Origin of the sequence: Propionigenium maris DSM 9537, assembly GCF_027925155.1 — a bacterium.
Classification (GTDB): domain Bacteria; phylum Fusobacteriota; class Fusobacteriia; order Fusobacteriales; family Fusobacteriaceae; genus Propionigenium; species Propionigenium maris.
Genome location: NZ_BSDY01000002.1, coordinates 230,039 through 342,458, shown reverse-complemented (window position 1 = coordinate 342,458; position 112,420 = coordinate 230,039). Strand labels below are relative to the sequence as shown.

108 protein-coding genes, 6 tRNA genes, 1 pseudogene and 3 riboswitches (1 of these 118 only partly in view) are annotated in these 112,420 nt (G+C 40.7%); of the genes and pseudogenes, 65 read left to right on the top strand and 50 right to left on the bottom strand.

What is annotated here, in order from left to right; translation table 11 throughout:
• Window positions 1-2 precede the first annotated feature (2 nt).
• Together QMG11_RS03460 and QMG11_RS03455 are read right to left on the bottom strand one after the other, a co-directional pair.
• Window positions 3-77, bottom strand: a tRNA-Glu gene (locus QMG11_RS03460).
• A gap of 4 nt (window positions 78-81) precedes the next feature.
• A tRNA-Lys gene (locus QMG11_RS03455) sits at window positions 82-157 on the bottom strand.
• A 441-nt stretch (window positions 158-598) separates the two neighbouring features.
• On the opposite strand from QMG11_RS03455, the gene QMG11_RS03450 reads away from it, so the two are divergent.
• The 3 genes from QMG11_RS03450 (at window position 599) to QMG11_RS03440 (ending at window position 2,791) form a co-directional block, all read left to right on the top strand.
• Entirely contained in the window at window positions 599-775 is a 177-nt protein-coding gene (locus QMG11_RS03450) for a hypothetical protein (protein ID WP_281833471.1), read from the top strand.
• 355 nt (window positions 776-1,130) lie between these two features.
• Window positions 1,131-2,696 (top strand): sodium-dependent transporter, encoded by a 1,566-nt coding sequence (locus QMG11_RS03445; protein WP_281833469.1) that lies wholly within the window; start codon window positions 1,131-1,133, stop codon window positions 2,694-2,696.
• Complete coding sequence (locus QMG11_RS03440; protein WP_281833468.1) at window positions 2,693-2,791, top strand: MetS family NSS transporter small subunit; 99 nt, start codon at window positions 2,693-2,695, stop codon at window positions 2,789-2,791. The genes QMG11_RS03445 and QMG11_RS03440 overlap by 4 nt, the downstream gene beginning before the upstream one ends.
• 67 nt (window positions 2,792-2,858) lie before the next feature.
• On the opposite strand, the gene QMG11_RS03435 is transcribed toward QMG11_RS03440, so the two are convergent.
• Complete coding sequence (locus tag QMG11_RS03435; RefSeq protein WP_281833467.1) at window positions 2,859-4,316, bottom strand: NAD(P)/FAD-dependent oxidoreductase; 1,458 nt, start codon at window positions 4,314-4,316, stop codon at window positions 2,859-2,861.
• A 45-nt stretch (window positions 4,317-4,361) separates the two neighbouring features.
• On the bottom strand, window positions 4,362-5,408 hold the full coding sequence (locus QMG11_RS03430) for a coiled-coil domain-containing protein (protein WP_281833466.1): 1,047 nt from the start codon (window positions 5,406-5,408) through the stop codon (window positions 4,362-4,364).
• Between the two features lie 136 nt (window positions 5,409-5,544).
• On the opposite strand from QMG11_RS03430, the gene QMG11_RS03425 reads away from it, so the two are divergent.
• Together QMG11_RS03425 and QMG11_RS03420 are read left to right on the top strand one after the other, a co-directional pair.
• Window positions 5,545-6,027 (top strand): toxin-antitoxin system YwqK family antitoxin, encoded by a 483-nt coding sequence (locus QMG11_RS03425; protein WP_281833464.1) that lies wholly within the window; start codon window positions 5,545-5,547, stop codon window positions 6,025-6,027.
• A 13-nt stretch (window positions 6,028-6,040) separates the two neighbouring features.
• Entirely contained in the window at window positions 6,041-6,928 is an 888-nt protein-coding gene (locus QMG11_RS03420; protein ID WP_281833463.1) for a hypothetical protein, read from the top strand.
• A 238-nt stretch (window positions 6,929-7,166) separates the two neighbouring features.
• Here QMG11_RS03420 and QMG11_RS03415 read toward each other — a convergent pair whose 3' ends face one another.
• Window positions 7,167-8,252, bottom strand: a complete 1,086-nt coding sequence (locus tag QMG11_RS03415; protein ID WP_281833462.1) for a glycosyltransferase family 9 protein — start codon at window positions 8,250-8,252, stop codon at window positions 7,167-7,169.
• A gap of 280 nt (window positions 8,253-8,532) precedes the next feature.
• On the opposite strand from QMG11_RS03415, the gene QMG11_RS03410 reads away from it, so the two are divergent.
• From QMG11_RS03410 to QMG11_RS03360, 11 genes and pseudogenes are all read left to right on the top strand, one after another.
• A complete protein-coding gene (locus QMG11_RS03410) occupies window positions 8,533-9,672 on the top strand; it encodes a glycosyltransferase family 9 protein (RefSeq protein ID WP_281833460.1) in 1,140 nt (379 codons plus the stop codon).
• Window positions 9,669-10,538, top strand: coding sequence for a hypothetical protein (locus QMG11_RS03405; RefSeq protein WP_281833458.1), 870 nt, complete (start codon window positions 9,669-9,671; stop codon window positions 10,536-10,538). Before QMG11_RS03410 ends, QMG11_RS03405 begins: the two co-directional genes overlap by 4 nt.
• A gap of 180 nt (window positions 10,539-10,718) precedes the next feature.
• On the top strand, window positions 10,719-11,924 hold the full coding sequence (locus tag QMG11_RS03400; RefSeq protein ID WP_281833457.1) for a glycosyltransferase: 1,206 nt from the start codon (window positions 10,719-10,721) through the stop codon (window positions 11,922-11,924).
• 3 nt (window positions 11,925-11,927) lie between these two features.
• A complete protein-coding gene (locus QMG11_RS03395) occupies window positions 11,928-12,776 on the top strand; it encodes a glycosyltransferase (protein ID WP_281833455.1) in 849 nt (282 codons plus the stop codon).
• Between the two features lie 2 nt (window positions 12,777-12,778).
• Entirely contained in the window at window positions 12,779-13,489 is a 711-nt protein-coding gene (locus tag QMG11_RS03390) for a hypothetical protein (RefSeq protein ID WP_281833454.1), read from the top strand.
• Between the two features lie 14 nt (window positions 13,490-13,503).
• Window positions 13,504-14,703 carry an O-antigen ligase family protein gene (locus QMG11_RS03385; RefSeq protein WP_281833452.1) on the top strand — a complete coding sequence of 400 codons (1,200 nt, stop codon included), beginning with the start codon at window positions 13,504-13,506 and terminating at the stop codon, window positions 14,701-14,703.
• Window positions 14,678-15,568, top strand: coding sequence for a glycosyltransferase family 8 protein (locus tag QMG11_RS03380; RefSeq protein ID WP_281833450.1), 891 nt, complete (start codon window positions 14,678-14,680; stop codon window positions 15,566-15,568). Before QMG11_RS03385 ends, QMG11_RS03380 begins: the two co-directional genes overlap by 26 nt.
• A 395-nt stretch (window positions 15,569-15,963) precedes the next feature.
• Window positions 15,964-16,251, top strand: a pseudogene (locus QMG11_RS20105) (CatB-related O-acetyltransferase); the annotation flags it as partial.
• 86 nt (window positions 16,252-16,337) lie between these two features.
• A complete protein-coding gene (locus QMG11_RS03370; protein WP_281833481.1) occupies window positions 16,338-17,408 on the top strand; it encodes a glycosyltransferase family 9 protein in 1,071 nt (356 codons plus the stop codon).
• Window positions 17,386-18,132, top strand: coding sequence for a lipopolysaccharide biosynthesis protein (locus tag QMG11_RS03365; protein WP_281833447.1), 747 nt, complete (start codon window positions 17,386-17,388; stop codon window positions 18,130-18,132). Before QMG11_RS03370 ends, QMG11_RS03365 begins: the two co-directional genes overlap by 23 nt.
• Before the next feature lie 26 nt (window positions 18,133-18,158).
• Complete coding sequence (locus tag QMG11_RS03360) at window positions 18,159-18,824, top strand: hypothetical protein (RefSeq protein ID WP_281833445.1); 666 nt, start codon at window positions 18,159-18,161, stop codon at window positions 18,822-18,824.
• Window positions 18,825-18,848: 24 nt separating this feature from the next.
• Here QMG11_RS03360 and QMG11_RS03355 read toward each other — a convergent pair whose 3' ends face one another.
• The 6 genes from QMG11_RS03355 to QMG11_RS03330 all read right to left on the bottom strand — a co-directional run bounded on the left by QMG11_RS03355 (window position 18,849) and on the right by QMG11_RS03330 (window position 20,627).
• Window positions 18,849-19,448, bottom strand: coding sequence for a BUD32 family EKC/KEOPS complex subunit (locus QMG11_RS03355; protein WP_281833443.1), 600 nt, complete (start codon window positions 19,446-19,448; stop codon window positions 18,849-18,851).
• Window positions 19,449-19,602: 154 nt separating this feature from the next.
• Entirely contained in the window at window positions 19,603-20,139 is a 537-nt protein-coding gene (locus QMG11_RS03350; protein ID WP_281833441.1) for a helix-turn-helix domain-containing protein, read from the bottom strand.
• A gap of 173 nt (window positions 20,140-20,312) precedes the next feature.
• Window positions 20,313-20,389, bottom strand: a tRNA-Met gene (locus QMG11_RS03345).
• Between the two features lie 2 nt (window positions 20,390-20,391).
• Window positions 20,392-20,467: transfer RNA gene (locus tag QMG11_RS03340), tRNA-Ala, on the bottom strand.
• 3 nt (window positions 20,468-20,470) lie between these two features.
• Window positions 20,471-20,545: transfer RNA gene (locus tag QMG11_RS03335), tRNA-Glu, on the bottom strand.
• Window positions 20,546-20,551: 6 nt separating this feature from the next.
• A tRNA-Gly gene (locus QMG11_RS03330) sits at window positions 20,552-20,627 on the bottom strand.
• Between the two features lie 251 nt (window positions 20,628-20,878).
• On the opposite strand from QMG11_RS03330, the gene QMG11_RS03325 reads away from it, so the two are divergent.
• The 8 genes from QMG11_RS03325 to QMG11_RS03290 are packed head-to-tail and all read left to right on the top strand — an operon-like array spanning window position 20,879 to window position 29,082.
• The gene (locus QMG11_RS03325) at window positions 20,879-22,129 is read left to right on the top strand and encodes an exopolysaccharide biosynthesis polyprenyl glycosylphosphotransferase (RefSeq protein ID WP_281833439.1); all 1,251 of its coding nucleotides are present in this window, start codon (window positions 20,879-20,881) and stop codon (window positions 22,127-22,129) included.
• Between the two features lie 18 nt (window positions 22,130-22,147).
• The gene (locus QMG11_RS03320) at window positions 22,148-23,467 is read left to right on the top strand and encodes a lipopolysaccharide biosynthesis protein (protein WP_281833438.1); all 1,320 of its coding nucleotides are present in this window, start codon (window positions 22,148-22,150) and stop codon (window positions 23,465-23,467) included.
• A gap of 19 nt (window positions 23,468-23,486) precedes the next feature.
• A complete protein-coding gene (locus QMG11_RS03315; RefSeq protein ID WP_281833436.1) occupies window positions 23,487-24,377 on the top strand; it encodes a glycosyltransferase family 2 protein in 891 nt (296 codons plus the stop codon).
• Between the two features lie 59 nt (window positions 24,378-24,436).
• Window positions 24,437-24,982: an acyltransferase gene (locus QMG11_RS03310; protein WP_281833434.1), complete on the top strand. Its 546-nt coding sequence runs from the start codon at window positions 24,437-24,439 to the stop codon at window positions 24,980-24,982.
• An 11-nt stretch (window positions 24,983-24,993) separates the two neighbouring features.
• Window positions 24,994-26,100, top strand: coding sequence for a glycosyltransferase family 4 protein (locus QMG11_RS03305; protein WP_281833433.1), 1,107 nt, complete (start codon window positions 24,994-24,996; stop codon window positions 26,098-26,100).
• On the top strand, window positions 26,097-27,230 hold the full coding sequence (locus QMG11_RS03300; protein ID WP_281833431.1) for a glycosyltransferase: 1,134 nt from the start codon (window positions 26,097-26,099) through the stop codon (window positions 27,228-27,230). The genes QMG11_RS03305 and QMG11_RS03300 overlap by 4 nt, the downstream gene beginning before the upstream one ends.
• Complete coding sequence (locus tag QMG11_RS03295) at window positions 27,223-28,332, top strand: glycosyltransferase family 4 protein (protein WP_281833430.1); 1,110 nt, start codon at window positions 27,223-27,225, stop codon at window positions 28,330-28,332. The genes QMG11_RS03300 and QMG11_RS03295 overlap by 8 nt, the downstream gene beginning before the upstream one ends.
• A gap of 33 nt (window positions 28,333-28,365) precedes the next feature.
• Window positions 28,366-29,082, top strand: a complete 717-nt coding sequence (locus QMG11_RS03290) for an META domain-containing protein (RefSeq protein WP_281833428.1) — start codon at window positions 28,366-28,368, stop codon at window positions 29,080-29,082.
• A 111-nt stretch (window positions 29,083-29,193) separates the two neighbouring features.
• On the opposite strand, the gene QMG11_RS03285 is transcribed toward QMG11_RS03290, so the two are convergent.
• From QMG11_RS03285 to QMG11_RS03275, 3 genes are all read right to left on the bottom strand, one after another.
• Window positions 29,194-30,150 (bottom strand): carbohydrate kinase family protein, encoded by a 957-nt coding sequence (locus tag QMG11_RS03285; RefSeq protein ID WP_281833426.1) that lies wholly within the window; start codon window positions 30,148-30,150, stop codon window positions 29,194-29,196.
• 202 nt (window positions 30,151-30,352) lie between these two features.
• On the bottom strand, window positions 30,353-30,514 hold the full coding sequence (locus QMG11_RS03280) for a rubredoxin (RefSeq protein ID WP_281833425.1): 162 nt from the start codon (window positions 30,512-30,514) through the stop codon (window positions 30,353-30,355).
• Between the two features lie 76 nt (window positions 30,515-30,590).
• A complete protein-coding gene (locus tag QMG11_RS03275) occupies window positions 30,591-31,076 on the bottom strand; it encodes a Crp/Fnr family transcriptional regulator (RefSeq protein ID WP_281833423.1) in 486 nt (161 codons plus the stop codon).
• 115 nt (window positions 31,077-31,191) lie between these two features.
• A riboswitch (Fluoride riboswitch) is annotated at window positions 31,192-31,269 on the top strand.
• 63 nt (window positions 31,270-31,332) lie between these two features.
• Here QMG11_RS03275 and QMG11_RS03270 point away from each other — a divergent pair.
• The 19 genes from QMG11_RS03270 (at window position 31,333) to QMG11_RS03180 (ending at window position 52,275) form a co-directional block, all read left to right on the top strand.
• A complete protein-coding gene (locus QMG11_RS03270; RefSeq protein ID WP_281833422.1) occupies window positions 31,333-32,547 on the top strand; it encodes a cation:proton antiporter in 1,215 nt (404 codons plus the stop codon).
• A 314-nt stretch (window positions 32,548-32,861) separates the two neighbouring features.
• On the top strand, window positions 32,862-34,001 hold the full coding sequence (dinB, locus tag QMG11_RS03265; RefSeq protein ID WP_281833420.1) for a DNA polymerase IV: 1,140 nt from the start codon (window positions 32,862-32,864) through the stop codon (window positions 33,999-34,001).
• A gap of 167 nt (window positions 34,002-34,168) precedes the next feature.
• A complete protein-coding gene (locus tag QMG11_RS03260) occupies window positions 34,169-34,837 on the top strand; it encodes a response regulator (RefSeq protein WP_281833417.1) in 669 nt (222 codons plus the stop codon).
• A gap of 2 nt (window positions 34,838-34,839) precedes the next feature.
• A complete protein-coding gene (locus tag QMG11_RS03255; RefSeq protein ID WP_281833415.1) occupies window positions 34,840-36,312 on the top strand; it encodes a sensor histidine kinase in 1,473 nt (490 codons plus the stop codon).
• 285 nt (window positions 36,313-36,597) lie between these two features.
• Window positions 36,598-37,221, top strand: a complete 624-nt coding sequence (locus QMG11_RS03250; RefSeq protein ID WP_281833414.1) for a metal-sensing transcriptional repressor — start codon at window positions 36,598-36,600, stop codon at window positions 37,219-37,221.
• 149 nt (window positions 37,222-37,370) lie between these two features.
• Complete coding sequence (locus tag QMG11_RS03245; protein WP_281833412.1) at window positions 37,371-38,276, top strand: sulfurtransferase; 906 nt, start codon at window positions 37,371-37,373, stop codon at window positions 38,274-38,276.
• Between the two features lie 39 nt (window positions 38,277-38,315).
• Window positions 38,316-39,155: a sulfurtransferase gene (locus QMG11_RS03240; protein ID WP_281833411.1), complete on the top strand. Its 840-nt coding sequence runs from the start codon at window positions 38,316-38,318 to the stop codon at window positions 39,153-39,155.
• Between the two features lie 110 nt (window positions 39,156-39,265).
• On the top strand, window positions 39,266-41,857 hold the full coding sequence (locus QMG11_RS03235) for an FAD-dependent oxidoreductase (RefSeq protein ID WP_281833409.1): 2,592 nt from the start codon (window positions 39,266-39,268) through the stop codon (window positions 41,855-41,857).
• Window positions 41,858-41,944: 87 nt separating this feature from the next.
• On the top strand, window positions 41,945-43,489 hold the full coding sequence (locus tag QMG11_RS03230) for a rhodanese-like domain-containing protein (RefSeq protein ID WP_281833407.1): 1,545 nt from the start codon (window positions 41,945-41,947) through the stop codon (window positions 43,487-43,489).
• 120 nt (window positions 43,490-43,609) lie between these two features.
• A complete protein-coding gene (locus QMG11_RS03225; protein WP_281833406.1) occupies window positions 43,610-44,284 on the top strand; it encodes a TVP38/TMEM64 family protein in 675 nt (224 codons plus the stop codon).
• A 304-nt stretch (window positions 44,285-44,588) separates the two neighbouring features.
• Window positions 44,589-45,263 (top strand): TIGR04283 family arsenosugar biosynthesis glycosyltransferase, encoded by a 675-nt coding sequence (locus QMG11_RS03220; RefSeq protein ID WP_281833405.1) that lies wholly within the window; start codon window positions 44,589-44,591, stop codon window positions 45,261-45,263.
• The gene (locus QMG11_RS03215; protein ID WP_281833404.1) at window positions 45,264-45,944 is read left to right on the top strand and encodes a TIGR04282 family arsenosugar biosynthesis glycosyltransferase; all 681 of its coding nucleotides are present in this window, start codon (window positions 45,264-45,266) and stop codon (window positions 45,942-45,944) included.
• Window positions 45,929-46,927, top strand: a complete 999-nt coding sequence (locus tag QMG11_RS03210; protein ID WP_281833402.1) for a phosphotransferase — start codon at window positions 45,929-45,931, stop codon at window positions 46,925-46,927. The genes QMG11_RS03215 and QMG11_RS03210 overlap by 16 nt, the downstream gene beginning before the upstream one ends.
• 12 nt (window positions 46,928-46,939) lie before the next feature.
• Complete coding sequence (locus QMG11_RS03205; RefSeq protein WP_281833400.1) at window positions 46,940-47,797, top strand: nucleoside hydrolase; 858 nt, start codon at window positions 46,940-46,942, stop codon at window positions 47,795-47,797.
• 31 nt (window positions 47,798-47,828) lie between these two features.
• Entirely contained in the window at window positions 47,829-49,031 is a 1,203-nt protein-coding gene (locus QMG11_RS03200) for an ABC transporter substrate-binding protein (protein WP_281833398.1), read from the top strand.
• Entirely contained in the window at window positions 49,018-49,902 is an 885-nt protein-coding gene (locus tag QMG11_RS03195; protein ID WP_281833397.1) for an ABC transporter permease subunit, read from the top strand. Before QMG11_RS03200 ends, QMG11_RS03195 begins: the two co-directional genes overlap by 14 nt.
• 8 nt (window positions 49,903-49,910) lie before the next feature.
• Window positions 49,911-50,657: an ABC transporter permease gene (locus tag QMG11_RS03190; protein ID WP_281833479.1), complete on the top strand. Its 747-nt coding sequence runs from the start codon at window positions 49,911-49,913 to the stop codon at window positions 50,655-50,657.
• Window positions 50,651-51,700 (top strand): ABC transporter ATP-binding protein, encoded by a 1,050-nt coding sequence (locus tag QMG11_RS03185; protein WP_281833395.1) that lies wholly within the window; start codon window positions 50,651-50,653, stop codon window positions 51,698-51,700. The genes QMG11_RS03190 and QMG11_RS03185 overlap by 7 nt, the downstream gene beginning before the upstream one ends.
• Window positions 51,694-52,275, top strand: coding sequence for a CDP-alcohol phosphatidyltransferase family protein (locus QMG11_RS03180; protein WP_281833393.1), 582 nt, complete (start codon window positions 51,694-51,696; stop codon window positions 52,273-52,275). The genes QMG11_RS03185 and QMG11_RS03180 overlap by 7 nt, the downstream gene beginning before the upstream one ends.
• A gap of 127 nt (window positions 52,276-52,402) precedes the next feature.
• On the opposite strand, the gene QMG11_RS03175 is transcribed toward QMG11_RS03180, so the two are convergent.
• The 5 genes from QMG11_RS03175 to QMG11_RS03155 form a co-directional block, all read right to left on the bottom strand.
• The gene (locus QMG11_RS03175) at window positions 52,403-52,744 is read right to left on the bottom strand and encodes a hypothetical protein (protein WP_281833390.1); all 342 of its coding nucleotides are present in this window, start codon (window positions 52,742-52,744) and stop codon (window positions 52,403-52,405) included.
• Between the two features lie 52 nt (window positions 52,745-52,796).
• Window positions 52,797-54,194, bottom strand: a complete 1,398-nt coding sequence (locus tag QMG11_RS03170) for a phospholipase D-like domain-containing protein (protein ID WP_281833389.1) — start codon at window positions 54,192-54,194, stop codon at window positions 52,797-52,799.
• 146 nt (window positions 54,195-54,340) lie between these two features.
• Complete coding sequence (locus QMG11_RS03165) at window positions 54,341-54,901, bottom strand: manganese efflux pump MntP (RefSeq protein ID WP_281833387.1); 561 nt, start codon at window positions 54,899-54,901, stop codon at window positions 54,341-54,343.
• Between the two features lie 27 nt (window positions 54,902-54,928).
• A complete protein-coding gene (locus tag QMG11_RS03160; protein WP_281833385.1) occupies window positions 54,929-55,891 on the bottom strand; it encodes a dipeptidase in 963 nt (320 codons plus the stop codon).
• Between the two features lie 58 nt (window positions 55,892-55,949).
• The gene (locus QMG11_RS03155) at window positions 55,950-57,296 is read right to left on the bottom strand and encodes an MATE family efflux transporter (RefSeq protein ID WP_281833384.1); all 1,347 of its coding nucleotides are present in this window, start codon (window positions 57,294-57,296) and stop codon (window positions 55,950-55,952) included.
• A gap of 564 nt (window positions 57,297-57,860) precedes the next feature.
• Between QMG11_RS03155 and QMG11_RS03150 the strand changes: the two genes are divergently transcribed.
• From QMG11_RS03150 to QMG11_RS03140, 3 genes are all read left to right on the top strand, one after another.
• On the top strand, window positions 57,861-58,238 hold the full coding sequence (locus QMG11_RS03150) for a winged helix-turn-helix domain-containing protein (protein ID WP_281833382.1): 378 nt from the start codon (window positions 57,861-57,863) through the stop codon (window positions 58,236-58,238).
• Between the two features lie 330 nt (window positions 58,239-58,568).
• Window positions 58,569-59,339, top strand: coding sequence for a MipA/OmpV family protein (locus tag QMG11_RS03145; protein WP_281833380.1), 771 nt, complete (start codon window positions 58,569-58,571; stop codon window positions 59,337-59,339).
• A 260-nt stretch (window positions 59,340-59,599) separates the two neighbouring features.
• Window positions 59,600-59,989: a winged helix DNA-binding protein gene (locus tag QMG11_RS03140; protein WP_281833379.1), complete on the top strand. Its 390-nt coding sequence runs from the start codon at window positions 59,600-59,602 to the stop codon at window positions 59,987-59,989.
• A 96-nt stretch (window positions 59,990-60,085) separates the two neighbouring features.
• Here the strand turns inward: QMG11_RS03140 and QMG11_RS03135 are convergent, their stop codons facing one another.
• The 10 genes from QMG11_RS03135 to QMG11_RS03090 all read right to left on the bottom strand — a co-directional run bounded on the left by QMG11_RS03135 (window position 60,086) and on the right by QMG11_RS03090 (window position 70,411).
• Window positions 60,086-60,541, bottom strand: a complete 456-nt coding sequence (locus QMG11_RS03135) for a hypothetical protein (protein WP_281833378.1) — start codon at window positions 60,539-60,541, stop codon at window positions 60,086-60,088.
• Window positions 60,542-60,550: 9 nt separating this feature from the next.
• Window positions 60,551-61,660: an NADH:ubiquinone reductase (Na(+)-transporting) subunit F gene (locus tag QMG11_RS03130; protein WP_281833377.1), complete on the bottom strand. Its 1,110-nt coding sequence runs from the start codon at window positions 61,658-61,660 to the stop codon at window positions 60,551-60,553.
• Window positions 61,661-61,672: 12 nt separating this feature from the next.
• Window positions 61,673-62,266, bottom strand: a complete 594-nt coding sequence (locus QMG11_RS03125) for an NADH:ubiquinone reductase (Na(+)-transporting) subunit E (RefSeq protein WP_281833376.1) — start codon at window positions 62,264-62,266, stop codon at window positions 61,673-61,675.
• Between the two features lie 12 nt (window positions 62,267-62,278).
• Window positions 62,279-62,902 carry an NADH:ubiquinone reductase (Na(+)-transporting) subunit D gene (locus QMG11_RS03120; protein WP_281833375.1) on the bottom strand — a complete coding sequence of 208 codons (624 nt, stop codon included), beginning with the start codon at window positions 62,900-62,902 and terminating at the stop codon, window positions 62,279-62,281.
• Window positions 62,895-63,989: an FMN-binding protein gene (locus QMG11_RS03115; protein ID WP_281833373.1), complete on the bottom strand. Its 1,095-nt coding sequence runs from the start codon at window positions 63,987-63,989 to the stop codon at window positions 62,895-62,897. Before QMG11_RS03115 ends, QMG11_RS03120 begins: the two co-directional genes overlap by 8 nt.
• Window positions 63,986-64,876: an RnfABCDGE type electron transport complex subunit D gene (locus QMG11_RS03110; RefSeq protein ID WP_281833372.1), complete on the bottom strand. Its 891-nt coding sequence runs from the start codon at window positions 64,874-64,876 to the stop codon at window positions 63,986-63,988. The genes QMG11_RS03115 and QMG11_RS03110 overlap by 4 nt, the downstream gene beginning before the upstream one ends.
• A gap of 130 nt (window positions 64,877-65,006) precedes the next feature.
• Entirely contained in the window at window positions 65,007-66,446 is a 1,440-nt protein-coding gene (locus QMG11_RS03105; protein WP_281833478.1) for an alanine/glycine:cation symporter family protein, read from the bottom strand.
• A 336-nt stretch (window positions 66,447-66,782) separates the two neighbouring features.
• The gene (locus tag QMG11_RS03100; RefSeq protein ID WP_281833370.1) at window positions 66,783-67,103 is read right to left on the bottom strand and encodes a putative periplasmic lipoprotein; all 321 of its coding nucleotides are present in this window, start codon (window positions 67,101-67,103) and stop codon (window positions 66,783-66,785) included.
• 78 nt (window positions 67,104-67,181) lie between these two features.
• Entirely contained in the window at window positions 67,182-67,847 is a 666-nt protein-coding gene (locus QMG11_RS03095; protein ID WP_281833368.1) for a response regulator transcription factor, read from the bottom strand.
• Complete coding sequence (locus tag QMG11_RS03090; RefSeq protein WP_281833366.1) at window positions 67,844-70,411, bottom strand: ATP-binding protein; 2,568 nt, start codon at window positions 70,409-70,411, stop codon at window positions 67,844-67,846. Before QMG11_RS03090 ends, QMG11_RS03095 begins: the two co-directional genes overlap by 4 nt.
• Window positions 70,412-70,508: 97 nt before the next feature.
• Here QMG11_RS03090 and QMG11_RS03085 point away from each other — a divergent pair, with 97 nt between their 5' ends.
• The 3 genes from QMG11_RS03085 to QMG11_RS03075 are packed head-to-tail and all read left to right on the top strand — an operon-like array spanning window position 70,509 to window position 74,316.
• On the top strand, window positions 70,509-71,528 hold the full coding sequence (locus QMG11_RS03085) for an ABC transporter substrate-binding protein (protein WP_281833364.1): 1,020 nt from the start codon (window positions 70,509-70,511) through the stop codon (window positions 71,526-71,528).
• Between the two features lie 18 nt (window positions 71,529-71,546).
• Window positions 71,547-73,238 (top strand): ABC transporter permease, encoded by a 1,692-nt coding sequence (locus QMG11_RS03080; RefSeq protein ID WP_281833362.1) that lies wholly within the window; start codon window positions 71,547-71,549, stop codon window positions 73,236-73,238.
• 10 nt (window positions 73,239-73,248) lie between these two features.
• Complete coding sequence (locus QMG11_RS03075; protein WP_281833360.1) at window positions 73,249-74,316, top strand: ABC transporter ATP-binding protein; 1,068 nt, start codon at window positions 73,249-73,251, stop codon at window positions 74,314-74,316.
• 40 nt (window positions 74,317-74,356) lie between these two features.
• Here the strand turns inward: QMG11_RS03075 and QMG11_RS03070 are convergent, their stop codons facing one another.
• Window positions 74,357-75,163, bottom strand: coding sequence for a LysM peptidoglycan-binding domain-containing protein (locus tag QMG11_RS03070; protein ID WP_281833358.1), 807 nt, complete (start codon window positions 75,161-75,163; stop codon window positions 74,357-74,359).
• A gap of 361 nt (window positions 75,164-75,524) precedes the next feature.
• On the opposite strand from QMG11_RS03070, the gene QMG11_RS03065 reads away from it, so the two are divergent.
• Window positions 75,525-75,716: a hypothetical protein gene (locus QMG11_RS03065; protein ID WP_281833356.1), complete on the top strand. Its 192-nt coding sequence runs from the start codon at window positions 75,525-75,527 to the stop codon at window positions 75,714-75,716.
• Window positions 75,717-76,142: 426 nt separating this feature from the next.
• Here QMG11_RS03065 and QMG11_RS03060 read toward each other — a convergent pair whose 3' ends face one another.
• From QMG11_RS03060 to QMG11_RS03030, 7 genes are all read right to left on the bottom strand, one after another.
• A complete protein-coding gene (locus QMG11_RS03060; RefSeq protein ID WP_281833355.1) occupies window positions 76,143-76,322 on the bottom strand; it encodes a ferredoxin family protein in 180 nt (59 codons plus the stop codon).
• Between the two features lie 204 nt (window positions 76,323-76,526).
• Window positions 76,527-77,330, bottom strand: a complete 804-nt coding sequence (locus QMG11_RS03055; protein ID WP_281833354.1) for a class I SAM-dependent methyltransferase — start codon at window positions 77,328-77,330, stop codon at window positions 76,527-76,529.
• A 135-nt stretch (window positions 77,331-77,465) separates the two neighbouring features.
• Window positions 77,466-77,729 (bottom strand): hypothetical protein, encoded by a 264-nt coding sequence (locus QMG11_RS03050; protein ID WP_281833353.1) that lies wholly within the window; start codon window positions 77,727-77,729, stop codon window positions 77,466-77,468.
• A 160-nt stretch (window positions 77,730-77,889) separates the two neighbouring features.
• The gene (locus QMG11_RS03045; RefSeq protein WP_281833351.1) at window positions 77,890-79,554 is read right to left on the bottom strand and encodes a formate--tetrahydrofolate ligase; all 1,665 of its coding nucleotides are present in this window, start codon (window positions 79,552-79,554) and stop codon (window positions 77,890-77,892) included.
• Complete coding sequence (locus QMG11_RS03040; protein WP_281833350.1) at window positions 79,551-80,183, bottom strand: cyclodeaminase/cyclohydrolase family protein; 633 nt, start codon at window positions 80,181-80,183, stop codon at window positions 79,551-79,553. Before QMG11_RS03040 ends, QMG11_RS03045 begins: the two co-directional genes overlap by 4 nt.
• A gap of 26 nt (window positions 80,184-80,209) precedes the next feature.
• A complete protein-coding gene (ftcD, locus tag QMG11_RS03035; RefSeq protein ID WP_281833349.1) occupies window positions 80,210-81,100 on the bottom strand; it encodes a glutamate formimidoyltransferase in 891 nt (296 codons plus the stop codon).
• Window positions 81,101-81,161: 61 nt separating this feature from the next.
• Window positions 81,162-81,689, bottom strand: a complete 528-nt coding sequence (locus QMG11_RS03030) for a HutD family protein (RefSeq protein ID WP_281833348.1) — start codon at window positions 81,687-81,689, stop codon at window positions 81,162-81,164.
• A 310-nt stretch (window positions 81,690-81,999) separates the two neighbouring features.
• Between QMG11_RS03030 and QMG11_RS03025 the strand changes: the two genes are divergently transcribed.
• From QMG11_RS03025 to QMG11_RS03000, 6 genes are all read left to right on the top strand, one after another.
• Entirely contained in the window at window positions 82,000-82,692 is a 693-nt protein-coding gene (locus tag QMG11_RS03025) for a MurR/RpiR family transcriptional regulator (RefSeq protein ID WP_281833347.1), read from the top strand.
• A 236-nt stretch (window positions 82,693-82,928) separates the two neighbouring features.
• On the top strand, window positions 82,929-83,192 hold the full coding sequence (locus QMG11_RS03020) for a hypothetical protein (protein WP_281833345.1): 264 nt from the start codon (window positions 82,929-82,931) through the stop codon (window positions 83,190-83,192).
• Between the two features lie 213 nt (window positions 83,193-83,405).
• A complete protein-coding gene (locus QMG11_RS03015; protein ID WP_281833343.1) occupies window positions 83,406-83,672 on the top strand; it encodes a hypothetical protein in 267 nt (88 codons plus the stop codon).
• 158 nt (window positions 83,673-83,830) lie between these two features.
• Complete coding sequence (locus QMG11_RS03010; protein ID WP_281833342.1) at window positions 83,831-85,366, top strand: transporter substrate-binding domain-containing protein; 1,536 nt, start codon at window positions 83,831-83,833, stop codon at window positions 85,364-85,366.
• A complete protein-coding gene (locus QMG11_RS03005; RefSeq protein WP_309302078.1) occupies window positions 85,360-85,932 on the top strand; it encodes an HD-GYP domain-containing protein in 573 nt (190 codons plus the stop codon). The genes QMG11_RS03010 and QMG11_RS03005 overlap by 7 nt, the downstream gene beginning before the upstream one ends.
• A gap of 253 nt (window positions 85,933-86,185) precedes the next feature.
• A complete protein-coding gene (locus tag QMG11_RS03000; RefSeq protein ID WP_281833341.1) occupies window positions 86,186-86,608 on the top strand; it encodes a hypothetical protein in 423 nt (140 codons plus the stop codon).
• A gap of 106 nt (window positions 86,609-86,714) precedes the next feature.
• Here QMG11_RS03000 and QMG11_RS02995 read toward each other — a convergent pair whose 3' ends face one another.
• Together QMG11_RS02995 and QMG11_RS02990 are read right to left on the bottom strand one after the other, a co-directional pair.
• Window positions 86,715-87,122: a hypothetical protein gene (locus QMG11_RS02995; protein WP_281833340.1), complete on the bottom strand. Its 408-nt coding sequence runs from the start codon at window positions 87,120-87,122 to the stop codon at window positions 86,715-86,717.
• 261 nt (window positions 87,123-87,383) lie between these two features.
• Window positions 87,384-88,490, bottom strand: coding sequence for a replication initiation protein (locus QMG11_RS02990; protein WP_281833338.1), 1,107 nt, complete (start codon window positions 88,488-88,490; stop codon window positions 87,384-87,386).
• Window positions 88,491-88,687: 197 nt separating this feature from the next.
• Here QMG11_RS02990 and QMG11_RS02985 point away from each other — a divergent pair, with 197 nt between their 5' ends.
• From QMG11_RS02985 to QMG11_RS02970, 4 genes are all read left to right on the top strand, one after another.
• The gene (locus QMG11_RS02985) at window positions 88,688-90,535 is read left to right on the top strand and encodes a PTS fructose transporter subunit IIABC (protein ID WP_281833336.1); all 1,848 of its coding nucleotides are present in this window, start codon (window positions 88,688-88,690) and stop codon (window positions 90,533-90,535) included.
• Window positions 90,536-90,621: 86 nt separating this feature from the next.
• Window positions 90,622-91,587 (top strand): PTS sugar transporter subunit IIC, encoded by a 966-nt coding sequence (locus QMG11_RS02980; protein WP_281833335.1) that lies wholly within the window; start codon window positions 90,622-90,624, stop codon window positions 91,585-91,587.
• A 154-nt stretch (window positions 91,588-91,741) separates the two neighbouring features.
• Window positions 91,742-92,032, top strand: coding sequence for a hypothetical protein (locus tag QMG11_RS02975; protein ID WP_281833334.1), 291 nt, complete (start codon window positions 91,742-91,744; stop codon window positions 92,030-92,032).
• 285 nt (window positions 92,033-92,317) lie between these two features.
• Entirely contained in the window at window positions 92,318-93,484 is a 1,167-nt protein-coding gene (locus tag QMG11_RS02970) for an iron-containing alcohol dehydrogenase (RefSeq protein WP_281833332.1), read from the top strand.
• Window positions 93,485-93,595: 111 nt separating this feature from the next.
• On the opposite strand, the gene QMG11_RS02965 is transcribed toward QMG11_RS02970, so the two are convergent.
• From QMG11_RS02965 to QMG11_RS02935, 7 genes are all read right to left on the bottom strand, one after another.
• Window positions 93,596-95,053 carry a TrkH family potassium uptake protein gene (locus tag QMG11_RS02965; RefSeq protein WP_281833331.1) on the bottom strand — a complete coding sequence of 486 codons (1,458 nt, stop codon included), beginning with the start codon at window positions 95,051-95,053 and terminating at the stop codon, window positions 93,596-93,598.
• A 9-nt stretch (window positions 95,054-95,062) separates the two neighbouring features.
• A complete protein-coding gene (trkA, locus tag QMG11_RS02960) occupies window positions 95,063-96,421 on the bottom strand; it encodes a Trk system potassium transporter TrkA (protein ID WP_281833328.1) in 1,359 nt (452 codons plus the stop codon).
• 217 nt (window positions 96,422-96,638) lie between these two features.
• Window positions 96,639-97,433 carry an ATP-binding cassette domain-containing protein gene (locus QMG11_RS02955; RefSeq protein ID WP_281833326.1) on the bottom strand — a complete coding sequence of 265 codons (795 nt, stop codon included), beginning with the start codon at window positions 97,431-97,433 and terminating at the stop codon, window positions 96,639-96,641.
• Window positions 97,434-97,442: 9 nt separating this feature from the next.
• Window positions 97,443-98,381 (bottom strand): ABC transporter ATP-binding protein, encoded by a 939-nt coding sequence (locus QMG11_RS02950; RefSeq protein ID WP_281833325.1) that lies wholly within the window; start codon window positions 98,379-98,381, stop codon window positions 97,443-97,445.
• A gap of 6 nt (window positions 98,382-98,387) precedes the next feature.
• Window positions 98,388-99,194 (bottom strand): ABC transporter permease, encoded by an 807-nt coding sequence (locus QMG11_RS02945; protein ID WP_281833324.1) that lies wholly within the window; start codon window positions 99,192-99,194, stop codon window positions 98,388-98,390.
• A gap of 9 nt (window positions 99,195-99,203) precedes the next feature.
• Window positions 99,204-100,139 (bottom strand): ABC transporter permease, encoded by a 936-nt coding sequence (locus tag QMG11_RS02940; protein ID WP_281833322.1) that lies wholly within the window; start codon window positions 100,137-100,139, stop codon window positions 99,204-99,206.
• An 8-nt stretch (window positions 100,140-100,147) separates the two neighbouring features.
• Window positions 100,148-101,665: an ABC transporter substrate-binding protein gene (locus QMG11_RS02935; RefSeq protein ID WP_281833321.1), complete on the bottom strand. Its 1,518-nt coding sequence runs from the start codon at window positions 101,663-101,665 to the stop codon at window positions 100,148-100,150.
• Window positions 101,666-102,206: 541 nt separating this feature from the next.
• Between QMG11_RS02935 and QMG11_RS02930 the strand changes: the two genes are divergently transcribed.
• Both QMG11_RS02930 and QMG11_RS02925 read left to right on the top strand, forming a co-directional pair.
• Window positions 102,207-102,587 (top strand): putative periplasmic lipoprotein, encoded by a 381-nt coding sequence (locus QMG11_RS02930; protein ID WP_281833320.1) that lies wholly within the window; start codon window positions 102,207-102,209, stop codon window positions 102,585-102,587.
• 326 nt (window positions 102,588-102,913) lie between these two features.
• Window positions 102,914-103,085: riboswitch (Lysine riboswitch) on the top strand.
• Window positions 103,086-103,149: 64 nt separating this feature from the next.
• Window positions 103,150-103,319, top strand: a riboswitch (Lysine riboswitch).
• A gap of 75 nt (window positions 103,320-103,394) precedes the next feature.
• The gene (locus QMG11_RS02925) at window positions 103,395-105,125 is read left to right on the top strand and encodes a Na+/H+ antiporter NhaC family protein (protein WP_281833319.1); all 1,731 of its coding nucleotides are present in this window, start codon (window positions 103,395-103,397) and stop codon (window positions 105,123-105,125) included.
• Between the two features lie 95 nt (window positions 105,126-105,220).
• Here QMG11_RS02925 and QMG11_RS02920 read toward each other — a convergent pair whose 3' ends face one another.
• The 4 genes from QMG11_RS02920 to QMG11_RS02905 form a co-directional block, all read right to left on the bottom strand.
• A complete protein-coding gene (locus tag QMG11_RS02920; RefSeq protein ID WP_281833317.1) occupies window positions 105,221-105,601 on the bottom strand; it encodes a hypothetical protein in 381 nt (126 codons plus the stop codon).
• Window positions 105,602-105,676: 75 nt separating this feature from the next.
• A complete protein-coding gene (locus tag QMG11_RS02915) occupies window positions 105,677-107,011 on the bottom strand; it encodes a diadenylate cyclase (protein WP_281833316.1) in 1,335 nt (444 codons plus the stop codon).
• A gap of 192 nt (window positions 107,012-107,203) precedes the next feature.
• Window positions 107,204-107,695 (bottom strand): DUF2147 domain-containing protein, encoded by a 492-nt coding sequence (locus QMG11_RS02910; protein WP_281833314.1) that lies wholly within the window; start codon window positions 107,693-107,695, stop codon window positions 107,204-107,206.
• A 47-nt stretch (window positions 107,696-107,742) separates the two neighbouring features.
• Window positions 107,743-108,681: a hypothetical protein gene (locus QMG11_RS02905; protein WP_281833312.1), complete on the bottom strand. Its 939-nt coding sequence runs from the start codon at window positions 108,679-108,681 to the stop codon at window positions 107,743-107,745.
• Between the two features lie 650 nt (window positions 108,682-109,331).
• On the opposite strand from QMG11_RS02905, the gene QMG11_RS02900 reads away from it, so the two are divergent.
• The 3 genes from QMG11_RS02900 to QMG11_RS02890 all read left to right on the top strand — a co-directional run.
• Window positions 109,332-109,547 (top strand): hypothetical protein, encoded by a 216-nt coding sequence (locus QMG11_RS02900; RefSeq protein WP_281833311.1) that lies wholly within the window; start codon window positions 109,332-109,334, stop codon window positions 109,545-109,547.
• Window positions 109,548-109,666: 119 nt separating this feature from the next.
• On the top strand, window positions 109,667-110,725 hold the full coding sequence (locus QMG11_RS02895) for an OmpA family protein (protein WP_281833310.1): 1,059 nt from the start codon (window positions 109,667-109,669) through the stop codon (window positions 110,723-110,725).
• A 797-nt stretch (window positions 110,726-111,522) separates the two neighbouring features.
• Window positions 111,523-112,420, top strand: partial view of a double-cubane-cluster-containing anaerobic reductase gene (locus QMG11_RS02890; protein WP_281833309.1) — the 5' portion only. The gene runs 251 nt beyond the window's last position; only the first 898 of its 1,149 coding nucleotides appear in the window; its start codon is at window positions 111,523-111,525; its stop codon lies beyond the right edge, outside the window.

Below are 112,420 nucleotides of genomic sequence, written 5' to 3'. Positions count from 1 at the left end.
AGTGGTACCCCGTAGGAGAATTGAACTCCTGTCTACAGAGTGAAAATCTGGTATCCTAACCACTGGACGAACGGGGCATCTTGGTGCGTCACACAGGGATCGAACCTGTGACAACTCGATTAAAAGTCGAGTGCTCTACCAACTGAGCTAGTGACGCTTCCTTTGACGGCTTCTTTCGAAGACAAGAGTTATAATATCATAACTTAAAAAAGGAGTCAACACTTTTTTTACTTTAATAAAAAAACTTCACCCTTCAATGGAGATCACTTGTTTCAAACAAAAATTCCTTTTCCTAAAGGATTAAATCTGCATTAATAATATGAATATTAATCTATAGGTGTTCTCCATTGTAGAAGTTATAAAAATGGATAGAGTCACCTTTTAAAGGTCACTCTAGAAGAAAGCTTCCATATAGTAGCAGGTAAAGAGAAACTTAAGATCAGCTTAAACATCGTCTCTAGCCCTTTGAAAATAAGGAAAATTAGGGTATAATCTTATCAAGTTAGAAAGATAACAACCATAAAACAGATATTAAATATTAACCTTTGATTAATGGCAAGGGCTGGAAGCCCGGCTGAATTAACCTGGAGGTGGTATTATGTATTTCGTACAATATTTGCATGAGGTAGTTGGAGATTATAGTGTTAATGAGGACCTAGGAACAATTATTCTAAGAGATATAAATGGTGGTATGGATGGAATTATAGAAGAGATTTCAAATACAACAAAACACTCTGTATTATCTATAAAGGATATTGTCCCATTAAAAAAATAATATCTATCTATTTCAAAAATATCTACGGAGGTATAGAGAGAACCTAAAAATTTGGGTTCTCTTATTTTGTTTTTTTGGACAATTTGTAAAATAAAAAAGGAAAAAATCAGAATCTTGGAAACTCTTTATGGAAGATTGTTGTGAAAATCCATGAAAATTGAATTTTTAATAAAATTATAGGGAATCAATACTTTTATATTAGTACAATGAGACAAAAGTTCGTAAAAAAGTAAAAGTTCTAAAAAACTGGTATTGACATATCTAAAAAATGGTATATAATTCTATTAAAAATTCTATGGATGAAGGAGTACATAATTATCGAGAACAACATCAACTATTAAAAAGGGGTGAAATTATGAGCACGGAAAACAGAGGTGAATGGGGATCGCGTATGGGATTTATCCTTGCGGCGATTGGTTCTGCAGTAGGACTGGGAAATATATGGAGGTTTCCATATACAGTAGCAAGTAATGGTGGAGGAGCATTTTTGATTCCTTATCTGGTGGCGCTTTTAACAGCGGGTATACCAATTCTTATACTGGAGTTTTCACTGGGACATAAGATAAGGTCCAGTGCACCGGGAGTTTTTGGTAAACTGAGCAGAAAGTATGAGGCAATTGGATGGTTCCAGGCTTTCATCGCCTTCTGTATCACTACATACTATGTGGTAATTATAGGTTGGGCTTTTAGTTATGCAGGTTATGCTATTAATGGAGCTTGGGGAGCTGACCCTAAGGGATTCCTTTTTGGTGAATATTTACAGCTTACAGATTCTCCTATGAACTTAGGTGGACTTAATATGAAGGTAGTTATACCTCTGATTATTGTTTGGGCTGTAAACTATGGAGTGTTAAGACTTGGAGTGAAGGAAGGACTTGAAAAGGCCAATAAGATATTTATGCCTCTTCTTGTTGTGGCTCTACTTATTATTGTAGTAAGGGGAGTAACTCTTCCTGGAGCTATGGCTGGTCTGGATTACTTCTTTAAGCCGGACTTCAGTAAGCTTTCCGATCCTCAGGTATGGTTAGCAGCATATGGTCAGATCTTCTTCTCATTGAGTGTATGTTTTGCCATTATGTATGCCTATGCTAGTTACCTTCCGAAGAAGTCGGATATCGTTAACAATGCCTTTATGACTGGTCTTGGAAACTGTAGTTTCAGTCTTATCTCAGGAATTGGAGTATTTAGTGTTCTTGGATACATGGCTCACACTCAGGGAGTAAGCGTGGCTGAGGTATCTTCAGCGGGAGTAGGACTTGCCTTTGTGGTTTTCCCACAGGCTATCAGTGCTCTTCCAGGAATGAATGGAATCATAGGAGTAATATTCTTTGCATCCCTTATCTTTGCGGGATTCTCATCTTCTATGTCTATTATAGAGGCAGTGGTATCATCTATTTCAGATAAGTTTGGTCTTACAAGAAAGCAGGCTCTGAACAGATTTACTGCTCTATCTGGAATACTTTCCCTTGTTATTGCAACAAGAGGTGGATTATATGTTCTTGATATCGTTGACTATGCTACAAATCAGTATGGTATTGTAATGGCAGGTCTAGCAGAGCTGGTTATCTTTGCGTGGTTCTTTAAGACAGATAGTATCAGAGAGTATGCAAATGATCTTTCAGACTTTGCAGTTGGAAAGTGGTGGCTGTTCTGTATAAGAGCTACTTCGGTTATCCTTGGAGTAATGTTTGTTCTTAAGATAGTAAATGAAGTTTCCAACCCATATGAGGGATACTCTTGGCTTGCTCTTGGAGTATATGGTCTTGGAGTAATGCTGGCTATAATGGCAGCTTCTGTGGTATTTGCCAATAAGAAGGGATCGGATAACTTTGAGAAAACTATCTATGGTAACCCTCTTGTGGGGAACGAGTTAACAGGTGATGACGAAAAAAAGTCTAGTATAGAGGAGGCAAGCCTATGAGTACGGGAGCAATAATAACAGCGATAACAAGTATGTGTATTCTGTGGGGCGGCTTTGGATACTGCCTGGCAATTGCACTAAAATCAGATAAATAAAATTTGAGGGGGCTGTTAAGCCCCCTCTTTTAATTACTTCCTTGATTATAGTTGTAGATATACAAATCTATTTTACCTCTCCCCTCTTAACCCTCTGAAGAAGATCGCTGGAGATTTTTCCTCTTTCAGAAACCTCATCTATAGAAATACTGTAGTGGTCGGCGATGATCTCCCTTACACGAGGAGTGCAGAATGTTCCCTGACATACTCCCATTCCCGCTCTAGTTCTTCTTTTTACTCCATCAGTGGAGTCTACAAGGATACCCCTGTCCAAAGCCTTTCTGATGGTCTTCTCCCTTACCTGCTCACATCTGCATACTATCCTCTCTTCATCTCCCAATGAAAGCTCTGTGAGGGGAAGAACCTCCCTCATACTAAGTGTGTTTTCATCGTTTAATTTAACAGCAACTCCATCTCTGAAGGGGTTGAAGCTTTCATTGGCAACTAGCTTCAGCCCCTCCTTCTCTAAGAGCTCTGCCACATGAAGAGCTATTGCTGGAGAGGAGGTCAGCCCTGGGGAGTCGATCCCTGCGCAGTTAATAAAGTTTTTAACGGTAGTTCTACCTACGATGAAGTCTCCAGTGCTACTTGTAGCCCTTATTCCTCCAAAGGATCTTATTATCTTATTGGTGTCGAAGTCAGGAAGAGACCTTCTGGCAGTCTGGATGATGGCAGAGAGGTTCTCCCTTGTGGTATCTACATCATCCTTCCGACTCACCTCCTGAGCATTGGGGCCTATCATCAGGTTGTTGTGGTAGGTTGGGGTTACCAGTATCCCCTTGCCTTCCTTTGTAGGACACTGGAATATGACCCTCTTTAAAGCCTCTCCAGTTCCCCTCTGGAGGATGAGGTACTCTCCCCTACGGGGAATAATATGAAAATCATCGATTCCAACCATAGAGGAAACCTCATCGGAATTGACTCCAGCACAGTTGATTACATACTTAGATCTATAGCTTCCCCTTGTGGTGTCTACTATAAAGCACTCTTCAGACTTCTCAATGGACCTTACCTCTGTATTTAGCTTAAGGGCCGCTCCATTTGCAATGGCATTTTCCATGAGGGCGATACAGTACTCATAGGGAGAAGCAATTCCTGCACTGGGACAGTGCAGAGCGCAGACAGCTTCAGAGGATATATTGGGCTCCATCTCCCTGAGCTCTTCCTCTTCAAGAATTTTCAGGTCATCTACTCCGTTTTTTACTCCGTTTTCTATGATCTTTTTCAGATGCTCCCTCTCCTCCTGAGAAAAAGCCAGGACCAGGGAACCGCATCTGGAGAATCCAAAGTTAAGCTCCTCCTCCAGCTTATCAAACATCTGATTTCCCCTTCTGCTGAAGTATCCCTTTAACTTGCTGTGAGCTGCATCATATCCCCCGTGGATAATTCCTGAGTTGGCCTTGGTAGCCCCTGTGCTGATATCCTCACTCTTTTCAAGAACAAGGATATCCAGCTTATATCTGGAAAGTTCCCTGGCGATGGAGCACCCTATAACTCCACCCCCTACAATAATTACATCATGCATCCTTTATCTCCCCCTCTTACAAAAAAGGCCGCCTGTGAAGGCCGCCTACTTTGATATTTTAATATGGTCGTATTCTTTTATCTTCTCCTGGAAATCTTTTATCTGCTTCTCCGAGTAACCTAACTCCGATACTCTGTTTAGATCAAAACCTTCAAGATCTATGAGGAACTCCATATAGTTTTCACTGAAGTAACCCAATAGCTTTCTCTGTCTATTGAATATCTTGGACAGCTTAGGACCCTTGGAGATATATGTTTTAACATCCCAGCAGTACCTACCCCTGTTAAAGTTATCTATGGCACTTAGAGCCAAATCTGAATTTTTAATATCTTCTACGATAGTATGAATATCTTTCCTAACCTCATCAACAAAGGTTATGTTTTCCTTGTGAAGGGCATCTAATACATCGGAATACTTTGTTGAAGCAAGGAGAACCTCTAAGGGGAGCCTGTAGTTAAGATCATTCTTCTCAGGGGTCTTGGACACCTCTTGCCTCTCTCTGAGCTCTAGAATAATAGAATCTCTATATGATATCTCTCCATCTAACTTCACCTTGTCTGCATCTAGCTGGTCTATAGCACTCCTCTGCTCTCCGCAGAGATTTTTTAAGGAAGTTATCTCCTCCTGCATCTCCTCGATCTCATCTCTAGAAAGGGAGATATCACCTAAAATTTGAACCTGCTCCTCACGAAGCTTGAGAGCGTTGAGATCTCCTATCTCCTCTTTTAAGGTAGAGTTTTCCTCCTTGGTTTCCTGTAGGATCCTTACAAGATCATTATACTTTTCCAGAACTTCCTCCTTCTCGGTGGTGGTGTTCTGAAACCTTTCCTCAGAGGCCTCTAAAAGAGCTTTTAATTCCCTGTTTTTCTTATCCTTATTTTCCAAGTTTCTCTGAATAATATCAGTTTGTTTTAAGAAAACTTCTGTCTTCTTTCTTTTTTCTGCTTCCAAATTAAGCTTTTCCTGAAGTTGCGAGATGATCCTGTCCTTTTTATCCAACATATTTTGGAGGATTACTTTCTCCTCCTCGGTCTGACTGTTTCTTTTCCCCTTAAACAAGCTGCTGAAAAAACCCTCTTTTTTTTCACTCATGTCTACCTCCAAATCATACAAAGCTCTAATAACATTATAGTTTATTTTATTTTAAAGGGCAATCACAAATATGCCCAAAACCTTCCTATGAAAAGGGTTTGAATTATAGTATAATAAGGCTAACGGAGGTGAAGAAATGAAAAAAATAATACTGCTTATAACATTGATAATAATGGTTTCCTGTACCAATATTCCTGAGAAGATGGTGGGAGATTTTAAGGATATTACTCCTAAAAGTGGTCTCTACTATACAGGGGAAGATCTGGCTCAGGGAGAGTTTATAAAATACTATGAGAATGGAAGCCACATGGCAGAAGCCAGCTTTAAGGATGGAAGGTACAATGGTCCCTTTACAGCATACCATGCAAATGGAAATAAGAAGCTGGAAACAACCTTTAAAGCTGGAAAGATAGATGGAAGATACCTGGTTTACTATGAGAACGGCCAGCTGAAAACCGATGAGAACTACAGGGAAGGCAAGTTAGAGGGAACAACCAAAGAGTACTACGATACAGGAGAAGTAGAGAGTATAATCAACTATAGGAACGATAAGCCCTTTGGTGAGGCAAGCTTCTATGACAGAGAAGGAAACCTGCTAGATAAGATATACTATGAATAGAGGCGATAAATTTATGAAGAAAATAATAGTAGTATTTGTTTCGATAATGTTAAGTTTGATTGTTTTTAAAGGAATAGATCAGAAAGGTTACGTTAACAAAAAAAAAATTCCTCTTTTGGATAGTTTTGAAATTCATAAAGGTAATAAACCTAATGAATATCAATTTATTTATAGGCTAAATGATCAAGTAGATTTTAAGGAAGTTCAAGGTGCAAGGATGTTCCTTCATGGTACTCCTTCGAAAGATCAATTGGCTCTTTTGCCAGAAAAAAGGAAACAATATGGATTTGATAATTGGAATTTTACAATAAATCTTCGTGACGATGGAACCTTTGTAAGAAAAATTAATTCTAATGTTGATAGTTATGATAGTTTAAGAATGGGAATTTATAAAAAACCTAATGGTGAAAAAATAGAAGGAAGAACTACCTTAAGTCTTGTGAAGTTAAGCATGAAAGAAGGGAAGTTAGAATTCACTCATTCTGAAATTAATAGTTTAAAAACTTATAATTTTTATGAAGTATCTAAAGTTAAATGGGTGATATTTATTAGTATTTTGATATCTATTTTTATAGCTACTAACATAATTATTCTGGAAAAGAGTCTGGTTTATTTGGGGATCCTTCTTTTTCCTGGCTTGTTATATGTAATAGGAGGAACAACAAAAGGAAGTATTGTAACTGTTGTAGCAATGTATTATCTGGTTTATGGGATTGTATTTTGGCTAGAGAAATTATTCTTTGAAACAAGTGAAGTTATACTAAGAACCTTATTAACTATCATCATGGTAGTTACAATTCAAAAATTTCCAATAATAGGCTTTGAGGAAAGTAGTTTTTTATTAGGGAATACTTTAGGAACTATATTTTTGATAATAAATTTATATCTAGAGAAAAAATAAGGGATAAAAGATAACTAAGAGAAATGTAAAGAATAACCAATATAAGAACGCTAAGTTCTTTGGAGAGGCAAGAGATTGTGAAAAGAGAGATAACCGTTTAGATAAGGTATAATATGAGTAGATTGGAGTATTGAAAAAAGAAGGAGCTAACTTGGAGAGGTTAACTCCTTCTTTAAAGTAATATCAAAATTCAACAGTCTTAATAACAGTTTTGAAAATATGTAACACCTCTTAAAAATTAATGGATGAAATTTAGCATCTCCTGTATATTTGTCATAACTTCATCGAGGTTGTAACCCTCTATATTATTTCCTGTATATTCAGGAGCAGTAATAATCTTGAAGTTACTACATCTAGGAGAGTATTCCACAAGAGTATCGGGGTTGTTAGGGTAGATAACCACCATGGGAATGTCAAATGCAGAAGCCATGTGAACGACACCGGTGTCAACACTAAATAACATATCAGCTCCCTTTAGAAGCTCAGCAGCTTCTAAGATACTCTCTGTTTTAGGAAGCATCCTTACATTTTTAATATTGAGTTTTTTAATAATTTTTTCAGCCTCGCAGTAAAATAAAGGGGGAGCCATGAGGTGGAGGCAAACTCTTTGATCTACTTCACTAATCTCCCTTAAAAAGTATTCCACATCCTCCCAGGGAAGAGATTTCCTATCGGAACTTCCCCTAAAGTTAAACACTAAATTGATTTCTTTATCATTATAATAGTCCCTATGCTTTACTTGAATTTCCTCTGGAATGTGGATATCATACCTGTACTTATCATAGGAATCCACCTCTATATCCATGTGTTCAGCGACTTCTAGCCACTTATAGCAGGAGTGTCTTTGAGTAAAGTGGATGTACCTGTTTATAAGAGTCAACTCAGTGGATTTTAAACCATATTTTTCTAATTTTGGCCCCCCGATTATGAGTTTAGCCTTAAGAAGCCTTAGGGAAAGGAGTTTAAAGAAGTTGACACTATTCCCTAGGTTAAAGCATAAATCATATTTTCCTCTTTCCCTTAATGAATGAGCAAGATCTTTAATAATTCTGACAAACCTTATTTTACTTTTCTCTCCTTTTGAAGCAATAACGTTTGTAATATATGGATTAGCCTCTAAAATTTTTTCAGCCCCCCCAACACCACATGCAGTTATTTCAATGTGAGGATATTTTTCCTTAATTAGCTTTATAAAAGGAGTCTTAACAACAGTATCTCCAATTCTTCCACACTTAATATATAGAGTTTTAACAGCGTTTAAATCAAAGGGGTGACTCTTCTTGTTACCAACCTTTCTTATAAAAAATCCCTTTAAAGAATTCATTTTTCCTCCTAATATCTTTAGATATTTTTATAGATCAAATTATCAAATGAAATATACTATTTTTAATAGTTTATCTCCAAATAATTATAAGTCAAAGTGATTTAGTCAAAACAATAAATCACTGGTACATTATAACAAAACATTTGTATATTATACCTTAATTTTAATGATAAAAGAGCTTAATATTGTATTAACTGGATAGGGGTTCATTTTAATTTGAAAAAGCTCACTTAAAAGTGATATAATTTAATGTTAAAAAAATATACATAGAAGGTGATTTATGTTAAGGAAATTAAACAGGGCTTTCCAGGATTATATGAGGCCTAAAAGGCTGGCTCTTGGAAAGTGGATTTGGGACAGAAAAGAGAAATTAACAACTGAAGGAGAGAGAGCAGCAACCAAGGAAAACTTGATAGAAAAGCTTGATATAAAGTCCATATTGTTTTTAAGGTATGATGGTAAGATAGGGGACATGATTATAAATACCCTTATGTTTAGGGAGATAAAGAAGCAATACCCTGAAATTAAGATAGGGGTGGTAACTAGGGGAGCTGCCAAGGGAGTTATAGTCAACAATCCCCATGTGGATAAGATATATGACTATAATAAATCTAACTCTAAATTAAAGGTACTGGCAAGAGAAATAGAGGGAGAGGGATACGATCTTCTTGTAGATTTTTCAGAGTTCCTCAGAGTAAAGCAGATGATGTTTATCAATTTGTGTAAGGCTAAATTTAATATGGGAATTGACAAGAGAGGATGGAACCTTTTCGATATATCCCTAGATCCAGGTAAGGACTTTAAGTGGACAGATCATATAACCAAGAGATACTCAGCTTACTTAGGAGCTCTAGGAGTAAGTGCAGAAAGTGTCGGCTATGATCTTTTCTTTTCAGATGATGAGAGAAAGTATGCCGAGAAATTCTATTCCAATTTAGGTGAAGAAAAAAGGGTAGTCATCAACCCTTACGGGGCCAGTAAGCATAAAACCTTTAATACCGAGACCTTGAAAAATATATCGGAGTATGTAGTTTCCAAGGGCTGGAGAGGAATATATGTCTATGCTCCAGATAAGTATGAGGAGCTGAGGAAGTTTGTTGAAGGAATGGGAAGTAAAAACCTTTATATACCTCAGGGAATAGGAAGTATTAATCATACTGGAGCAATTATAGCGGGTGCAGACCTTGTAGTGACTCCCGATACATCCATAGTTCATGTGGCATCAGCTCTAAACAAGCCTATGGTATGTGTCTATCCTCCCCAAGGAGGGGCCTACGGAGTAGATCATGAGGTCTGGGGACCTCTCAATGAAAACGCCCATATGATTTTTTGCAGGGATAAGGTCAGTGAGCACGATGAGATAGATATAAATACATTCAATATGGCTGAAGCTAAGGAAAAGATTGAGGTGCTTTTATGAGAAAACTAAAAAAGAGTCTGAATAAGAGGTTAAAAACTCTGGAAGAGGCAAAAAACTATTACTTTAACTACAACAAGACCTACAAGGAGATAGAGAATTTAAAATCATTGAAGATAAAGATAGATTTGGAAACTCTTTTTCTTAGGAACTATAATGAAAAAAGACAGGAATTCTATTCAGTAGAGTTATTAAATAGATGGAATAGTAGAAACTTCGAGCGTGACAGTGAAATAGGTTTAGTAGTGGTAGATAGAAACTTTAGAATTTTAGATAATTTTGAGGGAGTTTGCACCGCATTTTTGCTAGAACTAGATGAAATTGAAATATCTATAGATTTTTCTAGAGAGGTTTCAGAGGGAACAGCTATAGGAGACCTCTCCAAGGATGAGTGCCGGGCATTTATTGAACTAAAAAATAGATGTCACTCAGAAGCAGTATCCATTGTATGGGCTCCGGCCATAAAGCACATCGACGAAATCAAGGAGGAGATAGAGAAAAACTATCCTATTCTTAAGACCTATAATATAGCCTTTAAAGATAAAGATGCTTTTGCTAATTATGTTAAAAAGATTTATGAATATGATGGAACAGAAGAGTTCATAAGAATAAAGACAGAAAGGTTAGTAAAGAGTGAATTTAGAATTATTGGAATTATTTATGAAATAGGTGACCTCCAGATAGATTCTAAAAAAGGGGATTCAATAAAAGTTGGAAACTTAAAGGATCATATTAGAAGAAGTTATCGGGAAAGGGTAGATAACTATATTTTTGATGTGGTCTACCATGCAGCATTCTCTAGGGAGGAGTGCTTACATCTTAGTGAAGTTTTAAAAGATGCAGAAAAGTATGGGGGAGAATTCCTTTAAGTATTTAAAGTTTAATTATAAGAAAAGTATACTTGAAACTTTATAGATATTTAGAGGAATTGATAAAAGGAAAAAAATCTACAAAGATGAATAAGTCGTATTTTTGAAAGATTCGATTAAGATTCCGGAAAAATTAGAGTGCAATGGTTATAAATATTAATTATAAGAGGAGATATATTGATGGAAGAAAACAGAAAGGTAGTTTTCTACAATGGAAGTTTAAGAATTGGTGGTATAGAAAGAATTTTAATAGAGGTTTTAAAAAATATTGATAAAAAGAAGTTAGATATAAGTTTGGTAATAGAAGATGGTATAATCTCCGAAAATGTCTTTGAGAAAGACATTCCTGCTGAAATAGACTTATCGTATTTAAAATCTGAAGAAACTATCTTAAGGACAAGAGAGTTAAGAAAAAAAAGAAAGAATTTATTCTATAAGTACCTTTATAATATGGCGATGGCAAAGGAAAGAAGAATTAAAGAAAGAGAATTCTTGAAGCTTTCCTCAGAAAAAAAACCAAAAGTTATAGTGGATTTTGATATGGGGTTATCTAAACTTATACATAAAGTAGATAATGATATTGTCAAAATAGCATGGGTACATGCCTCCATAAAAAATTGGTATAGCAAGGCAAGTAAGATTAAAAGGTTAGGAGAAAGGCTTAAGAACTATAATTATATTGTTGCGATATGTGATGATATGAAGGAAGAATTAATAGAACTTTTCCCTCACTTAGAAGATAAAATTTTAAGAATCTATAATCCATTTGATTTTGAAAGAATAAGAAGGATGGCAGAAGAGAAAATAGAAGTAAAGGAAGAAAAAGCATTATTTGATAGCCCATACATTATTTCTATTATGAGATTGACAACTAAACAAAAAGACTTCCTTACTCTTTTAAGAGCCTATAAAAAATTAATTGAAGATGGAAAAAATGAAAAACTTTTAATTTTTGGAAATGGTCCTGATAAAGATAAGATTGAAGAAGAGATAGTAAGATTGGATTTGGAAGGAAAAGCTATTTTGATGGGAGGGGTTGAAAACCCATATCCATGGTTGAAAAAAGCTAAACTTTTTGTTCATAGTTCAAAATACGAAGGCTTACCGACAGTACTAATTGAGGCAATGATACTAGGAAAAGGGGTAGTTTCTTCAGATTGCCCTACTGGCCCAAGAGAGATTTTAAGGGATGGAAGTTGCGGAGTATTATACCCAATAGGGGATTTTGATAAAATGTATAAAGAAATAAAGATGATGTTGGAGAATGAGGGTTATCTTGACAATTTCTTGGAGTCTTCTCATAAAAGAATTGAAGAGTTTAAAAAGGAAACTGTATTAGAAGAGTACAAAAAATTAATCTTAAAAGGGAAATGTAAGGAGAAGTAAAAAATGAAAGTAACCTTTATAACTACGGTTTATAACAGACTGGAATATTTAAGAAATATAATGAAGTGCCTTATTAATCAGACTTTTCAGGTGGATGAATTTATAATCGCAGATGATGGCTCAAGGGAAAAAGTAATAGAATTTATAGAAGATCTCCTTCCAGAGTGTTCTTTTAAGGTAAAACATGTTTATCAGGAAGATTTAGGATTTAGGGCGGCAAGATCGAGAAATAATGGAGCTAGGGAAGCAGAAGGGGAGCTTCTTATCTACTGTGATCAGGATGTGATTTTTGGTAAAACTTATATTGAGGAGATTGTAGAAAATTCCAAGAGGGGAACGATAATGCCCTTTAAAGTTCTCTGGAGTACCTTTGAGGAGAAGGAGGAGATTCAAGAGCTTTTAGATAGAGGGGAATTATATAAAAAGGTGCTACTTCATATAAGTGACGCTCAAAAGATGGACAGGAATAAGCAGATAAAAAGGGATAGTATCAGAAGTCTTAAATATAGGTTTAAGCTTAGAAAAAAACCTATTACCGTAGGAGGGGCTTCCTTTGCTCTTTTCAAAGAGGATTATATAAGGGTAAATGGATTTAATGAGGAATTTAAAGGACATGGAAATGAGGACCTGGACTTTGGTTTTAGGCTTCAGAAGTCCGGAGTTAATCCGAGGATAATAAAGTTTTCTGAAGCTCCTATCCATATGGCTCATCCTAAAGATCCAACAGCTGGATCTAACGAGGAAAAACTAGAGGAAACTAAAAAGACTCCAGAAATGATAGCATTAAAGTGTGTTCATGGATATATTAATTCATTTGACACTGATAAATATAAAGTGAGGGTATTGAAGTAACTATGAAAAAAATTCAAGTAATAGGGTATAAAGATCCCAGTAATATTTTGATGGAGGAAGCTCTTAAGTATCTTAATGAAGAGTCTTCTAAAGAAAAGTATCTATTTCATAAATCTCTTCCATATTTGTCTGTTTATAAAGAAAAAATAGAGGGAAAAACTTATTATATAAAAGTTTCAAAACCTAAAACAGTAAGTAGGGGAATAAAAAAGAGAATAGGGGTTAAATTACCCAGAGCAACTAAATATTATGAACTTTCAAAAAAACTTGAGGCTTTAGGAATTAATATAGTTGCACCAGAGTATGTTTTTGTTGATAAAAGTAAGATGGTTTTTAGAAAAAATGTTAGTTTTTCTTGGGACTTTAAAGAAAGATATGGCATAGAAGGGGAGTACCACTTAATCACTTTATTAGAAGAAAATATAGATGATGAAAAAGTAGTTGATAAGTGGATCTATAAATATCTAGATATTATTTTAAAAATGATAAAATCTTATTACTACCATCAAGATCCTAATTTTTATAACTTTTTTTATAATAAGAATGAAATTCATATGATTGACCTAGATGATATAAAAGAAAGTAAGAATAAAAATACGGAGAGATTGGAAACAGTTAGAAAAAAGGTGAAAAAAAACCTTGAAGGACTAGGTCTTTCTAATGAAAAGTTAAAGGAATATTTTCATTATTTTGATGATAATATAAAAAAATAGCTGGAGATAAATTAGTGAAAATAAAAAAGAGTTTAAATTTAGATAATTTTTTTAAAATTGGGTTATTCATTTTTGTATTTTTAATATTTCACTCTACTAAATACTCAGGGAGAGTAGTGGAATATATGCTATTTCCTCTTTTTGTTATAAAAATAATAAAGAGTAGAAATTACCATAAGAGTGGACTAGAAATTCCTTTAGGTATGTTTTTATTTTCTATATACATAAGCAGCATAGGCGCCTTTCATTCAAAAAGTGTTATTGATAACTTAAAGGGAACTTTTAATTTTTTTGGGCTTCCTATTTTAATTTCTCAATTTGATATTGATAAAAAAGATAGAAAGAGAATTATCTATATTTCATTGCTGAGTTTTATTTTGAAGCTTAGTAAGGGGTATTTAGAGAAATTTGGATATATTGAAGGACTATATAATGGGATGAGAATTTCAGGAGGAGAAGAGGTCTGGCGTTATGCAGGAGTTCTAATGGTTGGACTAGTTTTTTTATTAAGTTTTCTTTTCTTTAAGAAAATTAATAGAAAAAAAACTGTATCTTTAATTACTTTAACTTTATTAACTATTATGATACTTATATGGACACAAAATCGAGGTAATTGGATAGGTGCTTTGGGGGTTTTAGGATTAATTTTTATCTTAAAGTTCAAGTGGAAAAGCTTTTATTTAGTAGTAGCGTCTATGTTAATCATAGGAATAACCTTTCAGAATTTTTCTAATAACCCTTATATTCAAAGGGCAAAAAGTATTGTAAATATAAGCTCGAATAGGAGTAATTTAGGAAGGGTTGAATTGTGGCAGGAGTCTGTAAAAATATTTAGAGAAAACTCACTAAAAGGAATAGGATATAGCACAAGGAACTTTGCAAATTCTGAGGAGCCTGAGAACTATAAAAATTTAGATAAAAGGCCTTATCATCATCCGCACAGCTCCTATTTTTATCTTTTGGCAACAAATGGTATAATTGGATTTCTTTCCTATCTTTATTTATGTAGTTGGGAGTTATGGAAATGTTTTATTAATAGAGAAAATATTTATGGGGTTACAGCTCTTCTGGTAAAAGTTTCTATTTTAATTTTTGGGTTAGTAGAAACAGCAGTTGAGTATAGTGATATACAAGGGTTATTTTATTTAATTTTTGCACTGTTATTATTGGATCAGAAAGGAAAAAAGAATGAATTTAGTTTTTGTAATAAATGAAAAAAATGAGTACGCAAGACATCTTGGAGTAGTGATGTCATCAATTTTAAATAATACGAATGAGTTTTGTAAATTTTGGATACTTTACGATAACCTTTCTAGCGAAAGCATGATTAAGTTAGAAAAAATATCAAAGAAAAACAACTCTGAGATAAATTTTATTAAGATTAATAGGGAAAAAATAAAGTCCCTTCCAATAGATGAAAGGTCTTACATTGATTTAGTAACTTATGCAAGACTTTTAGCTCCAGAAATATTAAAAGATGAAGACAAAGCTCTATATTTAGACTGTGATTTAGTTGTCTTAAAGGACATTAAGGAGCTATATGGTTTAGAGTTTAACGGTAAGTCGTTAGTGGCAGTAACAGATGGGGAAAGAGATCAAAATCGAGGTAAAAAAAGGCTTGATTTAAAGGAAGAAGATAGTTACTTTAATGCGGGAGTTCTCTTAATGAATCTAGAAAAACTAAGGGAAAATAACAAGTTTCAAAAGGCTGTAGAATTTGCAGCTACGACAGACAAAGTTTTAGAATTAAATGATCAAGATGCTTTAAATGCAGTTTTATACGATGATTTTAGAGAGGGTGGAAAGTCTTGGAATTATACCCATGGAAATTCTGAAGAGCTAAGATTAAAGAAAAGTGAAGTTGGAATAATTCACTATACAGGATCGATAAAACCTTGGGATGCTAGGTGTATTAATAAGTATAGAAGAGAATATTTGAGGTACTTGAAGCTGACTCCTTGGGAAGGTTATCCTTTAGATAATCAAAGCTTGTTCAATAGCTTAATGAGAGAGGTAACGATGTTAAAACTTTATTCGAGAAGTTTTAGGCACTCGATTAAAAAAATGTTAAAAAGGTGAGATGAGGAATGCTTAGATCAATAAGAAAACATATTAAATATCTAATAAAAAAGAAGAAATTAAGGAAACAAGATGTAATTATAGAGGGCAAATCTAAAATTAGAAAGACGTCTTTTGAGGGAAAGAACCTTATAGGGAATAATGTTGATATAGAAGGAAGTAAAATCGGTTTTGGATCAGGTATAGGTACAGATAGTGAATTGTTTAAAACTAAAATTGGGAGATACTGTTCAATAGGTCCAGGTGTCAATATTGCTTTAGGTAAGCACCCGACTAAGAAGTTTGTTACAACTCATAACTTTGCCTTTGATGACGCTATGAAAAATTTAGGATTTTCGTTTGTTAAAGAACCAAGGTTTCAAGGGGTTTCTTATTCTGAAAAAGGATACTATTTATCTATAGGAAATGATGTTTGGATAGGTAAAAATGTTACCTTATTAAGTGGTGTAACTATAGGAAATGGTGCAATTATTGCTGCTGGAGCTGTTGTAACTAAAGATGTGGAACCATATAGTATTGTTGGAGGTGTTCCAGCAAAAGAAATACGAAAAAGATTCGCAGAGGATGAGGTTGAATTTTTACTAAAGTTTAAATGGTGGAGTAAAGAGTTTAATTGGATAAAAGAAAATGTAGAATTATTTGAAGATATTAATTTAATGATGAAGTATAAAGAGTTAAAGTAGTATTTCTAATATTAACAGAAGAAAGTGATAAATAAGAATTTATGATATCTTATAAAAACGAAGAGGTTATAAAAGTGGAAAAAAACATTAAAATACTAGTTGTAAGGTTTAAACAGATAGGAGATTCGGTGCTGGCCTCTCCTATCTGTAATACACTGAAGAAAACCTATCCAGACAGTGAGGTCGACTATGTGGTATATGAGCACATAGCTCCTCTTTTTGAAAATCACCATGCCATAGACAATGTTATAGCTATAACCAAGGAGGAGCAGAAGAACCCCCTTAAGTACATAGCAAAGGTATGGAAGGTGACAAGAAAGAAATACGATATAATAATTGATATTATGTCAACTCCCAAAAGTGAGGTATTTACACTCTTTGGCAGAAGTGCAGAGTACAGGATAGGGAGGCACAAGAAGAAGAGGGGGTATACATATACCCATAAGATACATGAACCTGTAGGTGCCAAGGATAAGGTGGACAAGTTTCTAAGAATGTTGGACCCTCTAACAGATGCGGGAATAGATGTGAAGTATGATCATGAATACAATATAGATGTTTCTTCTGAGGAGAGGTGCAGGATAAGGGAGAGGATGACTGGGGCTGGAGTAGACCTTAATAAGCCGATAGTTGCTTTTTCCATAAACTCCAGAAGACCTGAAAAGATATGGAACATAGAGTATATGAAGAAGTTGATCGAGAAGGTTTTGAAGGAAAAGGGAGCCCAGGGGATCTTTTACTACTCTCCAGCTGAGAAGGAGTTTGCTCTGAACCTTCATAAGGAGATGGGAGAAAGAAGGGATATCTTTACAAATATAGTTACCAAAGATATCAGGGAGTTAGCAGCTCTTATATCTCAGTGTGACATGTTTATAGGAAATGAAGGAGGTCCCCGTCACATAGCTCAGGGAGTGGATACTCCAAGTGTGGCTATTTTCTCTCCAAGTGCGGAAAAGAAGGAGTGGCTGTCCAATGCCAATGAGAGGCACAGAGGAATAGAGTATCTGGACGTTCTTTCCAATGATGAAATTGATGGGATAATGAAGGAGGAGGAGAGCAGAAGTAAGCTCTATGATTCCATAGGGGTAGACGATGTATATAATCTTGTAGAGGAAGTATGGAAAAAGGCGGATTATGATAAAAAGTATTCAGTATAAGGATTATAAAATATTTTATTTGGACTCAAGAGAGGATCTCACAGGCCTAGGAAAGGAAATCATAGATGGAAGGGTTGAGATCTTTCAGGAGTTTAAGGTGACTAAGAGGAACTATGTAGCTGGAGCTCTTTATAAGGGGGAGAAGTATGTGGTAAAGTCTCCTAGGAATGAGCATAGGATACCTCAGAGAAAGGTTCAAACTCTATTTAAGGAGGGGGAAGCTCTAACAACCTTAAAGAATGTAAATGAGCTTATAGAAATGGGATTTCATGAGTTTGTAAGTCCCCTGATGGCTATTGTTAAGCGAAGTAGTGGGATGATAGTAGACAGCTTTCTTGTGATGGAGTATGTGGAGGGAAGAAGGCCTGAAAGAGATGAGATCTCCTTAGTTGTAGATTTTGGAAAGAGATTACACGAAGCAAAGCACTATCACGGAGACTTCAATACCTCTAACTTTCTTATGACAGAAGATGGGTTGAAGACGATAGATACCCAGGGTAAGGGATTTTCCTTTGGGAGCTACAGGAAGCACTATGAGGTGATGACCTTTTCCAAGGACCTTCTTATATTAGAGCTTGGAATGGACGGAGAGAAACTTTTTAACTACCCTAAGGATGGTTACTACTACTTAGCTCACTGGATGAGAGGTTTTAAAAACTTATCTGTTGTTTCAGAGATAAAGAGAATCAAGAAAAAGTTGAGAGATAAAGGATGGAAGATATAGCATAAAATAACTTTGGGGAGAGTGTAATGCTAGATAAAATTTGTCAATTAAAGAAGTTTGATAGTATAGAGGAGGTAAGGGTGGCTACCCATACCAATATCTACAGAGGAGTGTTTCAAGGGGAAACCTACTATGTAAAGATACTTAAAAACTACAACAAAAGGGTAAAATCTCAGGACGTTCTAAGGAGTAAAGGGATGCTTGAGGAGATAGGGCTTAAATGCTTTGATGTGGTAGATGCAGGAGTTATAGAGGGAGAAAAGTACTATATCTCCAGAGAGGTAAAGGGATTCGATTTTGAGCAGATGCTCGATGGAGGCAGGACCTTTCAGGAGATAGAGGGGCTTATTACTCAGTCTATGGAGATGTTTGTGAGGATGCTCATGAATGACTTATTTTACTTTGGATACAATCTTAAAAACTTTATGTTAGAGGGTGAAAACCTTATCCTTATTGATGTAGAGGAGGTTCAAAGGAAGAGCTTTTTTAAGAGAAAAGCCAGGGTGAAAACTGTATGGAATGCATTGCGTAGCTTAAAGGCGGGGGCATCTAGGTGTAATATATCCTATGAGAGGCTGGAAGATCTTTTCTTTAAAGTATATGAAGAGAAGACAGGGGAGGCATCTAGATTAAAGAGGGATATAGCTCTGTATATGAAGGTAAGGGATATAAAGAAAAAAAGAAAAAGGTAGACCTTTAGGGGTCTACCTTTTTCTTTATGTGAATGAATGCTGCAGTTCCTTTAAAAGATAGGTTTCAGAAATTTCAGGCTTTTTAAGTTTTTTTTCTACATAATCTACCCAGATATCGAAGTTTGGATTTGTTCCGAATTTTTTTATAGCTGCATCGTTATAGAGGGTGGTCCTAAGCCTTCTAAGGGCCTCATCGGTAGTTCTGTTGAAGAATAACTCCTTTCTGTAATCCTCTAGATCCAGAGCGTAGATAGAGCCCTCGTTTACAATAAAGTTGTTGGTGTTGAAATCTCCAAAATAGATTCCGTTTTCAAGAACCTTGACAATGAGATCTAAAAACTCTTTAACCAGAGACCTGTCACGCAATAGGTGTTCAGACAGTGGTTCGCCACTTATTTTTTTGGTGACGACCTCATACTTTCCAACCCTTTCTATCTCCGGAGTCTTAATACCCAAACTATTAAGGGTATCTGAGATATAGTGGAAGTTCGTTCCAGGGTACCTTCTTAAGCCTAGTGCATATTTAAGCCTCATCTCTAACCTTGGATAAAACTTTTTTACATATAATTTTCTTTTATTGTCGTAAAAGACCTTTGTTCTCTTGTGGTCTACAATTATATCCATCTTAAACACCTCGAGCAAATTCTAAGTTAACTATAATCATATTTTAACATAATTTTAACTGTAATGCCTACCAAAAAGAAGGTCACTTGACGTAGAAAAAATTAATAATACGAAAGAAGCTAATAAAAAAAAGGCTCCAAGAGCCCCTTAAAATTTACTTTTTTACTGAGAACCAGAAAGTTACATTTCTTTCCTCATTTGGGTTTCTATATCTGTGTGGAGTAAACTTCTCTAGATAGATAGAGTCCCCCTCCTCTAGTATATAGATCTTATTCTCTAATTCGATCTCTAAGGTACCTCTAACTACCACACCTATCTCATCATAGTTATGCCCCCATGATAGGTCGCTATAGTCGCTGTTACCCTCGATTGTTATGGCGATACCGTTAAGGTCGTTAGTTCCCTTAGTAAGAAGCTCGATCTTTGTCTGTTCACTCTTAGATGAGAAGATCTCCTTTCTCTCCTCTCTTTTGAGAACAGGACTCTTCTCCGTTCCGTCCTGGATGATCTCCATAAGGTTAATATTTAGTGCAGTACATATTTGTTGTAGGTTTGAAACTGAAGGGCTGTTTTGATTTCTTTCGATATTACTGATAAACCCCACAGAAAGACCTGTAATTTGAGAAAGTTCTTTAAGAGTAAGTCCCTTATCCTTTCTATAAAACTTGATTTTTTCCCCTAGATTATTCACTATATTCCTCCCAAAAAATATATATTAATACTTAGAATTATAAATAGAATCAGATAGGTATATATATATATTCAAAAAAAATAACAATTCTTGAAACAAATTATACCATATATAAACAGATAAGTAAAACATATATGAAAAAAAGCACCCTTAAAAGGTGCTTAAAGTTCAAATGGTGCCTAGAAATGGATTCGAACCATCGACCGCTCGGGTATGAACCGAGTGCTCTAGCCAACTGAGCTATCTAGGCAATGGTGGAGATAAGCGGAGTCGAACCGCTGACCTACGCAGTGCAAGTGCGTCGCTCTCCCAACTGAGCTATATCCCCAAGTGGTACCCCGTAGGAGAATTGAACTCCTGTCTACAGAGTGAAAATCTGGTATCCTAACCACTGGACGAACGGGGCAAAATATGGAGCGGGAAACGAGGGTCGAACTCGCGACATTCAGCTTGGAAGGCTGACGCTCTACCAACTGAGCTATTCCCGCATCTGTTGGATGTCCCTTGGACAAGAATAATAATATCATAAGTAGTGGGGTGTGTCAAAGGTTTTTTTAAAAAAGTTTTATTTTTTTTCATAAAAGGAAGGGGGAGAAAGAAATAGTAGAATATAGAAGGTAGAAATCCAGTAAATTTGGTAGGATAAACCTCAAGGAGGCTACCTTAAAACACAGAAAAAACATATAGCACTGCTATAATCGGTGGGTAAAAAATAAAAGAATGATCAGGGGGAGAGTAAATGAGGAACCAAAAGAGAATATCGGGTTTTACCTTTTTAAATATAGTTTTTTACTTTGTGGCAATGAGACTTATGGGTGTAAGGAATGACTTGGCGGTAAATATTGTGTTTATCTCCATAGCAACCCTCTACTATCTGTTTAATATCTACTATTCAGATGATGAGATAGAGGTGAGCCTCATGTCAGCAGCAATAAACGTCTTTGCTGTATTTATATCCTTTAATACAATCAGGCTAGGGAAAGCACTGAGCCTTCATCTGATAATGTTTATATATCAGATGATAACCTTCTACATCCTGAATAACTTTATGAGAATGAAAAAGAATGTACTGATAATAGGAGATCATCCGCAGAAAGATGAGATCCTGGAGATGATAGAAAAAAATCATGAGTACTCTGAGGTGATTCAGATGGCCGACGATGATGAGGGACTTCTCAACCTGAACAACCTAACAGGACTTATCTTCAGAAAGGAGATAGGGGAGGTAGCTGTACTCTCTAAAAGGGATGACAGGATAACCAATAACCTTCTGAGACTGAAGATGGAGGGACTGAGGGTATATGATTTCTATGGATTCTATGAGGAGGTAGAGGGGAAGGTGGCTGTAGAGGCTCTAGATGAGGAAAAGCTCCTCTTGGATAATGGTTTTGACATCTATCACAACTCCTTCCAGAAGCGTATAAAGAGAAGTCTTGATGTTGTTCTCTCACTGATTGTGGGGATAGTGACCCTGCCAATTATGCTTCTATCCATGATAATCATAAAGACTGAGTCAAGGGGTCCTGTATTCTTTGTTCAGGAGAGGGTGGGATTTGATAATAAACCCTTTAAGATAGTTAAGTTTCGTTCCATGAAGATGCACGATGAGAATGAGCACTCTAAGTATGCTGGGAAAAATGATTCAAGGATTACAGGCTATGGCCGTGTCATGAGGAAAACCCGTATCGATGAGCTTCCACAGATATGGAATGTACTCAGGGGAGATATGAGTTTTATAGGACCTAGGGCTGAGTGGAGTAAGCTGTCGGAGGAGTATGAGGAAAAGATAGCCTTCTATCCTCTGAGACACTCTGTAAAGCCGGGACTTACAGGTTGGGCTCAGGTAAGCTACCCTTACGGGGCAGGGCTGGAAGATATGAAGATAAAGCTTATGTATGATTTTTACTATATAAAACATCAATCATTGTCCCTGGATGTAAAGATAATATTTAAAACAATCAGAACGGTATTATTTGGTAAGGGACAGTAGGGGACAGGTGAGAATTGCTTGGATGCAGCTAGAAGAAATAAATCTATAAAAAAACATATAGGACTGGGACTTATATTCAGAATAGGGGGTATAGTGGCAAACCTTATGGTTATACCTGTAACCCTGAAGCTTCTGGGACAGGAAAAATTCGGAATATGGGTAACCCTCCTTACAGTTATAAACTGGGTCAGCTTTTTTGATATGGGAATAGGGAATGGACTCCGAAATAAGGTAACTGAGTGTCTCAGCCACGATGATAGGGAGAAAGCAAGGGAGTATGTAACAACTGCCTATATAGTTATGGGAGGTGCTGTAGTAGCAGCAGCCCTTGTCTACCTTGCAATATCCAGAGCTGTGTCCTGGGACAGGGTATTTAACAGCAAAAGCGTAGGAGGGGGAGATATGTACCTTCTCATGGGGATAGTGGTTGTGGGTGCTCTCATCAACTTTGCAGTATCCCTGGCTATACAGCTCTACTACAGTGTTCAGAAGGCCTCGGCGGGATCTCTGGGGAACTTTCTTTCCCAGGCAGGAACCCTTCTTCTTCTGGGGTACTTTTTAAAGTTTGGGAGTTTATCCATAAAGGGTGTAGCCCTTATAAATATGGGAGCCCTAGTGGCTACTAATCTCATTTTGAACTGGACATTTTTTAAGGGACATACCTTTCTTCTGCCATCTCTCAGATACTTTAGGAGGGAGAAGGTGGGATCCTTGGTTATGCTGGGAGGGAAGTTCTTCGTGATCCAGATGGCCACTGTGGTGATCCTGACAACTGATAATATGATAATAACGAGGCTTCTGGGACCGGAGTATGTGTCGGGATATAATATAGTATCTAAGCTATTCAGTCTCATAATAATAGGTCACGGTATAATATTAGCTCCTCTTTGGTCTGCCTATACTGAAGCTTACAGCAGGAAGGACGGAGAGTGGCTTATGAGGAACAGAAGGATAATGTACCTTCTCATGCTGCCCATAGTGGCAGGAGCAGCCCTACTCTTTGCTATCTACCCCTATATTATAAAGATATGGATAGGAGAGGATTTGGGGATCTCAAGGTCCCTTGTGGCGTTATTTGCTATTTATACTGTTATCTATACCTGGAGCAACCTTCACATGCACCTTTTAAATGGTCTTGGAAGGGTGAGGTATCAGCTGCCAGTATGGGTGTTTCAGGGGGCTATAAATATTCCCCTGTCCATCTACTTTGTAAGGGTTCACAATATGGGAGTGAATGGAGTGATGCTGGGAACGACCCTCTCCCTTGTAATCTTTGCCATTATGGCTCCAGTGGAGCTTAATTACACTATAGGTAGGGTAGGGGCAGGGAAGGAATAAGTTATTGATGGAGGTTTAAATGGATTATAAATATAAATTTACAGTATTTACTCCGAGCTACAACAGAGCCGGGCTTTTGGACAGGCTGTACAACTCCCTGAAGGAGCAGACCTTCAAGGACTTTGAGTGGCTTATAGTGGATGACGGATCCACCGATAATACCGAGGAGGTAGTGAGAAGCTACCAGGACGAGGGAGTACTGAATATAAGATATATCAAGAAGGAAAATGGAGGAAAGCATACAGCTGTAAAGAGAGGGGTGGAGGAAGCTCAGGGAGAGCTCTTTCTCATGATAGATAGCGATGACTACTTTACTCCCTATGGAATAGAGGGGTTTAATGAGGAGTGGGAGAAGATAGAGGACAAGGAGAGCTACTCATCGGTATGCTGTGTGTGTAAAGATACCAAGGGTAGGATAATAGGAACAAAGTTTCCCGAGGATGTCATAGACTCCAACTCCATGGAGATAAGGGAAAAGTATGGGGTCCTGGGAGATAAGGCGGCCTTCACAAGAACGGATGTCTACAGGGAGTACCCCTTCCCGGTATTTGAAGGGGAAAGATTTATAACTGAAGCTGTGGTGGATGATCTTGTGGCTATGAAATACAAGACGAGATTTGTAAATAAAATATTTTGTGTAAAGGAGTATCAGGAGGGAGGTCTCTCAGATAACAGTTTGAAGCTCAGGGTGAACAATCCCAAGGGAACTATATACTACTACAATCAGTCTATGGAGATAGCTAAGAGCTACAAGAAGAGGCTGAGAAGCGCCATAAACTATATGAGGTTCTGTTACCATGCAGGAATGGGAACAGTAGAAGCGGTATCCAGGGCTAAGGCCAGTGTGCTGGCAGTGGTGGCAGCAGCCCCAGCATGGGCGATGTATCTAAGGGACAAAAAGGAGCTCTAGTAAGGGTAGTTAAACCCCTTCTTGAAAGAATAGAAAATGAGTTTTAAAGAGAGGTCGGAATGTTTGGATTATTGAGGAAGATACGATTAAAGATAACAGGATATCAAGATATAGAAAAGTTAAAAACCATGGGTCTCAAGATAGGAGAGGGGGTAAGTATACAGCATGGGTGCCTCATAGATGAAAATCATTGCTGGCATATCTCTATAGGAGACAGGGTGACTCTGGCTCCCAATGTGCATATACTGGCTCACGATGCAAGTATAAAAAGGGCTACAGGCTATGCCAAGGTAGGTAAGGTCGAGATAGGATCCGATGTATTCATAGGGGCAGGGAGCATAATCCTTCCGGGAGTAGAGATAGGAGAGGGAACAATTGTGGGAGCAGGAAGTGTGGTCACAAAGGATATTCCCCCTAAGGTGGTAGCTGGAGGAAACCCGGCCAGGGTTATCTGCACCATAGATGAATATCTAAAAAAGATAGAAAAGCAGATGGAGAAGGCTCCTGTATTTGATGAGAGCTATAGTGTGAGGAGGGGTGTAAGTGCCCAGATGAAGGATGAGATGAATGAGAAGATGACTGAGAAGATTGGATTCTTAGAATAGAAGGAGCTGCTATGAAGAGGATACTGATAATATCATATGAGTTTCCCCCAGTGGTTGGAGGGGCAGGAAGTGTGGCCAGGGACCTGGCTATAGGCCTATCCAAGGAGGCAGAGGTTCATCTGCTTACAGAGTGGAGAAGTCCAGAGGAAACTGAAAAACGAAAAATAGATGGCTATGTCCTCCATGAGGTGAAGTCCAGGAGGGGTATAAGACCTATCAACTATTGGAACTATATAAAGGGAATGGATCTAGATAGCTTTCATAGGATAATAATAAATGATGCCAGAGCTTCCATGGTGGCGGCACTGTTTTTTCCGGAGCAGCTTCTGGAAAGAACTGTAGTCTATATCCACGGCCGGGAACCTGAAGAGGTAATAGTTAATCCCGGAAGGATCAGAAAACTTATGAGGTACCCTCAGAGGTATGAGAGGTTTTTAAAAGGATCCAGGAAAATAGTGTCGGTAAGCAACTATATGAAGGAAAAGATAATGGCTACTGGAATTGATATAGATAGCAGTAAGATAGAGGTTATCTATAACGGAATAGAGGAGAGGAAGTTTAACCCCAGAGAGAGCAGCCTGAGAGAGGCATATAATATCTCCCCTGAAAAGACCATCCTTCTTTCGGTGAGTAGGATAGTGAGGGAAAAGGGATATGAGGAGATGGCTGAAATATTTAAAGAGGTGTGTGAAAGGGATGAGAACGTCCACTGGGTGGTGGCTGGAAATGGAGGCTACCTGGAGGAATTAAGAAGGCGGATAGAGGGCTGGAACCTGGGTGACAAGGTGACCTTTTTAGGTGGTGTTCCTAGGGAGCAGCTTCCAGAGATTTATTCGGGGGGAGACCTCTACTGGCTTTTGTCAAACTTTGATGAAGCTTTGGGACTGACCTATTTAGAAGCAAGGTTCTGCGGTACCCCTGCCCTTGCCAGAAATAAATCTGGTGAGAGGGAGACTATAGAGGAGGGGGTAACAGGGCACCTTGCAGATAGTGATGAGGATGCCATAGAGTATATCCTGGGAAGGGAATACCTTGAGCTGAGGGATATAGATAAGGCTGTAGAGGGATACAGGTTGGCAGACTCTATAAAAAAGATGAAAGAGGTGCTTGAAATTTGAAAAAAGTAGCTTTTCTTACAAATTCAATGGGAGGGGGAGGAGCTGAAAGGATAGTAGCTAACCTGGGAGAGCATTTTTCTCAGGATGGGGATCTCCACTCTGAAGTGGTCCTCTTTGAAAGGAATGACTTCTACAAACCCCATGAGGGAGTCCAGATAAATTATCTGGCTGACTTTAGAGGTAAGGAGCACCCGATACTAAAACTTCTATCCCTTCCCCTAATTGCATGGCGACTGAGGTCCTATGTGAGGAAAAATAATATAGATGTGGTGCAGAGCCACCTCTATAGGGCAAACTATGTAAATATAATGGCACAGATGATGGGAGGAACCCATGAGAGCCAGATAGTTAACCACGATAACTTCTTTAGAGGATACAGGAAGACCTTCTTTGGGAGGCAGAAGCTTAAGCTTGTAGACTTCTTCTACAAGAGGGCTGATAAGATAATCGCCATATCTGAAGATATGAGGGAGGGAATGGAGGAGCTCCTTGGAAGAAGGGTAGAGAAGATAAATAATCCCTATGATATAGAGATGATGGAGGCCAAGGGGATGGAGGAAGTGACGGAACTTCCTAAAGGAAGAAGGTATATTATCTCAGTTGGAAGCCTCATCCCATTAAAGAGGGGAGAGGATGTTATTGAGGGATACTCCAAGATAGCCAACAGGTATCCAGACTACGACCTTGTAATCCTTGGGGATGGTTCCGAAAGGAAGAACCTGGAGGAGCTTACTAAGATCCTGGGACTAGAAGGAAGGGTTCACTTCCTGGGAAGGGTTGAAAATCCCTTTAAGTATCTCAAGAGGAGTGAGATCTTTGTAATGGCATCGGAAAGCGAAGGCTTCCCAAATGTCCTCATAGAAGCCATGGCATGTGGCTGCCAGGTAGTGGCCAGCGACTGTATCTCAGGGCCCAGAGAGATAATCAATCCAGATCTTCACAGAAGAGTGGATAAGCTTACCTCTGGGGGGTATGGAAGCCTTTTCCCTGTGGGGGATGTAGAGGCTCTTGGTCAGGGCCTTGAAAGTGCCATAAAGGGACAGGCTAAATACCAGGTATCAAGGAGAGCGGGAGACTTTCAGAGGGAGATAATTATGAAGAGGTATAAAGAGGTGCTTTTAAATGGCTAAAAGGATAGCTATGGTCGTCAATGAAGCATGGAATATGTATAACTTTAGAGGCGGCCTGATAAAAAAACTTATGGAGAGGGGACATGAGGTCACTGTAATTGCTCCCAAGGATGAGTTTACAGGAAGGCTGGAGGAGATGGGGGTAAGGGTAATCGATATAGAGATCAACTCCAAGGGAGTAAATCCTGTAGAGGACTTTAAACTCATATCTGATTTCAGAAAAATCTATAGGAGGGAGAAGTTTGATGAGGTCTTCCACTATACCATTAAACCTATAATTTACGGAACTATCGGGGCAAGGCTTGCAGGGGTAAAGAGTGTGGGGGTAACTACGGGACTGGGGTATGCATTTATAAATGAAAACCTGGTATCCAAGATAGTTAAATACCTCTACAAGTTTTCTCTGCTATTTACCAGGGATGTGTGGTTTCTCAACAATCAGGATAGGAGGGAGTTTCTGGCTAGGAAGATAATTCCGGAAAAAAAGGCCTTTGTACTTCCTGGAGAGGGGATAGACCTAGAGGAGTTCAGACCCCTGGCTAAAAAGAGAGATGACGGAAAACTTGTGTTTCTTATGGTTGCCAGAGCTCTCTGGGACAAGGGAGTAAGGGAGTATTTTGAGGCAGCCAGGGAGATAAGATCTAAAAATACCGATGTGGAGTTTTGGTTCCTGGGAAAGATAGGAGTTCCCAACCCCACAGCGGTCCCAAAGGAGTTTGTGGATGAGTATGTAAAGGATGGTGTTATAAACTACCTGGGAGTGACGGATAGTGTAGCTGAGGTGGTAAGGGATGCCGACTGCTTTGTACTGCCGTCCTACAGGGAGGGGATATCCAGGGTAATAATGGAGGCCGCCAGTATGGAGAAGCCTGTAATAGCCACAGATGTCCCAGGATGCGCTGAACTTGTTGACAGAGGAGTAAATGGCTATCTGTGTGCTCCAAGGGACAGTAGCAGCCTCAGAGAGGCTATGGAGGCATTTATAGAACTCTCACAAGATGAGAGGGAGGAGATGGGAAGAGCCGGAAGAAGGAAGATGAGGGATGAGTTCTCCCTTGAAAGGGTATGTCAGGTATATGTGGATTTTTTAGAGAAGATCTGATAAGATCTTAAAATAAAAATTAGGAGGAATATGATGAAGAAGATAGTTTTATTTGTACTGAGTGCAATATTTTTGGTGGCCTGTAGCGGAATGGACAAAAAGGAAAAGAGCATTCAAACAGAGGTAATTGGGAAGATCTATGAGCTTGAAGGGGTTATAGAGGGAAGTACTATTGATATAGCCTTTGATGAGAACCAGGTAGCTGGAAGCGCAGGAGTGAACAGATACTTTGCTCCATACCTAATAGAGGGTAACAACTTAAGCATAAAGGTTGTGGGAACAACAAGGATGATGGGACCAGAGGAGCTTATGGCACAAGAATCTAAGTATGTAAAGAACCTTGAAAAGGCAGAGAAGATCGAGATGGCCGGAGAGCAGCTTGTGATAACTTCCGAGGGAGGAAAGAAGCTGGTATTCAATGAAAGGGTAAGAACTTTTGAAGAGATCGTTGCAGATAAGACCTTTAAGCTGGAGGGAGCACTTACAGAGCATGATATAACAATTACCTTTGGAGAGGGGAGACTTGCTGGAAATGCAGGGGTAAACAACTACTCGGCGGCCTATGAGGTAGAGGAAGGGATGATAAGTGTATCACCTCAGATAATAACAACTATGATGGCAGGACCAGAGGAAGCTATGGACCAGGAGAGTCAGTATCTTAAGGATCTTGCTACTGCAGAGAAGGTAGAAGCAGGAGATGAGGGAGTAATAATTACTCTAAAGGGTGGAAGACAATTAATATTTAAATAAAAAGGAGTGTGACACTCCACCCCTTCTAATCTTATGCAAGGGATTTTTATTAAGGCACTAATCTATAATTCCATACTTTACTTAATAAAAAAATAGAGAGCCTATGGCTCTCTATAATTTTTTTTCAATCCAGTTTGTTTTGGCGATGGTTTCCATAACCTTATCATATCCCATATTTGGGTTGATAGTTTCTTCGTGGGAGATAGTAATCAGTGACATTGAAATAGCAAACTTAACAGTTTCCTCTATGGAAAGCTTGTTCATGTATCCATATCCAAGACCTGCTACAAATGAATCCCCTGCTCCAGTAACATTTTTTACCACAGCATCTGTAGTCTGAATCCTTCCAGAAGATGTTTCATTTACATAGTAGATTCCATCCTCATCTAAGCTGATGAAGACATTCTTTATTCCCAGTGACAGGAAGTATTCTCCAACCTTTATAAGATCCTCTTCGCTCTCGATCTTCATACCTGAAAGAACTTCCGCTTCATACCTGTTTGGCTTGATTGTGTGGAAGTATTTTATAAGGTGTTTGATCTTTTCAGCTTTTGCTGAGGAGATAGGGTCTAGAACAAAGTAAGTAGAACCATGGTATGTATTGATAATATATTCTAAAGTTTCAGGATCATCAGCATCTAAAAAAGTATATTGAGACTGTCTGATCATCTCTCCCTTTGAATCTATAAAGTCGGGACTCATCTCCTTGATACTGTCCATATCAGCAACAGCAGAGACCATCTCTCCCTTTTCATCTAAAATAGCCATGTAGGTAGGAGTAGACCCATCCTTTAAAATAAGGGAGTTACCCATATCATAACCAATGCTCTCAGAGTGCTCGAGCATAGAACGTCCAATTTCATCGTTTCCTAAAATAGATATAAACTTAGTGTTAACACCAACTCTGGCCATGTTTTCAGCAATATTCCTAGAAACTCCACCAAAGGAAATCTTAACTCTTCCTGGAATAGAATCGTGAGAATTATATGAAGTTCTGCAGAATCCGAACATATCTACAACTGAGGCTCCGAAGACAAGAATATATGGTGCTTTATTGTTATCTGACATAACATCCTCCTAAAAAGAAAATAGATAAATATTTTATCATATTTATCATTAATTTTAAAGGGGGAATAAAAAGCAACGTGAGGTTGTATCCTGACGATCAGTGAAACGGTAACTACTTAACGAAATTTTTTTATAAATTCTGTACTTTATATTATTAATAAAAAAAGCAACTCCTCTATGGGAGTTGCTTTTAAAAGTTTAATTAAGCTTCTTCAACGAATACGTCTTTACCCATTCCACATGGAGGGCAAACCCACTCATCATGGATATCTGCAAAAGCAGTTCCTGCAGCGATTCCGTTATCTACATCTCCAACAGCTGGGTCATATACATATCCACATACTTCACATACATAAGTTTTCATATTATTAAATCCTCCTAAAGTTGTATTGATTACAAAATTATAATAACATTATTTATGTTTTGAGTCAAGAAAAAAATTACTTTTTTTCCAACATATCGAACATCCTCTTATCTGCCTGGGCAAGACGTCTACACGACTCCCTTGCTATGTTTAAAATAATCACCGAAAAGATGGGCAGGTGTTTCTTGTAGAGGATTCTAAGAGCCTTTCTAGGAAAGACGATGAGCTCGGTGTCTGCGGCAGCCACTGCAGAAGCTATATAGGGAAAGATACCGATAAGTTCAGTTTCTCCAAAGCAGTCCCCAGTATTAAATGTGATAAGTTCCAGTGAGTCGGTGGATAACTTTTCAACTATTTTAACACATCCGCTCTGAACAATGTAGATATTATCTGGAGACTTCCCCTGTTCAAAGATAACCTCTCCCTTCTTTATAGAAGTTTTCTTTAACTCCTTAAAGATGACACTTAGCTGAGGTCTGGTAAGTCCGCCAAAGATAGAGATCTTATCTAATATACACAGCACTTCGCTGTAATCTTCAAGATTACATAGTTCCTTTATCATCTACAAACCTCCAATATTCTATTCCTGTAATACATTTATATATTAAAATTGAGAATATGGCAAGGAAAAAGAGGTAAAGTTGACAAAAGCACTAAAAAGTATTATAATATCTTGAAAATAAATGGGGGATGAGGCTCTCCCTGGGGTAACCCTAAATGCTTTTGACGAAAAAGATGATGGCTTCTGCAGGATTTTTTCCTGTGGGAGTCTTTTTTGTTTTTTCAATAAAATAATTGCGGAAAAAGGAGAGAAAGTAATGAGAACAGTTTTTTCAATGGTGTTGCTGCTGGCTGGTGGGCATATAGCAGGGAAGCTGGTGGAGCGAATTAAGCTGCCAAAACTTTTAGGAATGATAATATTTGGGTGTGTTGTGGGACCGGCTTACCTGGGAGCCCTGGACGGTTTTACCCTAGAGATAGGTAAGGAGTTAAAGAGTGTAGCCCTGGTAACGGTACTTATAACAGGGGGACTGGGGATAAGCTGTGAACAGTTAAAGAAAATGGGAAGACCAGCCCTACTGCTGAGTTTTATACCGGCAGGACTAGAGGGGTTTGCCGTTGCCTTTGCAGCGGTGAAGGTATTTGGTTTCACCTTTATACAGGGAGGAATCCTGGGATTCATAATATCTGCAGTAAGTCCTGCAGTACTTATCCCGTCTATGGTGGACCTCATTAAGAGGGGACTTGGGAGGAAAAAGGCCATACCTCAGATGATGCTTGCAGGGGGATCTGCAGATGACAGTATAGCCATAGCCCTCTTCACTACCTTTATAGGACTGTACTTTGGGTCGGAGAGTTCTCTGGGAGCCAATCTTGCTGGAGTTCCGCTGTCCATAGGGTTTGGAATATTTTCAGGGGTAGTTGCAGCCTGCCTATTGAAGCCCCTATGCAGACTTGTAAGAAACCCCGTAGCCCAGTCGGCACTGGTGCTAGGTGTAGGTACGGGGATGAGGATACTGGAGGACAGGCATATCCTTGAGTTTAACTCCCTCATAGGGGTGATGGTTATGGGGTTCATGATAAACAACTATGCAGATGCCAAGCTGGGGGAGGACCTGTCCCTCTATTTGGGGAAGGCATGGCAGATTGGGCAGATTTACCTCTTTACTCTGGTAGGCGCAGCAATAGACCCAAATCTCATTGGACAACTTATAGTTCCTGGGACGCTCATCATTCTCAGTGCCCTTGTAATAAGGTCTGTGGGAACATGGGTATCTCTTATAGGTACAGAACTAAGCTACAGGGAGAGGCTCTTTTGTGTGATAGCCTACCTTCCCAAGGCTACAGTTCAATCAGCTAAGGCAGGAGTTCCCCTTCAGATGGGAGTGGCAGGGGGAGAGATAATCCAGGCAGTGGCTATCCTCAGCGTACTTCTTACAGCTCCCCTGGGAGCCATAGGGATTAAGCTAAGTGCTGAACCCCTTCTAGGAGAGGAGGAGAGGGTGGAGCTCAGAGAAGAGGCGGTTCTCTAACAGTTAAGACTTTTTAAGGTAATACAGATCATACCCAGGTAGGGATCTCTGAAAGATGGCTCCCTACCCCCTGAGGGTATATTTTTATCATTAAAGAAAGTATAGAATTATAGATTAATTCCATAAGAAAACCTTACATGAGATTAGCGAGGGGGAGCGTCACGCTCCTTTTTAATTTTTTGACCTTTCCTTCTCTTGGAATAAAATAGTAGAGGAAAGTGGGGGAATCGAAGGAACTTCTGTTTAAAGAAGTAATTCTCATAAAAACTATGCTATAATATAACTATATATTAATATAGATAGGGAGGGGCGGTATGTCTGAGAGGAGAGTTATAATGCACTATGATATGGACGCATTCTATGCATCTGTAGAGATAAGGGAAAATCCCTTCCTCAGGGGGAAACCAATAGTGGTGGGAGAAAATATAGTGACAACAGCCAGCTATGAAGCCCGAAAATTCGGAGTAAAATCTGCAATGCCCCTCCCTGAAGCCAGAAGACTCTGCCCCAACCTCATCTCCCTTCCTGTGAGAAAGGGGGTCTACGGGGAGGTATCGGCCAAGATACAGGAGCTGGTGAGGAGAATAACTGAAAAAACAGAGTTTATAGCCTTTGATGAGGGGTACCTGGACCTTACAGAGGTTATAGAAGGATACCCCAGCAGGGAGTACTTTGCCAGGAGGTTTCAGAGGGGAATAGAAAAAAATACACAGCTTACCTGCTCAGTGGGAATAGGATACAACAAGCTTACAGCAAAGATCGCAAGTGATATAAATAAGCCTGGGGGGATCTATATCTTCAGGAGCCGGGAGGAGTTTGTGGAGTATATCAGGGAAAAGGATGTGAGGATCCTTCCTGGGGTGGGTAGGAAGATGGTGGAGGAGCTAAGAAAAAAGCTTCAGATAGAGAGGGTAGGGGATGTGTACAGATACTCCCTTACAGAGCTCATAGCTACCCTTGGAAGGTCCCGGGGAGAACTTATCTACCAGTACTCCAGAGGGTATGACTACAGAGAGGTGGACTATAAGCGGAAAACCCACTCCATAGGGAATGAAAATACCTTTAAATATTACCTGGAGACCAGGGAGGAGATAGATAAGGAGATGGAGGCTCTCTTTGAAAAAACCTATGACCGCCTTAAAAACAAGGGGTTCCTCTGCAAAACGGTGGTTGTCAAGGTGAGATACAGCGACAGAAAAACCATCACAAGGTCTAAAACCTTTGAGACCTATACAGGGGACAGGATAGACCTTCATGAAGCCATGAGGGGGCTCATAGAGGAGGTAGAGGAAATAGATGAGAGGAAAAGTATAAGGCTGTTAGGGGTGTCCTTTGGAAACCTCTCAAAGCATAGGGAGAGGCAGCTGACCTTCCAGGAGAGAGAGAAACTCAGCAAAAAAGTGAACTTGGAGCTCCTGAGGGAAAAAATAAATACTATCCAAAAAAAAGGATAAGGAGTCTTTTTAATAAAAGATTAATAAAAGATTAATAAACAGATAAATGATTTTAATTTCAAAAAAGGAGTAGTATTAACTCTTGCTCAAAGGGATAATTGTGATATAATTCATATTATGTGGAGCAATAAATAAGGAATTTAAAAGCGATAGAGAGGAGCGAATTTATGAAGGTATTAGTGGTAGAGGATGAACTGAACATATTGACATACCTTAAGAAGGGTCTGACGGAAGCGGGGTATAAGGTGGACGTCTGTGAAGATGGAGAAGATGCAGTATATATGGCGTCGATCAACAGCTACGACCTGATCCTTTTGGATGTGATGATTCCTAAGATGAATGGAATAGAGGTGTGTAAAGCCCTGAGAAAGGAAAAAAATTCAGCTTATATAGTGTTACTTTCTGCTAAGGGAGAGATTGGAGATAAGGTGGCCGGTCTAGATGCTGGAGCAGATGACTATGTAACCAAGCCCTTTGCCTTTGCAGAGTTACTTGCCAGGTTGAGAGCAGTTCTCCGTAGAAACTCAGAGGATAAGGAGAGTATAATTGCAGCAAAGGATCTTACTGTAAACCTTTTAAACAGAGAGATAAGAAGGGGAGATAAGCTTATCGAGCTTACCTTAAAGGAGTTTTCCCTTCTAGAGTACTTCCTTAGAAATAAGAACCTTGTTCTTACAAGGACTATGATAGCAGAAAAAGTCTGGAATATAGATTTCTTAACGGATACCAACGTAGTGGATGTTTATATAAACCACCTGAGAAAGAAGATAGATAAGGATTTCGATGAAAAACTTATCCACACTGTAAGAGGAGTAGGATATATATTAAAGGCTTAAACTTGAAACTTAAAAGATTTCTTTATTTCCGAGACAGACTGAAGGGGAAGATACTCATTATAAGTACGGGACTTATAATATTTACCTTCATAGGGGTATCCTCCTTTTTTAACTACTCCATAGAACACCTTGTTATGATGGAGGTGGAAAAGGAGATGGAGGAGGAGATAGGCCTTCTCACAGAGACCCTGAAAAGGGGGACTCAGGATGTGGACAGACAGCTCAGCGAGATGAGCAAGCTCTTTTCTATAGTGGTAATAGAGCCCCCTAAGGGGGTAATATATATGACCACCTCAGACTTCCCTAAAACCTGGGGAGTTCTCAGGGGGTATTTTGGGGATAACTTTGGAACCTATGAGTTAAAGGGAATTCCCAAGGAGAAGATAGATGAGGTAATAGAGGAGAATAGGTATTACAGCTACAGTACCAAGCATATGCTTATGATTCCTCTTCCCAAGAATGATTTCTTTCCAGAGGGAAGTTATCTGGGACTTACCAAGGATATATCCTACTTAAAAAATATCAAGTATACAATAAACCTCATGCTCCTGGTTGTTCTCTGCTTACTCACCGGGGTTCAGATACTTCTGGTGAACTATGCAATGGATAAGGTATTGGGAGCCCTAAGGGAGCTCAATGAGTTTACCGGAGGACTCTATAAGGAGGAGGTATTCGACCTCTCTCAGCGTTTTACAAAGCGTTATGGAAGCAGAGAGGTGGATAAACTTATTGTTACCTTAAATAAACTTATAGAGAATGTAGAGATAAATATCGAGAAGATGGAGGAGTTTTCCTCCAATGTAAGTCATGAGCTTAAGACACCTATAGCTTCTATGAAGAGTATGATAGAGATAGAACTGGTGCAGGAAAGAAGCGCCAAGGACTATGAGGAAACCCTCCTAAAGATTCTAGAGGAGATAAACTGGCTGGACGGGATGATCAAGGAGCTTCTCAACCTGACACAGAATCCTCAAAGTCTTAAAAGACTATTTAAGCCTGTGGACCTGGCACATATGGGAAATGATATATGCGATATCATGGAGATGATAGCCATGGAGTCGGGAATAGATCTGTCCTGGAACTTCGATGATATTAAGGATATAAGGGTTATAGGAGATGCGGGAAGTTTAAAGCAGGTAATAATGAATCTCATAAATAACTCCATAAAGTATAACAGGGAAAATGGATGGATAAGGGTAAGGGGAGAAACCTTTGAAAATACCGTAAAGATAGTGGTAGAGGACTGCGGTATAGGTATAAAGAAGGAGAATATTGCCAGAATAACCGACAGATTTTTCAGGGAGGACAATGTAAGAACCCATAAAAAATCTGGAGTAGGACTGGGCCTTGCCATAGTAAAGCATATACTGGAGGTTCACAAGGGATATCTGGAGATATCCAGTGAACTGGGGAAGGGAAGTACATTTAAGATATGCCTTCCTATAGATAGAGAAGAAGAGAAGAAGAGGAGCTGATCCAAGGATCAGCTCTTTTTTTATAGAGTTCGCAGAGGTAGAGAATGACTTTTATAGAGGGCGTTTTCAGGGGAATCGCTTCTGGAAGTATGTTTATTTATTTAGTTTAAAAGGTAAACTACCCCACCTTAAAATGATCGGCTTTTTTATAAAATTACAAGAAAAAATATTTCGATTTTCAAAACAATGTTCTTAAAGTGTTCATTTTGGGATTTAAGTTGACAAAATAAAAAATTAACAGTATGATAATGTATACCCTAGGGGGGTAGCAATTAAGGAGGGAATATGTTAAATTTTTTCAAGAAAAACAATGAAGGTTTTAAAACCCTTTCCTTGGAAGAGTGTAAAAACTTAATGGATAGCAGGAAGGAACTGGTCTATCTAGACGTTAGAACTGAAAAGGAACACGAAAGTGAGGGAAATATTGAAAATTCTTTGGTGATAGATTTTTTCAAGCTCTCCAACTTTAAGAAGGAGATAGAAAAATTGGATAAAACCCTTCCCTACTTAGTCTACTGTGCTGTAGGTGGAAGAAGTAAGGCAGCAGCAGCCCTTATGGTAAAGATGGGATTTGAGGAAGTCTACGATATGGCAGGGGGACTTAAAGCCTGGCAGAAAACCTACTCCAATACCCAGCCTCTTATTACTAAGCTGAGTCAGGATGAAGCTAGGGAGAAGAGGGAAGATATAATAAAAAGGCTCTCTAAGATAGAGGGGCAGGTAAGGGGAGTAAAGAAGATGGTGGACAATGAGGACTACTGTGCCAATATCTTAAATCAGACCCTTGCAATTAACTCAGCTATGAAGAGTGTAAATAAGGAGATCATGGAGCTCTTCCTAAACGTTTGCTTAAATGAGGAGAGAAACATGGAGGACTTCTTTACCTATGTAAAGAAGATGATGAAATAATTTTTTCTTGTTATATGTGAAAAAAATACAAAAAATCGACACAAATACTTGTTAAATGGAATATTTTTGTTGACTAATGTGAAAAAAATAATATAAATGTATTAGAGAGAGTTATATATATTATTATTTTATGAAAAGGGGAGGAAAGTATGAAAAAATTATTGGTATTGGTGGCAATGGTTTTAACTACAGTTGTGGCAATGGCAAAGGATTACTCGCAGTATGCTAACCCAAAGGCTCTAGTAAGTGCAGAGCAGGCAAAGAAGATCATGGAAACCGAAAAAAATGTGGTGGTAATAGACACCAGAAGTTCAGCGCACTTTATGGCAGGTCATATTCCAGGAGCACAGAATATGTGGAGACCGGCTATGGGAGCTGACAAGGATGAGTACCCATTTGGAGGTATGAGAGCTAGCAAGGAAAAGATGGAGAAGGAGCTTGGAAAGCTTGGAGTAAACTCAGATACCTATGTTCTTATCTATGATGCCAAGGCAGACTACGATGCAGCTAGATTATGGTGGGTTCTTGATATGTATGGATTCCACAATGTATCTCTAATAGACGGTGGTGTTGATGGATGGAAGGTTGCAGGATTTGATTTCCAGAGAGGATTTGGAGATAAGGCTGTAGCACAGGAGTTTAAGTTTAAGGGGAAAGAAGACTACAGCAAGCTGGCTGTGCTAGAGGATGTAAAGAGTGCAGTGGATACAAAGAAAACTCCTATTATCGATACAAGATCAGTAGCTGAGCATGAGGGAACAACTACTAAGAAGGGTGCCTTCAGACCAGGTAGAATTCCAAGTGAGATATTTATTCCTTGGGAGACAGCTGTTAACTATGAGGGAGATAAGACCTTTAAATCTGTAGAGGAGCTAGCAAAGATCTACGGAGAGTTTGAAGATAGAGGAGCCATAGCTTACTGTCAGTCTGGAGTAAGATCAGCTCATACAACATTTGTATTAACTCAGCTTCTTGGATATGACAATGTAAAGAACTACGATGGTTCTTGGATCGAGTGGTCATATAACAAGGATCTACCAGCAGACAAGAATTAATTTAAACATTAATTATAAATTTTACAGGGAGGGGCAACAATGAAAAAGATATTGGGAATAGTTATGACATTTCTTCTTTGCTCAATGGCATTTGCAGGGGGACTTATCACACCTGAGAAGGTAAATGAGATCAAGGACAGAGAGGATGTAGTAGTACTGGACTACAGATGGGACAAGGTTCCTGCTAAAACAATACCAGGAGCAATGGTAATCCTAAACAAGGATGTAGCAAGACAGGTAGACGGAATCAACGGAATGGTTCTTCCAAAGGAAGAGTTCGAAAACCTTATGTCGGCTAAGGGAATAGAGGAGACAGATACTATTGTAATAGTTGACGATGAGGGAATGATGAATGCTACAAGACTTTGGTGGATCCTTCACCTATATGGACACAAGGGAGATGTATACGTAGTAGATGGTCAGATTATGGCGTGGGAAAATGCAGGACTTCCTATGGCAGCTCCAACACAGCCTACAAAGGAAAGCAAGTATGTGGCACAGGAAGCTAACAAGGATCTAGTTGCAGATCTAGCAGAGGTAAAGAAGTCTATTGATGATTCTGAGATGGTTGTAATCGATACAAGGTCTAAGATGGAAAGAATCAAGGGGCACGTTCCAAACTCTGTATTCATCGAGTGGAAGAACAACATTACTCCAGAGGGAACATACAAGTCTAAGGAGGAGCTAGCAAAGATCTATGCAGATGCAGGAGTAACTAAGGATCTTAAGGCAATCATGCCACACTGTAAGTCAGCAGTAAGATCAACTCAGACAATGTTTGCTCTAATTGAGATCCTTGGATATGACAATGTAAAGAACTATGATGGTTCATGGATCGAGTATGGAGCTTCAGACGCTCCTAAGAACTACGGAATGTAATTACTAGGTATAGCGCTTTAAAATATGAAAGCCTACCCCCTAGGGGTAGGGCTTTCAATATTTTTTTATAATTTTCATACCCCCCCGGGGTAGCAGGAGGAAGAGGATAGATGGGAAAACTAGGTAATGATGTAATCGAAAGGATGCAGGATATTGTAGATAATTGTATGGGTGACTCTAAGCCGGCGTGTCAGTCTGCCTGTCCAATGCATACAGATGTTAAGGGGTACATAAACCTTATAGGTGAGGGAAAGGGAGAGGATGCAATATCTCTAATCAGAGAAAAGCTATTCCTGCCAGGAACTCTAGGAAGAATATGTGCACACCCGTGTGAAGGTGGCTGTAGAAGGGGAGAGGAAGATTCTCCTATATCGGTAGCTAACCTGAAAAGATATGCTGCAGATAACTTTGATAACCCTGCCAACTGGAACACTGAAAAGGCGCCTGCAAGCGGAAAGAAGGTAGCGGTAATCGGTGCTGGACCTGCAGGAGCTCAGGCAGCTATGGATCTGGCTAGAAAGGGACACGAGGTAACTATCTATGAAAAGCTTCCTGTACTGGGGGGAATGATGAGAGTAGGTATTCCTGAGTACAGACTGCCTAGAGAGGTAATCGATACAGAATACTCTATCCTTGAAAAGCTGGGAGTAACTATCAAGCTTGGAGTGGAGATAGGAAAGGATATCGACTTTGATGAGCTGAAGAATACCCACGATGCAGTGATCGTAGCTGTGGGAAGACAGGCTGGAAGAGTGGACACAAGACTTGAAAACTCAGATGCCAATGGAGTATACCACGCAGCAGAGTACCTGAAGGAGATCTCTCTAACAAGAAACTTTGAGGGAGCAGGGAAGAGAGTAGCTGTAATCGGTGGGGGAGATGTTGCAATGGACTGTGCAAGATCATCTCTTAGAGTAGCTGGTGTGGAAGAGGTACACGCAGTGTGTCTAGAGCCCACTTATGAGGCTATGGCATCTTCTATGCACGAGATCCACGGTGCAGTAGCTGAGGGAGTAAAGTTTAACTTGGCTATGGGTACAGATAATATCATTGTAGATGACAGCGGAAGAGTCAGCGGACTTGTAATCAAGGAGTGTTTATCTATCTTCGACGATGAGGGAAGATTTGCTCCTAAGTTTGATGAAAATAATAAGAAAATATTAGATGTAGATACAGTGGTATTTGCCATTGGTCAGGGTGTAGATGCATCATTTGATAGGAATGAGAGCATGGAAAGAAGAGGAAATGGTACCTTTGAAGCAGATCCTCTAACTATGCAGTCTACAGCAGATGAGAGGGTATTTGTGGCAGGAGACTGTGCTACAGCATTTATCGTAATCGGAGCTATGGCAGAGGGAAGAAGAGCTTCCACGTCTGTAGACAGATTTCTTAATGGAAAGGACCTGAAGGAGGGAAGGACTCTAGAGGCAGAGGGGCCATATGAGACTAAACTTCACCTTCCAGCTGAGTACCTTCCAGAGGGATGGGACGCAGCAGAAAAGATAGAGAGAATGGGTGTCAATGAGATGGACCCTGCGGAGAGGATCAAGTCCTTTGATGAGGTAGAGGCTAGCTACACTAAGGAACAGGCTGAGAGGGAAGCAAGCAGATGTCTTCAGTGTACTTGTAAGCTCTGTATGACTGAGTGTCTGATGCTAAATGACTTTACAGAGTGTCCTAAGCACCTATTTGAAGAGTATCTAGAGAAGGGATATGCAGCAATGGACCCTAAGATCGCTTACTCGTGTAATGCATGTTCTCAGTGTACGCTAAAGTGTCCTAAGGACTTCGATATGAAGAGTGCATTCCTTGGAATGAGACCTGAATATGTAAAGGACAACAACGGTAAATCTCCAATGGAGGGACACAAGGCAATAGATGTACACCAGTTCCTAGGATACTCCAAGGTATTTAATACAAGCAACCCAGCACCTCAAGGAAAGAAGACTAAGTATGTATTCTTCCCTGGATGTTCACTGCCTTCATACAACCCAACAGCTGTAGGAAAGGCTCTTGAGCACCTTCAGGATAAGCTAAACGGAGAGGTGGGATCACTTCTTAAGTGTTGTGGAAAACCAACTAAGGCTCTGGGGCAGAAGGATAAGTTTAAGGAGAGGTTTGCAACTGTTCAGACTGAGCTGGATAAGATGGGAGCTGAAACTGTAATCGTAGCATGTCAGTCTTGTATGGGAATATTCTCTGAGGTGGCTAAGCAGGATGTAGTTTCTCTATGGTCTCTACTTCCAGAGATTGGTCTTCCAAAGGAGCAGTATGGAGTAGGTAAGGGATCGGATGTTGTATTCAATATCCACGATTCATGTTCTACAAGAAACAGGCCGGATCTACACGACGGTATCAGATGGATTGTAGATGAGCTGGGATATAAGGTAGAGGAGCTTGAGAACTCCAGAGAGAAGACAAGATGTTGCGGATTTGGAGGAATGGTAGTACCGGCAAACCCAGATGTAGCAGACAGGGTAATGAAGAGAAGAGCCAATGAGACAACAACTGGTCACATGATCTCCTACTGTGCTGCCTGCAGACAATCTATGGAGAGCGGAGGAGCAGATTCCCTTCACATCCTGGACCTGGCATTTGGTGGTAAGTACGACAACAAATCCAAGGAAGAGAGAAATATGGGACCTGCTAAGCAGTGGATAAACAGATATAAGTCTAAGATGGAGCTTAACAAGAGAAAGTAGAGGAAACTTTTTTATGGATGGGAGGCAGGCGGTCTGCCTTCATCCTAAGAAAAATTAAAATATATTGATGTAGAGGGGTAAGGATAGATGAAGAAATTATTAGTTCTTTTAACTTTAGTAATGACATTTACATTGGCCATGGGAGAGAGTGTAACTGCTAACAAGGATTATGCACAGTATGCAAACTCTGAGATAATAGTTAGTCCTGAAAAGGCTATGGATATAATCGGCGGCGAAGAGGATGTTGTTGTACTGGATGTAAGAAAAACAGCGGACTTTGAAGCGGGACACGTAGAGGGATCATACCAGATCTGGAGACCTGACTTCTCTGCAGACAAGGGTGAGTATGAGTATAATGGTATGAGAGCTACCAGAGAAAAGATGGCTGAAACTCTAGGTTCATATGGAATAACAGCAGATACTACTATCGTACTTCTTAGTGCTAAGGCTGACTACGATGCTGCCAGATTATGGTGGATCCTTGACATGTACGGACACAACAAGATGTATATGATCGACGGTGGAATAGACGGCTGGAAGCAGGCAGGTCTGCCAGTAGCAACTGGAACTGTAGCTAAGCCAGAGGCAGCTGAGTATGAGTTTACTCAGGAGGCAGATACAGCTAAGTTTGCATCTCTAGAGGATGTAAAGGCAGCTCTTACAGACGACAGTGTTGTTGTGCTAGATACAAGAACAGACTTTGAGCACGACGGACTAGCTCAGTTTGCTGGAGCTTTTGCAAAGGGAAAGATCCCTGGAGCAGCGTATATCGAGTGGGATAAGATGGTAAATGAAGATAAGACATTTAAATCCAGAGAGGAGATAGAGGCTATCCTTGCAGAGCAAGGGATCACAAGGGATAAAACTGTAATCTCATACTGTCAGTCTGGAGTAAGATCTGCTCACATGACATTTGTACTTAGTGAGCTTCTTGGATGGGAGAATGTAAAGAACTATGACGGTTCTTGGATCGAGTGGTCATACAACGCTGTAAACGGTAATGTGGAGCTGGAAAAGCCAGGTATGTTTGGAGTGGTATTCAGCTACCTTAAGTCCAGAGAAAAGATGGAGAAGGTAATCGTAAGCCTTGGAGCATGGGGACCAGCAGCATATATTGCTATCTATGCGCTAATTACAATTACTTGTATCTCAGTGCTTCCTATAACTTTAGTGGGGGGACTTGTATTTGGTGGAGTAATGGGAACTATCTATACAGCTATAGGAGCTTCTCTAGGACTGTCTATGGCATTCCTTATTGCTAGATACATTGCCAGAAAGCCAATGGAGAAAAAGTTTGGAAACTCAGATGTATTCAAGAAGATCGATAACGGAGTAAAAAATGAGGGATGGTTTGTTCTTGCAACTACAAGACTACTTCCAGTATTCCCATTTGGAATTCAGAACTATGTATATGGACTGACTTCTATAGGATTCCTTCAGTACGCACTACTTTCTACTATCTTCATCCTTCCAGGAACATCTGTATTTGTTCTTCTGGCAGGAGCAGTAGCTTCTGGAGATAAGGCAACTGCTATTAAGATGTCTCTGACAGCATCGCTGATCTTCTTTGCTCTTACCCTTGTAACTAAGTTAATTGCAAAAAAGTCTAAGGGATCAACAAAGGCAGCATAGGATAAAAAAATCATATCTATAGGGGGAATTCCCCCTATAGATTTATTTGTTCCAGGATAAAAAGTATGCTATATAAGGTACTGATCTAGTTATTTTATTGTTCAAAGGGAGATGGTGAAAATGACGGAAAAGAGATCGGGACTTAGCCTGGGTAAGGTAGTGGGAGTAGTGGTCATAGTGGTCATAGTATTTCTCCTATTTAAGACAGGAGCAATAGAGTACCTCAAGGACAGAAGAAAGATGGAAGCTTTTATAGAGGGATTTGGCATATGGGGCCCCCTGGTATATATAGTGGCCTATATACTGGTAACTATAACTGGGATCTCAGCAGTACCTATGACCATAGCGGGGGGACTGATCTTTGGAGCTCTCTTTGGAGTAATCTATACGGTAATAGGGGCGGGAATAGGCCTCTCCCTTGCCTTTCTCATAGCCAGGTATATAGCCAGAGGGTTTATCGAGAAGAAGTTTGGAGATACTGAGGCCTTTAAAAAGATAGATGAGGGAGTGAAGAGCCAGGGGTGGTTTATTCTTGCTACCACAAGACTTATTCCCATCTTCCCCTTTGGAATCCAGAACTATGTTTACGGGCTGACTTCCATAGGGTTTCTTCAGTATTCGATCTTATCTACTATCTTTATAATACCTGGGACATCGGTATATGTAATTCTGGCAGGAGCAGTAGCTTCTGGAGATACAGCTAAGGCAACAAGGCTGGCAATTGTAGCTTCCCTTATATTTTTTGCTATAACTGTGGTAACTAAGTTAGTTGCAAGGAAGGGAAAGAAGTCTTAGTTTGAATTGAGATGCTGTGGGTCTTCCTTTAAAGTGGTATACAAGCCTGAGGGGTATGTATACCATTTTTTTTAGGAGGGAATTATAATCCCTTAATTTTTATAATAAAATCCATATGTTTGTTGTAAAGGTTAAAGGAGATATAGTAAAATAAGGAAGTTGAGGCAATTTTAGGAAGGCAGAAAGATGTAAAAAAAGGAGAAAAGCTCCTCCGATAAGCTTTGATAATTGCAGAGATAAGATGTTAAAAAATTAAATGATGATATTAAAGCTACATAATGGATAGAAAGCAGAAGGGGGAAGGATGGTAAGTATAGTTATACCTGTATTAAATGAGGAGAAAAGCATATTTGAAATCCTTACCAGGCTCACAGCCCTTGAGGGAGAGAAGGAGATTATAGTTGTAGACGGGGGAAGTACAGACAGGACGGTAGAGCTGGCTTCCACCATGGCTAAGGTAATAGAGGCTCCCAAGGGAAGAGCTCTTCAGATGAATGCGGGAGCTAAGGAAGCTAGGGGAGATATCCTATGGTTTGTTCACTCGGACAGTATAGTGGAGAAGGAAAGCCTGAAGGCTATAGAGAGGAGTATAGAGGGCGGAGATATAGGGGGAGGATTTTCCCTCTACTTCTATGATACAGAGAACCTCTTTATGAAGTATATTGCCCTTACATCCAACCTGAGGGGAAGTATGGCAAAGTTATTCTTCGGAGATCAGGGGATCTTTGTAAGAAGGGATAAGTTCTGGTCTATGGGAGGATTCCCAGAGATCGCCATAATGGAGGACTTTGAGTTTTCCCTGAGGATAAAGAGGCTGGGGAGGGTGAGAAGGCTCAGAATGAGGATAGGCACATCCTCCAGGCGTTTTACCTCTGGAGGGATATGGAGGACCTTTCTTCTCATGCAGAAGATGAAGATACTCTATATGGCAGGTGTTTCCCCAGAAAAATTAAACAAGATGTATAGAGAGGTACGTTAGATGAAAGCATTGGTTATAATGACAAGAATACCTATACCCAATAAGACCAAGACCAGGCTTATGACGATTCTGAGTCCCGAGGAATGTGCAGAAATTCACAGAGCCTTTCTGAGGGATATTGTAGAGACTGGGTCCAAGGTAGAGGATACGGACCTCTATCTTTTCTACGGGGATGAGGGACCTCTAGAGGTTATAGAAGATATAGTCAGAGAGGGAATGACTACCCTTCCCCAGAGGGGAAAAGATCTGGGAGAGAAGATGAAGAATATCTTTGCAGACCTTTTTGAAAAAGGATATGAGAGGGTAGTGCTCATGGGAGCTGATATCCCTGAGGTAGGTATAGAGGACCTTGAGGGAGCCTTTGATGAGCTGGAATTCAAGGATCTTGTATTTGGTCCCACCCTGGACGGAGGATACTACCTGGTGGGGATGAATAACCTCCATGAGATGGTATTTGACCCAGGGATAAAGTGGGGGACTCCCCAAGTATTTCAGGAAACCCTGGAGGTGATTAAGAGAAGCGGAGTAGAGGTGGGACTTATAAAATCCCACGAGGATATAGATACCAAGGAGGATCTGAAGGAGTTCTGGAAGAGGATAGAGAAGGATAGTTCCTGTGAGAACACCAGAAGATATCTTATTGAAAATATCAGGGAGAGGTTACTATGTCGGAGAAGTTAATCAAGGATATATATGAGTATATAGAGGGATCCAGCCTAAGGAAGGATCTGAACCTGGAGAGGGACTTTAAGGTATCCTTCCTGGCCCAGGGGGAGTACAACAAGAACTATGTACTGGAGGATCAAAGGAACAAGTATGTTTTCAGGGTAAATACCGGAAGCCAGATAGGAGTAGCCAACCAGATAGAGTATGAGTACAACGCTCTAAAGAGGCTGGAGGAGTCGGGGTACACCCCCAGAGCCCACTTTGTGGATGGAAGTAGGAGGCTGATGGATTACGGGATACTGGTGATGGATTACCTGGAGGGAAGGCCTCTGGACTACAGGAGGGACCTGAAGAAAGCAGCTGAGATATTTTCCGGTATCCACTCTCTGGAGATTAAAAGGGAGGATTTTGACCACCTCATCACTGAGAACTATATATTCAGCGACCGTCTGAAGGAAGCGAATAACTTATTAAAAAAGTTTTGGGAGAGTTCCCATGTGGGTGGAGATACCAAGAGATTTTTTGAAAAGTTTCTCTCGTGGTGTGATAAAAATGCAGGGATGGAGAGATACTTTATAGAGAATCCGTGGAAGGCAATAAACAACACCGAGGTCAACTCCCACAACTTTATAATAGGGGATGAGAGGAGCTACCTCATAGACTGGGAGAAGCCGGTAATAAGTGATCCCTGCCAGGATATAACTCAGTTTCTTGCTCCCACAACTACCCTTTGGAGAACGGATATTTTTCTCTCACAGGACGAGATAGATAAGTTTTACAGGGTGTATGAGGGGAGGTTTCCAGAAAAGAATATAAGAGAGAGGGTGAGGATGTATACTCCATACCTCTATCTGAGAGCTCTCAGCTGGTGTGCCTATGCCTATGTTGAGTATCAGGATCCCAATAAGGATATAAGAAACCCAGAGACCTATAAAAAGATAAAATCATACCTGGAGATGGATTTTATGAATAATCTATTAAAGGACTGGATAGGATAAAAGGAGATGTAGATGAAGAGAAAGGTTATATTTGACTGCGACAATACAATGGGGATAGTGGGAAAGGATGTGGATGACGGACTAACCCTTCTTTACCTTCTAGGGAGGGAGGATATAGACCTTGTGGGCCTTACCCTTACCTATGGAAACAGTACCCTGGAGGAGGTAGAGAAGGCAACTGCCAAGCTTCTTAAGGAGCTGAAGATAGATGATATAAAGGTCTTTGCTGGAGAGGAGGGAGGTAGATTCCTGGCTGAGGAAGCAAGAAAACATAAGGGAGAGATCACAGTGCTGGCAACGGGATCTATGAGCAACCTCCATACAGCTCATAGGTATGATCCTGAGTTTTACAGTAACCTGGATGAGATATACCTTATGGGTGGAGTGGTGGAGCCCCTTGTAATAAACGGAGTAGAGGTAAAGGAGCTTAACTTTGCGTGCAACCATGAGGCTGCCTACAATGTACTCTCATCTGAGGCAAAGATCTCAATTCTAAATGGGCATGTTACTGCCAAGGCTGTGTTTGGTCCAGAGGAGCTGGAGGAACTCTACAGAAGAGAGGGAAGGGTCTACAGATTTATCGAGGATTCCATCGGCCACTGGGTAGAGAGGATAAATAATAAGTTTGGAATAGAGGGATTCTGTAACTGGGATATGGCTGCAGCCATCTATATGAGCCATAAGGAGCTATTCACAGGTGACATGGCCAGGATAACTCCTGATATGGAAAGCCTGAAAATGGGAGACCTGAACTTAGATGAGAAGGGGATCAAGGAGATAGTCATGCCTGGGGAGATCCTGGATATGAAGAAGTTTAATTCACTTATCTTTGAAGCCTTTGAATCATTTCAGAATAAATACGGAGCATAGTTAACAATAAAAGTTTGGAGGGGGAGAGTTGATGAAAAAAGTTTTTTTAATACTATTGGTGCTGGTTTTTGCAGCCTGCGGTAAGAAGAAGGATGAAGGTTTAGGTCTCGACTACAAGTGGGATGATGTGGTTAAGGGATCTAAGGGGACGAAGGTCAATATCTATATGTGGGGTGGATCCACAGAGGTAAACAAGTTTATGGACAACATCATTGCTAAAAACCTCAAGGAGGAAAATGATATCTACCTAAACAGAGTTCCGATTACAGATATAAAGGACACTGTAAATAAGCTTATAGTGGAAAAGCAGGCAGGAAAGAAGGACGGAAGTGTAGATGTTATATGGATAAATGGTGAAAACTTCAAGCTTCTTAAGGAAAGCGGAGTTCTCTGGGGTGACTTTGTGAAAAATCTTCCTGCTAAGGAGAAGGTAAAGGATGCTACCCTTGTAAGTGATTTTGGAGAGAGTGTAGACGGCCTGGAAGCTCCATGGGGAGAGGCACAGTTTAACTTTATCTACCACAGTTCTCAGGGGGAGGTTCCCTTCAGAGGCTATGAGGGTCTGAAAAATTATGTAGAGGCTAATCCTGGGGTATTTACATATCCTTCCATACCTGATTTCACGGGAAGTGCCTTTGTAAGAAATATGGTTATCGATATACTGGGAGAGGAGAGAGCCCAGGAGATGAGCAGCGAGGAGTTCAGAGAAGCTCTTGAAGATGTATGGAGCTACTTAAATGAAATCAAGCCATACCTATGGAGAAATGGAGAAACCTATCCTGAAAGCCAGGGGAAGCTGGATACCCTCTATAGAAACGGAGAGGTAGAGGTTACTATGGGATACACTATCAACAAGGTAGCAAGCAAGATTGCCACTGGTGAGTTTACTGAGGACAGCAAGAGTTTCCTTCTAGACAGGGGAACACTCTTTAACAACCACTACCTGAGTATACCTGCTAACTCAAAGAATAAGGCAGGAGCGGTGTATGTAGTAAACTATCTTCTTTCAGAGGAGGCACAGCTTGCCAAGCAGGATCCTCAGAACTGGGGAGATTCTACAATTCTTGACATGAACAAGCTTTCCTCTGAGGACAGAGAGGCATTTGAGAGGGTTGGACAATCTGATGCTATTCCGTCTCTAGAGGAGATGGGGCAAAAAAGAGTAAGAGAACTATCTCCAGAGAAGCTGGAGATAATTGAAGAAGGGTGGATGGAGTACGTTGGAAAAAATTAAAAAATATCTCTATATAGCTCCAACGCTTTTGTTTATAGGCGGTTTCTTCCTCTATGGATTTTTTCAGGGATTTCTGCAGAGCTTTGGTCTCTATAGGATAGTGGGAGAGTCCTCTTTTACACTGGAGTACTATATGGAAACTGTAAGGAGTAGGAGTTTCTGGGACTCCCTTCTCTTTACCTCGAAGATGGCTGTGGTCTCATCTACAGTATCTCTTATAATCTCAGTTATCATCATCTATATAATATACTTAAATATGGAGAGGAAGTTTGTACAGGAGGAGAGGTTTCAGAAGATTGTAGAGAGTCCTCTTCTTGTGCCATACCTGATAGCTTCCTACCTGATACTGATCCTATTTATGCAGAGCGGGAGTATAAGTAAGCTTCTTGTAGCTCTGGGGGTTATAGAGGGGTACAGCAGCTTTCCCATACTGACCAATGACAGAGGGGGAGTGGGAATAATGATAGCCTACATCTGGAAAACAACTCCCTTTATTGTAATGATGGCCATACCTGTATTGAAGAGGGTAAAGAGCAAGTGGGATTCACTTGCCCATATATTTAATGTGGGAAGAACGAGATTTTTTATGGAGGTAGCCCTTCCACTTATGGGACCCTCCCTTCTCATGAGCTTCTTTATAGTACTGGCTTATATATTTACGGCCTTTGAAGTGCCTTATATACTGGGGGTAACCTATCCCAAGGCTCTTGCTGTGGGAGCCTATGAGATATACTCCAGGGGAAGCCTAGCTGACAGGCCGAGCCTTATGGTGATAAATATGATAATCTCCTTCATAAGTCTTGGAAGCGGAGTCCTGGTATACTTCATAAATAAATTTTTTGTAGGGAAGAATAAGGGGGCCTGGGAGTAGTGAAGAAGATGAAGATACTTTATATAGTTGTTATGATACTGTTCCTGCTTCCCTTTGGAGCTCTAATTATGGAGAGCCTGAGGCCGGATACCTGGCTCTATGTATATACCGATGTAAAGACTTACAGGGCCATTGCTACCACTATAATAGTTGCAGTGGCTACCTTGGCACTGAATATAGCCATAGGAACTCCTGCAGCCAGTGTGCTGGCAAGGAGGGAGTTCAGAGGAAAGAGGCTGGTGGAGCTTATTATACTTCTGCCTCTAATTATTCCCTCCTTTGTAACCAGTATGGGGATATACTTTACCTTTATAAAGCTTGGGCTTTCAGAGACTATGCTGGGAGTGATACTCATACACACGGTACTTACCCTTCCCTACTATATAAGGTCTACTATAGTGGGATATGGTACCCTGGGAGAGGGGTATGAGATGATGGGAAGGATAATGGGAGCCAACGGGTTGAAGAGGTTCTTCTATATAACCCTTCCCCATATAATGCCAGCTGTAATAGCAGGGGGGAGCTTAGTAATAATTGTATCCTTTGCTCAGTACTTAAATACCCTTATAATAGGGGGAGGAAGGATAATAACTGTACCCATTCTTATGTTTCCATATATCTCCAGCGGGGATATGGGTGCTGGAGCTGTGTACAGCTTTTCATATATAACGATTAACTTCCTTCTGATCTTCCTACTGGAGAGGTCGGTAAAGGGAATATACAATAAAAAAATGTCAGGGGAAAAGATATGGTAGTTTTGGAAGGTGTAACAAAGAAGTACGATGAATTTAGTATAGAGAGGTTGGATCTGAGAATAGAGAAGGGGGAGTTTTTTACCCTCCTTGGAGGTTCCGGGTGCGGAAAATCCACCCTGCTAAGGGTGATATCTGGAATAGAGAGGGAGTTTCAGGGGAGTATAGAAATAGATAGTATGGATATCAGGGGAAGGTCTACCTTTGAGACTGGACTTTCCATGGTGTTTCAGGATTCCCTTCTTCTCCCCAACCTCAGTGTGGAGGACAATGTGGCCTTTGGGCTGAAGATGAAGGGGGTAGGAAAGAAGGAGAGGCTTACCAAGGCCAGAGACGCCCTGGTTGAACTGGGACTTGGAGGTTTTGAGAAGAGGCACCCCAACGACCTGAGCGGAGGCCAGAAGCAGAGGGTGGCCATAGCCAGGGCCCTTGTGATGGAGCCCAAGGTCCTCCTTATGGATGAGCCCTTTTCAGCCCTGGATGAGGAGCTGAGGGGGAAGCTGCAGAAGCTTCTCAAGGAGATCCAGAGAAAGTACAAGAGTACCATCCTATTTGTAACCCACGACAGGGATGAGGCCTTCTACCTCTCAGATAAGATAGCAGTTATGGATAATGGGAGCATCGTTCAGGTGGACAATCCCCAGAAGCTCTATGAAAACCCAAGGGATGAGTTTGTGGCCAGGTTCCTTGGAATAAACAATATCTTCAAGGGGAAAGTATCAGGTGGAATTCTGAGGGATGATAACTTTCAGGTGGAGGTAGATGAGAAAACTTCCGAGGGAAGAGTTGTAGTGGCTCTGAAAGCTGAGGATATGAGAGTAGTTGAGGAAGGTGCACCGGAAAGTATAGGAAGTTCCTATTTTAAAGGAAGGGTAGAGGATATCTCCTTTAAGAGTGGATTCTACCACTTTATTCTGGATATAGAGGGGAAGAAGGTAGAGGTAGTGCAGAATAGAGTGGACTTCCATATAGAGGTGGGACAGAGGGTAAAGGTCTCATATAAGAAGAAAAATATCATTTATATAAAGAGGGAAGGATTATGTTAGATACACATGGAAGAAAGTATTTCCAGCCCCTGATATACCAGGTGGCCAAGGTTTTTATGAAGTATAATATGAGTGCAAACCAGGTTACAGTTATTGCATTTTTACTGGGAATCTCCACAGGAGTATTTGCATTTTACGGCATGGGAGTCATAGGTGTGGTTATCATGTGGATATCTGGTCTGCTAGATGCAGTGGATGGAACTATTGCCAGGGAGAAGGGATCTACTCCCTTTGGGACCGTTCTTGATATGACCTTTGACAGGCTGGTGGAGATAGCTATAATCATAGGACTGGCCCTGAGGTATCCAGGAGAGCAGTTTCAACTTCTCCTTCTTACATGCAGTATAATCTTTTCCATGACGGTATTTCTTACCACTGGAATGATGGCAGAGAAGAAGGGGCAGAAGTCATTTTACTATCAGGCAGGGGTTGCAGAGAGAACGGAAGGGTTTATCTTCTTTTCTCTGATGCTAATATTCCCTACCTACCTTAAGGTGATCACCCTAATCTTCTTTGGTCTGATTGTGTTTACAGCACTTCAGAGGATGAGGGAAGCAGCCAGACTGCTTTCATAGAAAAAAGAGGCTAATCTAGAAGGGTTAGCCTCTTTTTTTATTGCTAAGGAAAGTATAGAATTACAGATTAATTCCATCATAAAAAATCATTACATGAAGTTAAAAAGGGTGGAGCGTCATGCTCCTCTTAATTTACCAGGGGGATTATCTTAATGATAGTATGGATCTCTATCAACTTTTCATAGTCCTTTGAGAGTTCTCCAGGGGTATCGTTATCTCTTATGACTCCCTCTACCTCCAGATAAACCTCCTCATAGGGTTTTAACTTAAAGGACTGATACTTCTTCTCCACCTCGCTGGTATTATCCACAACCCACATCCATTCTTCGGTGCCATCCAATCTGTAGGACCTAACCTCGTTACCACCGATATAGTATCCCTTGTAGACAACGGGCTCCTCCCTCTCTCTGATGGATGTGCAGGCGGAAAGTAAAAAAATAATTCCCATTAGTATGAGTAATCTCTTCATAGGCCTATCCCTCCTCTAAACAGCTAAAGTTAAAGCTTAAAGGATATTTACTCTAAAAACTTGAAATTCCTGTAAATTCCTGAAGTCTGTAGAAGTAATACTTTAAATAGGATTCATCGGCTCTCTCCTCATAGGGGAGGGTAAATTCTCCTCCTACGTTGTTCCACATATTGTCAAAGTACTCATTTACCTCCAGAGAAAACTCATCTTTTATGGGAGCTTTGATCTGAAGGTTTGTCTCAAAGTTATATCCGTAGAGATTTCTCTTGGTAAAGTTTGCAGACCCTCCGATAATGGTCATATAATCCTTGTTGTTTTTAATGATAAACTTTGCGTGGTATTGCTCTCCACTGGTGTTGTACCACCTTACCTGGATATTTCCCTTTCCCTTTTCAAGGAGCTCCCAAGCTACCTGCCTGTTTGGGATACCGTCCTTTGATCTTCCAAAGGCCTCTACATTACTGTCCATTACAATATATGTCTTAACTCCCCTACGGGCAGCTCTCTTGATGGCCTTGGCTATGGGTCTGTCCCCCAGATAGAAGATACCGATCTTCAACTCCTCTCCTATATGACTTTCATCGATGAGCTTGACGATCTTATGACCTATCATCCCCTCAGTAAGGAGCCTGACCTCTATATCGCCGCTGCCCCTCTTCTCCTCTGAGTACTGAGGGATCTCAATGGGGATCTCAAATCCCGAAAGTCCTGCAGTAATGATCTCACTCTTAAGGATCTCAGCAGTTACAGGTCCCTCTACAAGGAAGCCTATATTGGAGTGATAGGCACTGGCATCGTGAAAGTTTGCCGAGGTAATAACAGCCTTTTCATCGGCAACGATTACCTTTCTGTGGTTGGCTTTTAGGTTAAATAGCTTCATATAGGACCTCAGGTTAACTTTGGGACCGTGAGCGGCAAAGGGGTTTGTCATCCACCCCTCCTCCCCTGTACCAAAGTGTCTGAATATTCCTCTCCACAGGAATGAGTAGGTGATATTGGAGTCCTTGATCTCCGCCATATCCGTCTGGATAACAGGGATACCTGCATCTGACAGGGCAAGGAACTCCTCCACTTCATAGATCTCATAGAAGCTGTTGACCTCATCTGTTATAAAGTAGATGGGAACCCCTTCATTTTTCTTCTCTATAAGGGTTTGGATAACCTTTTCTGTAATTGCAGGATAGGTATCCTCCTCGGGATATAGACTGTTAAAAAGAAACATATCTATAACTACGTAATTTTCAGCCTCCTGTATTATATCTAAAGTTCTCTTTAAGATTTCCTGGTCTATGACCCTCTCATCTTCTCTGATATAGGTCTGGTCTGTAAGAAACTCCACCCTCTCTACATTGTAGACATTTCCCTTTACAGATGTTCCGTAGGGAGCTGACCTGCATCCGCCCAGTATGAGAGTTAGTAATATAAGCAGATTAATAAAAAACTTTTTCATCAATTATGCACCTCTTTGTTTCCATAAAATATAGATGTAGTCTCGAACACATATTATATCACGTTTTCCATTGAAATATAGTCTTTCAAAGGTAAACTTAGTAAAATTTAAGGAAAAAAAGAAGCCCTTATAGGGCCTCTATAAGTTTAGATAAAGTTTTCAATGAGGGACTTAAATCCCATTAAGATAAGGATAGTTCCCCCTAGATACTCGGTTTTATAGTTAATAAGGTGTCCCACCCTGTGTCCTAAATAAACTCCAGCAGAGGAGATGAAAAATGTAATAACTCCTATTATCCCGATGGAGTAGAGGATGTTGAGGTTGGGAACCAGGGAAAATGAAAATCCAATGGCCAAAGCGTCTATACTTGTGGCAAATCCAAGCATGAGAACATTGGAGCTGAGCTCACACCTGCCAGTGGTTTCACACCTGTGATCCTCCCAGGCATCGAAGATCATCTTTCCCCCTACAAAGAGGAGAAGGGCAAAGGTTACCCAGTGGTCATACTGGGAGATCCTCTCTGAGAAGAGCCCTCCCACCTTCCATCCTATAAATGGCATTACAGCCTGGAAGAGACCGAAGATGACAGCCACACGAAGGGTGTGCCTTATGTGAAGCCTCTTCATGGCAAGGCCTTCAGTAAGGGATACTGCAAAGGCATCCATGGCAAGTCCTATGGATATAAGCACAAGGGATGTAAAGTTCATAGTGTTCCTCCTAAACTTCTGAGGAGTCTAGCCTACAACTTCCTTGAAGACTCTCAGAATATTTTTGTTATATATCTTTTCCAGCTGGCTGCTGGTAAGTCCTCCCCTTTTAAGGGCCGAATCGAGCTTCTCCATCTCCCCTATATTCTTGATCTCCAGGGAGTTTTCTATTCCGTCGAAATCCGTTCCCAGGGCAAGGAACTCCTCTCCCCCTTTGTCTATGAGGTAGAGGGCATGCTTAACCAGGTCATCCACCTTGCAGAGGTCGCTTCCATCCAGGAAGGAGCTGCAGAAGTTAAGCCCCGTAACTCCCCCCTTGTCTGCCATAGCCCTTATCATATCATCTGTAAGGTTTCTGGGATGGTTCCAGACCTCACGGGCATTTGAGTGGGAAGCTAGGAAGGGCTTGGAGCTGTGTCTGGCTACATCCCAGAATCCTCCGTCTGAAAGGTGGGAAACATCGATGATCATCCCCAGCTCATTCATAAGGTGGACGGTTTCTATTCCCTTATCCTTTAATCCCAGCTCCCTGAAATCCTGATACTTATTTGGGTAGGCCAGGTCATTTTCATTGTTCCAGGTAAGGGTGATGAGCCTTACCCCCATATCATAGATTTTTCTTAGCTTATCCATATCCCCCATAACAGGCTCTCCACCCTCAAGGGTCAGGATGCTCGAAAGGATACCCCTCTCCCTGTTTGAAAGAATATCTTTATAGCTCAAGGCTTCACCTATGAGGTGAGGATACCTTGCTACCTCCTTTTTGTAAAGCTTATGCATCCCGGTGAAGACCTCCCAGGGTGTCTCCTCTTCCTTGAGCTCCCTGGGATCCTGGGCATCGAAGAAAAGGGCAAAAAACTGTCCCATTGCTCCAACTCTTTTAAGTTTTTCCAGGTCCACCTGAAGGGAGTTCCTCTCCAGGGTATCCCCGGCGGTATGTTCAAAGTAAAGTCTGTATATAGTATCGCAGTGCATATCTAAAATTTTCATAGATTTCCCCCTATTTATTCTCAGACTATTATACCTCAACTTCCCCCTATAAATAAAGCTATGCTGTTTCCAAAGTAAGATTTTTTATCCACTTTCTGGAGAAGAACCTTATAAGTCCAAAGGGGACCCTCACGATCTCCTCAAAGGCAGCCATTAGATAGACCACATAGAGAGGGAAGCCAAAGATAAATGCCCCTGCAGCAGCAAGGGGAATACCTACTCCCCAAAGAGCCCCAAGGTTTGCCCTCATGGCAAAGGCGGTGTCTCCTCCGGTCCTCAGGACTCCCACTATCTTGACCAGGCTGATGGACTTAAGGGGGAAGATGACACAAAATGCCAGCAGAGCCTGGTGAGCCAGGTTGAATACATTCTCATCTACCTTGTAGAGCCCGATAAGGTTCTTGGAAAAGAGGAAGATGATCCCAGAGGTTGCCAGGGACAGAATAAGAGCCAGCTTGTAGAAACGTATCCCATACTCATAGGCAAGGTCCTCCCTTCCCTCTCCTATCTTCTGTCCTATCATAACGGCAGCAGCACTGGAGAATCCAATTATCCCCACATAGGCAAGCCTCTCCACGCTGTTTTCTATATTTATCGCAGCCAGGGCCGGGGTGCTGATCCTGCCGTAGATAACGCTGTAGGTAGTCTGTCCCAGGGCCCACACAATGTCATTAACGATTACAGCCCCTGCAGTGTAGGAGAAAGCTCTTGCAATGGTGGAGTTCCATGCAAAGTATTCCCTGGGCCTTATTGCAAGGATAGACTTCTTGGCATATACAGAGATAAAGATAATGAGGCACTCTATCGCTCTTGCAATGGTGGTAGCTATGGCAGCTCCCTCTATTCCAAGCTTTGGAAATGAATGGTTACCAAATATCAGCAGGTAGTTTAAGCTTACATTTACCAGCAGGGAGATAGAGGAGGCGATCATTGGAAGCCTGCTCTCTCCTATACTTCTCAAGAATACAGAGAAGACAGATGATACACCGGTAGCTGCAAAGGAGAGGGCTACAATCCTCATATATTTAGATGAGATGGCAATAACCTCGGTATCTCCTGTATAGAATCCTCCCAAGGCTTCAGGGAAGAAGAATCCCCCTATGAAAAATACAAGGGCTGAAATCATGCTGAGCCAGAAGGAGATGGAGAGTACATACTTTATCTTGTGGTAGTCTCCGCTTCCATAGTACTGGGCTGAAAATATAGATGCTCCTCCGCTTATGGCAACGAGGAGGGTTGTGAGGAGAAATACAATCTGATTGGCTATTCCAAGGGATGCCACAGCAGTATCTCCCAACTGTCCTATCATGAATACGTCAGCCATATTTATAGATGACAGTATGAGACTCTGAATTGTAATGGGCAGAGCCAGGGTAATAAGTTGCTTGTAAAAATTTTTCTTCATAGAAGTCACTCCTTAAGTAAAGTTTAGATATTTGGAATGACTGGAGGTAAGCTAAAAAACTGCAATAAAAAAACAGCCATAGCTGCTCTTAAAAAAGAGAAACCACCAATCCAAGAGGGATGGACCCATAAGGCCTAATGACACTCCCAAAGCACCAGTGAGATGGACTAATAAAGCCTGACGACACTCTCACAGCACCAAAATGAATTGACTGCTCTCAGTCAGTTATTTTTGATCAGGAAATTCTATCAAAAAAATATTCTGTTGTCAACACCAATAAGGGAGAGAAATGGTTCATAAAAATGATTGGTTTTTTAAAGAACTTGTAATCTTTTGAATGACTTAATATACTCTTTGTCACTCAAAATTATTGGGGTCTTTAGGTTTAATGAAAGCTTAAGTTTTGTACTTTTATTCCCAGGACACTCTTGAGGTCTTTATAAATAAGGGGTGATTACTTTTTGTAAAAAATAGCTTTTTATATGAGCGGGAACAGTCCCAAAAAAAGTTGACTTTGAGAAAAAAATAGCTATTATATAGGTAGTTTTTGGGAGGGAGAGTGTTATGGAAAGGATCTTGGTAATCAGCAGAATTTTAAGTGAGTATAGGAGTATATTCAAGGAGGAGGATATAGACGTCACCTTGAATGAAGCTCTGGTCTTAGAAGCAGTTAAGAACACCCAGGGAACCAAAGCCAGCATATCCAGGGCTCTCTTAAAGGATAAAGCCTATGTCTACAGGTTAATAAATGTACTTATGGAGAAGGGACTTATAGAGAGAGAGGATAAGGTATACAGGCTTACAGAAGGGGGAAGAAGGGTATATGAAGAGTCCTCTGAGATCTGTGAGGTCATAGGCAGAGGGTTTGATGGTGAGCAGGATAATTATTCTAAATGTTTGGTGAAAAAAGCCAAGGCAACTATGACCTCAATGGCAGTTTAAACAGGAGTTAGATCCTCCCTTTAGGGGGGATTTTTTTATGGAAGATTTACCTTAATTTACCTCCCCTTCAGAGAGGGTCTCCCAGTCATAGAGAGTTTCATCCAGCCAAAGGACATAGTTAAATAATAGATTCACAATAAAAATACCGATAACTACTCTTTTTTCTTTCATAACCTCTCCCTTCGCAACCTCTCTTTTTGAATATTTTACCCAGGTGTTATTTTTATTGATATGACAAATGACGCACTAAGTAAAAATTCCTATGCTATATTTAGAGCTGTAGTTTTAAAGATAAAACTTCACTTAGGAAAAAGGAGATTGTGAAAAGAAATGAAAAAACTAATAGCAGCAGGATTTATATTGACAGCAGTGAATGTAATGGGGGCCACAGAGGGGAATGATCTGGAGGTCTCTGTAGGGGCTGGAGGAATGAGTAAGAGATCTATCTATAAAACAAAGGATAAGTATGAGGTTAATCCCCTTATCCCTCTAAATGTTAAGTATGGAGATTTCTACCTGAGTCTCATGGAGACAGAGATGGGGTATACCTTCTATAATGAGGATGGTCTAAGGTTAAGCCTTATAGGTAAGGCACACCTGGGATATGATTCCAGTGACCTGGAGAGGGAGTACAGAGCTATGGATGACAGGGATATGGATTTTCACCTGGGGTTAAAGAGTGTCTACTCCCATAAAAACTATGAGCTTATCTCATTTATTACGGGAGATGTATCTGGCGAATCAGACGGAAAGACAGCTGGAGTTCAGGGAAGAGCCCACTACCAGGTTATACAGGGGAAGCTTGTCTTTAGTCCTAGTATAGGAGCAACCTATGCAGACAGCGGTTATGTAGACTACTTCTATGGAGTGAAGGGAAGTGAAGCAAGAGAGGGGAATATAAATAATGGTGAGGAGTATAGAGGGGCGGGATCTATGATCTATTCCTTTAACAGTGCTCTGACATACATCTATGATGAGTTCCTTAGTTTTAGTCTGCTAGGAGGAGCAAACCTCTATGACAGTAAGGTAGAGAACTCCCCTATAGTTGATAAAAGGTATGAATACTTTGGAGGGGGAAGCTTCTCATATAAGTTTAAATAGGAAGTTGATAGTATGGAAAGGCCGTAGAATCCTACGGCCTTTTTTGTTGTTAAGGAAAGCATAAACTATATTATTACCATGATAAAAATCCATTATACAAAATTAGAAGGAGTGGAGCGTCACGCTCTATTTTGTTTGAAGCGACAAAAGTCACCTGAAATAAAAAACTGCTATGCTACTATAAATCGTTTTAATATCAAATTTTAGGTCGGGAAGGTTTAAGAGGATTCCTGATGGCAGAGGAGTAGAGGTAGAGTTATATGGAGAGTATCTTGATTGTAAGCAGAATATTGAGTAAGTATAGGAGTAACTTTGGAGAGGGTGGTATAGACCTGACGTTAAATGAAGCACTAATCCTTGAAGTGGTAAAAAATAATGTTAATACAAAGAGGCAGATAAGTAACTCCCTATTAAAGGACAGTGCCTATGTTATAAGGGCAGTGAACAAGCTGATTAAGAGAGGGCTGATAGAGGAGAATAGAAGGGTGCTAAAACTCACTGAAAAGGGTTTAGACAGGTGGAAGAGGTGCTCCCAGGTATGTGAGGCAATAAATCAGGAGTGGAAGGCTGAAAGAAGCATATATGACAGGAGACTGGATGAGGAAACGAGAAAGAACTTTATAAAATTAGTCGAGGACTCAAAAGATTAGTGGGATACTGTGAAAATCCATCCTTGAAGATGAAAGTTTTCTAAAAGAGGAAGGTCCCCGAAACTTGAATAACGGTTTCAGGAACCTATCTCTTAATTACTCACAGAATATGACACCTAACTTACCAGGTTCCAGTCTGAAGGGGGAACCCTTTCCCTGCATAAAGTGGTGCTCCCTTAAAAGGTGAAGGGATAGCTCGGTAACAAGAAGGGTCTCACGACTCTTTAGGCATGTAATCTCTGCTGCGGTTTTTCTGTAGAGCCCTTGGTGACCAAAGGGGCAGGGAAGAGAACCCTTGGCTTCCAGTATTTGTACTAGCCATCTATCATCTATTGTAATAGGTTCTCCCAGTCCCTTCTCTCCCTCTCTTATGAGGTGTTCCAGGATATCTGCCACCCTGTTAAAATCCATCTTTAAAGCCCTCATCTCACACTCATCTCTTGTGATTATCTCTGAAAGGGAGAGGTCATCATCTCCTAAAAAACCCTCAGCAGTAATGACTCCAGGGGCCATATTTTTTTCAGCTAATATAATTTCAGGGGTCTTTTTCATTCTATCCTCCTATGCAAAGCTGTCATAATAAATTTTATCCAGATCCATTCCATTGGCTTCAAATACATTGTTGCAGGCATTGATCATCCCCGGGCTTCCACAGAGGTAACCCTCCCTCTCCTCAGCTTTAATAACCTCTTTGAGGTATCTGTCTAGGACATCGGTAATCAGCCCAGTCTCCCCCTCCCAACGTTCGTCTGGGTTAGGCTCTGACAGTGCAGGAACAAAGTGGAAGTTAGGCCACTTTTCCTCTAGATCCCTCAGTTCCTTTACATAGAAGAGATCCTTTAAGCTACGGGCACCAAAGAAGTACCATACATCCCTGTCTGTAATATTATTTTCATACATATCGTAGAGGATGGATTTAAAGGGAGCCATACCAGATCCCCCTGCCACACATACCATGGCAGCCTTGGTTTCAGATCTTCTGAACTCCCCAAAGGGACCGATGACATCTACCTTGTCTCCCTCCTTTAATAAGGTATGTACCCAGGTTGTGGCTATTCCCCCTGGAACGAGCCTGATAATAAGTTCGATATGATTTTTATCTGAAGGTCTTGAAGACATGGAGTAGGCTCGCTGGTTGACGTCCTTAATCTTTCCATAGGGGGGAACAACAAGCTGTACATAGGCTCCAGCCTCAAACTCTATGCTTTCCCTTCCGATATCTATGAGGACCTCCTTGATATCGTGGGTGAGGTCTCTAATCTTTTCTATCCTTCCTTCAAACTGCTTTACGTTAAAAAGCTCCTCCGGAATCTCAAGTTCCAGGTCTTTTTTAACCTTGACCTGACACGCCAGCCTGATATTTTCTGCCATCTCCTCCTTCTTTAAGTATGGGACTTCTGTAGGAAGGTGGGGGCCAACATCGGTAACTACCTTACACTTACATGCACCGCAGCTTCCACGTCCTCCGCAGGCAGAGGGAATAAATATCCCCTCCCCGGAAAGGGTGGAGAGAAGGGTATCCCCTCCCCGGACATCTAAGTTCTTTTTATCTGAGTTTATATGAATAGTCACATCTCCATAGTCATTTACATGCTTGTCCACAACAGATATAAGGGCAGCAAGCCCTCCGGCAATGGAGGCTATGGTTAGAGGAGCTACTAAAAAGTCCATGCTATCAACCTCCTACTGTACAATTAGCATACCTGAAAATCCGATAAAGGCCATTGCCATAAATCCAATGGTAATGAGAGTAATTCCCGGCCCTTTAAGTCCCGATGGAACTGGAGCATTGGCTACCTTTTTCTGTATGGCTGAGAGGGCCATAATAGCCATCCACCATCCGAGTCCCGACCCCAACGAGTAGAAGGTGGTCTGGATAAAGGAGTAGTTTCTTATCTCCATGAATAGGGAAACCCCCAGAATAGCGCAATTTACTGTAATCAGGGGAAGAAATATTCCAAGGGCCATGTAGAGGGTTGGAGATACTCTATCTATGACCATCTCAAGGATCTGTACAGTAGCTGCAATAACAACAATAAAAACAATGAACCTGAGGTAGATAAGGTCCAGGGGAATTAAAACATATCTTAATACAACCCAGTTGATCATACCTGTAATTGTAAGGACTCCAGTAACGGCCATTCCCAGACCATTTGATGAGGTCATATCCTTGGAAATTGAGATAAAGGAACACATTCCCAGGAAGTTAGCCAGAAGTATATTGCTGGTAAATATAGATGCCAGCAGCAGGGTGAATGGATGAATATCAGGTGCCATAGTATCTCCTCCTTATCTTGTAGTTTCTTGGCATGTACACTGCCTGATCTCGTTCATGGTCATAATAGTCTTTACAGCCCATATGAGTCCTCCCAGAAGGAAAAAAGCACTGGGAGCCATAACCATAATTGTCCATGGAGTAAAACTCTCTCCCATAACTGCAATTCCAAAGAGGCTGCCAAATCCAAGGAGCTCTCTGAAGAAAGCTATGACCATAAGAACCCACATATAACCAAGCCCAGAAGTAATACCATCCCAGAGAGAGGGAAGGGGTGTGTTGGCCTGGGCAAAAGCTTCAGCTCTACCCATGATAATACAGTTAGTAATTATAAGTCCCACATAGGGTCCCAGGGCCTTGCTGATATCTGGCAGGTAAGCCCTCAGGAGAATATCCACTATTATTACATAGAAGGAGATGATAAGTGTCTGAACTATCATTCTTACCTTTCTGGGAATATAGTCCTTCATGAGGGAAACCGAGACATTGGTCAGGGAAGCAACAAATATAACTGAAAGAGTCATTATAAAGGTATTGGTTAAGTTGTTGGTAACAGCCAGTGTAGAACAGATTCCAAGGATCTGAACAAATACCGGGTTGTTGTCCCAGAGGTTTTCCTTTAAGATAGAATTATTCATAGATTACACCTTCCTTCTTGAGGGTCTGGATGACCTTATTAATACTCCTTTCCACCGCTTTATTTGTAGCACTGGCTCCAGAGATGCCGTCGAGAAAAATCCTCTTGGGAGATTTGGACTTCTGGGAAGCCTCTCCAATGATGATTTCCTCCGAAGTCTTGATACCTGTGAACTGCTCCTTAAACCAGGAATCCTCTATGGCTGCTCCCTGCTTTTCAGATTGAGAGATAATCTCTACTCCCATAATTTCATCTAAATCAAGATCCAGAAGAAGGACTCCCTTGATATCCCCAGAGTATCCCTCTGCGGTAAATTTGGCAGCAACAACCTTCTTCTCCCCTGCCACTCCCTCTATATAGGGCTGGGAAATATCCTCATCATTGAAGACTGCTTTAAAGATCTCCTCTATCTCGGCTTCAGATTCAGAGTAGATACCTCCAGCCTCCAGTACGGCTCTCTTTAGAAGGACTTCATCTGAAAGGGCACTCTCTTTGTTGCTGCCCTCCTTGAGGGTTTTAACCTGATTATTAATTATATTTTGCATGGATTCGCTGGTTCTGGTAGCCCCGGTTATCCCGTCGAGGATACCATTGTCTGGGTCTGTGTCCCCCATTCCTCCGCTCTGAACCACCATTATATCTGTGGAGATAGACTCTCCCCTAAACTGCTCCTTAAACCAATCCTCCTCGATTCTTCCACCCAGTCCAGGAGTCTCAGAGTGGGAGGTGATCTCCATCCCCACAATCCTGCTAAAGGTATTATCCACTGCAATAACTCCAGTTATAGTTCCCCAGAGCCCCTTACCGGAGAAGGGGGAAACGATTACAGGAAGATCGCCTACCACAGCACGGATGGGCTCGGAACCAGGAGTATCCATATTAAATGTTTTTCTGAAGAGCTCCTCTACATTGGCACCCTTCTGGATCTCTACACCGCTGGCCAAGAGATATGCCCTGGCTGTGGAGAGGGCCTGGTTTTTTTCAACTCTCTCTCCTGTATAAGCTGCTGCCAGGGAGAGGATGAATACCAGGATAAAGGTTATGGTAAAGCTAAAAATTACTGTATAGACTAAGGAATCTTTCTTCATGCTTTAGCCCCCTTCCACTGCCACTTGCCTATGGTTTCATCCATTAGAGGGGCAAAGGTATTGGCAATAAGGAGTGCAAAACTGGTCCCTTCCGGGAAGAGAGAGTATGCTCTTATTATGCAGGTGGCTACTCCGATAAGGATGCCGTAGACAAAGAGAGAATTACTCTTCTTGGGTGAGGAAACAGGATCTGTAACCATAAATACAGCTATAAACAGCAGGCTTCCAGAAGCCAGCCCCAGGATGGGATTGTAGGAGAGCCCCAGTGCAAAGAGTACTCCCTGAGCGACTGTATATCCCGCAATAGTTGACAGTGAGGACTTCCAGCTGGCTGTTTTTGTATAGAGAAGGTAGGCTCCTGCCAGAAGGATCAACAGGATGGAGCTTTCTCCCAGGGAACCTACTCTTATACCTATAAGGTGTCCCATGAGATCTATTCCCCCGCCGCTTCTGAGAGCTTCCAGAGGGGTAGCGCCGGCGACACCCTCTACCATCCCGAAGTTTCCAGGAGGAGACCACTTATTTACTATATTTGGGAAGGTGATATAGACAAAAAGCCTTCCTGTGATGGCAGGATTGAATATATTTCTTCCAAACCCTCCATAAGCCATCTTTCCCATGGAGACTCCAAAGGCTATCCCTATGGCTGTAATCCATAGTGGGGTATTTGGAGGGAGGGAAAGGGCGTAGAGAGCGCAGGTAACGAGGACAGCCTCGGTAATCTTCTTGTTTTGTTTTTGCACAAAGATATATTCGCAACCAATTCCTATGACAAAGGTTGTGAGGATTATGCCTATGGCTCTCATGCCGTAGAGGTAGATGGAAAATAAAAAGATTGGCAGTAGTGAGTACATGACTTTTCGCATCATTAGTTGTTTTTGGAACACAGAGACCAACTCCTATTCAAATCAAATTTTTACTATTAAGGTATACGTACTCTGTGCAGAAATCCTTTATTAGAGGGGATAAAAAAAGCCCTCTATTGAAAATAGAGGACTTCTAATTACTTTTATAAGTTTATGCAAGCTTTGCTTCCTTCTTCTTCTGAGCCTCTGGAGATGCTTCTCTTCCTCCCCAGCACTCTGTTCCTTCAACAAGACCTACCTTAGTTGCATCAAATACAGGGTTCTTCCCCTCCCTCTTCTGATCGATGTAGTCATCTAGAAGAGTCTTAGCAACTGGAGCCAGCTTGATAATTGCATAGATATTGATAACAGCCATAAGACCCATAAAGAGGTCTGCCAGGTTCCATACAGTTCCCATGGCTACCCTTGCACCGAAGAATACCATGAAGAGAACTCCAAGTCTGTAAGCTGTAAGGATAGACTTACTTCCACTCATAAACTCAATGTTAGCTTCGCCATAGTAGTAGTTACCGATGATAGAGCTGAATGCAAATAGTAGAATACATAGGGCGATAAAGATTCCTCCCCAAGATCCAACCTGAGATACAAGGGCTGTCTGAGTAAGCTGAATTCCGCTTAGTCCCTCCTGAGTATGTGCTCCAGATACAAGGATAAGCATAGCTGTAGCAGAACAGATAAGGATAGTATCTGTAAATACTCCTAGAGTCTGAATAAGTCCCTGCTTCACCGGGTGGCTTACCTCAGCTGTTGCAGCGGCATTGGGTGCAGATCCCATACCAGCTTCATTTGAGAATAGTCCTCTCTTGATACCCTGCATTACAGCTGCACCAATAGCTCCTCCTGCAAACTGCTTTAATCCAAAGGCACTTGAAATAATCATACTGATAACCGATGGTACCAGAGTGATATTCTTGACAAGAACAAAGGCAACAACCAGAAGGTACAGCACAGCCATTACAGGTACAATAGCCTCTGCAACCTTGGCAATCCTTTTAACACCACCAAAGATAATAATACCAGTAAGTGCTGTAAGGATAAACCCTAGTATAGTTCTGTTCAGTCCAAATGCCCCTTCAAAAGCAAGGGAGATAGTGTTTGACTGTACAGAGTTAAATATTAGTCCAAAACAAACTGTAATAAGGATAGAGAAGGAAATACCAAGCTTCCTGTTATTAAGGGCCTTCTCCATATAGTAGGAAGGACCTCCTCTATATCCGCCATCTGTTTTCTCCTTGTATACCTGTGCAAGGGTACTCTCAACAAAGGCTGAAGCAGCTCCAAGAAGAGCTATGATCCACATCCAGAATACAGCCCCTGGTCCTCCAGCAGCAACAGCAAGAGCAACTCCGGCTAAGTTACCGGTTCCAACCCTGGAAGCAGTACTGATACAGAAAGCTTGGAAGGATGAAACCCCATTTTCACTCTTTCCACTTCCCTCTCCCAATAACTTGACCATCTCTCCAATAAATTTAAACTGAACAAACTTATTTTTAATAGTAAAAAACAGTCCCGCTCCGATAAGTAAAACAATAAGTACATACGACCATAGGATAGTGTTTCCCAGGTCAACTAGCGATGATAAAAAATTCAACATCAATAACCCCTCCTTAATAATAAATAATCTATTAAAAGCTAATAGCTTTTTTGCTGATTCTAAAAAAATTCATAGGTTCAATAGATTTATATGGATATATGAAGATATATCTTATAAATGATAAAATCAAAAATCATTAACAGATTTAATTATACTTCAAATATTGACTTTAGTCAATAAAAAAGTACAGTTGTCTGATTGGGGTACACTATTCTTAAAGAAGCTACATTTAGTGGGGTATTGGGAATGTTGGCTTTTCTAAAGATTAGAGGCATGGAGAGATAAGAAATCTTTTTTAATAAAAAAGCCATTGAAGATTCAATGGCTTTTAAACTATCTTTCTATCTTTTCCTGATTTTCCAACTTATAGGTTCCAGTGAGGTCCTCATAGACCTTGATCTCATAGGAATCATCTTCGACCCTTACCAGGAAGAAGTGGTTGATCCCGTTAACTATCTGCTTCTTGTAGAGGGAAACCTGATAGCTGCTTTCTCCAAGTCCCATCTCATTGAGGGCAAACTTAAGGGCATACTCTCCCCTTACATCATATTCAGCTGTGTAGATCCCTCCGGGCATTGGCAGAGTTTCAGGCTCAGAGGATGAGCACCCTCCCAGAAGAAGAATGAAGGTAGCCAATACTACTATTTTTTTCATAAAGAACCTCCTTTAAGGTCTGGTAATTCTAAGTAATTATAAACTCTACCTTCCTCAATGTCAAAGGGGGCAGGTCCTTTAGCCCAGTCTATATCCGAAACCGCTCTGACTGTTGATCTCTCCCTCCAACTGGGGGACCTTATCCTTAAGTCTTCTCATATACACATCCACAGTTCTGTTTCCCTTGAGAAACTCCTCCTCCCACACCTGGAGATAGATACGCTCCCTGGAAAGGGAGATCCCCGTATTTTCAATTAAAAATGATAGAAGGTTGAAGAGCCTGCTGGAGAGCTTAACTTCCGTACCGTCTACCTCTACTCTCCGGGAGTTTTTAAAGAGGGTGATATTCTTATAGTAAAGAGTTGAATTTGTCGTTCTGCTCTTACGGAGGGAGGCCTTTACCCTGAGAGAGAGCTCCCTAGGATTAAAGGGTTTCTTCAGATAGTCATCTGCACCAGCTTCAAATCCAGAGATAACATCGTCGTCGTCATCTTTACCTGTGAGCATGATGATATAGGGGTCCCCATAGACCTTGGGATTATTTCTTATCTTGAGGCAAACATCTATCCCTGAGATATTGGGCATCATAATATCCAGTATAACTATTGCGGGTTTATGGAGAAGGACAGAGGCCAGGGCAGACTCTCCGCATACAGCTGTATGGATCCTGCCAAACTCCTGCTTCAGGGTAGTTTCAATAAGACGCCTGACCACTAAGCTGTCGTCCACTACTAAAATATTCATCGCTTTCTCCTCCTGTATCTTCTAAGGTTTTCTGTGAAGGATGCCAGGTAGCTTGAGAGCTCCTGGGTATTTTCTCCACTTTTCTCCACCTCATCCAGCAGATGTAGAAGTCTGGAATCATTGAAGTATCCCAGGCTTCCCTTGAGCTTATGCAGGACATCTCTGCTTCCCTTTTCTATCAGAGGGAGAGAGGCGTCATATTCTATGAGGAATGAATCTATGAGCTCATCCAAAAACTCATCTCCATAGTCCTCTCTTAGGAGGTGGATATCTGAGTTGAGATATTTTTTCAGTAAAAACTCCAGTTTCTTGAAGTTAATGGGCTTAGTTAGGAAGTCGGCCATTCCAGCTTCCAAAGCCCGGGTTTTAAACTCCTCCACTGAGTGAGCAGTGAGGGCTACAATGGGAATATCTGTATCCAGCTCCCTGGCAAGTTCTATTCCAGTGGTGTCTGGAAGCTCTATATCCATTAGGATGAGATCAAAATCCCTGAGGTCGTAGCTTCTGGCTTCAGCTCCGCTATAGGCCACCCTTACTTCTACCTTATCCTTTAGAAACTCCGAGAGCACCTTTACATTGATCCTGTTATCTTCAACTACAAGAATCCTTCCCTGAAGTAGTGTGTGGGTCTGCTCTGCTACTCTCTTCTTCTCTGGAATGAGGTTTATATTTATAAAGGGATTTAGAGTGAGGAACTCCTCCCCCCTGAGGGAGTAGCTCTCCTCGATACTATCAATAAGCTTTATCCCGGGCAGATCAACTTTGGCATCGGAGTAGATAACAGCCCCTTCGATCTCAGCAGCTATCTCCTCAGCCTCCTCCTCATCTGCAAGGATACACTCTATATCCATCCTGGAAAACTCCTCAGCCAGCCTGGTGCTGTGATTGCTCACAAGAATAGCAGTGGGCTTGTTGTTTTCAAAGGCAGTATCCCCTATCTTTGTATTTAGCTGAAAGGAGAAGGTGCTTCCCTTGCCTACCCTGCTCTCTATCTTGAGGGTGCTCTCCATTACATCCAGCAGCTTCTTTACAATTGTAAGTCCCAGCCCTGTTCCTCCATAGCCCCTTGAGTGAAACCTTTCAACCTGGTGAAAACTTTCAAAGATCTTATGGATCTTGTTACGGGGAATACCGATTCCAGTATCTGTAACGCTGAACCTCAGGGCAGCTTCGCTGGCACTCTGGGTAACAACCTCAATCTTTAGGGAAACCCTTCCCCGGTCGGTATACTTTATGGCATTACCCATTAGGTTTATAAGGATCTTCTTTACCTTTATATAGTCGGTATAGACCTTCTGGGGAGTCTTCATATCCACAAAACACTCTATCCCTATATTCTTCTCCTTGGTAAAGAGGTAGATTATCTCATTTACAAGACTTCTTATATCAACCAGAGAGAGGTTGATGGATTCCTCGGTGGCATTTAACTTTGAGAGGTCCAGGATATCATTTACTATGGAAAGCAGGTGTTTTGCAGATCCGTCGATTATCTCCAGCCTCTTGTTGGGCTTGTGTCTTATCATAAGCTCAGTCATTCCCAGGATACCATTTAGAGGAGTTCTCAGCTCATGGGTCATATTGGCTAGGAATTTGTCCTTCACCCTGCTGCTCTCCTCGGCCACAACCTTCAGCCTCTTATATTTTACAAGGAGCTTTCTCCAGTAGATCCCTATCACTATAAATATAATGTTGAGTACTATAAATACAATGAGGAGGGTATGGATAAGTTTGGTCTTATCTATCTCTATAAAGTTTCCCTCGAAGTAGGTAACCCTGTCTCCCAGGGGTTCCAGGTAGATATTGTACCTGGCAACCTTCTCCCTGTTTACCATATAGGAGATGTCCTTAAGGTCCCCCCCGTTGCTTCCAGCAAGGGTAAGAGCAAGATTTTTTCCAGCACTGTAGTAGTCCCTTATGAGGGAGATGGTATATTCCTCTCTGGGAATTATCTTATAGGAGTACACGGGAGGGTTTGGAACAGGTTCCCTTCCTGGAAGCTTCTCCCCCAGGATAACTATACTACTGTTGTTGTAGGACTTCAGTTTGGAGATCTCCTTGTAATCCTCCCTTTCAACCTCATAGAAGCTTATCATCTTGTATCTTTTCTGCAGCTTTTCAAGCTTGGCTTCTGGGAGGGAGTAGAGGTATACCTGCTTGAGGTTTGGATGGATCTGTATGATCTTTTCTACATAATCCTCCAGGCTTACCTCCTTGATCTTCAGGTTGCTCTTCCCGAAATTACTCTCCAGATAGATGAAGCTCTCCGAGGAAAAGAGTTCCTCGAAGTTACCCTCCACATTCTTTCCTATAACCAGCACATGGTCAAAGTTCTCCTTCCCATACTTATATGAATAGAGATCCCTAAGCCTCCCTCTATATTCTGGTGTGTTATTTTTCAGAAGATCCAGGTACTCGATCTCCAGATTTTGATTTATTTCTATATTCTCCTCCAATCCCTGGATCAGCCTGTCGTATTTTGCAACTCCCTTTTGGCTGAAATTTAAAACAAGAATCTCCTGGGCGGAGGTGACGATGGATATTAGCATCAAGAAGACGATTAACATTTTTTCACTCCATATGTTCAAATTTTATAAAAGTGTAACTGTTTTGTAACAACTTCATTGTATAAAATAATTAGTGAATTTAAAAGGAGGAATTTTAATGAAAAAGTTATTTTTGGCTTTAGTGGTACTTGCAGTTGCACTAGCAGGTTGTGGAAAGGAGGAAGCTAAGGAGGAGAAGCTTCTTATCTATGCAGGTCTTATGGAGGATCACGCTGCCATGGCTGTAAAGGAGTTTGAAAAGGAAACTGGTATAAAGACTGAGTTTGTAAGAATGAGTAGCGGGGAGACTCTTGCAAGGGTAAGAGCTGAAAAGGATAATATGTCAGCATCGGTATGGTATGGAGGTCCAGTGGATGCCTTTGTAGCAGCTGATGAGGAAGGGCTAATTGAAGCATATAAGTCTCCTGTAGCAGAGAAGATACCTGCTAACTTTAAGGATGCAGACGGGACATGGACTGGAATATACGTTGGATATCTTGGATTTGTTGGAAACAAATCTGTGTTAGAGGAGATCGGTGCAGAGATGCCTAAGTCTTGGGAGGACCTGTTAAAGCCTGAGTATACTGGAGAGGTTGTAACAGCACACCCTGGATCATCTGGTACAGCATATACAATGCTTTCTACTGTAGTACAGCTTATGGGAGAGCAGGAAGGTATGGAGTATATGCAAAAGCTTAATAAGCAGGTAAGACAGTATACTAAATCTGGAACAGCTCCAGGAAGAATGGTTGGACTGGGAGAAGCAGGAGTTGGAATCACTTTCCTTCACGACGCTATAAAGTACAGAAAGGAAGGATACAAGGATATAATCATAGCTGCTCCAGCTGAGGGAACAGGATTTGAGATCGGAGCGGTAGCCCTTCTGAAGAATGGACCAGACTCTGAAAATGCAAAGAAGTTTATCGACTGGGCACTGTCTAAGAAAGCTCAGGAGATGGGTCAGACTGTAGGATCATATCAGTTCCTAACAAACTCTGAAGCTGTACCTCCAAAGGAAGCTATGGAGATCAAGGACACTAAGTTAATAGATTATGACTTTGAGTGGGCAGGACTTAACAGAAGAAGATTGATAGAAGAGTTTAGTAGAGTAAGTAAGACTACTGCTCCAACTAAATAATAACAAAGGAGTAACAGAGTGGAAGTGAACTTATTTTCATTGAAATTAAAAACAGAACTTAAAAATATGAAGAAGTTATTTAATGACCCCATATTATTTTCAACAATAGTATTTACTCTCATAGTAATAACACTATTCATACTACTGCCTCTTATGAGCATATTGAACTCCAGCTTTACCTACAATGGAAGGGTTTCCCTGGAGCACTATAAAAATATAGCCAGCATGAGGGAAAATATATCCATACTATACAATACATTGAAGCTTGGGGTAACAACGGCAACTCTAGCTACTGTGGCAGGATTTTTCTTTGCATATGGACTTACCTATGTAAAGCTTCCTGTGAAGAGGTTGTTTTCTTCTATAGCGATACTACCTATAATATCACCTCCATTCGTGGTTGCTCTGTCAGCTATCTTACTCTTTGGTAGAAGAGGGTTTATCACCAGAGAACTTCTGGGAATAAGAAACTTTGACATATACGGGTTCCACGGACTGGTGCTTGTACAGTTTCTTACATTCTTCCCGGTAGCCTACCTTATGCTGGTGGGGCTTCTGTCCAAGATAGATCCTTCCGTAGAGGAAGCCTCTAGAGACCTTGGAGCTTCCAGATGGGATGTATTCAGAACGGTAACCCTGCCCCTTATGATGCCAGGGCTTGCCAATGCCTTTCTTGTAATATTTATCCAGTCCATAGCGGACTTTGGTAACCCTATGGTAATTGGTGGAAACTATACTGTAGCTGCAGTACAGATATATCTTCAGGGAATAGGAAACTACGATATGGGAGGAGCAACAGCTCTGTCCATGGTACTTCTTCTGATCTCCATCAGTATATTTGTCACTCAGAAATACTATATAAGCAAAAAATCCTATGTTACTGTAACAGGTAAGGTAGCCAAGAAGAGGGAACTTATGGGAGACACCAAGGTGTGGCTTCCTATCTTCTCCTCTATGATGGCTCTTACAGTTCTGGTTATTCTCATGTATATCCTAATTCCAATAGGATCATTTATAAAGCTCTGGGGTGTGGACTACTCCCTATCCCTGGATAACTACAGGTATGTACTTAATATGGGAATGAAGCCTATAGTGGATACCACAGCCCTTGCTCTGATATCTACTCCTATAACAGGTCTCTTTGCTATGATAATAGCCTTCCTTATAGTGAGAAAGAGATTTGTGGGAAGAAGCTTTATCGAGTTTACAACTATGATGGCAATAGCTATACCGGGAACTATAGTGGGGCTTGGATATGTAATAACATATAATAAGAAACCCCTTGTTCTTACTGGAACGGCCATTATACTGGTCATAGCCTTTATAATGAGAAGTATGCCTATAGGTATCAGATCTGCCATGGCTTCCCTTCAGCAGATCGACCCTTCCATAGAGGAAGCGGCAAGTGTGCTGGGAGCCAACAGTAGGAAGGTATTTACATCTATAACCCTTCCAATGATAAAGCCTGCTTTCTTCAGCGGACTGATCTATGCCTTTGTAAGAAGTATGACCCTTGTTAGTACCATTATATTCCTGGTATCGGCTAAGTATAACCTGCTGACGGTAGCTATCATGAACCAGATAGATGTAGGTAAGATAGGGGTGGCTTCAGCTTACTGTACCATCCTTATAGTGATAGTTGCAGTGATGATACTTGTAATGAAAGTGGTACTAAAGATGCTTGGAATAAATGAAATATCTGAAAATTAGGAGTTAAAATATGAATGCTAAAAGAGTTAAGTTTGAAAATATAAGTAAAGTATTTGTTACAGATAAAAACAGACAGGTAAAGGCTGTAAACAATATAAACCTGGATATCCAGCCGGGAGAGTTTGTGTGTCTTCTGGGGCCTTCTGGGTGCGGAAAGACAACTACCCTTAGAATGCTTGCAGGATTTGAAGTGCCCACTGATGGGCATATCTTCATAGGAGATGAGAATATCGAGAGGCTGACTCCAGATAAGAGAGATACGGCCATGGTATTCCAGAACTATGCCCTCTTCCCACACATGAATGTTTTTGACAATATAGCCTATGGGCTGAAGCTTCAGAAGCTTCCTAAAGAAGAGGTGGAGGCAAGGGTGGAGAAGATACTTCACCTGATGAAGATGGAGGAGTTTGCAGAGCGTGTACCATCTCAGATGTCTGGAGGACAGCAGCAGAGAGTATCCCTTGCCCGTGCCCTTGTAATGGAACCGGGAGTACTTCTCTTCGATGAGCCCCTTTCAAACCTGGATGCTAAGCTCAGACTTCACATGAGGGATGAAATCAGAAAGCTCCAGCAGGAGGTAGGTATCACCTCTATCTACGTTACCCACGACCAGTCTGAAGCTATGGGATTGTCGGATAAGGTAGTTATCATGAAGGACGGAGTTATAGAGCAGGTGGGGTCTCCTACAGAGATCTATCAGAAGCCAGCGAACTCCTTTGTAGCTAACTTCATAGGAAGAGCCAATATCCTGGAAGCAGTAATAAAGGAGGTAGGGGAGGATGGATATACAATAGATGTCCATGGTGTACCTTACTCAGTGGAGAAGTCCAAGGAATACCAGCTTGGGGATAAGGTAGAGATCGTAGTAAGACCTGAGGCAATTGAAGTTTCCGAGGAGGGGAACTTCACAGCTAAGGTAGGTAAGAGTATGTTCATGGGAGCTCACCATGAGTATGAGGTAAACTTCTTTGGAAAACCTCTGGAGATCTCTCTGAACAACCCTAAAAACAAGAGTATGGTGGCAGTGGATGAATCCCTGAGATTCTCCCTGGATGCAGCTTCTATACATATACTTTAATAAAAAAAAGACACTGCTATCAGTGTCTTTTTTACTACTATTAAGGTCTGAAGGTTCTCAGACCCTCCCCATTTCTTATATCCAGGTGTACCCAGTTTACCTCTACCTCCAGGTTGATGGATTTAGAGGTAAGGATCCCCTCCCTGTACCACTGTATGATCTGCTTCCTGGCCTGGGGAGCTGAAAGACCTTCCACATCAAAGTCCACAGCTCTTCCAAAGGAGTGGGAGGAATATTTTGTGTAGACAGGGGAATCAGGAGTTCTGAATCCCCTCCACTGAAACCTGCCCCCATTGGCCCAGGTATTTATAGTTATCCTTCTCCCAAAGAGTTCCCTCAGCTGATTCATCTGGGCGATAAGATTCTTGTCTATAAACCATACACTTTTAGCTCCAAATCTCTGGTAGGTTTCCTTGTCTACAAACTCCTTTATTGAAAAATAATTATGTCCATTGTAGGCTATGCTTTTTTCAGGAGCTTCTCTAGCCACCTTTTTAGTGGTTTTTGAGGTACTTTTAACTTTAAGTTTTTGACCTGGATGGATAGTCCTTCCCCTGAGGTTATTTAGATCTATTAGTTTTGCCGGGGTGAGGTTATACCTTCTGGCGATCTTAGAGAGACTCTCCCCATAAACAACTATGTGGTAGCCGTCTCCCCCTACATCCAGCAGTTCCCCCTGCTTTATATTGCTTGAAGGAAGCTGGTTTCTTACCATTAGCTGACTTACACTGATATTGTACTTTCTGCTGATAATCTCCAGGTTATCTCCTGCTCTTACCTTGTGGGTTTTTGAAAAAGATATGGCTGTAAATACTAGTAAAAATAAAAATATAAGTTTTTTCCTCAAAACACTAACTCTCCCTTTAAGAATCTTTTATGTTGGATGATTTGTTCCTTTTTAATCTCTTATTACGCAACATTATAAAGGAAAAAATATCTTTTGACAAGGAGGGGCTTGTCCGATATTCACATTCAGTGAGATCGAGGATAGAAATAACACCAGCGGAAGGAGGGGGAAATATGGAAAATAAGAGAAAAACTCGATGAAAATTCAAAAAAATAGAACATAAATATAAATATAAACCCTTTATTTTATAGGTAGGTAGGTAGAAAATATGAATGGATAAATAATTAAATTGATGTATACCTCAGACCCATTTATGGAAGTATAATCTATTAAGAAGATCAGCTTTAAAAAGGAGTTTACTATGAAAATATCTAAGGAGAACCACACTAGGACTAATTCAACTATCTTTATTCTCTATAAGAATAAAAAGCAGACGTTTTTCAAAGATCTAACAGACATAGAGATTACTCAGGATAAGATGCTTTTAAACAGAACTCCGGGAGATAGTCTGACCATCAATATGAATTCAATTGAGTACTACAAGATATATTAAGAAGATCCATGAGAGTTTAAAATAGAGAGGGAGACCGTAGAAGGTCTCCTTTTATTTTTATAGGGAAAATAAAAAGGAGCTTCCCATTGGAGAAACTCCCTTTAATCTATATGAAACTATATCATTTATCCATGATAAAGGTTACTGCTACTAAAAATAACCCAATGATTACTACATACGCCATCGATCTTCCTCCTGCTTAACTTAACTCTTCTAAACCATCGTTGGGTAGTATATATTAAATTTTAAAAATAATCAACTTAAAATGATCGAACGTTTCCGGAGGAGGGGAAGTATGGGAGATTATGAGGGTTAGTCCTTTTACTGTAGCAGTATTTAAACTATATGGCGAGAAGGGTGAAACCCTTTCATCTATAAGAAATTAAAAAAGTTCCATACCCCAATATGGAACTTTCTTAATAGCTTCTACTCTATGTGGGCTATACAGTTCACTGGACATAGTCCTGCACAGGCACTGCAGTCGATGCAGGTGCCTTCGTCTATGACTCTCTTCCCCTTAGCTGCCTCTGAGATGCAGTCCACTGGGCATAGGGGCTCGCAAGCTCCGCATGCAACACATAGATCCAAATCAATTCTGTAAGACATCCTTAACCTCCTTCTCCGATCTAGATTAAAAATATTTCCCACAAAGCTGCGGCTAACCTTTTAGAGTCTGCAGCCTCTTCCCTGTTCATACTTGTTCATTCCTTCACTAAAAATCACTCTCACTGAATCTATACCATAAAAATAATACTTTTCTTTTTATTAGAATAAAAAAATATAGTTATCACTAGGCTAAAGGGAACCCCTCTATTTTGACTTCTTTTTAGCCCAAAGGTGGTAGCTCAGGGGTATCATCTCTCCCTCTTCCAGGTACTCATGACCTCCCCCCAGGTCTTCGGGGTGTTCTTCAAACTCAGCTATTTGAAGGTCTAACTCTACAAGGGTCTGGATAATATCGCCCATGGTATGCTGGAACTCATATTTATCCCTACTCCTGTACTCTGTACCCCCATAGTAGTCCAGACTCTGGTTGGACCTATAGGGGGAACGATTGAAGTAGCTCTCCTCAAAGATTATCTCCTGCTTCCCTTGGAGGGAGTAGGGGAATACCGTTGTAATGGGATGCATCTCCAAGATAAGTAGCTCTCCTCCCTCCTTCAATAGATTTTTATAGACCTCGAGATACTCCTTAAGGTTTGGCATCCAGTTGAAGGACCCCACAGAGATTATCCCAATATCAAACCTTCCAAAGTGTTTTTCATCTATCTCATAGACATCGCTCCTGTAAAAATCCACATTGGAGTCTGAAACCTCCTTCAGCTTATTGGCAAAGGTTATATTCTTCCCTGAGATATCAAAGCCGGAACCATACTCAGCTCCTAGGTTTAAAAGGGATATGATCTCCCTACCATTGTTACAGGGAGCCTGAACAACAGATCTCCCCCTGAGGTCCAGTCGTGAGTAGATATCCTTTTCAAAGGGGGAAAAGGTAGTGTAGTCCCTGGAGGAGAAGTTTTCCAGCCACTCCCTGCCCTTGGCTCTCTCATGGTAATCAAAGGCCTCCTCCCAGGCTTCCCTATTGGCCTCTATATATCTTTTAATTTTATTCATAGGTCCTCCTCTGTTCACACTAATCAAGTATGTAACCCACGACTCTATTACTCTATGAAGAGTTGAAAGTCAATAAGGATGATGAGGATAATTTCATAAAAAAAACTCCTCTCCCAATGGGAGAGGAGTTGCAGGTTAAAACTTAATCCAGAGGCAGTGGTCGTCATCCTTAATTCCATAGTCGCACTTAAGATCTATATAGGGGACAAAGAGTTTAAAGCCCTCAATAGATTCAACGATCTTAGTGTGTGGGCAGTCTCGGTAGTTTAATTGAATTACATCTTCTCCAATAAACTCATATCTAACTTCATTTGTTTTCAGAGTATCTCCCTCCTCAACAACCTTAAGTCCCTTGTGGTCAAATGCATCTATAAGGCTGGAGACCAATTTTTCCCTCATCAAATCACCCCTTTTAATGATTTTTGTGCCATTTAAGTCTAACTTCAATTTTAGGAAAAATCAATTTAGGGGTTCAGAGGTATTTAAATAAGAAAAACCATCCAGGTCTCAAGAGTGTTTCTCTCAAGAACCAGGATGGTTTTTAATTTAATACTTATCCTTAAAATAGTCCGCTGATCTTTCCATTATCATCGATGTCTATAAGGCTTGCTGCAGGCTTCTTTGGCAATCCAGGCATATCAATTATATTTCCAGCCATAGCTACTACAAATCCAGCTCCAGCTGAAAGTCTCAGCTCGTTGATATTTACTGTAAACCCGCTAGGTCTTCCCAGAAGACTTGCATTGTCTGAGATTGACTTCTGAGTTTTGGACATACACACTGGAAGGTTGTTGTAACCAAAGTCCTCTAGAGTCTTTAGCATCTTTTTAGCCTTAGCTGAGAAGGTTACACCGTCAGCACCGTAGATCTCCTTGGCGATCTTTTCGATCTTTTCAGCTACCGGAAGGTCTAGCTCATAGAGTGGAGTATAGTTGTCCTCTCCCTTCTCTATCTCTACTAGAACCATCTGAGCAAGCTCCTCTCCCCCTGCTCCTCCGTTAGCCCATACATCACAAAGAGCTACCGGTACTCCGTGTTCTTCGCATCTCTCTCTTATTAGATCAAACTCTGCATCTGTATCTGTAAGGAATCTGTTCATAGCAACCACCACAGGCAGGTTGAACTTCTTCATATTCTCTATATGCTTATCCAGGTTAGCAAGTCCAGCTGAAAGGGCATCTAGGTTTTCCACAGAAAGATCCTTGGCTCCACCGTGGTGCTTAAGAGCTCTTACAGTAGCTACGATAACCACTGCATTTGGTGTAATTCCAGCCTTTCTACACTTGATGTCCAGGAACTTTTCCGCTCCCAGGTCAGCTGCAAATCCAGCTTCAGTTACAGTGTAGTCGGATAACTTAAGAGCCAGCTTGGTAGCCATTACCGAGTTACACCCGTGGGCGATATTTGCAAATGGCCCACCGTGGATAAATACCGGGGTATTTTCTAGGGTCTGAACAAGGTTTGGCTTGATAGCCTCTTTAAGAAGAGCTGTTACAGCTCCCTCTATCTCAAGGTCACCAACTCTAACAAGAGCTCCTCCCCTTGTGTATCCAAGAACCATCTTGGAGATCCTTACTTTAAGGTCTGCTAGAGAGTTTGCCAGACAAAGGGCAGCCATTATCTCGGAAGCCACTGTTATCTGGAAGGAATCCTGTCTAGGGATTCCACTTGGAGCTCCTCCCATTCCTACTACTATATTTCTAAGAGTTCTGTCATTCATATCCATAACTCTCTTCCATGTGATCTTTGTTACATCTATATCCAGGTCATTTCCCTGCTTGATGTGGTTGTCTAGACAAGCTGAGATTAGGTTGTGTGCCACTCCAATTGCGTGAAGGTCCCCTGTAAAGTGAAGATTTATATCCTCCATTGGAATTACCTGAGAGTGTCCTCCTCCTGTAGCTCCCCCCTTGATACCAAATACCGGTCCTAGAGATGGTTCTCTAAGAGCTGCTATGGAGTTCTTTCCAAGTCTGTTCAATGCCTGAGTAAGTCCCACACTTACAGTGGACTTCCCCTCTCCAGCTGGAGTAGGAGTGATTGCAGTTACAAGGATTAATTTACCATCCTTCTTGTCCTCTAATCTCTTAAGAAGGTTTGAGTCAACCTTCGCCTTATACTTTCCATATTGATCGTAGTCGTCTTCACCAAGTCCGATCTTAGCTGCAATCTCGTTGATCTTTAAGATCGTTGCTTCTTGTGCTATTGTGATATCGTTTTTCATAGTTTGATTCCCCCCATTATCTCTCTCTTTATCCTGTCTCCCTCTTCTACAAGCTTGTTGCACTTACCTGATACCTCGCTAACATAGGCTTCATCTGTTATCCCAGGAAGGTTTATCTTTACATTTAGAACAGCCCCCTCCAGTGCTGCAGACAGTAGTAGTGCCGATACTCCAAGGTCTGTAATGGCATTCTTATTACCATACTCCAGGAAGTATCCTATTAGTTCCAGTCCCTTGTAGGAGTTTTCAGCTATTGCCATTGGTACCTCTATAGCCTTATAGGTAGCTTTTTCTATAGCTTCTCCCCTGGCTGCCTTCTCCTCATCTGTCTCCTTGGGAAGCTTGAATGCTGCCATTACCAGGTTGAAGGCTTCCGTGTCTCTGTCTACCAGGATATTCAGCTCATCCTTTACACCCTCAAGTTCCTCAAACCTTCTTATGAACTCCCCCTGGATCTCCTCTGAAAGACCCTTGAACTTCTTCTTGTTTACAGTGAGGTGTCCCACCATCCTCGAAAGGGATGCCCCTAAAGATCCTGCAAGGGCAGATACGCTTCCCCCTCCTGGTGCAGGAGAGGATGAATCTACCTCAGCTATAAAGTCCCTTATATTTTTATCCATTAATTTCATATTATCCTCCTATTTAGTAGAAATGATTAGTCCATAAGGTGAGTTTCTAGCACCTTATCCTTTGAGAAACCGTATAGTCCTAGGTAGTACTCAGCACTTTCCACAAAGGCCTCCATAGGAGCCAGCCCAACTATCTCACTTCCAGTTACATGTACTCCATATCTCTTAGCTTCCATCTTTACAGTTTCAAACACCCTGTAGATAGATGTCTTCTTGTAGTTTGTTATATTCATAGTCACCTGAATGATTCCCTTAGTTTCCACAGCTCCAGCTTTAATATATCTGAACCCTCCACCAGAGTGTCTTATTGCAGCGGCGATCTTCTTACCGATCTCCAGGTTGCTTGTGTCCAGGTCGATATTGTAAGCTACCAGTGGCATCCTTGCCCCCACAGCTGTAACTCCTGCTCTCGGGTGGATCTCATCTCTTCCAAAATCAGGGTGCCACTGAGGATCCTTTAACTTCTCAGGCATTCCCTCAAATTGCCCCTTTCTAACCTTGGCAAGGTTTGTTCTCTCAGGTCTTGTAGCAGCCTCCTCATATAGGAATACAGGAATTCCGTGTTTTTGGAATAACTCCTCTCCAACCTTCTTAGCTATATCCACACACTCATCCATAGTCATATCCTTAATAGGTATAAATGGAACCACATCGATAGCTCCCATTCTAGAGTGCTCTCCGCTGTGTGTTGTCATGTCTATAACCTCTGCTGCAACCCCTGCTGATTCCACAACTGCTTCTGCTACAGCAACGGGATCCCCTATTACCGTCACTACAGTTCTGTTATAGTCTGCATCTGGCTCACAGCTGAGAAGTTTTACCCCCTCTCTGTTCTTGTAGGAAGCAACTATCTTCTCTACCTTCTCTAAATCTCTTCCCTCACTGTAGTTAGGTACACACTGTACTATCTTTGCCACATCAATCTCCCCCTCTTAACTGATATTTAAAATAATCTATATAATAAAAAGTAATTTTTGACTAAATGTTCCAGGTAACCACTATGAACTTTCCTATTAATTCCATATGTTTCTCCTCCTCCTCCCTTAGAAGAAAAAGGTCATATCTATCCAGTGTGGAGCAGCTACCCTTGAACTCTACCTTGGATCCCTCCTCAAGAGAAAGGATAAACACTATGTCTCTGGTAATGAGAGTTGCTTTTTTTCTTACTTCTAGAAAGGATGGTTTAACCCTGTCCTCCCTGAATATCACATTGAAATCCAGTACACTGGAGCTACTTTCAGAGTAGATATCCTCCTCGCCGCCAAATAAGAGGACTCTCTCCCTATCCAGCTTAATAATTTCTTCTTGCTTTCGGAGATTTACCTCTCCCTCAAGGACCTTCAGGATTCTCCTGTATCCAGAGTAGTCTGAAAACTTACTTGCTCCAGGGTCTATAACTGCACTGGATATCCTTAGGTTAAAATCCTCCTGGTCTCTGTAGATCTCCCTTGTGGTCCCACCACTCCAGGGTCTTCCCTCTATATTTCTGAGATTTTTTCTGTCCATCCTCCACCTGCTTTACTTACTGAGCGCTATATTTTAAGTGCTTCTCTTTTTAGGGATAAATCTTACCCCCTATCTTGTGGTGAAAAAAGCATCTTTAATTTACTCAGATTAATGTTATATACTAGTGTTATAGTATATAAAAGCGGGGGTATCAAAATTCATTAAATATATGAAATTGTTTTTTCTGGATAATTAATTGTTTCAAAATTCAATGTTTTGTTTTGATAGCTTATAAAATGTGGTTTTTAAAAGGCTTGGTGATGAAACATTTTTCAAAAAAAGAAAAAAGGAGTCAGCTATGGGGGAAGTTATGAAGGAAACAGAGGAGAGAATATTTGACTATATCAGCAATAATATAGAGGAGTGTATAGAGATTGGCATCAGGGGAGTGGCCAAAAAGACCTATACCTCCACAAGCAGTATAGTGAGGCTCTCAAAAAAACTGGGTTACAAGGGATATACAGATATGACCTACTCCCTCAGATCCCAGAGGATGAAGAGGGAGTTTATGCCAGTGGATATAGATTCCAGATACCGGGTGAGGAGCAGGGCAGAGGTTACAAAGTTTATAGATTGTCTTCTCAATATGAAAATTGCAGTTTACGGAGAGGAGTTCAGCGGAATAGTGGCACACTATATCAATAACAGACTATTTACTATGGGAATAGAATCTCACCTTTTAGACTGTATAGATTCCAAGTTGTTTTTTGACGGAATAGGAAAAACCTACGATGCCCTTATAGTCATATCCAACACAGGGGAGTCGGTTAAGTGTCTGAATATCCTAAAAAATGCCGAGCTCTCTCCCAAGGACTACTTAACTGTAAGTTTTACAGGGAAGTTTGAGAATACAATAGCTAAAAACTCAGATGTATCCTTTGTCATCGAGGGAATATCCACGGAAAATAGGATAGTTAAGCAGCCCACCCCCTTCTATGGAAATGTTATCCTGGGGTTTGAAGAGCTGCTTAAGCTCTACCTGGAGAGGAAGAGGTCTCTCTGATGGGATGTTCTAGAGAGGAGAAAGTGAATTTCTATGGAGCTATCTATAGTGGAGGTACCAGCTTCAATTCCTTTTAGTCTATGGACTAACTGTGTCCTTTAAAGGGAATCTATCTTTTTATCTGGATTAAAGCACAATATACCGGTTATCTTCTAACTTTCCTTCTATTTCCAGGTTCAGGTAGATTGATTTTTGCTGTTTTTTTGGTTAACCTTATAGAAAGGGGGGTGCACTAAATGATTGAAAAATTAAAGGGCTACTTAAAAAGCCATAAGTTTGAATTAGTTCCCTGGGATTACAAGTATGACCCTACTATTAAGGAGGTCTATGTAGAGCACGGAAAGGGTGAGCTGCGACTGGCTATTCCTGAGGAGTATGGAGATGTTTCGGAGATCTTAAGATCTGGAGGTTACGATGCAGAGTCGGCGGGGACTAGTGGCAGACCGCACCTCAAGATACCTACCTTCATAATGGTAAGAAATCCCCATATCTTTAAGTAATTTTTCCATAAAAGACCTTTTATAAAAAGGTCTTTTTATTGTTAAGGAAAGTATTAAATTTGAAAAAATTATGTGAAGTAATTGGTGCTCCAATTGGTTACAAGGATGCAACATCACGTTGCTTTTTATTTGAGTTTTCGGTTTATTTGTGGGATGAGCGGTGGTTGAATATTGACTTTCTTCAGGCTAAACTAGAGAAGGAGGGGGATGCTTATGAAGATAAATAGGTTTATGGTATCGTTGAAAGAACTTCTAAATGAGAACGGCTTAAGTCTGGTAAGGGATTGCTACTGTATTCAGAGGGGGCAGGTAGGTTACTTGATCAATGAAAACAGCCGCCTCACCCTAAACTGCACAGATGAGGATTACAGGATTCTAGAGCCCTTGCTCCACGAACTGAAACCTATCTATGAGGAAAAATTTGAGATAGATTTTTTAGGGTGTAATCCCTCTGGTCATAGAATCATAGTTAAGTTTTAAAAAGCCTTTTCCAGAGGCTTTTTTTATTTAAGGTAAAATATTGTACGTTACAACACCAAAAAGAGAATATTTTCATCTGAACACTCTCTAAAAATTAGTATAGTCTAATAATGTTTGAAAAAAATTATAGGAGTAAGCATATGAGAGGAAAGAGATAGATGATAGTATCTGTACTGGTCTTAAGCCTGTTTATCCTTCATAAAAGGATATTTTTAGAGCTCTGGCTGCTGGAAAATCGTAACAGGATTTTTTATGGAAGTGTAACTGGAGATGAAGGCAGACTCTACTACAATGAAGAGGATGAGTTTGGTATAGTTCCAGATTTACTGGAAAGAGTCAGGGAGAGGTATGGAATAGATATCAGGTGCACGAGGGGGGAGGGAGACTTTATAGCTACCTCAGCCATTTTTGAGGAGTCGGATGGGGAGAAGTTTTACTTTACAGATCCCTATTTGAATATAGGTCTCTACCTCTATACTCGGGAGAGGATCGATTCCTTCAGGGAAGTGAGAGGGATGAGGATTATATCCCGTGGCCTTGAGGAGAGGCTTGTTGAAAATCTGGGCATTGGAGAAAACAGAAGGCTCCTAACTCTGGGGAAGCAGATAGAGGAGTATAGAGGAGGAGAATATGATGGACTGATCCTAGATAGTGAAGCGGCAAAGGAGGTTGAGATAAAAGGTCTCCTCCAAGGCATGCACAGGACCCTTATTCCAGCCGCCTATGATATTAAGGTAAGGATGAAGATCCCCAGAGATAGAGGCTATCTCTTTGATATTTTAAAATATACTCTGGGGGAGCTTGAAAGAAACGGTGAACTGAGAAGGATTATAATGTCTAACTCCATAAGGGGAGAGAGAAAAAATTTGAGGTTTACCCCAGAGGAGGAGCAGTGGCTGAAGAGAAAGGAAAAACTAAGGGTAAAGGGCAGTGAGGAGCTGAAACTATTAACTATGCCGGGAGCCCTCAGCTACAGAAAGGGGGCTGCTTCATTTTTTATCTCGGGTTTTTCAAAGCTAATCGGAGTACCTATTGAAATTTCTCAGGAGGACTATGATTTTACCCTAGATGAAATAGGCAAGAAAAGGAACAACTATAAGTACACTGAACCAATCTATCAGTACAAAATTGCTGTATACTCTCAAAATATAAGAAGTATAAAAACCCTTACAAACCTTGAAGGAAAAAGAATTGCTACCTTAAAGGGACTCAGGGAGGAGGAGTATCTCAGGGAGAATATAGAGCTTGGTCGGGTAGTGTCCTTTGAGAGTTTTAAGGATGTAATATCTGCCCTGGAGAAAAGGGAGATAGATTACTTTGTCATGAGGGAGGATCTTGCAGATTTTTATCTTCAGAGCAACAATCACAAGGATATACACAGGGTGGGGACCCTGAAGAAGATTACCACAAGTTTAGGAGTACCTGAGGGCAATGAGGAGCTCTACTCCATCTTAAGTAAGGCACTTTCCCTGAGAAGGAGTACCATTGAGATGGAGAAGATGAGAAAGCAGGTTCAGGCTTCACCAGTGCTTTTAGAGGTAAGGCTGAGAACACTCTCCCTCTGGACGGGAGGGGGGATATTGATTCTCCTCTATCTGGGCTTTTCAGTGGCACAGGTGGGGAAGAAGAATAAGTATCTTCAGGAAAGGAACTTAGAACTGGAGAAAAACCAGTCTCTGGCCTTGCCATTGTAGGTGTACTGGAAAAATCCAATGAATATAATGATGAGGATACAGGGGAGCACATAGTCAGGGTAGGGCTATACTCCAAACTTTTGGCGGAGCTATACGGATGCTCAGAGGGATTTATATATGAGGTAGGTAAGTTTGCGTCCCTCCACGATGTGGGGAAGGTTGCCATTAGCGATTCCATCTTAAAGAAGAGGGGGAAGCTTACCAAGGAAGCGTTTGAAGCCATGAAGAAACATGTGGCTACAGGATATGAGTTGATCTGCGGCGCTAGGCTGGGAAGTGTGGCTGAAAATATAGTTCGCTACCACCATGAGAAGTGGAATGGAGGGGGATACCTTGAGGGGCTTCAGGGGGATGAGATTCCTCTGGAAGCAAGAATAGTGGCTCTGGTTGATGTTTACGATGCATTAAGGCAGGAGAGAAGTTATAAGCCGGCCTTTTCCCACGAGAGATCCATAGAAATTATCCAGGAGGAAAGGGGGGAGCACTTCGATCCCCTACTGGTGGATATCTTTCTAGACAACCACAGGAAGTTTGAGGAGATATACACTGAAGATAGCATGGTTTAAAAGGGACCTGAAAAAATCTTGATTTTTTCAACAATTTTATTGAAGGGGAAAAGGGGATTGAGCATTTATTGGTATATCTATATATAGGTATGTGCATATTGTCAATATCCTATTAATGTGGTATTCTATAATTAATGATAATTAACTGTACACTAAGATCAAAAAAAGAATACTGTTATCGATATATTGGTGGGTTTGAGGGTGTTTTATACCTTGGAAGTGAAATAATAGCTTATTAAATGGGGTGGTTATTATGAATAGTTATACCTTACAATTTCTATATGTGGTGTTTATAATTTTTTTCATCGGATCCTATGTATTTGAGTCCTACAAGATAAAGATTCAGCTAATCAGGTTTATCGATTTTTATAACTCCTATCTGAAGACTGTTATTAATATAAAGATAGAGGGGGACTACTTCAATGGTAAGGACAGACTGTGGCATGGTAAGGACAGCATTGAAAAGATCAATGAAGACGATCTGCTGTTTTTATTTACGAGATCCCTTGTATCTGTATTGATAGATAGGGAGAAGGCCAAGATAATAAGTTACTTCTACTTCTCAGATGAATTTAAGATCCTGGGAGAGCTGGGGACGAAGATAAGTCCTGAGGTCAATGGATTCTTAGAGGATAAGAGGCTTGAGAAGATATTGAAGAGGTACTGGAAGGGGTAGTTTATCCTGAGATGGTACTTTTTAAGAGAGGTAACTAACCTACTAAGTTATTTAATATTTTTATATAGTAAAGGGAGCTCTAAATAAAGCTCCCTTTAAATTTTATCTATTTTTCCTTAACTATCTTATAAGCCCCTCTGTTTAAAGCATCCTGGAAGGAGGATCTTATCTTATTACTTCTTACACTAGCTCCTGCCATCTCAATCTTCTCAGGGTAGTATAGATCCTCTAGAGCGTCGTTGATATTCTTTCCTATGGTACTTTTCAGAGCAGCCTCATACTTTGCTCTCTCCTTGGCAAGCTTCTTATTCTCCATATAGTTTTGTCCTTTAAATGCAAGGGCTCTGTACTTGGCTTTTACAACTGTATCATCCTTTAATTCAAATTGTACATTGGCCTGAGTCTCTCCACGGTCTATAAAGTTACCTCTATACACTCCGTCTCTGTACTGGGCTCCCTGAGCAGTTAGCCCCATAAGGCCTGTTATCATTAGTATTGCCAGTGTTTTTTTCATCTCTACCTCTCTTCTGAAATTTTGATAGGCTTATTATTTCATAATTCGATATTGATTTCAATAAAATTTTTGTGGATAGTGATAAGATGTTCCCTTTAATTGGGCTTGGGGCTGTAGCAGGTAGAGTTAGGTGATCTTAAGGGTGGACTTTGTTTATCGGTATATATATGGTTTGTTGGAAGTGATTACCCTAGGTAAGGTGGGGAGTTTATTATTTTTAATTTATCCATGCTTCCGTAAAAAAGCTGCTCTAAGCAGCTTTTAAAACTTCCATATGGTGAAACCTCCCCTTGAGGGGTCTGTATAGTCTACCCTTATCTCATAGTCACTATCCTTGTATGTGATGGAGTTAATCTTTTTAACCTTTCTGATGAAGTTTAAAAATGAGATATTTAGGGAGTACTGGAGGTTGTAGGAGATCATCTTGTTGTAGATCAGGGAGCTGAGCTTTCCGGGGTTATCTATGAGGGCGGTGTACTCATAGACAGGCTTGTTCAGGGTGAGGACCGTTCTCTCCTCTATGGCCTTTTCCAGGAGGGCTTCAAAATCCTTAACTCCTCCTCCCATACTGTACTTCAGGGTATCCCTTGTAAATTCAAAACCATTCTTCTTTATGGATCTGTAGATAAGCTCCCAGGTATTGGAAAAGTTCTTGATCCTGTCCCGGGCCACCCCCACAAGTTCCTCGGTCTGCTCCCTGGCAAGGATCTCCTCCTTGTTGGAAAACTCAAACTCCAGGGCTATTACCCTGTTGGTTTTCCCCTCTCCCTTCTTTATCTTATTGTAGGAAACCTGGTACTCGGTGAAGCTGTTTAACTCATCTAATATACTCTTTAAAACATGCTTTTCAAAGTCGTAAAAACGGGAGTACTTGTCCTCTACCTCAAGGAGTGCCTTTAACTCATCTATATCAAAGGTGAGTTTGCTGCTCTCCATATGGGTCTTCACAAACCTCTCATAGATCTTGAGGGTTCCCCTCTGCCGGAGCTTTATAAAGGTTGGCAGATGGACCTCTCTAAAGAGAAGGGTAAACTGGTGGTGGGGAAGGAGTTCCCTTGCTGTAGTGAGATGAAAGAGCTCTCCATCGAAGAAGTAGGAGGAGACAGGGGAAAACTCTCCCTCTAAGTTTTTTCCCTGAACAGTGAGGGAGTAGCCCACCCTCTTGGTAGAAAGTCCCCTTACAACCTTGAGGTTCATCTGGGGATTGGCCACCCTGGTGATGGATTTTAGCTCCTCCAGGGAGATATAAAATCCATCCTCCCCTCTCTCTAATATGTAGAGGAGAAGACGGTGCTCCTGTTTATTTAGCTTCTTATTAAATGCAATACACAGATATTCTGCAGTATTTAAGGGGAAATTCTCCTTCAAATTACTCCTCCTAAAATTTTTTTATATTTTTTTATCAAAAAAACCTGTAAATTAGACGAAAAAACACCGTTTAAAATTTTTTATATTTTAATTTTAACAGCAATTAGACGAAAAAACACCTTAAAATTACGAAATTTGACTAAAAAGTTGGATTAAAGTATAAAAAGATTGTAAAACGAGATAAAAAAGGAGGAGCTATGAGGATTTTAGATTTAATAGCTAAGGATCAGATAATAACTTCTTTAAAGGGAAGAAGTAAGGAAGAGGTTATAGAGGAGATGGTGGACCTTTTAGACAGAAGGGGAAAGCTGAATAACAGAGATGCATATAGAGACGAGGTGTTAAAGAGGGAGAAGATATCCTCCACAGGTTTAGAGGAAGGAATTGCTATTCCCCATGCCAAGTCCAGTGCAGTAAGGGAAACTGCAATAGTATTTGGAAGAAGCACCGAGGGGGTAGACTATGATTCCCTGGATGGTGAGCCGTCAAACCTGTTCTTTATGATAGCAGCTACCGAGGGAGCCAACGATACCCATATAGAGGCATTGTCAAAACTCACAACAGGGCTCCTGGAGGACGAGTACAGAGAGGGGCTGTTAAAGGCTTCTGCATCTGAAGAGGTAATGGAGGTAATAGCTCGTATGGATGAGGTTAAGGATGAGGAGAGCAGCGTAGCAGATACAGGAAAGTATGTAGTGGGAGTAACTGCCTGCCCGGTTGGAATAGCCCACACATATATGGCAGCAGATGCCCTTAATAAAGCTGCAAGGGAGATGGGAGTAAGGATAAAGGTGGAAACCAATGGATCTGTGGGAACAAAGAATGTCCTTACTTCAGAGGATATAAGAGATGCAGCAGGAGTTATTGTAGCTGCAGATAAGAAGATAGAGATGGAAAGGTTTAATGGTAAACCTCTTATACAGACATCTGTAAAGGAGGCAATCAGTAAGCCCAAGGAGCTTATAGAGAAGAGTATGGAGTCTCCCATCTATCAGGGAGGCAAGGCAAGTGTAGAGACTGTGTCAAAGACTGACGGAAAGAAGGGAGTATACAAGCACCTGATGAACGGTGTATCCCACATGCTTCCCCTTGTGGTCTGCGGAGGAGTGCTTATAGCTCTTTCAATAGCACTTTCTGGAGTAAAGGCCGGAGAGGGAGCTGCTGTAACCAATCCATTCTTTAAGCAGATGCTGGACCTTGGAGTAGAGGCTTTTGGACTCATGGTACCTATCCTTGCAGGGTATATAGCTGTAAGTATAGCTGATAGACCTGGACTGGCTCCTGGACTTGTGGGAGGAGCACTTGCCAATAAACTGGGAGCAGGGTTCCTGGGAGGTATAGCAGCCGGTTTTGCGGCGGGATATATAGCTAAGTGGGTAAAGAGCTGGAAGGTTCCAGAAACCCTTCAGGCGATAATGCCGATCTTTGTAATTCCCCTTGTTTCAACGTGTCTTGTTGGGCTTATTATGGGGATAATAGGTACACCTATCAGCGGAGTCATGGAGGCTATGACCTCAGCTCTTCAAAATATGGAGCAGGGATCTGTAGGGCTGGCTCTAATCCTTGGACTTATGATAGCCTTTGACATGGGAGGACCGGTAAATAAGGTAGCATTCCTTTTTGGGGCCAGCATGATCAGCCAGGGGGTATCTACGGTAATGGGACCAATAGCAGTGGCAATATGTGTGCCGCCAATTGGAATGGGAATTGCAACACTTATGGCTCCTAAAAAGTTTGAGAAGGATGAGAGGGAAGCTGGTAAGGCAGCTCTTGCCATGGGATGTATCGGAATTACCGAGGGAGCAATCCCATTTGCCGCAGCAGATCCTCTAAGGGTAATACCTGCCAATATGATTGGTGCCGGAATAGGTGCAGTTATTGCAGCCATGGGAGGAGTAGCAGACCACGCTCCCCATGGAGGACTTATAGTTCTTCCAGTGGTGGACAACAAGATCTTCTTTGTAGTTGCCATAGTAGTGGGATCTCTGGTAACAGCTACTATTACTTCAGTATTGAAGGCAAGAAAGCAGGAAATCAGCCTTTAGAAGTAAAACGGCAGACCTATCCTTCATTGTGCTATATGGTTTTTAGTGGTATATTAATCTAAAAGCTTGGAAACATTGGGGGAGAGATGAAGAGTAGAGGGATGATATTGAAGAAAGGGTTGCTGGAGGTCTTTACTAGGATAATACCTCTGGCAATTATTGGAGGAGTGTGTAGTGCTCTATATATAGGTACAGATGTTGAGATATTTGGGAAGCTTGGAGGGGGAGCCTTTGAGCTTCTCCCTGCGATGCTCTCTATATTTGTAGTGTACTCCATGGGAGGAGTATCCTCTATGGTTCCTGCTGCAGTGGTAGGTTACTACTCTGGTTCTCTGGGAATGGGGATGGTAGGAGGACTTCTTGCAGGAGGCCTGGTAGGATTTTTCAGCAATAAGCTGGAGACCCTGGATCTGCCCCTGGCATGGAAACCCTTTATGACAATATTTTTTTCCCCCATGTTAATAACAATAACAACAGGGCTGATACTATTTCTCTGCTCCCTACCTCTGGTTAAGCTCTTTGACGGCAGCATGGGCCTTTTAGAGAGAGCTAGTGAGGGGAGTATAATTATCCTTGCAGGCATACTGGGAGTGATGATATCCACAGATATGGGAGGACCTATAAATAAGGTGGCATACTTTTTCGGGGTAAACCTTCTCAGTGCAGGAAGAACGGATATAATGGGAGTGGTGACCACTGCAATAGCAGTCCCACCACTATCCATGGCCCTCTATAAGTATTTAAACAGAGGGGGTGAGTCTGGGGATGAATCGGTGGCTATAGCTCTCATACTGGGAGTGAGTGGCATTACTGAGGGAGCGATCCCCCTCCTGGTAGGAAATCCCATAAAATTAATCTTTTCCAGTATGATGGGGACAGCTGGGACGGCAATGATAGCGGCCTATCTAAAGGTAGGAAGCCGTGTACCCCACGGTGGTCTTATTATGCTTCCCTTTATAGATAAGAGGGGCGGGTTTCTCCTGGCCACTCTAGTGGGGATAGTATTGACCAATCTCCTTATATGGATTTTAAAGCCTAGAGAAGCTAAATAATTCTTAAAGTAAAAGAAAGGAGACCTTTCACCCGGAGGTCTCCTTTTAATATTGAGAAAGATACATAAAACTAAAAGCTTTATAAAGGTTACGCCGGGTACAGGTGCTATAATTAGGATTATGAATGAATTGATAGAGAAGGAGAGGAGGAAGGGTGAGGCTTATATTGATATTTCTTACTGCCCTTCCACTGCTTATAGCCATAGAGGGTTATTACAATGATTATCCGGAGTTTCAATCGGAGTACTATGCTGTAGCAAGGGAAGGGAGTAGATCGGAGATAGACTATCATATGAGAAGGATAGATATTATAGATAAGTATGAGAAGCACGGCAGATTTTCAGATCAGCAGTTACACGATATCCATATTCTGAGAGAGGGAGAAAGGTGGGAGCTCAGGCAATTAGGGGTTGGAGTAGTAATGAAAAAAAATCAAAGATATTAAAGGGAGCTGAAGGGCTCCTTTTTTTATACAGATTATTGCCATGAATTTTCATTCTTTTACTCTAAAAGTCATGGTAGGAGTAAAAAAAATTAAAAAAATTTCTTATCGGATATGAGAGGACCTTATCAGATCTGATAAGATCTTACCACATCCGATAACGGATACAAAACAAAGTGTTTTTATACAGAACAAAAATTGTTGACGGATCTTGGTTTGTGTTTTATAATGGTTGGGTAGTCGAGAGGCAGGTTATTAAAAAAATTAATTTATATATGGAGGTACAAGATGCAAAGATTTACAATACCAAGAGATCTATACTTCGGAGAGGACGCACTATCACATTTAAAAACAATCAAGGGAAGCAAGGCTATGATCGTTATCGGTTCAGAGAGACTGGTTAAAGATGGAACAGCACCTAGAGCAGTTGAATACTTAAAGGAAGCTGGAATCGAATCTGAGCTCTTTGTAGGGGTGGAAAACGATCCTTCAGTAGCTACAGTTCTGAAGGGTGTAGAGGCTATGAATAAGTTTCAGCCAGATACAATCATCGGAATCGGTGGAGGATCACCAATAGATGCTGCTAAAGCTATGTGGATCTTCTATGAGCACCCAACATTTACATTTGAGGAGGCTGCAAAGCCATTTAACCTACCTGAGCTAAGAAACAAGGCTAAGTTCATTGCAATCCCTACAACAAGCGGAACAGCAACAGAGGTTACATCATTTGCTGTAATCACAGACAATGAAACTAACATCAAATATCCAATTGCTGACTATAACATCACTCCAGATGTGGCGATTGTAGATACAAACCTAGTACAGACGATGCCTAAGGGACTTGTAGCAAACACAGGAATGGACGCACTAACTCATGCCCTGGAAGCATATGTTTCCAAGGTAAGAAATCCATTTACAGATGCCCTTGCTATGAAATCAATAGAGATGATAGCTGAGACTCTGGTTAAGTCATACAATGGAGAGGATCAGGCTAGAAAGGATATGCACATTGCACAGAACCTTGCAGGAATGTCATTCTCCAATGCAATTCTTGGAATAGTTCACTCAATGGCTCATAAGACTGGAAAAGTTCTTGATATAGCCCACGGACTGGCAAATGCAATCTACCTTTCATACGCAATTGAGTTCAACGCAAAGGTAGCAGGAGCACAGTATGCTAATGCAGCTAAGAACATCGGTCTTTCAGGTACTACAGAGGCGGAACTGGTAGAATCACTAGTAAAGCTAGTTAAGGACCTGAGAACACAGATGAATATGCCACACTCTCTAAAGGAATTTGGAGTAGAGGAGGAGTTCTTCCTGGCAAACTTAGATGAGATCGCTAGAACTTCAGTAGCAGATCCATGTACAGGTACAAATCCAAGAGATATTTCTGTGGAGGAGATGAAGGAACTGTTCAAAGCTGTTTACTACGGTGAGAAGGTAAACTTCTAAGAGATTAAGAAAAAGAGCTGACTTAGGTCAGCTCTTTTTTAGTTATGAAAAGCTTTCTTTATTATTCTCTAAGGAAGCTTAGCCTTTTTATCTCAGATGCTACCTGGAAGCCTATCTTTTTCTTGTCACTAGGGAGTACATGAGGATCAGAACCGAGAAGATCTCCAGTCTTCCCAGAAGCATGGCAAAGATAAGCAGAAGTTTGCTGTAGGGGTCGAAGAAGCTATAGTTTTCCACAGCTCCCACCCTTGCCAGTCCCGGACCAATATTTCCCAAGGTTGCAATGGAAGCAGAAAAGGATGTGACTATATCGTATCCCTGGAAAGCCAGAAAAAGTGTGATTCCTGCAAAGAACAGGATGAAAAACATAAAGAATGCCAGAACATTTTTTACAATATCTTCATCTATTATCTGATCTCCCACCTTGAGGGAGAAGACAGCTCTGGGATATACAAGTTTTTTGACCTCATGCCACAGGTGCTTTAAGATAATAAGAACTCTGATCTGCTTTATTCCTCCTCCTGTAGATCCGGCAGATCCCCCCAGAAACATGAGGAATACCAAGAGAAGGGAAGAGAAGGAGGGCCAGAGATTAAAATCTGCAGTAGTATAACCTGTGGTGGTGGTTATAGAAACAACCTGGAAAGCAGAGTCCCGCAGAGACCTCATATAGCTGTCATTGTACAGGGGCAGCTCTGAAAAATATAGATTGAGGGATATAAGGACTACTCCAGTTACAAGCACCCCGGTATAAAACTTCCACTCACGATCCTTAAAAAAATCCTTTAACCTTCCCTGTACCAGGTAGAAGTGAAGGGTAAAGTTGATCCCGGCAAGATACATAAATATAATAATAACCACTTCTATATAGGTACTTTTAAAACCACCTACAGATTCACTATAGGTGGAAAATCCTCCTGTTGCCAGGGTACCGAAGGTATGACACAGAGCATCGTAGAGATTCATTCCCCCTACCATAAGAAGAAGGGTCTCCAAGAGGGTCATGAAGAGGTAGATGAGCCAGAGTATTTTGGCTGTATCCTTGATCTTTGGTTTCAGCCGATCCTTTATGGGACCTGGCACTTCTGCCCTGTAGAGAAGTCCTGGAGACATACCCAGAGTAGGAAGAACCGCTATGGTCAAAAGGACTATCCCCATCCCTCCCAGCCAGTGGGTAAGACTTCTCCAGAAGAGAAGTCCCTTGGGGATTGCCTCTATATCTGTGAGAATTGTAGCTCCTGTTGTTGTAAATCCCGACATGGCCTCAAAGACACAATCTATATAGGGACCAAAGGAACCATGGAGGTAGAAGGGCAGTGCCCCAAATACAGATGCCAGAATCCATCCCATGGATACCGATACAAAGCTTTCCCTTGTACCGATCCTTTTCTGAGATTTAAAGGCAAGGATAAAGGAGGTACCCAGGGCTAAGGTTATTAACATCGATATAGATAGTGCCCAAATATCGGAACTCCTGTAGTAGAGAGCAAAGGCGAGGGGAGCTACCATCATGGATGCCAGTATAATCAGGAGAAATCCCTGAATCTTTAATATTAGTTTCCAGTTCATATGCACTCACTACCTTTTGGAAAACATTCTTTTGACTTCATAGATCTCGCTGGAAAGAAGGAATATAACTATTCTGTCCCCCAGCATTACTGTATCCTCTCCCGTGGGGATGATAACCTCTTCCCCCCTTATGATTACTCCGATTATGGTTTTGGGAGGGAGGGGAATACTTTTAAGGGGAATGCCCAGGATGGACAGTTCTTCTGTAATATTTATTCCGATAGTCTCCGCCTCTATCTCTGTAAAGGGAGATACGGAAAATAAATCATCTTTTCTCGTTAGCTTAAGGGTTTCCCCCACAGTAAGAGCATGGGGGGAAAACACAGTATCTATAGGAGCCAGGTTATTTATTACACTTACAATGGAGCTATGCTTTATCATGCATATGGTTTTAGATGCCCCATACTTCTTGGCCATAAATGATGAAAGGATATTGTACTCATCGTCGTTGCTCATATTTACAACGCAGGAATCTTCCATCTTCAGTTCATCTAAGAGGTTTCTGTCCGTTGCCAGTCCGTTTATCACAAGGGCATCCTCCAGATGTGCAGAGAGCTCCCGGCACCTTCTTTTATCCTCTTCTATAATGGTCACCGTCCTCTTGAGCTTGGCAAGAAGCTTGGCAAGTTTAACAACCTTCTTGTTCCCCCCTGTTATTATTATGTTATCCAGACTGATGTTTAGGGAGAAGTACTTTTTAACTACCTCCTTCACCACATCTGTTTTTCCCACAAAATACAGTTTATCGTTGGGGTAGATCCTGCTTTCTCCCCTTGGAATAATTATATCCCCCTCTCTCTGGATGGCAACGAGCCTTATACGTGTAAGCATACTGTCCTTCAGAGCCACTTCAAAGAGGGGAGTGGATGAATATGGAAAGTCCTTCCCTACCTTTACCCCTACCATCTGAGCCATACTTCCAGCATAGTTGGCAACTTCAAAGATATCCGGGTTATGAATGAGTTCGATTACCTTTTTTACAGTGAGCTCCCAGGGAGTGATAGTAGCATCGATACCAAAATCCTTTGGGGAAACTTCCTTGTGGGAGAAAAACTGATTGTATTCATTGATCTTGCTGGCGATACTTATAGTGCTTCCGCACATCCTTCTTACAAGGCTGCAGGCTACCAGGTTGTCGGTATCTGTGCTTGTGACAGCTATAAAGAGGGTGGCATTTAAAATATCCGCTCTCTGAAGGGTAGCCACATCTGTAGCATCCCCCTTAATTATCATGGCATCTAACTTGTTTTTTAACATATTTATCAGGTTTCCCTCTCTTTCAATGAGGGTGACATTGTAGCCTTCATAGATAAGTTTCTGGGCGATCTTGATCCCTACATCTCCTCCCCCTGCAATCACTATATTCATATGGTCTCCTCTAAACATCATTATTATTTAGGTGGTATATAAATCTTTCTCTTTGGTTACTATTCAAATCTTTATACCTACTTCCTTCAAAGCTATACTCTGTCACCTATAATTTTGACTATAAACAGTGGAGGAAGTAGCACTTTAAAATAAAGTGATAAGAAAATGGAGCGGTAATATAGCTTAAAATAAAAAATGGAGGATTAGCTTATGTAAGCTAATCCTCTATTTGATTTCTACCTGGAACCGCCTCTAAAAGAGCCCTTGTATAGGGATGCTTTGGGTTGGTATACAACCTCTCCGCCTCATCTATCTCAACAATCTTTCCATCCTTCATCACTGCTATCCTGTCACACATATAGTAAACTACATTTAGGTCGTGGGATATAAAGAGGTAGGTCAATCCCATCTTTCTCTGAAGTTTTTTCATGAAGTTTAATATCTGTGCCTGAACAGACACATCCAGGGCAGATACAGATTCATCTGCTATGACAAAATCAGGCTCACACATAAGAGCTGCGAGGATTGCTATCCTCTGCCTCTGTCCTCCAGAAAGCTCATGAGGATACTTCTTTAGAAAGGTTTCGTCAAAACCAGCTATCTCCAGCATCTCCAGGATCTTTCTATTTCTCTCCTCCCTGGTATAGAGATTGTGAATTATCATGGGTTCCATTAAGATCCACCCTAAAGTTTTTTTAGGGTTTAAGGAGTGGTAGGGGTCCTGGAAGATCATCTGGATATTTTTTCTCATGCTCTTGAGACCTCGTCCCTTTAAGCTTGAGATATTCTTTCCTCTATAGATTATCTCTCCACTGTCGATAGTGAGGAGCCTGCTTATGAGATTTCCCGTAGTGGATTTACCGCATCCCGATTCTCCCACGAGACCAAATACCTCTCCCCTCTTTATCTCAAAGGAGATATTGTCCACAGCTACCTTGGGATTTCTGGATTTAAATAATTTAGAACCTCCGAAGCTCTTCTTTAAATTTCTAATTTCAAGTATATTTTCCATCCTCTTCACCTATACATAGGGACATCTGACAAGATGTCCATCCTTTCTCTCGAGAAGTTCTGGTAAGGTTTCATGGCATCCTTCCCTTGCCATGGGGCATCTGGGAGCAAAGGGACATCCCCCTCCTCTTTCAGCAAGGGTGGGAACCCTTCCTGGGATGGAGTAGAGATCCCTTCCCTTGTGTGCCGGGTTTGGTATTGCATCTAAAAGACATCTGGTATAGGGATGTTTTGCCTCCCCTAGTTTCTCTACTATCTCTACAATATGACCTGCATACATAATTGCCACTCTGTGGCAAAGTCCATCTACTAGATCTAAGTCGTGGGATATAAAGAGAAGGGAGTTATCCCTTTTTTTATTTATTGCCTTCAACAGATCTATGATCTGAGCCTGGGTACTTACATCCAGGGCTGTTGTGGGCTCATCGGCTATAATTAGTTTGGGTTCACATGCAATAGCCATGGCAATTACAATCCTCTGCCTCTGTCCTCCTGAAAGCTCATGGGGAAACTTTTTATATGTCTCCTCTAAATCCCTTAAATTTACCTCCTCCATGAGTTTCAGAGTTTTTTCCCTCCTCTCCCTTTTGGACAGGGATGTGTGGAGCTTCAGAACTTCATCTATCTGCTTTCCCACCCTGTGGAGGGGGTTTAGGGCTGTTAGAGGTTCCTGAAAGATCATAGAGATGTCCCTACCTCTCAGAGACCCCATCTCCTTCTTAGAAAGATCTAGGATGTTTTCCCCTAAAAAATTGATCTCACCAGAAAGGGAGGCATTTCTTCTTAAGAGCCTCATAATAGCAAGGGATGTAAGGCTTTTTCCACATCCAGATTCCCCCACAAGACCAAATATCTCCCCCTTCCTAACACTGAATGAAAGGTTGTTAACAGCCTGGAGTTTTGTCTTCTCATTAAAATATATATTTAAATTTTTAATATCAATAATCATCTTTTCCTACCTTTTTTGATAACCTCTTAAAAAATCCCCCAGCATATTAAGGGCCAGTACAGTTAAACTGATCATTATTCCAGGGGCCAGTGTATACCATGGAGCTGTCATAAAGTACATCTGTGATTCACTTAGCATCCTTCCCCAGCTGGGGTTGGGAGCCTGTACTCCAAGCCCCAGATAACTAAGGGCTGCTTCCGCTAAGATAGCATTTGAAAAACTCATAGTTGCAGCTACTATTACCGGGGATAAAACATTGGGGAGGATATGGTGGTAGATGATTCTCAGGTTGGAAGCTCCCCTTACCCTGGCAGCTCTCACATACTCCAGCTCCTTTTCCCGTAGGAAACCACTTCTGGTTATCCTGGCAAATGTAGGTATAGACATTATCCCGATGGCTATCATTGTATTCTCTATTCCCACTCCAAATACAGAGATAAACATAAGGGCAAAGAGAATACCTGGAAAAGCCATCATGGCATCTATTATCCTCATGATGATCTCATCTGTCCTGCCGCCGAAATATCCGGAGACTGCTCCCAGAAAAACCCCCATACTACTTCCTATACTCACAGAGATCACCCCTACTAGAAAAGCTGTCTGGGATCCCTTCATGAGCCGGCTGAGGATATCTCTTCCGAAGTTGTCCGTCCCCAAAAGATAGGAGGAACTAGGTGGAGAGAGTCTTAAGCTTGTATGTATCTCGGTAACTGAGTGGGGCAGATAAAAAAAACTGATCCCCATAATAAGCAGGAGGAAGGACAAAATTCCTCCCCCTATTATCAGGTTGTGATCTTTGACTTGTACATTCATTTTATTCTCCTAAATCGATATTCTCGGATCTACAGCTCTGTAGAGGATATCGATTAAAAAATTTATGATTACTACTACTGAGGCTATATAGGTTATGATGGCCTGAACCAGCGGTATATCCCTTGTGGTAACCCCGTTAATTAAAAGGGTTCCGATCCCCGGCAGGTTAAACACCTGTTCAACCACTATGGCTCCTCCCAATACCCCTGCTGTGAGCATACCGATGATGGTAATTGTTGGGATCAGAGCATTTTGAAGGATGTGGCAGATATAGACCTTATTAGCTGAAAGTCCCTTGCTGTATGCTGTTCTTACATAGTCCTTCTCCTGCTCCTCCAATACGATATTCTTCATATGTCTTGCTACAACTGAAATTCTGGATATAGCAAGGGCAAGGGCAGGAAGAGTTATTATCTTTATGTGGGAGATGGGGTCCTCTGAAAAGGGAATATACTTCAGGGAAAAGAGCCTGAATATAATCCCAAATACAATTAAGAATATTATCCCCAGCCAAAACTCTGGGATTGCAAGCCCCACCTGAGAGAAGACGGAGAGGAAGACCCCCAGCTTGGTATCGTTGTACTTAGCACTTAAGATACCAAGGGGGATTCCTATAGCCACTGCAATGAGGATGGCGTAGATCCCCAGGGTCAGGGTAACCACTATCCTCTCCTTTATAAGTTCCTCTATAGGCCTTGAAAACCTTATAGATTCCCCCAGATCTCCCCTTAAGATGTTTTTTGCCCAGTGAATATATTGTGTGGAAAGTGGTTTATCCAGCATAAGCTCTGTTCTCAGCATCTCTACCTGTTCCTGGGTAGCTTCCATCCCTAACTTTGAAAGGGCAGGATCTCCAGGGATTATCTGGAATACCGAGAAGGAGATCACTGAAACAAGAAACAGTGTGAAGAGCATTATGCCGATTCTTTTAATAAAATAAATCATAACTTCTCCTATTTTACGAAGTAGAGGGTGGAGATATCCTGTACATAGATAGGATATGGAGTATATCCTCTTAGATCCGTATCTGTTGCAACTATTCCTGCTGGTGCCATGATAAATACAACTGGAATATCCTGAGCCAGTATCATCTGAGCTTCCCTATATAGCTCCCTCTTAGCCTCTTCATCTGTAGTCTGGGTAATTTTATTCATAACTGCATCGTACTTTTCAGAGTCATAGTTCATAAAGTTTCTACGGTGAGTGCTGATATAACGATTTAAGATATCGTATGGCTCGATCTTTCCGTCTAGAGCAATAATAGTCCCCTCATACTTTCTTCCAGCATAGATATCCTTTAACCAAGTTCCCCACTCGACCTCAACTAAATTAGCTTTAATCCCCACCTTCTTCAGTTGTTCCGATACAATTACCCCTGTATCAGCATGAAATCTGTAGTTTGTAGGAAGGCTCAGAGTAAATTCAAATCCATCTTCATATCCGGCTTCCTTTAACAGTTCCTTGGCCTTTTCTATATTATGTGTATAAGTTCCCTCTGTTTCTTCATTGTAGTAGTTTTTCATAACCGGACTCATATTAGTTCCGATGGGTTTTCCAAGGCCAGCATCCAGAGTATCGATGATCTCCTGGGAATTCATTGCATAGGCTATTGCCTGTCTCACTCTCAGATCGTCAAAGGGCTTAACCTTGTTGTTCAGAGATAGGATCTGCATAAGGTTTTGCTCAGTTACGATTATATTTTGCGTAACCTCCACAGTAGGAATATGAGTAGATCCCAGACGCGGGTAGAGGCCTATCTCTCCCCTTTGAAGGGAAAGTATGGAACTCTGCTCATCCTTGATGATTGCAAATTCCACCTTGTCTATAGTTGGAACTCCCTCTATCCAGTAGTCTGAAAACTTCTCCATAACAAGTTTTTGTCCTGGAAGATACTCTATAAATTTATATGGCCCCGTTCCAATGGGGGTCTTTTCAATATCCGTTACATCCCTTGGAATAATAGCTGTGGTAAACTTACTGAGAATAGTTCCATCCACTTCCTTCAGCTCCACTGCAACAGTATTTTCATCTATCTTCTTTACAGATTTAATGTTCTTAGCCAGGTCTCTTACAACTGAGTTTCCTGGGAAATCTCCGCTGATTCTAGTTAGGGAAAAGATAATATCCTCCGCCTGAACATCTCTACCATTGTGGAACTTGATTCCCTCCCTTAACTTAAAGGTATAGGTAAGGTTATCCTCTGATATTTCAAAGGATTCTGCCACAGCTGGAACTAACTTCCCCTCACTGGTTGGTTTCAGTAAACCTTCAAAAACATTAAACATAACCTCGTAAGTACCTGCAGCTAGGGCTTTATGGGGATCTAAGAAATCCATGTCCTGGGAAATTCTTACTACAAGCTCTCCCCCCTCTACCTTGGTTTTTAAGGTGTTCTCCTTGGATGATTTCTCTTCCCCGCATCCGCTGAGAATTAACATCAATACTGTCAGTAAACCCATTAAATTTTTCATAATTCCTCCTGAATAATATAGTACTAATTAGTAATTTATTTTTATAAAAAAATCCTTAGACACATCTCCAAAGATTTCTTCTTTAATTCCCACACCAACAATCTTTTACAATATTTTTTTAGGATGGTCTTCAAACTTTAACCTTAAAATAACACTCTGTTTTTTGAAAGGTGTTCTCTGGGACAAATAATAATTTTAAAAGCTGTCCTCAGGCTGTATTCTGAAGTCCTCTTATAATACTACTAACTAGTTTTAAAATCAAGTTTTTTAATAAAAAATATTATTTTTAAAGGGAGCGACCTCTGTTGAAAATAATCTGTATTTTTGTAAAGTAAAGAAAGAGATAACAATGCCTTAATAATAATCCCTTTAAAAGCTGATCTTTTTATATTCTTCCCCAGAGAAAGGGCACAGGTTTGGATGAAGGGATATTCTTGGAGGGTCAATAAATTAAGAAGAGATAGAAGGAAGCTTCCTTGACAAAATGATGGGGGGCTTATAGAATATAAAAACATGTAATTTAATGATGTGGAGGTAAAAGATGAAAAAACTATTAATGCTGCTTATTGTAGTTCTGACTATGACAGGATGTATGAAGGAGGATCCAGAGGTTCTTCTTATTAAAGATCATAAAGACAGCCTTTTAAATGAGATGACCCTGGGAGAGGCCTTTGAAAAGTACTTCGACAAGACTTCCTGGAAGAAGGAGAAGGGAAGGGATAAGGAGATCTATGTGGATCTTACGGGTATCAAGTATGAGAGGGATACTAAGAACGAGGTAGTTATCAGCTACAAGGTATCGGGAGATTCCTTTAAGTTTTCTGGTATGGAAGTAAATGGAGAGGAAAAGAACTACCTTTACTATATGGCTCTCATGAGCGAGGTTTACCTGGCTGCCAACAGCGAAGAAAGTGAAAGATAATTGAAGAAGCAATGTTGATAAGCAACTCCCGGTATTTCCGGGAGTTGTTTTTTATAAAAAGTAGAACCTCCTATGAAGCTTCCCAAAGCTACCCTTTTAGGCTTTTTTCCCCTTTCCATATCTTTAAGATGTTCTTAGAAAATATCAGATTTCGGTACAGGCGTCTTTCTTCTGACCTTGTATTTCCTGTGATTTTAAGCTAAGGGACAGGCGCAAGACACGGATATATCATAGGTCCCTATAGTTTAGGGGGAAGGCAGCAGCTGTGAAAAAAATGTTGACAGATCTAAAAAAAAATTATAAACTCATTACAAATAAAATGACTTGTTGAAGATAGAGGTCGCAACTATCAAAGAGTAATCCCTTGGAGCTTAGCAGGCTGTGAAGATGGATAAAAGGTGAGGTTGCCGAAGGATGATCCAGGCTAAAGGAGGCATTCTGGGGGTATAGATAATATCTATACAACTGTCACACGTGGTGTGGAGTACTATCAGTTGATTATTACTTATGATTATTTGACTGTTTAGTATTCTAAACAGTCTTTTTTATTGCCAAAACTAAATAGATGGATAGAGGTCGCGATGATTATGAGTAACTCCTGGAGCTAGTGGAAGGCTGTGAAGAGAGGGAAAGGATGATTTGCCGAAGAGAGGATCTCCACAAGGTCTTTTTCTGGGGTTATTAGTTAACAGCTATAACACTGTCATCGAATGATGGGGAGCTATCTGGTTTTACTTTGACTACCAGATTTCCATTTTGGTAGTCATTTTATTTAACAAATAATTTTATCTACATAAAGGGGGAACTATGAGAAGTTTAGGTTTAGTATTATCGATGTTTATTAGTTTATCTGTTTTTAGTTTTGCGGGAGATGTGGCTACCAACGCTGAGTACTTTGGTCTCCTGACACTCCTGCCGCCGGCAATAGCGATTATCTTGGCCTTTGTAACTAAAAATGTAATACTTTCGCTCTTTATCGGAGTGTACTCTGGAACATTTTTACTTGGAATGGAAGGAGGCGGATTCTTTGGTGGTCTTGTGGGAGGATTCACAGATATCATTACCAGAATAATTAATTCCATGGCTGATTCCTGGAACGCCGGGATAATCTTACAGGTTCTTGCAATTGGTGGTCTTATTGCTCTTATCTCAAAGATGGGCGGGGCAAGAGCTGTAGCTGAATCCCTGGCTAAAAGGGCAAATTCACCTGTCTCAGCACAGATTATTACCTGGATCCTGGGTCTCTTTATCTTCTTTGATGATTATGCCAACGCACTGATCGTCGGTCCTATAATGAGACCTATCTCAGATAAGATGAGAATATCCAGAGAGAGACTGGCTTTTATCATAGATGCAACAGCAGCACCTATTGCAGGCCTTGCTCTTATCTCCACATGGATTGGTTATGAGATCTCCGTTATCAAGGATGGTTATGCTATCATTGGAATGGAGAATATCAATGCCTATGGGATCTTTGTTGAGACTATTCCATACAGATTCTACAACATCCTTATGCTGGCCTTTGTAGCTATATCTTCCTATATGTCTAGAGATTTTGGGCCTATGCTTAAAGCTGAAAGGAATGCCCGTTTAAATGGGGTAGCATCACCTGTTAATTCAGAGGATCTAGAGGGGGAAGCCACATCTACAATGCCTAAGGAGGGGGTTACTCCTAGGATGAGAAATGCCCTGATCCCTATTGGGATCCTGATCTTATTTTCATTTATCGGTTTCTACTACAACGGCTTATCTTCACTGGATGGAGAGGTACTAGCAAGGGTCAATGAGAGCCCTCTCTCTGCCTTTGCCATAAGGGAAACCTTTGGAGCTTCAGATGCCTCTGTTGTGCTATTCCAGGCAGCAGTATTTGCATCCATAGTGGCTCTCTTTATGGGAGTTTCCCAGAGGATCCTTTCAGTGGGGGAAGCTATAGAGACCTGGATCCACGGTATGAAGCCCCTTATAATAACTTGTGTTATTCTCCTAATGGCTTGGTCTCTGAGCTCGGTAATAAAGGAGTTAGGAACATCTACATATCTGATCTCCATGCTGTCATCTAGAATACCAAAGGCTGTTATGCCATCTATAATATTTATCCTGGCTTCATTTATAGCCTTTGCCACTGGTACATCCTATGGAACTATGGGTATCTTAATGCCTCTGGCAATTCCACTGGCCAATGCTGTGGGGTTGAATGCAGGTGTTGCTCCTGAGGCTCTTCATACCTATACTGTTGCATGTATCGGGGCTGTACTTACTGGAGCGATATTTGGAGACCACTGCTCACCTATTTCAGACACCACTATCATGTCATCTATGGGAGCAGGATGTGATCACCTGTCCCACGTGAGAACTCAGCTGGTGTATGCTTTGTCTGTGGCAGGATTATCTGTAGTATTCGGATATCTGCCAGTAGGGATGGGTCTTCCTGCAACTGTAGTTTTACCCCTGTCTATAATATCTGTTGTTGCTATGGTCAGGTTTATTGGTAAGCCCGTTGAAGGTGAAGAAAGAGTTTCACCACAGGCAGCTGCATAATAATGTTTTTAATAATTATCTACCTATCGGGGTGAGCACAGAGCTCACCCCGATCCTTTTATAAAAAAAGAGGGCTGCTTAAAGCCCTCCTACCTCTAGTAAGTCTTATTAAATAAAAGGTGATAATCCTTAAAATCCTGATCAAGCTTAACAAAAACACTGACCTCAAGGTCTGGGTTGTCCATTTCTGCTCTTATACTTCTCACAAGCTTAAGGACAACCTCTTCAAATACCTGCTTATCTAACTTTGACCAATTCTCATCTCCAAGTACCGACTCAATTTCAAGCTCTAGTAAAGCTTTATTTTGAGAGATAGTCAGATCGTAGTCAATATCTTCAAGCTTTGTATTCCCGTCGGTAATGGAGGGGTATTCAATCTCAAAGTGTGTTTCAAGGATAGCCTCGCTGGCTTCAAAGTTACCCTTACCAAGGGACACTGCAGATAAAAGCAGCATTAAGTATAAAACTCTTTTCATATTTCACCTCCCTATTATTAAACTGAACTTTCCTTCCTTCTAACATGCTTCTCTAGAAGGATGCTATTAAGTATCCTATCCTAAAATATCAACTGCTCCATCCTCAGAAACCACTATAATAATCATCTTATTTTTATCTTTTTGAGTGTCATAGTACTTCAATGCAGAATTAAACCGGGCTCCCCTAGAGGAGTCACCATTCTCTGAAAGAACACCATCCAAGATGACGCCGATGGCACTGCACATCCGCTGGGGGGACATCAGTATAGCCCCGTCAATTCTTGAAAGGTCCAGTATTAAATCGCTTTTCATTTCAAAGGGCTTAAAAACTGTGGAGTGGATGGAGAGACGTCTGGCTTCCTCTAAATATCCTTCAGTTATCACAAGGAGCGCCCCCTGCCCTGATTCAATTACTTTTTCAACCAGGTTCCATAACTTTTCCCTCTCCCAGATCAAAAGGCTGTTAAAGGTAACTTCAAGCTTTTTAATAAAATCTTGTTTTTCCAGCAATAACTTATCAAATACAGGTATCCCGTTCACTATTTTAAGGAGCTTCCTTTCCCCATAATATAACTCCCAGTGCTCGCTTGCCAGGATCTTTACTCTGAAAATTCCCTTTAAAGTCTTCAAAAAAATCTTATTGGCAAATCCGTAGACCTTTTCCAGGTCCGATACCAGGGAAAAATTACCCTTAGTCCCCTCTAGTAGCTTTCTGATCTTTCGTGTTTCTCTGATACTAACATCTCCCTCGATTCTCAATATATTGTTAATAATTAAACTGTCTAAATTTGAAATAACTATCTCCACTATCGCTTCATTGTTCTCATACTTCATCCTGGAGACAGAATTTATCGTTTCAAGGATATCAATATCCCTATCCCTTATCTTTAAGGAATCTATGAAGCTCTTGGTAGCAAGGGTAATTATCTCCCTTGGACCTAAAGTTGAGATAAGGGTACCGCCCTTTCTTGTTATGAAATCGTGGGTTATCTTATAAAATATCTGGTCAAATAGAAAATCCAGGAAATTACAGTTAAAGTCACGGTTTATATGGCGTTTATATGCTTCAAGGTCCACCTGAAGTATGAAAAAGGAGGTTTCCAAGCTCTCCCTATCCTCTACATTAAAGATGAATACTTTATTTTTATTTTGAGAAAAGATCTTATTCAGGGAAAAGATATATGCCTCTGTTTTAGAGGAAATATTATTCAGCGATCTATATCTTCTTGTAAAATCAAAAAAATCAAAGTTCTGGTGAGGGGATTCCACCTCTCTGTAAAACTCCAGAGAAGTATTTGCCTCAGAGACCTTAACAAAATTAAAGGAATAACCTATGTTTAATTTGAGCCGGTCAAATGTATCCTCTAAAAAGAAGGTAGTTTTTTCTAGGTATCTGTGTAAATCTTTCATTGTCGGGGGAGCCTCCATAATTATTAAAGTGTGTAGTAGGGTCAAACTATAGATTACATACTTTTGAGGTTCTATGCAACTTTAATTGAATTTTTTATAAAAAAAGAGGGCTGATTTCAGCCCTCTCCTTACTCCTATCCTCCACCTTACCTCACTAACCGGATTAAAATCTATCCTTTCAAAATCATCTTACTACTTTAATCCATACCTGCCATACTCTTCCCTTGGGACTCTGTATGCTTTCATGGTATATCCCAGTACTCCGAATTTATCCAGGGAACCTCTAAGCTTTAAAAGGTTCTCATTCTTTACCCTGGCACTCCCATAGTACTTCTTACCATGCCATGAGTCATATACCCATCCCCTCCTTAACTTCCTATTGTCTAGCTTTAGATCTCCAACGATTTGAAGTCCTAAGACACCTCTATTCCTTAAGTTTGGATCGGGGTTATTTCTGTCTGTCTGAACTTTTCCTTCATCCCTGTCTCCTTTAGGAAAATTAGGATTTTTCAGCCAGACTACCCGTCCACTATAGATGGCGGTGCTATTCTTTTCTATCTTTAGGATAAAGTTGCCATCCTTTGTTTTCCAATATCCTTCAAAGGGGTCTGTAGGGCTGTCCACTCCATATGCCACTCCACTCACTAGGGCAAGCATTAATACTACCAGTAATCTTTTTAACATTTAAATCATTATCTCCTTTTTAAATTCTAAATACGTTTTCAGTAAAATTAAGATGCCAGCCTGTAAAACTTATCCAGTCCCCTTATCTTAAAGAGGTGTTTTAAAAGGATATCTACATCTCCCTTGGTCAGGGGGAACCCATTTTCTCTCAGGTACTTAAATCCTTCCAGGGTGTCCTCTAATACCTCTTTAGTATAAGCTGTAATAAAGGAGTCATCGGGGACTATGCCGGGGTTCTTTTTTAATTCCTCCAAGGAATCTCCTGCAAGGATCAACTTTGAAACAGCATAGTTTACCTTATTATCCAGAAGATCCTCCTCTATATCGCACAGATCATCCAGAGCCTGAAGCCCCATTCCTATCTTAAACAGCCCCTTTGAGAAGCCCCCTAAAACTTCTGAGTTCTCCATCATCTTAGGAGCTATCATGGAGATTTCAAGGAGCTCTCCCCCTATCCCCCTGTGGATAGTATCTCTTATATACTCTGGAGTGGGGTAGAGGATATACTGATTCTCATCCCTTTTAGACTCTGCCAGGGCTATCCTGTGAATCCTGTTTATTATCTCCCTTGAGATGCTATTACCCCCACAGAGCTTAACTGAATAATCTTCCAATAGGTTTTGCGATGCCATTGTAAGAAGAACATTTTTAACAACGTTATTTTTTATTTTAGGAATAAATATTATCCCCTTATTCTCTTTATCTATTATATTGTCTGTTGATGTAATGATCTGCCTTATACAGCTTATTACTTTGGAGTAGATTACAATATTCTCCCTCCCACATCCCTTTATAAGGAGTGACGTCATTAAGAGGCTGAAAAAGTTATTTTTAAAGCTCTTTAAGAAGTTTTCCCTCCTCCATTTGAAATCTATGTCGTTATAAAATTCAAATCCCTGAAAATCCTCCTCTAAGGAGCTATTTGTTTTATTGTAGACGTGATAAGCCTCCTTGAATAATTTTATATTAATATTAGATAATATCATCTTTACTTTCCTCCTAGATTACTACTCTCACCTGTCCCTATATTTTATATTAAAAAAGTTAAGATTAAGTAAAATTTCAAAATAAATATATTATATTAAGGTTTAATTATAACACTTTTAAAATGTGCACCACAATTATTTATAATAGCCCCCTCTTATTTGTTCTTTATTTCCTGAAGAGTCAGATAAAAAACCTTCGGTCATTGGACTAGAGGTTCTAAGGTTTACCTTATCATTTTAAAGGTCTTTTAAGTGTAATCGGAAATAAAGAAAGAGACCATCAACGATCTCTCTCCTTTAAATAAACTCTATATTACTTTCCAACTTGCAGGAAGCATAGCATATATCTAATTTCATTTAGTTCAGCAACTTCCGCTAGCGTTCTTTCCTCTTTTGGAATGGTTCAAGGGTCTCTTTTTTGGCTTCCATCTGAGGGATATTCTCTCTGGCTTCCTTTACACTTTGATACTTCTTATTAATTTAAGGAGCAACCTGAAAAAAATGCTTAACTCAAATAAAAATAAATATAATAAGTCAGATGAGTAGTTAACTTTTTTAACCATTTCATGAAACTGTTTACCATGCTATGATGTTATGTTTTCATTTGAGGAAGAAAAATGTCATTAGAGAATTTATGGAAGGTGGAAAAGATGTCTGAAATTTATGAGGCTTTAACGAGGATAGGAATGGTATTCTTAGCGCTTATATTTTTTATGTCCACCGAAGATCTAACAAGAAAGCATAGTGTAGGGTTGGGGAAGGTAGTAGGATTCCTGTTGACTCCGTTAGTCCAGCTTTTATCAATAGGATACCTTATCTATAAAAGGAAGAGAGAGAAGGAAAGACAGATGTCTGAAGAGTGTTAGAATTTTTTATAGGTATTGTAAGATACGCTTTTGGATGGGATGAAAATTAAGATATCAACAATTTTTACTTGATTATGAGTAAAGTTGAAAAATAGATTATACACAAGGGAGAGATACAGATGAAAAAATTACAGATTCTTTTAGCTGCACTTACTATATGCACAGCAGCTAATGCAGCACAGCTTGAACTTAAAGGAGGATTTGAGCCTTTCAGAGAGGGAAAAAATGGTTATGCTGACTTTGATAGGGGAGCAAGTATAGGGGCAGAGGCTTTATTTAACTGTGAAGATAAGCCCTTTGATTATGGATTTGGTATAGAGAGGAAATCGCACTTCAAGGGAGACAGCAGATCTTCCAATGATTTAAGTGGTGCTAATGCCTACCCAATATACCTGACAGGTAAGTCCTTTGTATCCGATGACCTTTTCTATGTTGTAGGTAGATTGGGGTGGGCTATGTATGAGAACTCAGGAGCTGAAGATGGACTATATGCGGGACTTGGGATAGGTAAGCAATACGGAAACATTACTCTAGAGGGAATGTATGAGCACTTTGATGTTAATACCTCTTCAAAGTTTTACTCAGCGGACCAGGCAGGAGTATTCTCCCTTAAAGTAGGTTACAGATTTGGAGAGAATAGGAGAGATGTTATAGCAAGAGAGAAGGAAGAAACTGCTAGACTTGAGCAGGAGAGATACCAGGCAGAGGAGGCTAGATTAGCTGCTGAGAAGGAGGCAAAGGAAAAAGAGGAGGCAGCCAGGCTTTTAGCAGAGGAAGAGGCTTTAAGAGCTGAGGAGACTGCAAGAGCAGCAGCGAGAGAGGAGATGCTAGAAAAGTATTCTTCAATAACTCTAAGTGCAAGCTATGGAGTGAATGAGCTGACAACTTCAGAGCTTGACAGTGGGTTAATGGATAAAATAAATACAGACCTAGCAGATGAGGCAGGAGTTATAGAGGTTAAAGCTTATACAGATAGCAAGGGGTCTGAGAGCTACAATAAGAAGCTTTCTCAGGATAGAGCTGACAAGGTGGCTGATGCTATAAGAGAAAAGTTAACCAATGAGAATATAGAGGTTAAGGCTGAGGGCCTTGGAGAAACTAACTTCTTAAATGATAACTCAACTGCTGAGCTTAGAAGAGCTAACAGAAGAGTAGAGATAAAGTTTATAGCGGAATAATTCTATAACTTATAGGAACAGGAGCACTAGTGCTCCTGTTTTTTTTGTTAAGGAAGTATAAAGATATAAATTATTGCCACCATGAAATTCATTGTATAAGGTTAGAGGGGGATAGGCTTCACGTTCTTTTTTATAGAATTTATATTTAATTTAGAGGATAAAAAAATCCCAGCTACTTAAGGTGATCGTAGTCAATATTTGATAGATGGATCCAGTTTTATGTATGACACCAAAGTGTTGACTGTCTAGGGGAAGATAAAAATTAACTTTAAAAATATATTGACGTTTATTATGGATTTATGTTAATTTATTAATCGTAATGTATAAAATTTAAACTGAAAGGAGATACCATGTTTTTTAGAGTATGACTTTGATCTGTGAACCTTACTTCTGGAAGAAGTAAATACCCATTAGAATTATAGATTAGAAGAATTACCGATAAATAAGTGTTTTTATCCCTTCTAAGTAGAAATTCCATTTTAATTTCATTTTCAATTCTAAATTCTAATTTTTTTAAATTCTTTAATTAACCAACTTAAAATAGGATGCTAATGGCATCGTGATATCCATAGTCCATATGGCTTTTTGTCGTACAGTGATTAAAATTTTCTTTGAAATTTTAAGATCTGCAGGGCTATTTTTGTTGTGCAAAAATTAAGAAGGATACTTTATGCAGGAATAAATCCAGGTTTAGCAACAGCAAAAATTTTGTTATTAAAAAATCTAAGATTATTTGAACTTGTGCTGCTAAGTGGACAAAAAAGATAAAAAATAACTGACTATACGGGGGAAGAAAGATGAATGATTTACCAGAGAAATTTGAAGAATTCGAAGATGCCAGAAGAAATGGCTTCTTAACTGTAAAAAATCTAAAGGATGACGGAAAAAATATAGTGGGAATGTTTTGTGCATATACTCCAAAGGAGGTTATCTATGCGGCGGGAGCCTATCCTGTATCCCTTTGTGCTACAAGCGAGGAGACTATACCAGATGCAGAGAAGCACCTGCCAAAAAATCTGTGTCCTTTAATCAAGGCCAGCTATGGTTATGCCCTTACAGATAAGTGTCCATATATGTATTTTTCCGATATGGTGGTGGGAGAGACCACTTGTGATGGTAAGAAGAAGATGTATGAGTTACTGGGGGAGATAAAGGATACCCATGTAATGCAGCTCCCTCAAACTCAAGATAAGGATCATGCTATGAAGGTATGGAGGAGTGAGGTGGAGTTTTTCATTGAAAAGCTAGAAAAGAAGTTTGGTGTAAAGGTTACCGAGGACAATTTAAAGGAAGCAATAAAGTTAACCAACGAGGAAAGGATTCTTCTAAAGGAGTTTTATGGTCTTGGAAAGCTAACCCCGCCCCCTGTAACCGGCTATGAGATGTTTCAGGTATTAAATGGTGCCAACTATACCTTTGATAAGGCACAGCAGAATGCAAGGTTAAGAACTATAATCGATGATCTGAAGAGAAAGCACGAAGATGGAGAGTCACAAGTATCTGTAGATGCTCCAAGAATTATTATTACAGGATGTCCCATAGGAGGAGTTGCCGACAAGATCATAAAGACCATAGAGGATGCCGGAGCTGTAGTTGTGGCCAATGAAAACTGCAGTGGTGCAAAGAATCTAGAGGAACTTATCGATGAATCAACAGACCCTGTAGATGCTATTGCCAAAAAGTATCTCAACATTC

Bases quoted from the DNA above. Each gene is read 5' to 3' on its own strand.
- QMG11_RS03450 (WP_281833471.1), top strand. From the start codon at position 599: ATGTATTTCGTACAATATTTGCATGAGGTAGTTGGAGATTATAGTGTT.
- QMG11_RS03445 (WP_281833469.1), top strand. From the start codon at position 1,131: ATGAGCACGGAAAACAGAGGTGAATGGGGATCGCGTATGGGATTTATC.
- QMG11_RS03440 (WP_281833468.1), top strand. From the start codon at position 2,693: ATGAGTACGGGAGCAATAATAACAGCGATAACAAGTATGTGTATTCTG.
- QMG11_RS03435 (WP_281833467.1), bottom strand. From the start codon at position 4,316: ATGCATGATGTAATTATTGTAGGGGGTGGAGTTATAGGGTGCTCCATC.
- QMG11_RS03430 (WP_281833466.1), bottom strand. From the start codon at position 5,408: ATGAGTGAAAAAAAAGAGGGTTTTTTCAGCAGCTTGTTTAAGGGGAAA.
- QMG11_RS03425 (WP_281833464.1), top strand. From the start codon at position 5,545: ATGAAAAAAATAATACTGCTTATAACATTGATAATAATGGTTTCCTGT.
- QMG11_RS03420 (WP_281833463.1), top strand. From the start codon at position 6,041: ATGAAGAAAATAATAGTAGTATTTGTTTCGATAATGTTAAGTTTGATT.
- QMG11_RS03415 (WP_281833462.1), bottom strand. From the start codon at position 8,252: ATGAATTCTTTAAAGGGATTTTTTATAAGAAAGGTTGGTAACAAGAAG.
- QMG11_RS03410 (WP_281833460.1), top strand. From the start codon at position 8,533: ATGTTAAGGAAATTAAACAGGGCTTTCCAGGATTATATGAGGCCTAAA.
- QMG11_RS03405 (WP_281833458.1), top strand. From the start codon at position 9,669: ATGAGAAAACTAAAAAAGAGTCTGAATAAGAGGTTAAAAACTCTGGAA.
- QMG11_RS03400 (WP_281833457.1), top strand. From the start codon at position 10,719: ATGGAAGAAAACAGAAAGGTAGTTTTCTACAATGGAAGTTTAAGAATT.
- QMG11_RS03395 (WP_281833455.1), top strand. From the start codon at position 11,928: ATGAAAGTAACCTTTATAACTACGGTTTATAACAGACTGGAATATTTA.
- QMG11_RS03390 (WP_281833454.1), top strand. From the start codon at position 12,779: ATGAAAAAAATTCAAGTAATAGGGTATAAAGATCCCAGTAATATTTTG.
- QMG11_RS03380 (WP_281833450.1), top strand. From the start codon at position 14,678: ATGAATTTAGTTTTTGTAATAAATGAAAAAAATGAGTACGCAAGACAT.
- QMG11_RS03365 (WP_281833447.1), top strand. From the start codon at position 17,386: ATGATAAAAAGTATTCAGTATAAGGATTATAAAATATTTTATTTGGAC.
- QMG11_RS03360 (WP_281833445.1), top strand. From the start codon at position 18,159: ATGCTAGATAAAATTTGTCAATTAAAGAAGTTTGATAGTATAGAGGAG.
- QMG11_RS03355 (WP_281833443.1), bottom strand. From the start codon at position 19,448: ATGGATATAATTGTAGACCACAAGAGAACAAAGGTCTTTTACGACAAT.
- QMG11_RS03325 (WP_281833439.1), top strand. From the start codon at position 20,879: ATGAGGAACCAAAAGAGAATATCGGGTTTTACCTTTTTAAATATAGTT.
- QMG11_RS03315 (WP_281833436.1), top strand. From the start codon at position 23,487: ATGGATTATAAATATAAATTTACAGTATTTACTCCGAGCTACAACAGA.
- QMG11_RS03310 (WP_281833434.1), top strand. From the start codon at position 24,437: ATGTTTGGATTATTGAGGAAGATACGATTAAAGATAACAGGATATCAA.
- QMG11_RS03305 (WP_281833433.1), top strand. From the start codon at position 24,994: ATGAAGAGGATACTGATAATATCATATGAGTTTCCCCCAGTGGTTGGA.
- QMG11_RS03295 (WP_281833430.1), top strand. From the start codon at position 27,223: ATGGCTAAAAGGATAGCTATGGTCGTCAATGAAGCATGGAATATGTAT.
- QMG11_RS03290 (WP_281833428.1), top strand. From the start codon at position 28,366: ATGAAGAAGATAGTTTTATTTGTACTGAGTGCAATATTTTTGGTGGCC.
- QMG11_RS03285 (WP_281833426.1), bottom strand. From the start codon at position 30,150: ATGTCAGATAACAATAAAGCACCATATATTCTTGTCTTCGGAGCCTCA.
- QMG11_RS03280 (WP_281833425.1), bottom strand. From the start codon at position 30,514: ATGAAAACTTATGTATGTGAAGTATGTGGATATGTATATGACCCAGCT.
- QMG11_RS03275 (WP_281833423.1), bottom strand. From the start codon at position 31,076: ATGATAAAGGAACTATGTAATCTTGAAGATTACAGCGAAGTGCTGTGT.
- QMG11_RS03270 (WP_281833422.1), top strand. From the start codon at position 31,333: ATGAGAACAGTTTTTTCAATGGTGTTGCTGCTGGCTGGTGGGCATATA.
- dinB (WP_281833420.1), top strand. From the start codon at position 32,862: ATGTCTGAGAGGAGAGTTATAATGCACTATGATATGGACGCATTCTAT.
- QMG11_RS03260 (WP_281833417.1), top strand. From the start codon at position 34,169: ATGAAGGTATTAGTGGTAGAGGATGAACTGAACATATTGACATACCTT.
- QMG11_RS03250 (WP_281833414.1), top strand. From the start codon at position 36,598: ATGTTAAATTTTTTCAAGAAAAACAATGAAGGTTTTAAAACCCTTTCC.
- QMG11_RS03245 (WP_281833412.1), top strand. From the start codon at position 37,371: ATGAAAAAATTATTGGTATTGGTGGCAATGGTTTTAACTACAGTTGTG.
- QMG11_RS03240 (WP_281833411.1), top strand. From the start codon at position 38,316: ATGAAAAAGATATTGGGAATAGTTATGACATTTCTTCTTTGCTCAATG.
- QMG11_RS03235 (WP_281833409.1), top strand. From the start codon at position 39,266: ATGGGAAAACTAGGTAATGATGTAATCGAAAGGATGCAGGATATTGTA.
- QMG11_RS03230 (WP_281833407.1), top strand. From the start codon at position 41,945: ATGAAGAAATTATTAGTTCTTTTAACTTTAGTAATGACATTTACATTG.
- QMG11_RS03225 (WP_281833406.1), top strand. From the start codon at position 43,610: ATGACGGAAAAGAGATCGGGACTTAGCCTGGGTAAGGTAGTGGGAGTA.
- QMG11_RS03220 (WP_281833405.1), top strand. From the start codon at position 44,589: ATGGTAAGTATAGTTATACCTGTATTAAATGAGGAGAAAAGCATATTT.
- QMG11_RS03215 (WP_281833404.1), top strand. From the start codon at position 45,264: ATGAAAGCATTGGTTATAATGACAAGAATACCTATACCCAATAAGACC.
- QMG11_RS03210 (WP_281833402.1), top strand. From the start codon at position 45,929: ATGTCGGAGAAGTTAATCAAGGATATATATGAGTATATAGAGGGATCC.
- QMG11_RS03205 (WP_281833400.1), top strand. From the start codon at position 46,940: ATGAAGAGAAAGGTTATATTTGACTGCGACAATACAATGGGGATAGTG.
- QMG11_RS03200 (WP_281833398.1), top strand. From the start codon at position 47,829: ATGAAAAAAGTTTTTTTAATACTATTGGTGCTGGTTTTTGCAGCCTGC.
- QMG11_RS03190 (WP_281833479.1), top strand. From the start codon at position 49,911: ATGAAGATACTTTATATAGTTGTTATGATACTGTTCCTGCTTCCCTTT.
- QMG11_RS03185 (WP_281833395.1), top strand. From the start codon at position 50,651: ATGGTAGTTTTGGAAGGTGTAACAAAGAAGTACGATGAATTTAGTATA.
- QMG11_RS03180 (WP_281833393.1), top strand. From the start codon at position 51,694: ATGTTAGATACACATGGAAGAAAGTATTTCCAGCCCCTGATATACCAG.
- QMG11_RS03175 (WP_281833390.1), bottom strand. From the start codon at position 52,744: ATGAAGAGATTACTCATACTAATGGGAATTATTTTTTTACTTTCCGCC.
- QMG11_RS03170 (WP_281833389.1), bottom strand. From the start codon at position 54,194: ATGAAAAAGTTTTTTATTAATCTGCTTATATTACTAACTCTCATACTG.
- QMG11_RS03165 (WP_281833387.1), bottom strand. From the start codon at position 54,901: ATGAACTTTACATCCCTTGTGCTTATATCCATAGGACTTGCCATGGAT.
- QMG11_RS03160 (WP_281833385.1), bottom strand. From the start codon at position 55,891: ATGAAAATTTTAGATATGCACTGCGATACTATATACAGACTTTACTTT.
- QMG11_RS03155 (WP_281833384.1), bottom strand. From the start codon at position 57,296: ATGAAGAAAAATTTTTACAAGCAACTTATTACCCTGGCTCTGCCCATT.
- QMG11_RS03150 (WP_281833382.1), top strand. From the start codon at position 57,861: ATGGAAAGGATCTTGGTAATCAGCAGAATTTTAAGTGAGTATAGGAGT.
- QMG11_RS03145 (WP_281833380.1), top strand. From the start codon at position 58,569: ATGAAAAAACTAATAGCAGCAGGATTTATATTGACAGCAGTGAATGTA.
- QMG11_RS03140 (WP_281833379.1), top strand. From the start codon at position 59,600: ATGGAGAGTATCTTGATTGTAAGCAGAATATTGAGTAAGTATAGGAGT.
- QMG11_RS03135 (WP_281833378.1), bottom strand. From the start codon at position 60,541: ATGAAAAAGACCCCTGAAATTATATTAGCTGAAAAAAATATGGCCCCT.
- QMG11_RS03130 (WP_281833377.1), bottom strand. From the start codon at position 61,660: ATGGACTTTTTAGTAGCTCCTCTAACCATAGCCTCCATTGCCGGAGGG.
- QMG11_RS03125 (WP_281833376.1), bottom strand. From the start codon at position 62,266: ATGGCACCTGATATTCATCCATTCACCCTGCTGCTGGCATCTATATTT.
- QMG11_RS03120 (WP_281833375.1), bottom strand. From the start codon at position 62,902: ATGAATAATTCTATCTTAAAGGAAAACCTCTGGGACAACAACCCGGTA.
- QMG11_RS03115 (WP_281833373.1), bottom strand. From the start codon at position 63,989: ATGAAGAAAGATTCCTTAGTCTATACAGTAATTTTTAGCTTTACCATA.
- QMG11_RS03100 (WP_281833370.1), bottom strand. From the start codon at position 67,103: ATGAAAAAAATAGTAGTATTGGCTACCTTCATTCTTCTTCTGGGAGGG.
- QMG11_RS03095 (WP_281833368.1), bottom strand. From the start codon at position 67,847: ATGAATATTTTAGTAGTGGACGACAGCTTAGTGGTCAGGCGTCTTATT.
- QMG11_RS03090 (WP_281833366.1), bottom strand. From the start codon at position 70,411: ATGTTAATCGTCTTCTTGATGCTAATATCCATCGTCACCTCCGCCCAG.
- QMG11_RS03085 (WP_281833364.1), top strand. From the start codon at position 70,509: ATGAAAAAGTTATTTTTGGCTTTAGTGGTACTTGCAGTTGCACTAGCA.
- QMG11_RS03075 (WP_281833360.1), top strand. From the start codon at position 73,249: ATGAATGCTAAAAGAGTTAAGTTTGAAAATATAAGTAAAGTATTTGTT.
- QMG11_RS03065 (WP_281833356.1), top strand. From the start codon at position 75,525: ATGAAAATATCTAAGGAGAACCACACTAGGACTAATTCAACTATCTTT.
- QMG11_RS03060 (WP_281833355.1), bottom strand. From the start codon at position 76,322: ATGTCTTACAGAATTGATTTGGATCTATGTGTTGCATGCGGAGCTTGC.
- QMG11_RS03055 (WP_281833354.1), bottom strand. From the start codon at position 77,330: ATGAATAAAATTAAAAGATATATAGAGGCCAATAGGGAAGCCTGGGAG.
- QMG11_RS03050 (WP_281833353.1), bottom strand. From the start codon at position 77,729: ATGAGGGAAAAATTGGTCTCCAGCCTTATAGATGCATTTGACCACAAG.
- QMG11_RS03045 (WP_281833351.1), bottom strand. From the start codon at position 79,554: ATGAAAAACGATATCACAATAGCACAAGAAGCAACGATCTTAAAGATC.
- QMG11_RS03040 (WP_281833350.1), bottom strand. From the start codon at position 80,183: ATGAAATTAATGGATAAAAATATAAGGGACTTTATAGCTGAGGTAGAT.
- QMG11_RS03030 (WP_281833348.1), bottom strand. From the start codon at position 81,689: ATGGACAGAAAAAATCTCAGAAATATAGAGGGAAGACCCTGGAGTGGT.
- QMG11_RS03025 (WP_281833347.1), top strand. From the start codon at position 82,000: ATGAAGGAAACAGAGGAGAGAATATTTGACTATATCAGCAATAATATA.
- QMG11_RS03020 (WP_281833345.1), top strand. From the start codon at position 82,929: ATGATTGAAAAATTAAAGGGCTACTTAAAAAGCCATAAGTTTGAATTA.
- QMG11_RS03015 (WP_281833343.1), top strand. From the start codon at position 83,406: ATGAAGATAAATAGGTTTATGGTATCGTTGAAAGAACTTCTAAATGAG.
- QMG11_RS03010 (WP_281833342.1), top strand. From the start codon at position 83,831: ATGATAGTATCTGTACTGGTCTTAAGCCTGTTTATCCTTCATAAAAGG.
- QMG11_RS03000 (WP_281833341.1), top strand. From the start codon at position 86,186: ATGAATAGTTATACCTTACAATTTCTATATGTGGTGTTTATAATTTTT.
- QMG11_RS02995 (WP_281833340.1), bottom strand. From the start codon at position 87,122: ATGAAAAAAACACTGGCAATACTAATGATAACAGGCCTTATGGGGCTA.
- QMG11_RS02985 (WP_281833336.1), top strand. From the start codon at position 88,688: ATGAGGATTTTAGATTTAATAGCTAAGGATCAGATAATAACTTCTTTA.
- QMG11_RS02980 (WP_281833335.1), top strand. From the start codon at position 90,622: ATGAAGAGTAGAGGGATGATATTGAAGAAAGGGTTGCTGGAGGTCTTT.
- QMG11_RS02970 (WP_281833332.1), top strand. From the start codon at position 92,318: ATGCAAAGATTTACAATACCAAGAGATCTATACTTCGGAGAGGACGCA.
- QMG11_RS02965 (WP_281833331.1), bottom strand. From the start codon at position 95,053: ATGAACTGGAAACTAATATTAAAGATTCAGGGATTTCTCCTGATTATA.
- trkA (WP_281833328.1), bottom strand. From the start codon at position 96,421: ATGAATATAGTGATTGCAGGGGGAGGAGATGTAGGGATCAAGATCGCC.
- QMG11_RS02955 (WP_281833326.1), bottom strand. From the start codon at position 97,433: ATGGAAAATATACTTGAAATTAGAAATTTAAAGAAGAGCTTCGGAGGT.
- QMG11_RS02950 (WP_281833325.1), bottom strand. From the start codon at position 98,381: ATGATTATTGATATTAAAAATTTAAATATATATTTTAATGAGAAGACA.
- QMG11_RS02945 (WP_281833324.1), bottom strand. From the start codon at position 99,194: ATGAATGTACAAGTCAAAGATCACAACCTGATAATAGGGGGAGGAATT.
- QMG11_RS02940 (WP_281833322.1), bottom strand. From the start codon at position 100,139: ATGATTTATTTTATTAAAAGAATCGGCATAATGCTCTTCACACTGTTT.
- QMG11_RS02935 (WP_281833321.1), bottom strand. From the start codon at position 101,665: ATGAAAAATTTAATGGGTTTACTGACAGTATTGATGTTAATTCTCAGC.
- QMG11_RS02930 (WP_281833320.1), top strand. From the start codon at position 102,207: ATGAAAAAACTATTAATGCTGCTTATTGTAGTTCTGACTATGACAGGA.
- QMG11_RS02925 (WP_281833319.1), top strand. From the start codon at position 103,395: ATGAGAAGTTTAGGTTTAGTATTATCGATGTTTATTAGTTTATCTGTT.
- QMG11_RS02920 (WP_281833317.1), bottom strand. From the start codon at position 105,601: ATGAAAAGAGTTTTATACTTAATGCTGCTTTTATCTGCAGTGTCCCTT.
- QMG11_RS02915 (WP_281833316.1), bottom strand. From the start codon at position 107,011: ATGAAAGATTTACACAGATACCTAGAAAAAACTACCTTCTTTTTAGAG.
- QMG11_RS02910 (WP_281833314.1), bottom strand. From the start codon at position 107,695: ATGTTAAAAAGATTACTGGTAGTATTAATGCTTGCCCTAGTGAGTGGA.
- QMG11_RS02905 (WP_281833312.1), bottom strand. From the start codon at position 108,681: ATGATATTATCTAATATTAATATAAAATTATTCAAGGAGGCTTATCAC.
- QMG11_RS02900 (WP_281833311.1), top strand. From the start codon at position 109,332: ATGTCTGAAATTTATGAGGCTTTAACGAGGATAGGAATGGTATTCTTA.
- QMG11_RS02895 (WP_281833310.1), top strand. From the start codon at position 109,667: ATGAAAAAATTACAGATTCTTTTAGCTGCACTTACTATATGCACAGCA.